Raw genomic sequence first — 115,343 nt, 5'->3', positions numbered from 1 at the left:
ATCCCTACAAAATATATCGACATTTCCACTGTCGGGATAAATGCGACACTGAATACAACAAAATAAAAAAGGATGGACCATAGCGAGCTTTTTAAAGCGATATAATCTTTGCGAAGCAAGTTAAGCATGATGCCGTTCCCCCTTGGCCGTAAAATAGATGAGGTCTTCAAGAGATGGTCTGTGTAAAAGAGCGTGACTACCAAATAAGCGCTCTGTCTCCGCCCTGTTATCTGCCAAGCCTTCAAAACCAACCAATGTCTCACGGATTCCCACAAATTGCCTTCGGGTGTCTGCATCAAGCAGCTTCATGTCCCCCTTTACAATCGTGTATCTCTCAAGCACATCATCCTTTGCTTCATTAAAGACAAGCTTTCCTTTATGGATAAATGCGATATAGTCTGCTATACGCTCCAAATCGGTCGTAATATGAGTTGAGAAAATAATGGATCTGGTTTCGTCCTGTATTACATCTGCAAGCAGGTCAAGCAGTTCTCTACGAAACACAGGATCAAGCCCGGATGTCGGCTCATCCATGATAAGTAGCTCAGCCTCGTGAGATAAAGCAACAGCCAGTGAAAATTTGATTTTCATGCCTTTGGACAGATCCTCAATTTTCTTTTTGGGAGACAATTCGAACTGCTCCAGGTAGCTGTTAAATTGCTTTTCATCCCATTTCCTATAAAATGGCGCAATCATGCTTTTCATTTCACGGATCGTAAGATGCTCATAATAGAAACATTCATCTGAAACAATACCAATGCGCTCCTTAACGTTAACTTCCTTAGCAGGCATCGCGTTCCCCAATGTTCTGATACTCCCGGAGTCAGGACGAATCAATCCGGTGATTAGGTTGATCAGTGTGCTTTTCCCCGCCCCGTTCGGGCCAATAAGTCCCGTAATATAACCTTGTTTTACATCCAAAGATATCTGATCCAGCTTGAATAAGGGGTACGTTTTCGATAGGCTGCGTAATTCAATTGCATTCTTCATATGTGTTCCTCCTCCACTAACAGCGTAAAATGCTTGATTACATCTTGAGCACTCATACCCACTTCTTTGCCTTCACGAAGGATATCAAGCATTTTCTCTTCGATTCGCTTCAGTCGCTGTTCCCGAATATACTCCTGATTAGCCCCAGAGACAAAACAGCCTTTACCAACGACAGAATCAATCAGTTTCTCTTTCTCAAGCTCTTCATAGACACGTTTAGTTGTAATTACACTAACCTGGAGATCCTTCGCAAGTTGCCTTATTGAGGGAAGACTCTCTCCCGCAACCAGCTCCCCGCTTAAAATACTCTGTCTAATCTGGGTCAGGATTTGCATGTAGATCGGATCGCTCGATGCGTTCGATATTAAGATTCTAATGTTATATCACCTCATAGTCATAATTCAGTAGCTTCATGCGCATAGTGTGTATACTCAATATATACAATATAAACACAGAAGGTCAATAGTTACTTCATATTTTTTTCCAATACTATACAAAGATTCCCCCTAAGAACACACCGTTCTCCCGGCTCCCCCCAGGTTAAACGACCATAAAAAAAAGGTTAACCAGCAATTACTGGTTAACCTACTCATACGAAAGGACGGTGTCATCCAACAAAGAGTGCTTAAAGGAGCTACTTCTCTAATCCTTACCATGTGTCCACTACGTGCTGGATATGACCTTATCCACCAATCCATACTCGACGGCTTCCGCAGCGGTCAGGAAGTAATCTCTGTCTGTATCCTTTTCAATCCGCTCCATCGGCTGTCCCGTATGATCGGCAAGTAACTTGTTGAGCCGTTGACGGTGCTGGATAATCCGGTTGGCGTGAATCAGCATATCCGAGGCCTGCCCCCGTGTTCCGCCAAGCGGCTGGTGAATCATGATTTCACTGTTTGGTAACGCCAGCCGTTTTCCTTTTGTTCCACCAACCAGCAGGATCGTACCAAAGCTGGCTGCCATGCCTGTGCAAATCGTAGAAATGTCAGGTTTCACGAATTGCATCGTGTCATAGATGGAGAATCCTGCAGTCACGGAACCACCTGGACTGTTGATATACATCTGAATATCCTTCTCCGGGTCCTCTGCGGTCAGAAACAACAATTGGGCCACGATGGCATTGGCCATCTGATCCTCAATTTCCCCGGATACCATAATGATCCGATCTTTCAGCAAACGGGAATAAATATCATAGCTCCGCTCTCCGCGGGCTGTCTGTTCAACAACATAAGGTACCACGTTCATGCATTTTGCCTCCCCGGTTTATGCAACCATGCTGACCGTATATCCTCCCCCATACGACATTGAATTCGTACCGGAGCTTGAATAACTGTACATCACTGGCTGCATCGATTGAGACGGCAGAGTCTGCTGCAAAATCGTTCCCGCCACAGCCATCGGATCATCGGTCTGATTCAGGCATAAATCAATTAAACGGGCTGTATCACCGCTGCGGAACGCCAGTAAATAGCTCCGCAGTTCCTCCCGATTTTGCTGATACTCTTCCAATTGATTGGTCTGATCAGCATCCGTTTCGTTCAGGCTGTGCCTCACTTTCGCCAGAGCAGAGCGGGCACGACTCAGGGCAGCTTTGACCGCCCCTTCCGTCGTGTCCAACAGTTCAGCAGTCTCTACCGTCGTGTATCCCATCAGATCACGTAACATATATATCGCTCGCTGCCACGGTGGCAGTTCATCCACAAGGATTTGAACAGCGGACTCGACTTCCTCGAATCGCTCTTCTTCCTCAAATTCTTGCATAAATGGCTTCATGCTTTCCAATTTGCTTGCCAAGTTCTCACGCTTCCGTATGGCGTCAATCCAGGTGTTGCGTGCAACACGGATGAGATAGGCTTCCCAGTTCATGTCCTCTGTCATTCCCGTTCTTCGGGCAGCTGAAGAGGATAATGCTTTAACACATGTATCCTGAACCAGATCCTCCGTCTCCCAGACTGAACCAGTTAATGACATGCAGTAGGCGTACAACGAACCCAGCAGGCTCGGAAGCGCAGCTTCAATCGTTTGCTCTAACGTATATCCGGTTTGGACACCGGAATGGCTATATGGTTCAACCTGTTTATCATCATGTGGTCTGTTGATTCTGCAATCCACGGACTTCACAAAGGCCATGTTTGGGGCCCCCCTTTGTTGGTTCCTGATTGATCTTGCTTCAATTCACTTGCTGTAATTGCCTTACACTATGTAAACGAAGAACCTCCGGCAAAGGATACGCTCTTCTGAATTTATTTTTAGCATTGTTGTCCTATGCTCCCAGCTTCACCTTCAGACCAGTAAGTGCCAGCGTAATCCCCTGATCCAGATCATAATTCTTGCGTACATCAACGTCGTGAGACATATGTGTAAAATAGGTCTGACCCGGCTTTAAATCCTGCAACAGCTCCTGCGCCTCAACCATATCGTACACTGAACGTGTCGAGAATTCCGCAAGTTCATGAACAAAGCTCGTTCCAAGTACCAGCAGATCGAGCCCGTATAGCGGCTTCTTCTCCGAATCCCTCAGATCAATAGCATCCGAGCAATACGCCCAGGTGTATCCTTCACGCTCCAATCGATACGCATACGAATAGCCATTATGACCGTGGCAAACTTTCCAGGAGTGCACCTTCCATCCACCGAGCTCGATATCCGCATCCGTTTCCAGGAAATTCATATGACGACCGAGCCATGGAAATTGACTTTGGATGGTCGCGATCACCTCCCGTGGTGCATACAACTGCCCTTTTACACCCAACCAGCGACACGCATCTGCCCATTCAGGCAAGCCTCCAATATGATCAAAATGCGCATGAGTGATTAGCAGTGTCTGCACCATCCGCATCCCCTGGTCTTCCATCTGTGATCTCCAGTCCGGTCCGCAGTCAATCATGAAAGGCTCGTGCTCGCCATCACTATGAACCAAAACAGTAGCACGTTTGCGGCGGTTGATCCCCGTAAGTCGGGCTTCTGTGCAAACGTCACAATTACAATACACCCGTGGAACACCCATCGCATCCCCGGTTCCCAGAAATGTTAGCTGATTCATTATGAAAGTCCCCTCTCTATCCCGGAAGCAATGCATCCTAAATTTATGTTCCATCCGATTAATGATATGTAAATTGTAATCTGCCACCTCTATTTTTGCAAAAAAAGACCATCCTGCCGCAGTTATTCACTGCAAACGGGACAGTCTATTATTTCACTAAACCAAAGCCCGCAGCTTCAACGTCAGCTCTTGGCCCTCAGGTACATCTTTGGATTCGGTAATCACCCAGTTTGATGCAAGGCGTTTTGCCAGCACATCTGCCTGCTCTTGTTTTAATTTCAACCCGGTTACGATGCCTTCGCCCACAGTGAAGTCTTTCTCCGGCTGTAATCCGAAGGACTTCTCCAAGTAGATCCCCAGACCACCACGAGTATTAAAGGTAATCCGGTAGCCGTCTTTGACTGCACCTTCCAGATTCTCGCCATGCTCGTCCGCATAGGAGAAAAGATCATCATATCTGTAGTGCTCCTCAGACACGGCATCAAAAGCAGCCACATCTTTGGCTTGTATCGCTTCCAACAAAGCTGCATCCGACATGCCTTTGCTACGAGCCTGTTCCAACCGAATAGCTGTATTTTGGGACAACTTAAACTCAGCGCTCATCCAACTCACACCTTCCTGTCACTATATATCATTATTCCATTGATATTCCTAATCCATTATATCCTGTCTCGATAGCCGGATACAAAGTGTCCTGGTGAAACTTCCATCCACTCCGGTTCTTCATCCCGTCCTCGAGCGGATGGGTCGGTATCCCCACTGTAGATCGGTGGCATAACGTTCCGTACCGTTGGATCAGGTACAGGTATTGCCGCCAGCAATGCCTGGGTGTACGGATGTACCGGATTACGGTACAGTTCTTCTGTTGGTGCTACTTCTACCAGCTTACCGCGATACATCACACCGATTCGGTTCGAGATGTGACGTACCATCGACAGATCATGGGCAATGAACAAATAGGTCAGTCCCAGCTCTGCCTGCAAATCTTCAAGCATATTGACCACCTGTGCCTGTACAGACACATCCAGGGCGGACAACGGCTCATCACACAAAATGAACTCCGGGTTCACCGACAATGCACGGGCAATGCTGATCCGCTGACGCTGCCCTCCACTGAATTCATGTGGATAACGCTCCGCGTGCTCTGGCTTCAGGCCCACACGGTTCATCAGGTCAAGCGCCCGCCCCTTCATCTCTGTCTTGGAAGCATAATTATGAATTTCCATGGGTTCACTAATAATCTGCAGGACATTCATACCCGGATTTAGTGAAGAATAGGGGTCCTGAAAAATCGTCTGCATCCGTTTGCGGAATGGCTTCAACTGGCGTTCATTCATCTTCGCAACGTCCTGTCCGCCAAACATAATGCTTCCATCCGTCACATCATAGAGTCTCACGATGCTTCGTCCAGTTGTTGATTTGCCACAGCCGGATTCACCGACCAGCCCGAACGTTTCTCCCTTGTGAATATGAAAACTGACATTATCCACGGCTTTCACGACGTCTTTGCCTTTGCCAGCACCACGTACCGGAAAATGTTTTTTCAGGCCACGCACGTCCAGCAGCACTTCACGCTGATCGGTTCCTGTACTCATTGCTCCACCTCCTCTGACGATGCTCCTGTTTGTAGTTGTTGTTGTTCCCGACCCTCATCGTCCAGCAACCAGCATAGCGCTCGATGACCAGGTGCAGTCTCGGTATACGCAGGCATCTGTTTGCATACTTCCATGGCGTGTGGGCAACGTTCCATAAACGGACATCCAGTTGGTGGATGAAGCAGATTAGGCGGTGTACCTTCAATGGTTGCCAGCCGCTGGCGTCCACCTTCCTCGCCGTGCTTCGGAATGGAGCGCAGCAATCCCTGAGTATACGGATGCTGCGGATGAGCGAAAATACGCTCCACTGGCCCCTCCTCCATTATGAGTCCACCGTACATCACAATCACTCGGGTACAGACCTGAGCAACGACACCAAGGTCATGCGTAATCATTAGAATGGAAGTCTGCGTGGACTCTTTCAGCTCCTGCATCAGCTGCAAAATCTGTGCCTGAATGGTCACATCCAGCGCTGTCGTCGGTTCATCCGCGATCAATAACTCCGGCTTGCAGGACAGGGCCATGGCGATCATTACCCGCTGTCTCATGCCTCCGCTGAACTCATGTGGGTATTGGTCAATCCGTTCTTCCGGGGAAGGAATGCCCACTTGTCGCAGCAACTCAATCGCTTCCTTACGCGCAGCCGACTTGTCTATTTTCCGGTGACGACGAATGACCTCTGTCATCTGTTTACCTACACGAACGACTGGATTAAGTGATGTCATCGGGTCCTGGAAAATCATCGAGATGCGGTTGCCCCGGATTTTGCGCAGGTCATTGTCCGACTTGGTCAGCAGATCCTCTCCACGGAACAGAATCTGACCATCCGTAATCCGGCCCGGCGACTGGATCAGCCGAATCAGCGAGCGGGCAGTTACACTTTTGCCACTACCGGACTCGCCGACCAGTCCAACCACTTCGCCTTCTTTTAACGTAAAACTCACACCCCGGACGGACTGTACCTCACCTTCCCGGGTTGCAAAGGACGTTTTCAGTTGTTTGACCGATAATAAATCTGTCATTGTATTCACCCCGCTGTTTACATGATATGGGTTGTCGACTATATAATTTAAAAGGTTAATTTCACACTGGATCACTACCCGATAAGAACAACTTCTATATTGCAAAAACATTTCACAGTAAACAATTATCTATCGCTTGTTCGCTTTAGGCTCGAAAGCTACGCGGAACACATCCCCCAAGAAGTTAAACGACAGCACCGTCAGCAAAATAAACAATCCCGGGAAAATCGCCATATACGGCGCTTCACTAATAAATCCCTGTGCATCATTCAACATGCTGCCCCAAGAAGAGTTCGGTTGTTTAACACCCAGTCCGAGGAAGCTTAGTGAGGATTCCATCAGAATCGCACTCGCGATGTTGATGGTTGCTGCGACAATAATGGTTGGAATAATGTTGGGAATAATGTGCTTCATGATGATCCGGCCAGGCTTTTGACCTGATACACGCGCATACAGCACGTATTCACGCTGCTTGACCGACATCGCCTCAGCCCTGACAATCCGGGCAATATTCATCCAGCTCAGCACCCCGATAATGACAATAATTGTGCCGATCCCCGGCTTAAGATATGCGTTCAGGATCAGCATCAGAAAGAAGGATGGAATCGACATGAGTACGTCAACAATACGCATCAACGTATTATCTACCCAGCCGCCAAAATAACCACTAACCGTACCTACAAATGTTCCCACAATAACCGCTATTGCCATCGACAGAAAACCTACGGCGAGAGACACTCGACCTCCGTATAACGCCCGAGCCAAATAATCCCGTCCGTAATCGTCCGTACCAAACCAGTGATCTGCACTTGGCTGTTGAAGTCGCTCCATCACTACAATTTCATTAGGATCATGTGGGGACAGAAACGCAAACAGGGATGCGAGCACAAAGATGCCCAATATGATGACAGCCGCAAGGCCCAGTTTCTGCTGTCGGAACTGCGTCCGTAAATTACGCCAGCGCATTGAATTCATTTTTGTCTCACCCCGTTGTCTTGATTCGTGGATCTACCACGCCATATAAGATATCAGCTACCAGGTTTCCGACGACCAGCAGCACAGAGGACATCATCGTAATGCCCATAATAATCGGATAATCCAGACCATGAACCGCCGAAATCCCGAGAGATCCCATTCCCGGCCATGAGAAAACGGACTCCGTAATAAACGCTCCCGCAATCAGCTCCGGCAAAGACATGCCGAGAATGGTGATTACAGGCAGAAGTACATTTTTGAGTACATGACGAAGCAATACCGTTCCTTTGGTTGCGCCGTAGGCATACTGGATTTGAACATAGTCCTCTTCCAGTTGACTGATTGTATTCGAGCGAATATACCGCATGTACACGGAAACGTTCATGAAGGTCAATACGGTACATGGCAAAATGCCGTGTTTGATAATATCCCAAGCGGAGTCCATACCGACCGTTCGCATACCCATGCTTGGTAACCAGTGCAGCTCTACTGCAAAGAAATAGATCAGCATCATACCGAACCAGAAGCTAGGAATCGATATCCCGATATACGAGATTAAGCTGAGTCCACGGTCAAACAGACTGTTCTGACGCGAACCCGCAATCATGCTCAGCGGAATAGAGATCAGTAAAGATAATAATAGCGATGCCCCCATCAATCCAAACGTAGCGGGCAAACGTTCAACAATCATTTCGGCAACCGGGCGATGGTTCACCAGTGAATAACCAAGGTCGCCAGACAGTACATTTTTGAGCCATACAACATATTGCACGTACATCGGTTGATCGAGTCCGAGATTTTGCCGAATACGCTCCACATCTTCTGCCCCCATATTCGGGGTAACAAAGGAAAGCACCGGATCGCCCGGCGCCAGCTTGATCAAGGTGAACGATACGATGGAGATTACAAAAAGAAGAGGGATCGCTTGTGCGATCCTTCGGACAATATAGTTGTTCACATGGGCACCTCCGAATCAACGCCGGCCTCGCGGCCGGCGTTATTGGCTTGTAACTTATTTTTTAAAGATTTTGGACAGATCTTCAAGCATAACGACTGGTTTCGGATTTGCATCTTCAACGCCGCCGTAAGTGTTATCTACAGCCACTACAGCTTTCGTGTAGGCAATTGGGTATACAGTCATTTCGTTTGCTACAGTTTGTTGGATTTGTTTGTACAAATCGCCACGTTTCGTTTCGTCAATTTGAACGGCTGCTTCATTCCACAGCTTGTCAAATTCGGCATTTTTATAATGGGAGTAGTTATATGCCGCATCGCTCAAGAAGAGAGATTTATAAGCATCTGGCTCATAACCCATGATGTATCCACCAAAGGACAATTCAAAGTCTGTATTGTTCATGTCCAATGTACGGTTACCGTAAGCCGTTCCATCCATCGGCAGCAATTCTACTTCAATGCCCACGTCTTTCAGCTTTTGCTGAATGTACAGCGCTTGGCTTGTTTGCGGTTTGTTCGTGTTTGTGTAAGCAAGACGCAATTTCAGGTTGCTTACGCCTGCATCAGCCAGCAATTGTTTTGCTTTTTCCACGTTGTAGTCGTATTTCTCGACATCGTCCGTTTGGTACAGCGTGTCCGGTGTCAGAATCGACGGAGCCGGCTCAGCAAAATCAGCTGAAGAATACGAAGCGGTGATCAGTTCATTTTTATCCAAAGCATAAGCGATGGCTTGACGAACTTCTTTCTTTTGCATCGAAGGCACGTTCAGGTTGAACACCATGTATTGCAAGCGGCCTTCCGGATAAGTCAGCATGTTGAATTTGCCTGTGTCGTTTAATTTGTTGTAATCCTGTGTGTCGACCATACGCATTTGAATCTCGCCGTTTTGCAAAGCCAGGTTCGCTGCATTTGGATCTTTCGCTACACGATATGTCACGCTATCCAGATGAGCTTTGCCTGCAAAGTAGTCATCAAAACGTTCCAGTGTTACGTATTCGCCCGGACGGTATTCCTTGAACTTGAACGGACCGGAACCGATCGGGTTGTTGTTTTTGTCGCTTTTCTCAATATCGGCTTCGCCTTCGAAAATGTGTTTAGGGATTGGAGAGAAAGAAACCAATGCTCCTTCAAAAGCAGCAGATACTTCCGGCAATTTGAATTCCACCGTCAGGTCATCGACCTTAGTTACTTTAACCGGTTTGCCATCAAAAACATACTGACTACGGGAAGAACTGTGCTGTTTCTCATCAAGGATGCTATCCATTGTGAACACAATATCATCCGCTGTCAGAGGCTGTCCGTCGTGCCATTTCAGACCGTCTTTCAGCTTCAATGTATACGTCAGGTGATCATCAGAGAAGCTGTCGCTATCTGCGAGCACGTACGTTTTTTTGCCATCATTCACATTGAACAGTGGAGCATATAAAGATTGATCAATCGTCAACGTTACACGGTCACCCGCATAGATTGGATTCATCACTTTAGGATCATCCTGAACGGCAATAATAATGCTTCCGCCATCTTTCGGTTGGCCATCATCCGTTGTCGCTGTATTTTCTGCGGTATTAGACGAAGAACTTGTTCCGTCACCGCTGCTTCCGCATGCACTCATGATTGCTACAACCAGAACCAGCATCAATGACAGCCACATTTTTTTCGATTTCATTATGATATTTCCCCTCGCTGTAATTTAACGTTCTGTTAGATAGTATAGGCAAGGATTCGACAAATTGCAACGATTTTTTCCAACTTAACCTATCGGGTTTAAATGAGATAACATTATTGTCTAGCAATGCAAAAAACCTCCAGCTCACGTTGTATCGTGAAAATGAAGGTTTGAATAACAATTAATCTTCTGAAATTCAATAACAGGATGATGCTCGTACGGGCTTACAACCCGGCCAACACCTGGTACCATACGCCTCGTTTGGAATACAGTGTACTGCGTACTTTGTCCCATCCGCCGAGATAGTTAATATCGAACAGACCTTCAGGCGTTGGGAACGAGGACTTCGTCTCTGCAAACACATCCGGGTCTACCGAACGGAAACCGTGCTTGGCAAAAATGCGCTGTGCTTCCGGCGTACTTAGATAGGCTACAAAAGCCTCCGCCAATTCACGATTGCCATGCTTATCCGCATATTTGTCTACAACAACTGCCGGATTCTCAATCAGGATCGTGTTTTTGGGAACCACGATGTCATAATTTACACCCTTGGCAATTCGGGCAAGCAATTCATTTTCATACGTGACGATAACGTCACCCACGCCATATTCGAAAGCCGCCATGGAGGATCGGCCACTCTTATCCAGTGACTCGACATTCTCATGTACTTTTTCCAAAAAAGCCTTGGCCACGGCAGGATCTTTCTTCCCCTGCTCCTCCTCAGATAACTTCAACCCTGCACCATAGATGGCATTGATGTCCCACTGTGCTCCGCCTGACGTCTTGGGATTAGGATACAGCACCTTAACACCCGGCTTGGTCAAATCTTCAAAATCGCGAATACCCAGCGGGTTGCCTGCTCTTGTACCCAAAACAACGATCGAGCGAGTGATCATGCCATCATTCGGCGCCTGTTTCCAGTTGGAGCTAACCAGATCGGCTTTGACCAGCTTATCGATATCACTTTCCATCGCCAGAAGCGCAACATCAGCTTCGAATCCACCAACAATGGCTCTTGCTTGTGTCCCCGAGGCTTCATAGGATTCCTGAAAGTTAACCGTCTGTCCAGTCTTGGCTTTCCATTCCTCCTGGAACTTGGGCAATAACTCTCCGACGGCGTCTTTGGCTACACTGTAAGCACCGATAACCAATGTATTGGATTGGTCGTCTGTCGAGGTTCCGCTCTGTCCGCTTGCATCCTCCTGCTTGCTACATCCAACGGTCATGCAGACGAGCAGAAGCATGAGGACAACGTATAAAGGGTTGATTTTCTTCTTCATCGTCTGCATGGGCAGCACCTCTCTCCAAAATTCTAGAACATTTCTGAACCAAGTGATCTTCGATTAGATGATGACCGGCATTGGATCTTCCTTCAATCGGTTCTCAACAACCCAGCTATGGGTATCATTGAACAGATATGCCCGATGCACGAGCACACGAATCTGTTGGCCGACTTGCAGCGTTGTTTTCTCCAGTGAACGATACGTAATGAGTTTATGGCCCTCAACTTCCACTTCCACCATCCATTCACTTCCGCGGAAATGAAGGTGTTTGACGATACCCTTTTCCGTAGCGGACAGCATGCTAAACTCGTTCTTCAAACCGATCTCGATATACTCAGGGCGGATCAACGCACGGGTGCGCTCCCCTTCCACCGCATGTTCGAAGCCCTTAAGCTGTGAAGCGTCCTCCACGACGGTAGATTCCCCGATAAATGTAGCAACAAAAGGTGTCTCAGGATTTTTGTAAATATCCCATGGCGTGCCCTTCTGCTCCAACCGCCCTTGGCTGATAATCATGATTTCGTCGGCAACTTCAATGGCTTCATCCTGGTCATGGGTTACAAAAATCGAAGTGATGCCGACCCGCTCAATCAGCTCTCTCAGCCACGAACGCAATTCCTGACGGATCTTGGCATCAATGGCGGCAAACGGTTCATCCAGCAGCAGCAGCTGGGGCTCAGGGGCCAATGCTCTGGCAAAAGCGACACGTTGCCGCTGTCCACCAGACAACTGATGTGGATAACGTTGTTCGAAACCTTTCAGCCCTGTCAATTCCACCAGTTCCATGACCCGATCACGGATCTGGGCTTTGGGGGCCTTTTTGACCTTGAGTCCAAAGGCGATATTATCAAATACCGTCATATGTTTGAACAAAGCATAGTTCTGAAATACAAATCCGATCCCCCGCTCCTGTGGAGGCAGATGGTTTACGACCTTTCCGTGAAAACGAATCTCTCCGGAACCCGGATTCTCCAGACCCGCCAGCATACGCAGAATGGATGTTTTCCCACCTCCGCTGGGTCCCAGCAAACCGATTAGATGGCCTTTGGCAATATCGAACGAGACATCTTTTACCGCATGAAAATCACCGAAATGTTTGTTCAGATCACGGACTTCCACATGCATCTCAATGCACTTCCTTTCGCTTCTTGGCCCATTCCATTATAAGCAGCAGCCCGACAGAAAAAGTAACCAGTACCAATGCCACACCATTTGCGGCAGCTACGTTAAAATTCTCTACATCCTGATATACAAGCGTTGTTGCCGTCTGCGTTTTGTTCATAATGTTACCCGATACAACCAGCACTGCACCGAATTCCCCAAGCGAGCGGGCAACCGTCAACACAAGACCGTACACAACCGCCCAGCGGATGGATGGCCAGGTAACACTCCAGAACGTTCTCCAGCCGTATGCACCAAGCGTTGACGCAGCCTCTTCCTGCTGAGATCCAAGCTCCTGCAAGACAGGCATCACCTCTCGAACCATCAGTGGAAAAGTGACAAACAACGTTGCAATGACCATACCCGGGAAGGCATAGACCATATTAAATCCAATTCCTTCAAAAAAAGCGCCCATAATACTGTTGGGACCCAGCAGTAGTACAATCATCAATCCGCCAATGACTGGCGATACGGCATAGGGCAGATCCACAATGCTGTTCAGCAGCCCTTTCACCCGGTCACTCAGCCATCCGGCGCGAACCAGATAGATGGCCATCATAACGCCAAACAATGTATTTAACAGCGTGACAACAAGTACAACAAGTCCTGTCATCATCAAGGCATGCAGCGCCTCAGGGCGCAACAGCCCATCCAGGAATCCTCCTGCCCCGTCTTCAAATGCACCAATAAAAATACGTCCAAGCGGGATGATCAGCAGTACAATGAACACCGCAAACGTCAGTCCGATTAATAGTCGCCTCATCGTCTTCTCCCCCGCATCTGTACCAGATTAATGAGCCAGAGGATCAGGAAGGAGAGTGTTAAGAGCAGTACGGAAACGGCCGCGGCACCGGTTGGATTGTCACTTTCGATCTCGCCGTAAATAAATACGGAAGCCGTCAATGTTCTTCCCGGAATATTGCCTGCCACCAGCACAACAGCCCCGAATTCGGCCAGTGCTCTGGAGAATGCGAGCATTCCCCCACTAATCATGCCCGGAGCCATGGACGGAAGAATAACCTGTCTGAATGTGCGCGCCTTCGATGCTCCCATCGTGTAGGATGCCTCTTCCTCTGAGGGATCGATCTCCTCGAGCAAAGGCTGCACCGCACGGATGACAAATGGAAACGTAACAAAGGTCATTGCGATCACAATCGCAGGCTGGTGAAACACAATTTCAACCCCCATGGATTCCGCCAGTTTGCCAATGGCACTGATCGGACCCAGGAGCAGCATAATCATCAGGCCACCAACGGCTGTTGGAAGAGCAAAAGGAAGATCTACCAGACTGTTAAGGAACGACCTCCCAAAAAAGCGATAACGTGTCAGCACCCAGGCAATCATGGTTCCCAAAATGACGTTAATCACCGTAGCTATAACAGCCAGCCGGATCGTTAACAGCACGGCTTTCCATGCAATTGGGTCCATAATGCTTTGGATAAAGTTGCTCCATCCTTCAGAGAAGGAATTGACGTACACACCGATGATTGGAAGTACAATGAGTACGATAAAATATAGCAATACGGTACTGCGGAATCCCCAAGTCCATCCCTTGTGACGAAGAACGGTATTCATTGCTGCATTCCCTCCCAGCCTCCGGTTCTATGTCCGGTCGGCAGTCTTCCTGCTTTGGTACAACCATTTTCCTAAGTTGGATTATATTACTTTAATATTATTCCCATTAGTCTACTTGGTTTTTGCTTATCTGATACTTTACCAGTTTGCAGTGCTAATCGTCAATGCTTTTATTGAATAAAATCGGCGTACTTATGAGATGGATTTTATAAAAATCTCTCTGCCTACTACACGGTCAGATCAACCTTCCGATCGCTTGTATTCCCAGATTTCTTTGACCCTTATTTAAGTGGTTTGTTTGGTATGGAATGGTTAAGGTACAATCTAGAGGACAAAATGTGGAGCAAAGGAGTGGAGTAATATGTTATATACGAAGAATTTATCGACATCCCGACGGGATGAGATGAAGGATATTACGCGGGAGGTAGAGCAGATTGTCCGTGACAGCGGTGTGCAGAATGGGACTGTATTGATTTATTGTCCACATACGACAGCAGGCATTGCAATTAATGAAAATGCAGACCCTGATGTCAAACATGACGTGCTGCTTCGTCTAAACGAAGTGTATCCTTGGAAACATCCCGAATATCGGCATGCTGAAGGAAATACGGCTTCTCACTTGAAATCGATCACAACCGGACCATCACAAACGGTGATTATACATGAGGGCAGATTAATGCTTGGCAGATGGCAGGGCATCTATTTTTGCGAATTTGATGGTCCTCGTCAGCGGGAATATTTCCTTAAAATCATGGAAGGTTAGATTCATTTCAACCCGATTTCTAATGATTTGCCATCCATCGAAATAAAAAACAAACAGGCGGTCCACCCTATTTTAGGGATGTAACCCGCCTGTCATGGTCTTCTTCGCGCCAAAACTTTCGCGAGACAACGTTATAAAGAATTAATGTTATGACAATTCACCGTCCTGAAGTGTGGAGTGCGACAAAAGCGCCTTATTGGACGCCAGGCTGGTGTTGGAGATTACGGCAGAGCACTTTGACATGAGATAACGCAGCCGATTCAATCTCTGCAAAGGTTAAACGGTCCTGAATATAATACGATATGAATCCGTGCATGGACAAAAACAGCGTACGTGGTACACATTGAATATCCTCTTCCGTACAGCCCTCTTCATTCATGTATTGCCGAATAATGGAGGCAAACAATTCAAAGCATCTTCCTTGCTCCGTACGACAATACGATAGCAATTCCTCATCCCGAATCATGAACATGATCTCGTACTGATACGGATTCTCCAATCCAAAACGAATAAACTCCATCATGATATGCTCCACCTTGCTCACGCCGCCCATGACTGGCCTGACCATGGCTTGCAGCAGCAAATGCCCCAGATGATTGAAATCTTCAACCACGATGGCATAAAACAGCTCTGCCTTTTCCTTAAAATGATAATACAGCGACCCATGACTATAGCCCAGATGCTGGCCGATGCTTCGCATCGAAATGGCACGGTATCCTTTGGTAATAAAAAGATGCCTCGCCGCCTCCAGTATCCGCTCCCTCGACAACTCCTGTTCGACTGCTCTTCTAGCCATATATTTTATTCCCCTTCAATAAAATAAAGCCGCTGTCCCTCCGTGATCCGGGATTGCCCTTGCGTCAAATCTGTGATCCAGGCCACAAATGCCTCGGTTTCACTATCCGGCGGAAGACAAGTCAACGTAACCTTATCGGTGAACCCAGTTTCACCTGTACGGACTTCCCGGCTCCTTAATTCATTTTCCACTTTGCCCAGCCATGTATAATCCAGTTCAACAAACACTTCACGATGGAGTACTTTGGTAATCGCTTCCCCGGCTTCTATGGCTGCAACTGCTCCATCCGTATAAGCACGAATTAACCCACCTGCTCCAAGCATAATTCCCCCAAAGTAACGTGTAACAACGATAGCCACATTTTTCAATTGCTGATTTTTGATGACTTCAAGAATCGGTTTGCCAGCGGTTCCGCTTGGTTCGCCATCATCGGATTGCTTCTGGATCTCATCCCGCTCACCAATCATATACGCCGAGCAGTTATGAGTAGCATTCCAATGTTTTTTCTTGATTTCATCAATAAAAGCGTTTGCTTCTTCTTCCGTCGTGACCGGCATAATATGACCGATAAATCGCGACTTTTTGATTACAATTTCCAGATTGCTCGGTCCTCGAACCGTGCGATAACGTTCAATCATCCCTATCCAACTTTCCACCAATTTGATCCATTTTACAAGAAAGCAGTTCCCCGCGCGCACGCGGACGAACTGCCTTGGTTTAACATCCGGGAAACCATTGCTTCACAATGACTCCCCGAAAGTAATTACATTACCTTATTTAACTATATGAGCAGACCGATGAATTATTCGGAAAGTCTCGCTTCAAGCGCTGCTTTCTCTTCTTCAAAGCCTGGTTTGCCCAGCAAAGCGAACATATTTTTCTTGTAAGCTTCCACGCCTGGTTGGTCAAATGGATTGACTCCCAGCAGGTAACCACTAATGCCGCATGCTTTTTCAAAGAAGTATACCAGATATCCGAAAGAATATGGAGACATATCTGGAATGTTCACAATCAAGTTTGGTACTTGACCATCTGTGTGTGCAAGCAGTGTTCCTTGGAACGCTTTTTTGTTAACAAAGTCCATCGTTTTACCTTCAAGGAAATTCAGACCATCCAGATCATCTGGATCCGCTTCGATCGAAATATGCTCCGATACTTCAGCAACCTGAATCACAGTTTCAAAGATGTTCCGGCTACCCTCTTGAATGAATTGACCCATGGAGTGCAAGTCAGTCGAGAAATCAACGGATGCAGGATAAATCCCTTTGTAGTCTTTACCTTCACTCTCTCCGTAAAGCTGTTTCCACCATTCGGATACAAAGTGCAGGGAAGGCTCGTAGTTCACGAGGATTTCTGTTCCTTTACCTTTGCGATACAGTGCGTTACGAACAGCTGCATATTGATATGCTTCGTTCTCAGCTACGTTCGGGTTGCTGTATTCTTTGGAAGCGTCAGCCGCACCTTGCATCATTTCTTCGATGCTAATGCCAGCTGCTGCGATTGGCAACAAACCTACAGCCGTCAGAACGGAGTAACGTCCACCTACATCATCCGGGATAATGAAGGATTCATAGCCTTCTTCATTCGCCAGTTTTTTCAGTGCGCCGCGCTCTTTATCTGTTGTAGCATAGATGCGTTTGCGAGCTTCTTCTTTACCGTATTTTTTCTCCAGTGCTGCACGGAAAATACGGAAAGCAATCGCTGGCTCCGTTGTTGTACCGGATTTGGAGATAACGTTAACGGAGAAGTCTTTGCCTTCAACCAGATCCAGCAAATGAGTTACATACGTGGAGCTGATGTTGTTTCCTGCAAAGTAGATTTCAGGCGTTTTGCGTTTGTCTTTAGGCAGATTGTTGTAGAAAGAGTGCGTAAGCATCTCAATCGCTGCACGTGCACCAAGGTATGATCCACCAATACCGATGACAATCAGTACTTCAGAATCGCTTTGGATTTTAGCAGCCGCTTTTTGAATACGGGAGAACTCTTCTTTGTCATAAGCGGTAGGCAGGTCGATCCAGCCTAGATAATCCGATCCCGTTCCCGTTCCGTTGTGGAGCTGCTCGTGAGCCAAACGAATCGGTTCAGCGAAATAGTCCACTTCATGCTGATTGACGAATTCCAGGGCAGTGCTGTAGTCAAACTTCACTTTTTTTGCCATGATCTATAAAACCTCCTGATATCGGTAGCGTATTTTTTTCCGTTTTCCATTCTAAACAACTTAGCCTAAGGATACTTCAAATCCACAGGGCTGACAAGCTTGCAGCACGAACTTTGTCGTTAGAGTTTAAGAAGCAAAAAGGGTTAACCGAATCCGCGAGTCGCGGTTCTGGTTACCCTTCTTGTATTATTCCGCCGGGTACGAACAGCAGTAGTCGGTAACGCTGCGTATCTCCAGTTTAAATTTGGATTCGGCAGGCACGTGGAACGTAGCTTGACCTTGAATCTCTTGCCAATCTTCTTCTCCGGGAAGTAATACTCTCAGATCACCGGACAGAATCTCCATAATTTCACGGGAATCTGTACCGAACTCATAACTGCCTGGAAGCATAATACCCAGAGTCACCTTGCTGCCATCCCCCAAAATAACTGTTCTGCTCGTTACCTGGCCCTCATAATAAATGTTGGCCTCTTTCACTACACTGACTTGATCAAACTGTGACATGCGTACCCGCTCCCCCTGAAGTTAATAAAAACAAAAGGCAAAACAGATCAGGGTGGTTGTCCACCCATTCTCTGCCGGAATTCACTTGCTGCTCGGCAGGACAGAAATTAACTGTCCCTCCTGCAGCATTTTTCAAGCAATTACAGCAATGCTTTTACGCGACTAACCACGTTTTCCACAGTGAAGCCATACTCTTGAATAACACGGTCGCCAGGCGCGGATGCACCAAATGTGTTGATTCCGAGAATGTCGCCTTGGTCGCCGACATATTTTTCCCAACCCATTGGGTGAGCCATTTCAATCGCCAGACGAGCTTTAACATCTGGAAGCAGGACGGATTCTTTGTACGCTTTGTCCTGTTTCTCGAACAGATCCCAGCTCGGCATGCTGATTACACGAACTTGGATGCCTTGTTCAGCAAGTGCTGCTTGGGCTTTGACAGCCAGTTGCACTTCGGAACCTGTAGCGATGATTTGGGCAACAGCTTTGCCTTCTTTTGCATCAGAGACAACATACGCACCACGTTTCACGTTTTCACGGGAACCTTCAACGGTACCTTCCAGAATCGGCAAGTTTTGACGAGTGAGTACGAGTGCAACCGGGTTGCTCTTGTTCTCAAGCGCATAAGCCCATGCTGCAGAAGTTTCATTACCGTCAGCCGGACGAATAACTGTCAGGTTAGGAATGATACGCAGGGATGCCAATTGCTCGATTGGTTCGTGAGTAGGACCGTCTTCACCAACAGCGATACTGTCGTGAGTCAGTACGTATGTTACAGGCAGACCCATCAAGGCAGCCAGACGAACAGCTGGACGCAAGTAGTCTGTAAATACGAAGAATGTACCTCCGAATACTTTCACACCACTGTGCAGTGCCATACCGTTCATTGCTCCAGCCATACCGAATTCACGGATACCGAAGTAGATGTTGCGACCGGAATAATCTTCAGGTGAGAAGTTCTCCAGGTTGTTCAAGTGAGTCATTGTGGAGCTTTCCAGGTCAGCAGATCCACCTGTCAGTTGTGGCACGTTATGAGCCAAACCGTTCAGGGCATTACCGGATGCTACACGAGTGGATACAGCTTTGTCTGTTGCTGCATATTTAGGCAGATCGCGATCCCAACCTTCTGGAAGGTCGCCATTGATTGCCGTTTCGAATTGAGCTGCCAGCTCAGGGAATGCTTTTTTGTACTCAGCAAACTTCTCGTCCCATGCTTTGTTTGCAGAGATACCACGATCTTTCACTTGTGCAAAGTGTTCGCGAACTTCAGTTGGAACGTGGAAATCTTCCTCGTAAACCCATTTGTAAAACTCTTTAGTCAATTTGGCTTCGTCTGAACCCAGTGGAGATCCGTGAGTACCGCCGTGGCCGCCTTTACCTTGTTTGTTCGGGCTACCGTAACCAATTACAGTTTTAACTTCAATCAGTGTAGGACGGAGCGTATCTGCTTGACCTTCCTCAATTGCTTTTTGGATTGCAGGCAGATCGTTACCATCTTCAACACGCAGCACTTGCCAGCCATAAGCTTCAAAACGCTTCGCAATGCTTTCAGAAGAAGACAGGTTCAATTTACCATCCAAAGTGATGTCATTGGAGTCGAACAACATGATCAATTTGCCCAGGTGCAAACGTCCAGCCAGGGAAGCTGATTCATGGGATACGCCTTCCATCAAGTCACCGTCACCACAGATTGCATAAGTGTGGTGGTCGATTACGTTGAATTTGTCTTTATTGTATGTTGCGCTCAGTTGAGCTTCAGCCATAGCCATACCTACAGCCATTGCAATACCTTGGCCCAGTGGTCCAGTTGTTGCGTCAACGCCTGCAGTATGTCCGAATTCCGGGTGACCCGGCGTTTTGCTTCCCCATTGGCGGAACTGTTTCAATTGTTCCATAGGCAGGTCATACCCGCTCAGGTGAAGCAAGCTGTACAGCAACATGGAGCCATGTCCTGCGGACAGAACAAAACGGTCCCGGTTAACCCAAGTTGGGTGGTCCGGGTTATGTGTCATCGTTTTTGCAAAAAGTTGGTACCCCATTGGAGCGGAGCCCATAGGCATTCCCGGGTGTCCGGAATTTGCCTTCTCGATTGCATCAATCGCCAGTGTACGTACGGTAGTGATCGACAGATTGTCGATGGTGTTGTTCTCTTCCTTTTGAATCGCTTCGTTCTTGTCAGTCATGGTTTGTCCTCCTCATGTCTTTAGATAAGTCGGGTTGCGCAAGCGAATCCCTCTCATCATACAAGCAAACCGAATTTCACAATAAGTGAATCCGCTTGAGTGTTTCATTTTGACTTATTCACTTTTGTATTGTATCACTTGGCGTGAAGGTTTTCCATAACCTTCTTTTAGAAGATCGGGAAAATTCGGCTGTTTATGACGAGGAATTTGCTTCCAGTTGCGTAAAAAGAGTGTCCTACTGAGCATTTCAGCATATCTTCTAGCTCAGCCAGCATCGCAAATCCATCGGATGAAGTATAACCTTTAAGCGGAAAACCATACTCTTTTTAGATATCGAAGTTGATTTTGCATATAATGGTCCTTGATCATGATTGGAAAAATCGGATTTTTGTGTACATCAGGCTGTACTTCATATGGAAAGGAGGATTCACATATACCGGAACATTTGGCTAAGTCAACAAATTCGCTAAAGCACATATTACCCTGGAAAGCCGGGATTTTAACAGGTCTTACGTCCGGACTGGTGCTCGGGTTCTTTTTAAAGGCTATTCAGACTTACACTGGTGAAAAAGTCTATACCTTGCTGCTGAACATTGATTTTGTTCCATGGCTTCCGCCTACATTACCTGAATATATCGAATTTATGCTGCATCTTATCGTTTCCATAATCATTGGTATCTTCTACATATGGTGGATTCAGCGTTCAGGCCATCCGATATCCAAAGGCCTCCTGATCGGCGTTCTCTCTTCCCTGCTGTATATCCCGCTCTCCCAGCTGTCGAGCCGTGTGCCTGATCTATATGATATAAATGCGATACTTTACTGGCTGGCAGGGCATCTGTTATTTGGCGTGGTCGTTGGGGTATGCGGTCATCTATGGAAGCATAGCCAAAAAGGCGGTCCCCCGTTTAGACATCAATAGGGAACCGCCTTTTCTTTTTTCGGAATAGAACTGAACTATATCTTTCCGAATCAACCTTGCGCAGTATTAAAGCATTAGCTTAAAACACAACGGTTTTATTTTCATGAACCAGTACACGGTCTTCAACATGCCATTTCACGGCACGAGCAAGAACTACACGCTCAATGGTACGTCCAATGCGTTTCAACTCAGTTACATCATCCCCATGGCTTACACGCTGAACGTCCTGCTCAATGATTGGTCCGCCATCCAGCTCTTCCGTAACATAGTGAGCCGTCGCACCGATAATTTTGACACCTCGGTTGTACGCTTGGGCATACGGTTTACCGCCGACAAAGGCAGGCAGAAACGAGTGATGAATGTTAATAATACGATTGCGGTAATGCTCAATGAACATCGGAGAAATGATCTGCATGTAGCGCGCAAGAATAATCACGTCGATATCATTGCCAATGACGTCCAACTGACGTTGTTCCGCTTCCTTCTTCGTATCCGCTGTAACCGGAATATGATGATAAGGAATGCCAAATGATTCTACATAGTCCTTCATATCCAGATGATTGCTCACAACAAGCGCGATGTCTGCATCCAGATCGCCAGCCTGCCATTGCCACAACAGCTCAACCAGACAGTGATCCTCCTTGGATACAAAGATAGCAAGTTTCTTCTTGCGGCTGACCGCAGAAAGACTCCAATCCATTTTGAAACGGTTTGCCACTTCTTCAAAATCAGCTTCCAGCTTAGGCAGGTTCAACGATAATTGTGGAAGATCGAACTCAATCCGCATAAAAAACATGCCGCCAGCCGGGTCCATTGTGTATTGGTCCGACTGTACAATGTTTGCACCATGCTGGTGCAAGAAATGGGATACTGCGGCAACAATTCCCGGTCCATCCGGACAGGAAATGAGCATCCGCGCCCGATCGGCGCGGTTTTTAACATCAGGACGTACTTGTTTAGCGTGAATCTCCATCGGGTTATTTTTCCTCCTTCAACTAGGCCGTGACAAAAATTTCTTTGCCTGCAAGCCAGGCGATCAAACGATGATTCAGTTGTTCTTCATTCAAGTGCGGGAACAATGCGGCTTCAGCCACGAGGTCATACAGACGTTCCAACGGCTCACGTGGATCGGCTTTCTTCGCTTTGGCATCATTCTTGAGCAATGTCCAGATATCCAGAACATATGAACGGGACTCAATCTCTTTTCCTTTGAAGAAATGATGCAATTGTTCCACTTCTGTCAGGAACTCAGGACCAAATCGACCAGCAACATCCCCGCGAAGCAATGCAATCTCTGCTTCATACATAGGACGCTGAGTTTTGGCTTCTTTACCAATCCAAGGCGTTTCCAAAATAAACGGACGCCCTTGAAGAGCCTCGTGATGCACGATACGGTTAATCGCCTCAAAACCAATCCAGCCGGATCCAATCGGTGTATGACGGTCCTTGTGCGCACCCACAGGGTTCTTACTATCATTAATATGCATTACGGCAATGCGGTCAAGCCCTACCGTACGATCAAATTGTTCAAGAACACCGTCCAAGTCGTTCACGATATCATAACCCGCATCGTGAATGTGACATGTATCCATACACACAGTAAGGCGTTCATTGTGTGTGACCTTCTCCATGATCTGAGCAATTTCTTCAAAACTGCGGCCCATTTCAGTTCCTTTACCAGCCATCGTTTCCAGAGCGATATTCACATCCGTCTCCTTCACTCCGTCCAGCACTTCATTCAAGCCTTCAGCAATACGTCCGATGCCGTAGTGAGCATCCTTATCCGTAAATGCGCCGGGATGCAGCACGATATTTTTGACACCAATCGCATGTGTGCGACGAATCTCTTCCTGAAGGAAACTTACGGCTAGCTCATACGTGTTTTCTTTGTATGATCCTAGGTTAATAATGTATGGCGCATGGACAACGATATCTTCCATTCCGCCCTCTTGCATCGCAAGCTTGCCTTCCTCAATAAACATGGACTCAATAGGCTTGCGGCGAGTATTTTGCGGTGCACCCGTATATATCATAAACGAACTGGAACCGTACGAGGACGCTTCCTTCGTTGCACTCAATAATCCCTTGTCCGAAAAGGACACATGGGAGCCGATTTTAAGCATCATTAATCCCCCTTTTTCTGAATTATCCCTTATTCTAACGCGATTATCGAAATAAATCTAGAAATGCGCTATAATTCGGGATATAGGCTATTTTTTACAGCTGTAATTTGGAACATGGGTGGGCGGAATCCGTCTTTCCGTGAAAATCAATAAACCGAGGTGACTCCGCAATGATTTTCGACTCCTACGCTTTGACGTTGACCAGTAGTTCCCCCAGCAATTGGTTTATGAACACGATCGCATTCTGGACCGTTCTTTTGCTTGGAAGTATGTGTATTGGCGGATTTTTTATGATGCGCAAGTTTTTGAAAGTGCTTCCGAAGGCAGACGGGAAGTCTAAACTCGATTGGCAGAACCACTGGGTTGAAACCAGCCGTCATTTATGGACAGATGAAGCAAAAGCTTTTCTCGACCAACTTGTAGAACCTGTTCCCGGCCCATTTCGAGATATCGCCAAACATTCCATCGCAGCAGAAATCGGCAAAATTGCGTACGAAAATAATGCAACTGAAGTATCCAGAGATCATTGCATTAAAGGATACATTATAGCCACACCGAAGCGGGATAATAAGTTTCTGGTGAAATTTTTGGAGAAGAACCAAATTGATTATTCGCCTTATAAACATTTGATGAATAAATAGATCAATGAATTCAGCCGAATCGAACATTAATATGTATTAGGCTTACATATTTGCAAACATGCTCCGTCAGGTAAGTTATTCCCAGCAAGGTAGTGCTTACCGCCAGGGGCTGTTTGTCGATCCAATATTACACATCAGCATAGTCAAAATAACAAGGAGGTCGCCAAGATGAAGATTGCGATTTGCGGAGGTACCGGTTTTGTCGGAGGAGCGCTCGTTGATTACTGGCTTCAGGCAGGCCATCATGTGAAAGTTATTACACGTAAACTGCCAAATTTACATAATCCCAGCCAAAACCTTACTTATATCTCATGGGAACAGGTAGAGGAACAGCCTCATTTGCTGGAGGGAATGGATGCCTTGGTGAATCTCGCCGGAGAAACGTTGAATCAACGTTGGACAACCAAAGCGAAACTGGAGATTGTTGAATCAAGAGTGACTACTGTAGCACGCGTAGCCAAATTGATAGATTCACTGGAACACAAACCGGAGGTGGTCGTACAGGCATCTGCCATGGCAATCTATGGCACCTCTCCTACAGAAACATTTGATGAGAACAGTCCTCAAAAATCGGTGAATTTCCCATCCCGCGTTTCTCAACAATGGGAAGTTGCTGCTGATGCCATCAAACATGTGAGACTCGTGAAAATCCGCGTTAGCCTCGTGCTTGGTCATAAAAAAGGTGCTTTTCCATTAATGAAACTGCCTTATATGCTTGGTGTTGGGGGCAGGGTGGGAAGTGGCAAACAGTGGACCAGTTGGATTCATATTATGGATATTGTGCGTTTGATTGATTTCACGATCCAAAATAAAGAAATCTCCGGTCCAGTGAACGCCTCTTCGCCCACCCCAGTTACCAACGATGAATTCGGACGTACGGTAGGCAAAGTGTATCATCGTCCGCACTGGTTCCCCGTACCCGGAATTCTGATCAAAACACTGGTCGGTGAACTCTCTGTCGTGCTGCTTCAGGGACAGCGGGTTATCCCGCAAAAAGCGTTGGATCACGGATTTCAGTTCACCTTCCCTACATTAATTGATGCATTGGAAGATCTAAAACACCGGGGTCTATCCGACTGATCGATACGTGTAAACAGACTCAGCCAACGTAAAGGTATCTCCATCTTCCAGTGGATATTCTTTGTATGGAGCAAGAACATCGCCTTTGAGAATGGTTCCATTCACAGAACCCAAATCCTTAATGACATAGCCCGATTTGTTCCGGCTCAATTCCACATGAGCACGGGACACACCGGTTGCTGAATCTACCCACTGGACCATGTCCGCAGATCGGCCAATAACAAACGATGCTCCACGGATATCCATCCGTTCATTTTTGTCCCCTGTTGCTGATCTGCGTTCAAGATAAAAAGAAGGTGCAACTGGACCTGCTCCTGTAATGCTTCCGCCAGCAACACTTTGCAAGTTTACAGTTGCATCAGCCGCCGCATGATGACGAACAAGTTCCGATGTTGTAGCCACGGATTCGACAGCATGCTGAACAAAAGGTTCATCAGATACTTCGGATGGTATATGTAGATTTTGAAAGCGAGAATTCCCTGCTACAGATGACCTAGATTCAAAAGAGTGCCTCCGTCCTGATTCAGAACTTTGCATATCACCAGAGCTCTGTTGACTCGTGTAACCTTGTGCATAGGCGTTACCTTCTGGTGACTTTTCAGATGCATTCCAACGCCAGCTCTCCTGAAACATCTCTTCTTCGCTTTCTTTCTGCTTATCTTTGCCTCTTCCCAAGCCAAAAAAAGCAGATCTCCTATTGGTAGAGCCCTCTTGTAATTCGCCATCTGTATATTCTTCATTCGGCATCTTTTTGCTTAGCAGATTGGATTTCGAATTTTTGAATTTTCCTTTGGTCACCCATGCCCAACCCGCGATCCCAAGCAACCCAGCACTTAATGCTGTAGATAGAATCATTTGTGTCTGCCCTGATTGTTCCATATAGATGAATCTCCATACCAGCGCCATGGCAATCATACAGCCCAGAATGATATAGGTCGTTTTGGAAGAATCCTGCTTCTTGTCCTTCTCATCCTTTTCCATATCATCGTCCTGTATTGAATCAAAAGTTTGGCGCTGTGACGGATTTTCAATACCTTTCGCTTGCAATGAGGACTCTATCGGTGAACGTCTGCCTGAAAATCCTGAAAAGGGTTTGTTAAGTGGTTTATCATCCTCCGCAGTATGTATCCTAGGTTGATGATTTGATTTCAACTGCTGCCCAGCTTCGCCATTTCGATCCAACTGACGATACTGATCTTGCCCACTTCTATTAGGAAACGGATCATTTCCCTGCTCTGGAACTGCAGAAAGTGGCATTCCAAAATGATGATCAGTTGTGCCGGATGACCCACGTGAAGACATAAACGATGCCTGGCCTGAACCACTCTGCTCATCTGCATATAATTCAAGCAAAAGTTCACGCAGTTGTCTGATATCCCATTGTTCAACGTTGCATAGCTGGAGGACACGCTGAATTCCTTCGCCCTGAAGTTCCTGAACATGGGCCATTAGCCTAATAACCAGTTCCCGGAATTGCTGAGGGGTCGGATCGACCTCAACTGCATCGACAATCGGGATGTATACCAAACCAAGTTCTCCCAGTTCAAGTGAACCATTTATGAATATGTCCTCTTCCTGAATCTGTAATTTACGTGAATCCAACATATATTGTCTACATTCCGTAAACGTATCTGCCAGCTGAAACAATAGACCATATAACACACGCAGCTTGATTTTTCCTGACTTCAACATTTGAGGTAACATCTTATATCCCGAAATATCATATTGTAACGTTACATTTCGGTCTACCTCTCGAATATGAACGGGAAGAAGACGGGGAATTTGATTGGAAGACAACATGCCAATCTGCACACGGCTCAGTTCGTCCATTCGCAACCCTTCCGCTTTCTCCAAAACCATAAATGATCCGCCGTTTCGAATGAAATCTCTCGTTAATCCATACATGCCAATCCTCTCTTTCCATCGCTTAGTTAAGTCATGTAGATATAAGCGCTAATGAATCCCGGCAATACGGCCAGCATAAAAGGAAACTTCAGTGTCTTTTCCTGATTAACCAGTTTGAGCGAACCGAGCATGAAGAAACCGGCAAGATTTCCTGCCATGCCCCGAATCCGCTTCGCTGAATCCCTGCGAAATAAGAGAATGACTAATCCAATTGCCCCTGCGTACAAAACGGAGTAAATAATAGCGTGAACACCAAAGGCCAGTCCTGTCCAAGCTCCAATTCCTCCAAACAATTTCACATCTCCCGCACCCACTGCGCCGATCAGATACATTAGAAATAAGACACCGAACCCCACCACGAATCCGGCTGCTGAGAATAGAAACCCCTCCCATCCACCCCAGATCATATGGGCCACAACTCCCACGACAGTCACTGGTAAAGTTAAACGATTTGGAATTTTCATTGAACGAACATCTGTAACAAAAGCTGCAATCACATATAGACCACAGGCCAGGTAAAACCACTCCACCTCCATCATCTCCTTCCTTATTTTCTGGAAGCCACATTAAACTCGGTCACCGTCTGGACGCCATCCGCAGTCTCTACAACAAATGTCCATGTGCCTTCCGTTGTACGTGTACCAACAAACCAGTTCCACTCAATCACACCGTTTTCATCGGCAGTTGCCCACCCGATATGCTTGGCTGAACTTTCACCGGACTTGTAAAATATCGTCAAGTTCGCTGTAGCTCCGGGCTCCACTTGGACCTTAATTGTCGCGTTGTTGCCTATGTATGCTGGCTCCGGCTTGGATAGTACGGTTGCTGCTCCAGCTGAATCCGCGTCTCCCCCACTACTATTGGAGCCTTCTCCGGTATCTCCAATCCATACCCGTTCTGCCGCAGCCGCTTGAATGCGTAAAGACTTCCCTAGAAAGGGAACTTTAACAGGCAATTCATAGCTCAATTCAAGCCTGAAGTAAGGATTCGTTTTATTTTTGAGATCGGGTATGGAAATACCATTAACATGCACACGTTCTACATCCAGTAGAGAAGTATTAATAAAAGGCTGAAGTAGCGGCTTAACGGTCGGATCAAGTACTGTCTCAAGAACGGATGTCTTGATCTCCTGTAATGGTTGTTCACCTCTGGCAGCGGCAGCACGTATCCAATCACTTAGCGGCTCCGGCAGCGAAGAGGCGTACTCTTCGGCCCATTCCGTCAGTGACAGCTCCGGTATTTTCCATCCACCCTCCGAGCCTCCACTACCTGCGGAATCAGAGGGGTTGAATACAAGGGAGACAGGATATATTTTCGTGGATAACTGCTTTACTGCCTCTCCTGCCGTGCTCTGCAACGCTGTTGATACCAACGTCATCTGTACGATGTAAATGAGGAACATGACAAAGAACAGGAATACAGGCAAAACCAGTGAGGCTTCCAAAACGATGCTGCCCTGTTCCCTTTTTGGAAAACGCACTTTCGAAATAGAATGTATCTGCTCAGTCAGAGACTTCAATCTTTCCAGTCTACGCACTCGTGTAAGTCGACTCTGTAATCGTGCCAATATTTTTTCCTGCTGGTGCTGCTTATCCATAATCCCTCCACCGAAACGACCCAGATTACTCAATAGGAATAATCGGCCTTTCGATCAATGAAAAATCGCCCATCTTCTACCTGATCTTCACTACCCATGACAGCGCCTATACTTCTTGTGACTCCTGGTAAAAACCACAATCTAATACTGCTGCGCATGTTTCCTGAAGCGTATGTCTGCTTCTCATCCGGATTTACGCCGGTATTCAATCGGATCAAAGCCAACATTCTGGACATTTTGCGTTCATTGTTGCTATGCATTAATAGGAACAAACGCAGATGGTCTCTGTATGTAAGCTTGACTTTGATATATTTGGACAATTCCACACTGCCGTCTTTAGCCAGTTTCACCATATCTGCTATAGCGTTTGTAATTCCGTATAAAATCGCAGCAGATAATACAAGTAGTGGATTCCCAAGCTTACTATTCTCAATTAATCCTTCTGCAGTTCGAATCGCCAGTCGCATGCCAAAGATCTCCGCATATGCAGCAGCAATGTTCCCCGAAGGATTATGAAAACCATATACGATGTACTCCAGTTCCTGATTCTCCAGTTTGAATACTTCACCAGCATCTCCACTACCTTCGGTCCAGCTCAACAACTGTCCAAAATCCATTGAGTTGAAATACGCCAGTGCATACTCATTCTGGAACAACTCATCGCCAAGACTATCCAGCAAATTAGACATTCCTCCGAACAAACTGTCCATTCCGTTCATGGCGTCACCACCGGAGTCATACGGATCGCCTGCAATCTCTGCCTTCTTGGCTTCTTCACGGCTCGCTTGGTTAAAAGTTATGTTGGCATTGTCGTACTCCTCCAGTTGTTTGAAGGCTTCCATGGAGCCGGAACTCCCCTTTTCGATTTGTGATAATATGCGTTTAACATCCTTCAACTTCCCTTTGGATTCCTTATCATTCGCTTTGCGCTGGGCATCGGATCCGCGACCGTTCTCCAACAGCTGTTTGCTTTGGAGAATGACATTGGAGGGACCACTTCTTACATAAGTATCCATGTATCGTTCCGTGACCTGACTAGCCTGTCTAACCGCTGGTTTAATGGAAACACCACTCATTACTGTAACCGAACGAAGCTGCGTATTAAGCTCCATACTGTCATTTCTGACATTGGTAAAATCCGAATTTTGAGAGCGTACATGTGCATTTAACTGATCGAATAGTGTGTCAGCTCTTACAAGTTCTGAAGCAAGAGAGCGTGTATTTTTGGCTTCACTTCCCGATCCGGTAGATGGAGGACTCGTCCCAGGCAGGGTTGAGTTGCCTACTTTTTCATAACTGGCATTCTGTGAACGGTTCTCCCCCTCAGCGATTACCCGTTTCATTTCCTCATTGATCTTGCGAGCTTCTTCAATCTTGACTTGGGCTTCCTCCAATTTTGTCTGGTGAGCCTGCAATGCTGGTTGTATGATCGCGCTTATGCCTGTCGCCACATTCCCTACACCTGTTCGATAACGAGCCAGCTCTAGCATGTACTGTTGCTGGTTGAATGGTAGCCCCTCATCCATTTGTTTTTTGTTTAGGTAATCCGCATAACGCGCCGCTACTTCGGCAGCTGTCTCTGGCGTATCTCTTAACATCTCGTCGTAAATGGCAGAGGAAGGCGGATTCATAATCAGTGCGGGCAGACCCTTCAGCTTATCGGCGGATTCCGTCTGATTGGCTAATGCTTCGTCCAGCAATTCTTCACGTTTGTCATACAGTTTTTGCAATTTTTTGAGCAAATCCACAGTATGAGCTGCTTCTTTCATCTCTTCTGACATCGGCTTAAAACGATTGACCACTTCCAGGGTAAAATCAACCGGTGCACGATATTTCATATCCTCCTGAATTTGGCGATTAAAGATATCGTATCTGCCCAGTTCACGCTCCATGCTTAGTGAAGTCGTATCCCATTGGATATCTAGAATTGGAAAACCATCTTTCACAGCCGAGGGCTTCACACTATCATTCAGCACCTTGGCCATGATGACCTCACCACTGCTGTCACCGTATCCAAATAGACCATACTCCCGCAAGGAAGTATCATAGGCTGACATCACAGATCTCATCGCCGCATGCGTCATACGTTCTGCCTGTACTTTGAAAGCAGCAATACGTGCATAATCAATGAAAATGGAAACAAACATAAAGATTCCAGCCAAAATCAAGATCAAGAACACGGTTACGGCTCCAGATTCACCGTCTTTTTTTCTGAACAGTGTTTCCTCCTCCTCTCCTCATTTTTTGGTTTTGCCAAAATGCTGTACAACCTGTCCCGCTTCAGCGGCAGTACTGGATGCGGCTCCGCCCTTACTTTTAAACTTGGCCGCATAATAACGGACCAGATCCACCGTTCGGATAAATTCCGTCGGTTCTACAACTGCAGATGAACCTTGTGTTAGCACATTGTTACCTGAATCAAACAAAAAAGAAGGCAGCGGTAAAGAAATCACCTGCTCCAGCTTGGTTGTAACTTTTCGCTGGATCAGCGAGTTCTGGTATTCAATTGTCCCGTTCATGCCAGAAGGCATGCCTTGTGCTGCTTGGGACAGCTTCTTTTCCGATAAACTTCCACCTTCTCCTGCGGGTACAGACACAACAACCTCATTGTCCGCTCCCGCCCAACCAAACAGTGCTCCGAGCAATCGATCATCGGTCAGTCTCCAGTACAAGTTGTCATGTTCCCCAGCCACAACTTCACCCGTCGTTGCCTGCTTGTAGCTGTTGTCCCAGCTGTAGGCGGCACGTTCAGAAGCTGCATACGTATGTTGGTTCAGAAATGTCTTCTGATACATGTACATGGAGAAAAAGAGGATCAAGACGAGAATAAACAACACAATAGGGAAGACCAGGGAGGCTTCAATGGTGAAGCTCCCTTCTTCCTTTTTGAATCTACTAACCCGGGAAAAATTCATTACTTTTTGTGTCCACTTTTTTAAGAAGGTCTCCTACTAATTTCTCTATTTCCTTCCTAAATAACAGCGCAATAATGATAATAACCCCGATAATCAGAATGAGCTCCAACGTGCCGAGTCCGTCCTCTTCCTTCCAAAATCCAGTTACTTTGCTTTTCATCAATTCCAGCATCCCCAATTCCTCCTACATATTCATCATCATAAAAGCAGGTGCTCCAATCATCACTACAATCGAAAAAAAGATCAGTACCATCGGAAACACCAGTTTGGAAGAAGCCTGTTCTCCCTTAGCCCGACTAACGGCCTTGCGTTTCTCCCACAACACTTGGGACAGATCACGCAGCGCCAATACAAAGTCACCTCCCCCTCGCCGGAAATTCAGCAGCACTGTTGTAGTAAAAATCGTCACTTCCTGTACACCACAGCGGCGACTGAACTGTTCAAAGGATTGTTGAAACGAATAACCGTTGTTCCAATCCCCAACCATCTTTCGTAGCTCGTTATAGAGGGGATGATTCCGTTCTCCCTGACTGGCTACACAGTGAATAATGGCACGCTGCACCGTTTCTCCCGCACCAACCAGCAGAACAATTCGGTTCAATAATTCCGGTAGCTCCATGAGTATGTCCTGATCTCTTCGCTGTACTTTGGTGTTAAGGTCTTTGTAAAGGGCGAAGGGCAGTGCAACACCCAGTGCCAATCCACCTACCATACCGCCAAGCCCCATATCCCCAACGAGCGACAAAAGGCAGCCTACGAGCAACATCAGCCATGAGTAAGTCAGCATTTCAGCACAGTAGAGCATCGTTTTCTCTCCACTATGCTGTATGCCATACATTTTCTGAATGGCATGCTGCATGCGGAACATGAGCACAGGCAATCTGCGGCCCACTTCGAACTTGTCCAGTAAAAACAAAAAGGGGCCATGCAGCTTCTTCAGTCGTAATCCTTCCATATCCAGTTTGCGCAAATGCCGGTAGGTCTGCCCTCGCGTTCGATCCAGCACCAGCCACCCTGCTCCGAGCACCCCTCCGAAAATAACGGGAAGCAGCATCGTGTCAGCTCCTTATACTTTGATATCCATAATGCGTGTAATCCACAAATAACAGCAGGCGAGTAATGCCAATGCCCCGCTGGAGATCATATATCCCATCCCACTGTATAACGGCTCCATAAAATCCTTGGCCGTAAAGTTCAGAAAAATCAGAAAAATAAATGGAGCGGCAAACATCACTTTCGATTCAAACTTCTTCTGTGCCACCGCTACCATGATGTCCTGCTGAATATCCAGCTTCTCACCAATGACCGCAGAGGTCCGCCTCACCACTTCGACCAGATCTCCACCCGTTCGTTTACAAGTGATGAACACATCGGCAAAGTTTGTGATATCCTCAATTTTGGCCCGGTCCGAGAAGTCTTGCAGTGCCTCTTCAATGGGCTGACCATATTCCATACGCGTCCTCAGAATGGTGAATTCACGAATGAGATCTGTATCCGCCTCAGGATTCAGCATGCGCAGATCCTCCACGGATTCCTTAAATCCATTCTCTACCGATTTTCCCGCAGCCAGCGCGGAGGACAACGCATATAATGCCTGCTTAAAATGCAAACTGAGAGTCATTCTTCTTCGTTCCAGCAGTACTTTTTTCCAGTGTTTTGGTACCCATATACATCCCGCAGCCAATATCAATCCGGCCAACCAGTGATGATAGAATAGAATACCGACACCAAAGAACAACAAACCACTAATCAGCAGGCAGACAATCCGCTGTTTCCGGGATAGTGTAAATACGGTGTAGTCCGTTAAAACCTGTCTTGCCTCACCCAACTTCATCACCTACCCATAAAATCAACTAATTTACGTTGTTATCCGATTCAATCAGCTCATCGCTATTGCGTTCTATGTACTCGTTCAACCATTCCCCTAGCCCAGCCATCTGAATTTTATCCACTTGTCTCAGCGTTCCAACTTGCACGAGTCCACCCATAATCTTGCCTTCTTTTTCTTCGATTTCCTGGAAACGAAACAGTGGATTGAGCAGTACTTCTCCGTCCTGCATGCCAATCACTTCGCTAATCTCGGTCACCCGACGCGAACGATCGCGCAGCCGGGATAAATGTACAAAGATATCAATGGCTGAGCTGATCTGCTGCCGGACAACCGCAATGGGAAGATCCGCTCCGCTGAGCACCATGGTCTCCAATCTGCTGATCATATCGGAGATCGTATTTGCGTGACCCGTGGACAACGAGCCATCGTGTCCAGTGTTCATGGCCTGCAACATATCCAGTGCTTCTGATCCCCGCACCTCACCAATGACAATTCGATTTGGACGCATCCGCAAGGATGACTTGATCAGGTCACGGATGGATATTTGCCCCTTGCCCTCTGTATTGGCATTACGCGTCTCCAGCGATACCAGATTGGGTACAGTGACAATCTGTAATTCAGCAGAGTCCTCAATCGTGATGATCCGTTCATCCGCAGGGATAAACTGAGATAATGCATTTAGGAAAGTGGTTTTCCCCGACCCGGTTCCGCCGCCGATAAAAATATTGTATTTGCTGCGCACCAACTGTTGCAGCAACTCTGCCGCTTCTTCATGCAAGGCACCTTTACCAATCAGATCGGACATTTTCATCGGTTCACTCGGGAATTTCCGAATCGTCATGGTTGGGCCCTTCAATGCAATCGGAGGCAGCACGATGTTGACCCTTGAGCCGTCTTTCAACCGCGCATCCACGATTGGAGAAGACTCATTCACAATCCGGTTCACCCCGGATACAATCATCTGGATAATGTCTTCCAATCGTTCCCTGGACTCGAACTCCAGCGTGATCTGTCTGACTTCTCCTTCTTGCTCAACGAAAATTTCCCGGTGACTGTTGATCATAATCTCCGTAATTTCGGGATGATCCACCAAGGGTTGCAGAATATCCAGGCCTCGAAAGGAGTCGAATAACCGCTGTACCAGCGTATGACGCTCCCCGGAGGTCAGATCATTCAGTTTCGGGTCAGAAAGTACTTTACGCTCGATTCCCTGCCACAGTTCTTCGTCTCCCGCAGAAGAAGTTAAATCCAGGCCTTCCCTGACCTCACGACGCATGATCTGAAACTGCTCTTCACGGTCCAGTACCATCTTGGATGAATCCATCATAGTGACCACCCATCACCCTTCTGGATCCGTCCTGTCTGCTTCAGTTCTTCTTCCCCATCCTGTACGATCATGGCGCATAGCCTCTTCACTTCGCGTTGAAAAATCGGTGAGCTGAGCATCACTTCCTCCTGACTCAGCTGCTTCCAGGAAGGGATATACGGCAGCACTGCATCCAAATGCAGATCAGGTCTTGGCAAAGCATTGATGACGCTGTCCCGATACTTGTTGACAATGAAGCGGGCACGATCCAGTACACTTTCATGCAGATCCGGCCACGTACGCTCCATGTGCTGAATCCATTGACCCCAGCGGTGCATGGAAGAGATGTCATCCTCCACCAGCCACACGAATGCATCGGCAGCATCGAAAATCCCCTCACTGCGTCCATCCCAACCTGAGTCCCCATCCAGAATGAGCACATCATATTGCCCGCAGTCCTCCAAATACCGAATAAGGCTCTTCGTATCCTCACGGGACATTTGCAGCAATTCCTTCCGATTCGATAATGGCCAGAATACATCCGACTTCAGCACTTCGTGACGAAGTACATATCCGTCCACCCCTTTGGAGGAAGACTGTGCTTGTCCCTGTTTGCCCGATTCCTTCCTGCCCACCTTCAAATCGTAAAGAAGACGTGACAGCCCTGTTTCTGCATCGAGTGTACGCTGCCCACTTCTAGACAGACCTTTCTCCAGAAACGGCATCGAGCTATCTAACGTCTCCAGATTGAGATACAGAACAGCATATCCTGCAAGCCCAAGCTGCTTCGCCATATGCATCGCCACCGCAGTTTTGCCACTCCCGCCGGAAGCTGATACAACTCCAATAGAAAGTGTCTCCTGTCCTGGACGATGGGTTTTCTTCCGACGCGGCTGCCGACAAGCATTAAGAACAGCATCCATCAGCGTAGGCAATGGTTGATATTTCATCAGCCGTTTATCCTCATCCACCTCATCTAATCCTTCACTAAGCATCAACCATGGAATACCCGAGGTTTCGCCACCGTGACTCAGCCAGCTGTTCAGAAATTCCGGTTCCGCAATCACCAGGTCCGGCAGTTCCCTGCCTTCCTGTTCGTTCATGTGATCCCTGAACGCTTCCCATTTTGAAAAGGCGGTAATTCGTATAATGGAGCCGGACGGGCTGCCTTGTACAAAATTAAGCCAGGCGCTGATATACTCTCTGTCTTTAGAAGCCAGCACTGCCTTAAGAACAATCAATTCTTCTTCCCTCCCTGCAAAAAAGCACAAAAAAGCACCGTCCAATAACCGCAAGAATATGCAGTGTATGGACGGTGCTTCCGTCACGTGCTATGAATGTATGGATAATATAGCATACAATTTCTGGAGGAGCAAGGGATTTATTCTACTTCAACTAATCACCTACTCCTTATAGCTGGTCATCCAGATCACATTGTATCCATTTGTCATACCATTTCCTTGTCTAAACAAAGTATTGGTCGATTTGCATTCTATTCCTTATCCCTGTTCGTAATAGTTAATTACGATAGCTTATATTTTTATCAATTTGCTATGAAATAAATCAATTATCATTATCAGTTTCACAAAATTGAATATCTCAAAATTAATACTTGGTTCACATAATATTCATCCAATAAAATACTTTATTTTCCGAATATAGTTTACTATTGGATATATTTTCTATATAATAGAGTTGTATTCCAAATATGAGAGGATGATAACGATGAAAAAGAAACTTATTACTGGTCTATTAACTGTCGTTGCGTGCTTCACTGTTGGTTCTACATCTTTCGCGGCTACTGCTGCTACACCAAGCCCTAGTGCTGCTTCTGCAGAAACGTCCAATGTAATAACTCTTGCAGATCAAATTTCTGTTCCTATTAGTTTGAGAGTTGGCGAGAGCATTACAGTTGCTGGCTCCAACTTTTGGATTAGCGGGGACTATGGCGGCATTTATTTAAATCAACAAGGATTAATAATTGGTTTGTCACCTGGAGTTTGTACAGTAGTTGGTTATTTACCTAACGGTGATACTGTACTCTACACTGTCACTGTACGATAAACTCATACTTAATCAGAGGGGATGTAACTCATCCCCTCTTTCCTATGATAATTTATGTAATATATTTTAATAGATTTTAGAAAAGTAAATTTATTAGACCTTCATTCTAATTCCCTTCCTCGAAAAAAACCGCCATCCAATACCCGCATTAACATGCAGTATATGGAAGGCGATTCCCATAAGTACTATTTTATCAATAACTCTCAATCTAGAATACAAATGGTATTTAAAAATTATAAAATAAAATCGTTCTTCTAGTATCTCTTTGTCCCCTATTTCAAAAAAATCAAGAATGATAAGGTGCATCAAACTCAATAATATTGCGGTCAGGATCAAGCACAAAAATCTGTGCAAACCCGGCAACACTATCTGGTCTTGCCTCATATTCAATTCCCTGCTGTTCCAGCCAGACCAAAGTCTCCTTGTAACTCTTCACCCAGATCGCAAAATGTCCATCTGTTGTATCAATGCCAGCCTCACGAAGCGTATGTCCCTGCGGATGCTGTAATAGATGAAGCTGCTGACTACCAAGGGCATACCAGGTGCCTGTGGAGTTGAAAGGCGGACGTTCAATCTCCTGCATACGGAGCATACCCGAATAGAATTTCTTCGCAACCTCCAAATCACGTACAGCCAGACTCACGTGGTGTATATGTGCATATTCAATCATTTCTTCAACCTTCTTCCCTGAAATAGACTTTCTTCAGCTTCCCACCAACCCTAAATTGAATCGCTTACATGACTATTGTAGAAAATCCAAGCGCTTTCGCCAAGGGAAAAAGTTTAGGAAAAGCAAACAATCGTGCAGTTATGGACCTGCCTTCGCAACAACTAGCTGCGAAAGCCATAATGAAGCGTGCCCAGTTCCCCTAATTGCGGTGATAAGTCGTGCGGCGGACCGAACGGCACGCAGGGATTGCCATCGAAACTTTCTTCGCTGACGATCTGTTTGTTGTGGTATGTTGCGCTACGTGGGACATTTACTCTGGCTTTCTTGGCCAGGAAGAAGCTCGAATAGATTTTTTTCAATACGTAGCAGTGGGGAAGACGGTTCTCGAACGCCGATACTTCCATGATGAGGATACAGCCAGGATAATCAGTCTTAACGTCGTCTACAACCGAACCCTGTATGACCAAGGGAGAGATCTTCTGTCAGTCATATTTGAGGACACGAAAGGGTTAGGTTAACGGAAGTGATGCTGACCTCTTGAGGAAATCCTCTGACCTATCTGGTTGCTATGACGCTTAAACGCTCCGTAAGGGACCTCAGTCATTCCCAGTCCTCACCTTCGAGACAACGAATTTGGCAGCCTGGTGCGCTACGCAGAAGGCTTAGAAGAGCTGCGGAAGGAAGAGATGCAGCTTCGCCGCTCGATCAATCATGTGCCAAAGAGAAATTACGCCTAAAATACGCATTCTGTAGTTTATAGGCTTATCACTCCCCATGCGGAAGCCACTACTGCTCACCCGTTTGTTAATACTCTGACCACAACGCATACAAAAAAGAAAAACACCCCTGATTGAATTCAGCGAACCTGTCGGTTCACACAAATTCATATCAGAAGTGCCATCTCCAGAAGACACATCTTTAAGCAACTTTACCAGGAAAACTTCTCATCGGAGAGTCACACCCTCTTATCCTTACGCTTCTTATTTAGCACTATCCAATGCTTCTTGCGGGATTTTAATCTCTTTCACGCCATTATGGTTAGAGAACGTGCTGGTCATCTTCATGTCCATCGAGATTTTCTGTCCTTCCTGCTCCATATTCATAACCATGTTGACATCCGTACTTGCAGGCAGGTAGGTTTCTTTGTTGATCATATATTTCATTTTCATGCTGGTAATATTCATTTGATCAAGCATCGCTTGAGTTTGGGCATCCGATCCATTTTGCTCCATAACCGCTTTGGCCAGTTCCTTCACGTTATCACCGGATACGTCAGCGTTAATGACGTAGTTGTCGCCTTCTTCCGTAATTTTGGTGTCTTCGGCAATCTTTTTGAATTGCTCCAGCTCACCTTCCGGATTCATGCTTGCCTGCATCTGCTCAATCAGTGGTTTTGTTTGTTCGTCAGGAATTTTGACCCACTGTTGTCCCACCTGTGAATAAATCTTATCCGAAGTGATGTATTGCTTCACATTCTGCGCTTCCTGTCCGGACATTTCCATCTTCATCTCCTGATAGATCATCATCGGATCTTTGATGATATCCATCTTCAGCGATGTTTTCACCTGTTGATCCTGGGACTGCTCGCCAGCCACCATTTTCAAATTTTGATCAATATTGGCTTCCGTAGTGAAGCTTTTCATATCTTTAGTCGCTGCATTCGTTTTCTCAATTAACTCATCCAATGTAGGGATCTTTGTCTCCTGCTCCGCAGTTGTATTGCCCTCGTTAGACGTTTCGTTTCCAGCTGGCGGCGTTGCTGTACTGTTATCTGCATCGCTTCCGCAAGCTGTCATGCTTACTGCTAATAATGCCCCAATAATTAATGTAGTCCACTTCTTCAAGTTATTTGCCTCCCAAAATAGAATTGATCCGTACTCATTACCCAATTATTTCCGTTATTAATCAATCGGCATCGATACAATCTGTCACACTTAGCCTTTTTAAAGGAATCGATCCTTGATTTCGGGTGTAGGCAGCATACACGCTTCATCTTTACCGAACCAGCGATATCGATTGCGAGCTACCATGTTATATATGGCATTTCGAATAAATTTCGGTACAATAATCAACACGTACAATACTGGATAAGGGAATTTTAAGCCTTTGGCCAGACGCAGCGCTGCGGTTGAACGTGTATAATATTTCCCATCCTCAATGAGTACAAAAGTATCCATGCTGTCCGTGGACAGATTGCCCTTCTCCAGCAATTTTTTCGCTACATCCGATTGAAGTGATGCAAAATGATACTTCCCCTCAGGGTCACGCTTGATTATCCACTTCGTTAATCCTTGGCAGAAATGACAGACTCCGTCCACAAGCACAATCGGGTGTCCCTGATGCTGATCCGTTTGGTTTGCTGTCATAATCGTGGCCTCCTCATGTGTGCTATTAGAGTAACTTACCCGTTTTGAGTCATCCCGTTCGCTTTTTTCACATTTTATTTAAGTGTAACGAAAAATAGAAAAAGAGCGCAGGCTCTATGCCCACGCTCGTATCTGTTTTGGCAATTACTCTGCAATTGCCTTTTCCATCCATTGGTCGTCAATCATCTGTTGGTGCAGGTCACCAGCCCACTGGTCCATGCATTTGCAAATGAAATCTTTGCGACATACCGGACAAGGCGTTTTCTGTAGACGGCTGATATTGGTTAGCTTCCATTCTGGGGAATGGGAGTAGAATACACGGCATTGTGTACCGTCTACCAATTTCATTTTAAATTCATACAATCCGTCTTCCTTGTTGCCACTAGCTAATTCTAAATTTGCAATACGCGGTCTATAAGACATGGATATCACCTGTTAATTCAAATTTGGTTCATGCATTGACACTTCTTAGTACTAAATCATATTAAAGAAATTTTAGTTCGATGTCAACTCACGCACATTTACCCACCAAATAGAATATCAAGAATGGTACCCACCTGACCCTGTTTTTTCCCTTTCAACACATCCGGATCGAATACTTCTACATATCCACAGGAAGAACAGGCGACGAAGAGATAATGATTGTGCTGAATATCAAACATTTTGCTAAGTCCCGCTCCTGACATGGATACTTCCTTAATATTGCAATCCGTACCCCTGCATTTGGTACATACAAATCGTCGTTCTATCATCTCTTCAATACTCATTGTCGTTCCCCCTTATTCGAATGTATGACTTCAAGCAAGAGTAGATTATGTAAAATAGTACGCTGTTCAACATGCAATCTCCTGCATCGCAATTGTTATAAAATACAAAACCCTGCCGAAGGCCAGCAGGGTCTTGTACTCGAACATCAGGTATCCAAAGATACCCTGCTCTATATGTTCCCTTTCCTCCTACGAGTCAGGTCTTAAACTACATTAAGTACCACATCAATATTGCCGCGAGTTGCTTTGGAGTAAGGACAGAAATCATGTGCCTTGCGAGCAAGATCCTCTGCTTGAGTGTGATCCACGCCAGGCATGCTCACATCCAAACGTACAGACAGTTGGAAACCATCATCCGCCGGATCTTTGCCGATGGATACATTACTTGTGACCACCACATTCTCCAATTTCACGCCTGCTTTGCGTGCCACATTGGCAAGAGCACTTTCATAACATGCACCGTATCCCGCTGCAAAGAGCTGCTCAGGATTGGTTCCTTCACCACCGGAGCCTCCAAGTTCTTTTGGCATTTTCAGATCATGCTTGAGCACGCCATCCGAAGAAGCCACCGAACCTGTACGTCCACCTTTAACTGTCGCTGTTGCTGTATATAAAGCTTCCATTAAGAATCTCTCCTTCGCCTTTAATTTTTTGTTGCCTACAATTCAATTTAAACTTCTGGCTCATTTTGAAACGTTGTTGCTCCTTATTCAGCTTTTACATCTTTATCTTTTTCATGCATTGGGGATGAACACAGGTAATTTATCCAGGGTTGGGTAATATACTAAGGCACAATTCACTCTCCAGTAAATTTTGTCCTCATACACAAAAGTTGCACTAGACAAAAATAATTGAAGGAGTACAATGTAAGTATCAACATAAACGTTTAGACATATGAAAAGTAGTTTAATTACGCTTTTGATTTTGGTTTAAGCGTTCAAATGTAATCAAAGGAATGATACCGTTCCTCTTCATATAGAATATCAATACTTCAAAGTCGGGTGATTATATTATGAGTAAAAAAAATCCGTTCAACACTCCTTCAAATGAACCATTGGCTGCGGGTATGGCCCCATCTCTCGGGGAAGCCCACAGCTCCATGAAGGTGCCTCAGAACGCTGCTTGGTGGAAAAAGTTCCTAGCTTTTGTTGGACCGGGTTACCTCGTTGCCGTTGGATATATGGATCCCGGGAACTGGGCAACGGATATTGCGGGTGGTTCACAATTCGGATACACGTTATTATCCGTTATTCTGATTTCAAACCTGATGGCTGTTGTATTACAGTCTCTCGCTGGCAAGCTCGGGATTGTCACAGGACGGGATTTGGCGCAAGCCTGCCGCGAACGATTTAGTATGCCTGTTGTGATCGTGCTATGGATCTTGTGTGAGCTTGCAATTGCAGCCACCGACCTTGCCGAGGTTATTGGTTCGGCCATCGCGCTCAAGCTGCTGTTCAACATTCCCATGTTATACGGCGTCATTATTACCGCTGTCGATGTACTGGTCATTCTTTTGCTGCAAAATAAAGGCTTTCGCGCATTGGAATCGCTCGTTATCGTGCTGATGGCTACCATTGCCCTCTGCTTCGGGATTGACCTGTTTCTCGCCAAACCGGATATGGGTGGCGTCATGCATGGTTTCGTACCGAATGTCGAGATTTTGCAAAATCCAGCTATGCTCTACATCGCCATCGGGATTATCGGTGCAACCGTCATGCCCCATAATCTGTATCTGCATTCTTCCATTGTGCAGACCCGTCAGATTGAACAAACGCCAAAAGGGAAAAAAGAAGCGATTCTGTATTCCACCATGGATTCAACCATCGCTTTAACGCTAGCTCTGTTCATCAATGCAGCCATCCTGATTGTGTCTGCTGCCGTGTTCCATAGTGCAGGTATGACTCAGGTCGCGGAAATTACAGATGCATACCATCTGCTGACACCTCTGCTGGGTACTACCATCGCCAGCATCCTGTTCGGTGTAGCCTTGCTGGCTTCCGGTCAGAACTCAACACTCACCGGCACGTTGTCCGGACAGATTGTAATGGAAGGCTTCCTGAACATTCGTATCCCAGCGTGGCTTCGTCGACTGGTTACACGTCTGATTGCAATCATTCCGGCCGTCATCGTAACAGCCATTGCCGGAGAGCACGGAACAGAGGAACTACTGATTCTGAGCCAGGTTGTGCTGTCGCTACAGCTACCCTTTGCTGTCATTCCACTGGTGATGTTTACGAGTGACAAAAAAAGCATGGGGGCCTTTGCCAACAAGCTATGGCTCAAAATCATCTCCTGGATCATTGCTGGAGTTATCGTTGTTCTGAATGTGTATTTGATTATCCAAACCATTCTGTTATTCTAGGTTAAACGGAACTACGCAATATTTTGTCTAACTCAAAAAGGCTGATCAACTCAAGTAACGTATACCTTGAGACGATCAGCCTTTTATATGTTTGAGCAGCAGCCTAATCCATACCGATTAGATCTTAAATGCTGCTTGCTCTTATTTAGTTGTCTGAATTTTGAGTTACCATTAACAATGGAAGAAGTTCCTCCAGTGATTCAACAGTCCAGTCTGGACGCTCTGCATCCGCAAGCTCCGGCTGGAACCTGCCATAACCCTGCAAAATCCGGATCGTATGCATGCCCAGCTTCTTAGCCGGAATAATATCATTATCAATCCTGTCGCCGATCATGACCGCTTCCTCGGGTTTACATCCCGCCTGTTTCAATGCTACAGCATACAATTCAGGATCAGGCTTGGACACTCCTTCTTCAGCCGAACAGGCCAGCACATCCACATACTTGCGCAAGCCGTAGCTATCAAGCCGATTTTCCGTCCCCGGGCTCTGATTGGCAATGATACCAATCTTATAGTGTTGCGACAACGTCTGTAGAACAGCGTCGGCTGACGCGAAGGGGCGCTCAAGCTCTTTGCGGAACTTTAGCTTCTCCTGTATCTGTTCCCGGTGACCCTCATCGCTGATAAGGGTACGAATAGCCAATTTCATCGGCCATTGCTCGTAATTTCGGTAGGAGGTGGCAAATATATCTCGCACCGTCTGCATCTCCACCTGATAACCAAGCGCACAAGCTTCACGAACAAACTGACCGATAATATCATCTACCGGCTCCCATTCGTCCACGAGCGTATCCCCCACATCAAAGAACAACCATTGTATTCCACGTACATCCGGCACGCCTATTCCTCCTCGTTAGCCACAGGAAATTATCCCTATTTCCCAAACCATAAAAAAGAAGACCCACCATCATGCATGAGTCTCCTCAAGATTCCGTTTATTTATGATTTCAATTATAACAGGCAGCTGAGACTGGATCAATCACAGGAATAGTACTAGCCACTAGCCGTTAAGCAGAAAACCAACTTCCCCATTCAAGGAATATACAATACGGTCTGCTCCCATTCCCCGATAGATCCCTTTGGGGTGGCTTTGTTCCGTAATGACACACAAGGACTTGGATGTCCAGGAGCGGCAGATCTGCAAATATCGACAGGTCAGGTTTAGGCTATTTTCAAAAATAAAAACATTGCCGACACTGCCTTGCGGCAAAAACCATTTCTGAGCTGCAGCCGTGTTCATGCGAATGACATGCTCCACACCGATTCTCCGGAGCCTGCGCTCTTCCCCTGCACTGTTGGTCAGAACGGCAAACGGCATTTTTTTGTACATCAGCAATTTGATAAATTTGCGTCCTGCTTCATTTGGAGCAGTCACTAAGATCATCTCTTTATCCATCATTCGTTCCTCCCTTGGCGTGAAAAGACAACAAAAAAGAAGCGTGGGGGACCAAGGCCTCCCGGACGCTTCTTCAATAATCCATAGCAAAAAGACACTATGAACCAGCGTACGGCTTGTTGCCTCTCCCTTTAACGCTTACGAGGTTAGCTGACGGATTCGGGCGCGAGAGTCGCCCTATTTCCGGCTGTCACCGGAAAATTCACCCCATGGATGCCTACTGTCCTGGACAGTTCATCCTGTTGGTTCCCCCGTTTCCCACCCATGAATGAATGGAAACTCAGCGATTAAAACATCGTTCTTTTATAATCATTAATCAGAGCGATATTATCGTTTGTTTCGTTTTTCATGTAAAATTTAATTTAAATTGGAATTACGATATGAATCATACACCCGTGCCATATTGGTGTAAAGTCTGCGCAGATCACCGAATCGACGGATTTTTGCCATTTCTCATCAATAATAGCGCTTACAACGCATCCATTCTCTACCCATCTCATCAAAGCTCTCTAATTCTCTCTTTAGCGAAAATTAGGTATTAAATCAGTCACAGATCATACACGACAGCTTCAAATTGAGTTAAAAAAGCAATATTAATTTTGCAATATTTAATTGTAATCAATATAATAGAAGAAAGAAGAAAATGAAATGGAGGCGATTTTCATGTCAGTCTACGACTACAAAGTAAACACCCTTCGCGGACAGGAAGTTGAAATGTCCAACTATCGTGACAAAGTACTGCTTATCGTGAATACAGCAAGCCAATGCGGCCTCACACCTCAATTCAAAGGTCTGCAGGAGCTTCAGGATAAGTTTAAAGATTCCCCATTTGAAGTTCTTGGTTTTCCAAGCAACCAGTTTGCACAGGAAAAAGGCTCTTCTGATGATATTGCCGAGTTCTGTCAGATGAACTATGGTGTCAGCTTCCCGATGTTCGAGAAAATCGATGTGAATGGTTCAAGCGCTCACCCTCTATTCCAGCATCTTACCAAAGAAGCACCGGGTGTACTCGGCTCCAAAGCCATCAAATGGAACTTCACCAAATTCCTTGTGGATCAGAACGGACGTGTTCTGAAACGGTATGCTCCCAAAACAACACCTGATAAAATTGAAGCAGACATCAAAGAATTGCTTAAATAACAACTGAAGGCCATCCGACCCCTGAAGACAGAATGAGCATGCATTCAGGGAAACGGGTGACCTTTTTTTCTGGACTCATCTTTACTGTAAAAAAAACACATAAAAAAAGAAGCTCCCCTTACGGGAAGCTTCTTCCTAATCGTTCTTATGATGCGGTCGAGAGGACTCGAACCTCCACGGGTATACACCCACTACCCCCTCAAGATAGCGTGTCTGCCATTCCACCACGACCGCATGTCGTAAATAATCGGCAACAGAATTGATTATACCCGGTTCATGTTTAAAAGTAAAGCATTTTTATAAATATCATTTTAACTGCGCTTTCCCTTCCATAAATCGTATAATCTCGTCATTTTCTCCTACGAAGTGCATATGATTAAATTTGATCTCGTTTGTATACCCGATTAGGCCGATCATTCTACTTTATTTGCATTACCATCCTTCACATCCCCTTAGTATAACGTAACTCATAAAGTTATATAAAATAACATTAGATAGATTTAATATTTAAAAAACCAAGAAACTATTGACAAAAAGCGGATATTTATGTGAATATATATATCATATAATTCGGATTTACGAACATAAAACGAACCAAAAAGGAGTATAGATGTTATTTAACATAACATTTAACGAACGTAGGAGGCGAAAGATCGTGAACCGTGGGAATAAGCTGCTCGATTACGTCAAACTGCTTGATTCCTCTATCCAGGTTGGAGGCTTCACCCATTCCTTCGGAATGGATACCCATATCGCTGAAGGTACCATTCGTAACGCCGAAGATCTCGAATCATTCATGCGCTGCCAATTGCACCCCAGCATCGTGCGTCTGGAAGGCATGGCGATTAAAGGCATATATACTGCCGCAGATCATAATGACGCATGGCGTACAGCCCTCATCGACAAGCTCGTCCATGTCCAGCGGACACCAGTCAATCTTAGAGAACACGCCTCCACAATGGGCAAACGACTGATTAAGCTGGCTCATGCACTCCACCCCTGGATTGATTTTAGCCATCTCGAACAAACCCTGGCTAGGTATGAATCCGTCGGTTGCCTCTCTACCGTTCACGCCTGGATTAACCACCACCTCGAAATCCCTGTCGAGGAGGCGGTCCTTGGTTATCTGCATTCAGCCATGAGTGCCTGCATAACCGAAGCCTCCAAAGTGATTCCTCTTCATACCGATACAATCCAGGACCTGCTGGTTCGACTGGCCGCAGATCTGGAGCATGAATGGCATACTGTCAGCGCCTCCGCTGCCGATGGACCGGTACAACCAACCTCAATGTCCATGAAAACGTTGTTCCCAAGCTTTCACATGCTTGGAGCAGGGCTTCACGCCTACAGAGCCTAATCTACCCCCTTCCCTTCATAACCCGCCTCCTCACACTGTAAAAATATAAAAAACACGCCGCAACCTCCTTGCTGGCGTGTTTTTTATGTCAATTATTTTGTCTATTTAACGTATTTACGCCATTTAACATCTTAAAATACACTTATTTCCGTCTTTTTTAATTGTTAGATGACGCAAATACGTATATAATAAAACATACAGCTCGCATATCTATATATTTTACACCAAGAATAACCAGCTGAACACTACATTCCAACGAGGGGTGAACCCTTTTGAACAAAAAGAAACCTGTGACTCCTTTCGGATGGGCCATTAAACGACGACTAACCGAACTCCAGGTCGACCAAAAGACATTTTGTGAACAGTATGGCATTCCGCCATACCGTCTGTCCAATCTCATTCACGGCACACGCAAAGCAACCCGGTTTAGGAACCAGGTCGCTGACATTTTGGAAATTCCAGATGATTTAAGATAAGATTTCTGCCAAGGAGGAGCTCATTTCATGAGATACTTAATATCCGATCTGGAGAGATTATCGTTCCAGTCCATGCAGCACCAGCTTATCATCGTCGACCACAACTGGATCATTCGAAGCTGCAACACCGCTTGGCAAAATGGACTCGGGCAGCTGCTTCCCAAGCCAAGCGTAACAGGCCCCTCCAGAACAACACCTGAATTGCCTCATTACCTTCACCTTGTAGAGGGGTGGACATTACGCGAGGAGAATACAAAGAATGAGAAGATTGTTCAGGAGTTAAAAAGTATCACTGCACCTTTTAAAGACAGTTATACATACGACATCTCCGTCCAAACTGTCCACAACGAACAGCGGTGGTTTCGTCTGGAACTCACTCCATTAATTCAGGCCGACCCATCCCTGCAGTCTGATCTCGCATTGATTGCACACACGGATGTTACCGAACAGAAACAGACAGAACGCCAATTGAAGAAGGCTCTGTCTGAAGTGCGTACTTTGCGTGGACTGCTTCCCATCTGCGCTGTCTGCAAACAGATCAAGGATGAACAGGACAGCTGGAACTCTATTGAGAGTTATTTGGAGAAACACACTCATGCCGAATTTACCCATGATATCTGCCCGGATTGCATCCGAAGACTATATCCGAAGTACTCCAACATTCTGGACAAGCGTTCCTGAACTCACCCTACACCAAGAATCCTAGCTACACAGACAGATGGTGCTCAAACTGCGACATATCCAGCTCTCGCGGTGTTCCTTGTAGTGCAATTGCCCCTTTGTCCATTACATAGATATAATCTGCAGCACCGCGTACAAAATCAATACTTTGCTCCACCAGCAAGATGGAGATTTCACCCTTTGCCTTAATTTGCAAAATGACCTGCCGGATATCCTCTACAATGGAAGGCTGGATGCCTTCTGTCGGCTCATCTAGAAGCAATAATCCCGGCCGGGAAGCCAGCGCGCGGGCAAATGCCAACTGCTGTTGCTGCCCGCCACTTAGATCACCACCCTGTCGACCATACATCGTGGCAAGCACTGGAAACATCGCCAGCACATCCTCTGGGAACGTCTTTACACCCTCTGCACTTGTCTCCAGACCCAGCAGCAGATTTTCCTTTACTGTTAGCTGAGGGAAGATTTCTCGCCCCTGCGGCACATATCCAATCCCCGACCTGGCCCGTTTGGCCGGATCGTGGGTGGATAATTCCTTACCTTTCCACTGAATACTTCCTTTGCGCGTTTTAAGAAGCCCCATCAACGTCTTCATCAAGGTGGTTTTCCCTACACCATTACGCCCCATCAGGCATACCACCTGACCTGGCTCAACATCCAGATTCACACCGCGCAGCACATTGCTTTCCCCATAACCGGACTCAATTCGTTGCAGCGACAGCATGGTCATCCCTCCTTTTGCCCAGGTACACTTCAGCCACTCTCGGATCTTCCTGCACTTCCGCCATCGTACCTTCCTTTAGAAGCTTGCCTTCATGCATCACCGTCACTTTGGCTGCATACTCACGAACAAACTCCATATCATGCTCCACTACCACAACAGACCTTTCTCGCGCAATCTCTTGCAGCAGTCGGCCCGTCTTGTGTGTTTCCTCGTCCGTCATTCCCGCTGCCGGTTCATCCAGCAGCAATACACGGGGTTCCTGCAGGAGCAACATACCAATCTCAAGCCACTGCTTTTCCCCATGTGATAGCGCCCCTGCACGTGCATCCACACGGTTCTGCAGACCAATCTGGAGCGTAATCCGCTCCATGGCTGGACTTATTTTTGAATACCGTTGAATACCCAGAGCCTGTAAAGGAGAACGACGATTCTCCGCAGCCAGCATCAGGTTCTCCTGCACGGTCAGACCAGCAAAGATGGACGGAGCCTGGAACTTGCGCCCTACCCCTTTTCGAACAATCTGATGCTCCTTCAGACGTGTCAGATCCGTACCATCCGCCATCTTCACTGTACCGGACAAGGGCTTAGTTTTGCCGCAAATCACATCCAGCATCGTTGTTTTCCCCGCACCATTGGGACCGATCAGAAAATGTAGATCATGTTCATGCAGCTTCAGATTCATGCCTTTGACCGCAACAAAACCGCCAAACGCCACCGTAATTTCCTCAGCGACCAAGACTACCGGAACGTCAGTAGACTTTTGGTTTTTCCTGACTGACTGGAACATGCACAACCTCTCCTCTCCGTTTCAGCAAGCGCACCACATGACGGTATACACCCACAAGCCCATTCGGCATGAACAAGACCACTGTTACAAATAGCCCACCAATGACAAACAACCAACCTTCTGGATAAGCTTCACTGATGCCCGTTTTGGCTGCGTTCAGCACCACAGCTCCGATTACCGCACCAATCAGCGTTCCACGACCACCCAAGGCAACCCATAACACCATTTCAATCGATGGCACGATCCCCATCATGGAAGGTGAGATGATCCCTACCTGGAGTACAAATAACATACCAGCGATTCCCGCAAGCGCTCCGGAAAGGGCGAAGGCCAGTGTTTTGAAGCCTGCCGGGTCATAGCCAAGAAAACGAACCCGATTCTCCCCATCCCGGGCAGCTTCAAGAACCTGACCAAACCTGCTGTTTACAACCCGGCGACAAAGCAGATAGGCGAGCACCAGAACAGCAAGCGTTATATAGTAAAGAGCAATCGTTGTCCCTGCCGAATGAAGGGTAAAACCAAAGATCGCGTTATATCCCGTTATACCGTTGGTCCCTCCCGTCCATTCCTGTTTGCCCACAAACAACGTTACGGTAATGAGGACTAACGCTTGGGTCAGGATTGTAAAATACACACCCGTGATCCGGTTACGGAACGTGAACCACCCCAGAGCAAAGGCCAGCAATGCCGGAAGGGCAATACCCAGCAATAGCGCCACCGGAAATGACCTGAATGGTTCCCAGAACCACGGCAGACTGCTAAGACCACTCCATCCCATAAAGTCAGGAAGTGTTGAACCGCTCGCCTGCAGCTTCAGATACATCGCCATGGCGTACCCGCCAAGTCCGAAGAAAACGCCATGCCCCAGACTAAGCACCCCTCCATATCCCCAGATCAAATCCAGACCGATCGCCAGAATGGCCAGGGCAAGGAATTTCGCCAACAGACTAAGTCGGAATTCCGTGGAAATGAGCGGAGCCAGACACATCATGATCAGGACAACTGCCCAGATGATCTTCATTTTCAGACTACCCGTCTTAAGAAGTGCCGACATCATATAACCCCCTTCTTCGCATTAATCCAAACTTCGAGTCCGTATGGCAACGAGCCCACGCGGCTTCCATTGCAGAAAAGCTACAATACAGACAAATACCAGCACCTTGCCGATAGAAGCTGAGGTATATGTTTCGAATAATGTATTGAACATGCCAATTCCAAGCGCACCACACACGGTTCCCACCAGTTTCCCCACACCGCCCAGTACAACCACCATGAACGCATCCACGATATAATACGTGCCCAGCGAGGGACCAATCGGACCAATCAGTGTTAACGCACACCCGGCGATGCCGGCAATACCCGAACCAATGGCAAAGGTCATGCCATCCACTCGTCTGGTTGAAATCCCAAGGCAGCCCGCCATGCTTCGATTCTGCATCACGGCCCTCATCCGTCTCCCGGAAGAAGTCCGATAGATGTACAAATACATGCACAGCAGTACAACAGCAACCAGCGCGATAATAAAAAGACGTTTATATGGAAACACAATACCGTCCGTGATGGTCAGACCTCCGTTGAGCCAAGCCGGACTGGATACCCCTACATTTGGCGCCCCAAATATCGTTCGGGCCAATTGTTGCAGCATCATGCCTACGCCCCATGTAGCAAGCAGACTGTCGAGCGGCCTCCCATACAGATGCCTAATCAGCACCACTTCCAGCAACCAGCCTATAAGAGCCGCCACACCAAAGGCGATAGGCAGAGCCACAATAAAGTAGACATCGAACCACGCTTGCGGAGCATACGAAATGAACAGGTTTTGCGTCACATATGTAGCGTAAGCGCCGATCATGATCAATTCACCATGCGCCATGTTAATGACATTCATCAACCCAAATGTAACCGCGAGTCCCAATGCAATCAGCAACAGGATGGAACTGATGCTTAACCCATTGAACATTTGCAGGACAAACATATCCATCACTTTTCCCTCCCATGCTGTGAACATCTAATTTTATAGAAGACATCATTAACGTTACGAATCAACGCTTTACCGTGATATTGTATGAGGGTGTGTTGTCTCACCCTCGTCTGTTATTCAGCAGTTCTGAAGTGAGATATCATTGCTATTTGGTACTGAGGGAAGCGCCCCACTCGTACGTTTTCAGATACGGATCAGGTTTGACTGGTGCGCCAGAGTTCCACAATTCCTTAAACTGTCCATCTTCCTGCACTTCACCAATCCGAACCGTTTTGTAGATATGCTGATTCTCTCCGTCCACCGTCACTTTTCCTTCCGGTGCATCGAATTCCAGACCTTTGGCGGCCTCCTTCACCTTTTCAACATCGGTTGATCCGGCTTTCTCCACAGCTGCTTTCCACAGATAAACGGCCACATATCCCGCCTCAATTGGATCGGCCGTCACCCGATCAGCTCCATATTTTTCTTTATATTTCTCTACAAATGTTTTATTTTCAGGTGTATCTGTAGTCTGATAATAGTTCCAGGAGGCCAAATGCCCTTTTAGCACATCCGCACCAATCCCCCGAATTTCTTCCTCTGCCACACTCACTGACAGAGTCGTCAACTGTTCGGAAGAGATCCCGGCATCCTTTAATTGTTTGAAAAAGGCGACATTGCTGTCTCCGTTCAGCGTGTTGTATACAATATCCGGCTTGGCAGCCTTGATTTTGCTGATAATTGTACTGTAATCCGTATGTCCCAGCGGTGTATATTCTTCGCCTACCACTTCACCACCCTCAGCTGCAAGCTGAGCTTTGATGACCTGATTGGCCGTTTTTGGGAAAACATAATCGGAACCCAGCAGGTAAAACTTCTTGCCCCTGTTCTCCAGCAACCAGGTTACGGATGGAACGATCTGCTGATTCGTTGTAGCTCCTGTATAAAAAATGTTTGGTGATGATTCCAATCCTTCATATTGCACCGGGTAAAACAAGAGACCCTTGTTCTGCTCAAACACTGGCAGCATCGCTTTCCTACTCGCAGAGGTCCATCCGCCGAATACAGCGGCTACTTTATCCTGCTGCAGCAACTTTCCTGCTTTCTCAGCAAATGTAGGCCAATCGGAAGCTCCGTCCTCAACTACTGGCTCGATCTGTTTACCCAGAACCCCGCCCGCTGCATTGATCTCTTCAATAGCAAGCATCTCCGCATCTTTAACGGACACCTCACTGATCGCCATCGTTCCACTCAGGGAGTGAAGAACACCTACTTTAATCGTATCTCCGGATGAAGCTGGTTCTCCCGCCCCACCGGAACTCGACGCCTCAGGCGGCGTGCCACCTTCTACACATCCTGTCAACGCAATGACTACACCGAGCAAAACACTCCATAACTTGACCGACCTCTTCTTCAATAGCCTACACTCCCTTTTTTTAGTCTATTGACGAACATTAAGGTCATATATGTCCGAAATGTTCGTTGATCCAAATTATGGAGTCTTACACTCACCGTGTCAATAATGCTTACACAATTTTATTTTATGCATACTCGTTTCATGCATGCTGCTAATATAATTGGAACCATATTGACAAAGGGTCCACCCTGTGTGAGTATATTTAACATATAACATGATCCATGACGACATAGACTATCTAAGGGAAAGGTCGGATTACCTTGCACTGGACTGAGCAGGAAAAAGAAAAACTCCTGATTACCGTGGCTGCTAACCTCGCCCGCGAACGCAGAGGACGCGGACTTAAACTGAATGTTCCCGAAGCTATCGCATTGTTGACCTCCGAGCTCATGGAACGTGCACGCGATGGCATGAGTGTTGCAGAGTTGATGAGATACGGCGGCACGATCCTGACACGCGAAGACTGCATGGAAGGTATACCCGATATGATTCCTGAGGTACAGGTGGAAGCCACTTTTCCTGACGGAACAAAACTGGTTACTGTCCATGAACCTATACGCTGAGAAAGGCAGGAGAACTCCATGATCCCAGGTGAATATCGCTTAAAACAGGATGATGAGATCGTCTGTCATCCCGATCGCTTAACCGTGCGTCTGATTGTACTGAACCGCGGCGACCGTCCCGTTCAGGTCGGTTCTCACGTTCACTTCTATGAAGTCAATGCTGCGCTGGACTTTGATCGCACTTCCGCTTTCGGACACCGCCTGCATATTCCGGCAGGCACCGCTGTTCGTTTTGAACCTGGTGAAGAAAAACCGGTCGAACTCACCACATTTGGCGGCAAACGTCAGATTTATGGATTTAACGGATTAACGGAAGGATCGGCAGATCAGCCACCTGATCCACAGAAACTGGAAACATTTCTGAAGACATTCGCACCCCCTGTACAGGACGGAGGGGAACCTCTATGAAACGAATGAGCCGCGAACAATACGCGTCAATGTTCGGACCAACAACCGGGGATGCTGTCAGACTGGCGGATACGGAACTATGGGCAGAGATTGAGCATGATTATGCTGTCTATGGCGATGAAAGCAAATTCGGCGGCGGCAAGGTTATTCGTGACGGGATGGGTCAGTCCACATCAGCCCTTCGCAGTGATGGCACACCTGATACCGTCATTACCAACGCCGTCATCATTGATCATTGGGGGATTGTAAAAGCGGATATCGGCATTCGCGATGGCCTCATCTGCGCAATCGGCAAATCCGGTAACCCGGATACGATGGACGGAGTTGATCCCGCGTTAGTTATTGGCGCTTCGACCGAAATCATTGCCGGGGAAGGCATGATTGTGACCGCAGGAGGCATTGATACCCATATTCATTTTATTTGTCCACAACAGATTCAAACGGCATTATCTTCAGGAGTAACAACCATGATCGGCGGCGGCACAGGACCTGCAACCGGAACCAAAGCCACCACCTGTACACCCGGAGCCTGGCATATCCACCGTATGATGGAGTCCGCAGAGGCATTTCCCATGAATATCGGTTATCTCGGCAAAGGCAACAGTTCCAGCACCGCTCCATTAATTGAACAGATTGAAGCCGGTGTCATTGGACTGAAGCTGCATGAAGATTGGGGTACAACGCCAAGCGCTATCGATGCCTGTCTAACCGCAGCCGAAGAGCATGATGTTCAGGTAGCCATTCATACCGATACGCTGAACGAGACCGGATTTCTCGAAAATACACTGGCGGCCATTAACGGACGCACAATCCACACCTATCATACGGAAGGTGCTGGCGGCGGACACGCGCCGGATATTATCCGCGCTGCCGGAGAGTCTTACGTCATCCCCTCTTCAACCAACCCAACACGTCCTTACACACGCAATACCGTAGAAGAACATCTCGATATGCTGATGGTTTGTCACCATCTGGACCCGTCCATCCCTGAAGACGTTGCTTTTGCTGATTCGCGGATTCGTCCCGAGACGATCGCTGCCGAAGACATTTTGCATGATCTTGGCGTATTCAGCATCATCAGTTCCGATTCACAGGCAATGGGCCGGGTTGGAGAAGTCATTATTCGCACCTGGCAAACCGCCGACAAGATGAAAAAGCAGCGCGGAAAGCTTGAACTGACCCCAGGCTCACCGTCCGATAACGATCGGATCAAAAGGTATGTCGCCAAATATACGATCAATCCGGCAATTGCTCACGGCATAGGCCATCTCGTCGGTTCCGTGGAGGTTGGCAAGTTGGCAGACCTGATCGTCTGGAACCCGGCCTATTTCGGTGTAAAGCCCGAGATGGTCATCAAGGGAGGTATGATCACCTTCGCTCAGATGGGTGACCCCAACGCATCGATCCCTACGCCGCAGCCCGTGTTCGGCAGACCGATGTTTGGTGCTTACGGCAGTGCACTTGCCAAAGGGTCGATCACCTTTGTCTCCCAAGCCGCAGCAGATGCCGGAATTAAGGAGGCGCTAGGCTTGAACAAGCGCGTGGAACCCGTCAAAGGCTGCCGTTCGGTGAGCAAAAAAGACATGATTCACAACGACGTTACACCCATCATTGAAGTCGATCCCGAAACCTATGAGGTACGGGCTGATGGCGAGCCTCTCACCTGTGAGCCCGCGGACGAATTACCGATGGCACAACGCTATTTCATGTTTTGACAAAGGGGGCCACGCATGATGATGCACAGCGGCACGAAATTACTCCGTTATGTTCAACTGCTGGATTCAGCCTTGCCCATTGGCGGGTTCTCTCACTCCTTCGGTCTGGAGGCATACACTCATGATGGCAGGATACGGACCATCGCCCAACTCGAACAATTCATTCGCGGACAGCTTCATTCCAGCCTCGTGCGGCTCGATGGCCTTGCCATCAAAGGTGTCTACCAGGCCATTGAGCAACAGGATGCCGCCCTTTTAGCCCTTTACGACAAACGTGTACACGCCCAGCGAACCCCGAGGGAACTGCGGGAAAGTGGGCACAAGATGGGGAAGCGATTACTCAAACTCGCGAGATCACTTTACCCGTGGATGGACTTTTCTCTAATCGATGAAGCCGTACAGGAACATGGTGCTTTTTGCGGTATTACAACGATTCACGGTTACATCAATTATCAGTTGGAAATCGGAATGGACGAAGCCGTCACCGGACATTTGTATACCTCTGTTAACGCTTATGTAAATAGCGCTCTGCGTCTTCTGCCCATCGGGCAAACCGAAGCACAGATGCTTATCCAAAAACTTTTGAATGATATTGATTCTGAATGGTCTCAAATCCGGGATAACGACCCAGAAGACATGCACAGTTTCGGTATTGCCCAGGAAATCTACGCTATGCGGCACGAGAGCCTGCCAGTCCGTCTGTTCATGTCCTAACTACATTAATTCAAAACCAAGGAGGAATTTGTTATGTGTGGAGGAGCTAATCATACGCACCATGCGGAATGGGAACGTAAGGTATTTGATCGGAGTCGCCCGATGCGAATCGGAATCGGTGGGCCGGTAGGTTCAGGAAAAACGGCCTTAGTAGAGAAGCTGTCCAAGGCATTGCGTACACGCTACAGCCTGGCCGTTATTACTAATGATATTTACACAAAGGAAGATGCCGAGATTTTGCTGCGTCAGAATGCGCTCGCACCGGAACGTATTATCGGTGTAGAAACAGGGGGATGCCCACATACCGCTATTCGAGAGGATGCTTCAATGAATTTCGAAGCTGTTGATGAGTTGATTGAACGCTTTCCTGACCTGCAACTGATCTTTATCGAAAGCGGCGGCGACAATCTCTCTGCTGCATTCAGCCCGGAACTGGCGGACGTATTCATTTACATTATTGATGTGGCTCAAGGGGAAAAACTGCCTCGCAAAGGCGGTCCGGGTATTACGCGTTCTGACCTCCTGCTCATTAACAAGACTGACCTTGCCCCTTATGTTGGCGCAAGCCTGCAAGTAATGAAGGATGATACTGAACGGGTACGCGAAGGACGGCCTTATGTGATGTCGAACCTGATGAGTGGTGAAGGGGTATCCGAAATCGTCCATTGGCTTGAACATCAATATATGGATGACGATGCTTCCGCTGCGCATCTGCATACACACACCCATGAGCACGGAACGACTCACAGCCACTAATTCGTCCTCCTCTTTACATGGAGTTGAACATGGATTGAACCGCAGTACCGGAGAGGCCGTGATACGCCGCAGCGAGCTCCAGGCCACTTTCGCCCTTCAAGGCGGGCGCACCGTCATGACCGATCGGTATTACAGCGCCCCTCTCCGGTTCAGTCGATCCTTTCGACCTCCAGGTGGCGGAGATGAATTATGTGTATATACTTCAGACGTCTCTCCAGGCGTGCTGAATGGTGATCATTATCAATCCAAATGGCAATTGGGCCAGAACACTCACTTAATGCTAAGCAGCACATCAGCCACAAGGCTTCATCCCACACCTACTGTTCCGTCATCTGTGAACCATCACTTTCGGCTGGAGCAAGGAGCGGTGCTGGAGTACTTCCCTGAATGCGTTATCCCGTTTAAAGGTAGCTCATCCTCACTCACCACGACCTTCGAGTTGGGTGAACAAGCAATACTTGCGTATGCAGATATCTGGTCCGCCGGACGGATTCATCGGGGAGAAGTCTTTCAATTCAAGCGATATCGCAGTCTGACAGAAATCTGGCAAGGAGAGCAGTTGGCCGTATGGGATCAGTTCGGACTCGAACCAGAATCGGACGATCCAACATCATCCGCAGCGTTGTTAGCCTACACCCATACTGCGGCTTTATGGATGATTGCCCCTGGATTGGGTTCAGCACAGTTGGAGTCCGTACGGTCCATTTTGCCCCTAGATGGTCGCATGCTTGCCGGGGCAAGCTTGCTCGCTACAGGTGGGATTGGTGTTCGTTTGCTCGGAATGGCAGCCTGGGAACTTCAGGAGCAATGCCTTCAGATCTGGAACACCCTTCGCTCCGATCTTTTGGGTAAACCCAACCTTATATTCCGCAAGTGAAGGCTATACGTCTATCAGACTCACTTTCGAAATCACATATTCATATTGCAATGAGTCCCAAAGAAAAAACCTCTGAACAACTCTCCGATGGGTTTCGGATGTGTTCAGAGGTTATTTATATACCCAGATAATTCAGTCAAGTTGCAGCTTTCACTAACATGCACTACAACAACTCGTCTCCTTTGGGCTTATCTTCTCCCTTGTAACGAAAATCGCCTGAATCTCTGCTTTCCTTGGATTTGCGATAACGGGTAAATTCAATATATTCACTGATAAAAGACTGTTCTACAGTCGATAATTCGCTTTCTTGGCAATTCAATTGCCGCAACACGTCAAAAAAATAATCCTCCCGTTTTTCCCGCACCATCGCCTCCTTGGATGGACGCCCAATCATGAGCCAGTCAAGGCTCACATCAAAAAACGAAGCAATCTCAATTAGTTTATTCGTACTCGGAATAGATTTACCGCGTTTCCAGTCACCCAGATTGCCCGTGCTGATCTTCAGCTGTTGGCAGAAAGCCTTCTTGGTCATTCCTCGTTCGGCAATCAGGTGTTCAATTCGCTCATAGATCGACTGCATACAGAACCGCCTTCCAACCGTAATAATCAATACATGTACCTAAATTATACCACAACCTTCCTGAATCCTCAGCCTTTTAATCCCAGGAATACGTTCTGGTATTTCTCATAACACAAAGATAGACTCCCATGAATAATCATGAGAGTCTATCTTATAACGTTTGTTGCTGTGATGCGGTCGAGAGGACTCGAACCTCCACGGGTATACACCCACTACCCCCTCAAGATAGCGTGTCTGCCATTCCACCACGACCGCATATTCAATTGTAAAAATGGTGAGCCATGAAGGGCTCGAACCTTCGACACCCTGATTAAAAGTCAGGTGCTCTACCAACTGAGCTAATGGCTCTTGCTGTAACTTCACCGGATGTGCCATGCGTAACTCTTTTGTTTAGGAGCTATGACTTTTGAGGAATCCTCATTAGGATTATGCATCCCTGAGGTGGTGAAGATAATGACCCGTAGGGGATTCGAACCCCTGTTACCTCCGTGAAAGGGAGGTGTCTTAACCCCTTGACCAACGGGCCTTGCAAACAAATTGTCTTTCTTGGCGACAAGAATGAGTATATCATAGGCCAACTTAAATGTGCAACACTTTTTTTAAACTTTTTTATGCACTCTTTTTCACCCTTTTCCATGAGGTCAAGAGCGTGCTCACGACTGAAATGTCTTTCACAAATTTATCACCGTAATCATCGCAATTTGTAAAATTAGTATCAAAAAACTTAAATACACTTACATTCACTTATAATATTGCAAATATCATTATTAGTACTTATAATTAACCTATCAGTTATATACACGGTCAGCTACGTATAAGGAGGCGGCACGTTTGTTTCAGGAAGAACGAATGCAGCTGATTATTGAACATTTGCGTAAACACAATCGCATCTCGGCTGATGATATTGTATCCCTCTTTGACGTTTCCCGGGACACAGCACGAAGGGATCTAATCAAACTCGAAGAACAGGATGCCATTATCCGAACGCGCGGCGGTGCAATTCTCCCCGTTCCACCAGATGAGCGCCGATCTTATAAAGATCGTTTGCTCCACATTTCCGATGAAAAAAGAGCTATTGGCAAGCTAGCGGCTGCCATCGTCCGCCAAGGTGAACACATTATTCTAGATTCTTCCACTACAGTGCAAACTTGTGCCGAAAATCTAAATGGCAAGTCCTGTACTGTCATCACCAATTCCATTTATTCAGCTGATCTTCTCTCCAATCATACCGCTGTCGAGATTCGTTTGCTGGGCGGCAAAGTCGATAAGGAGCAACGTTATGTCTATGGTACTTCAGTGATTGAAACTCTTTCCCATTATTATGTAGACAAAGCCTTTATCGGCATTGGCGGAATTACGATGGACGGCTTCAGTGCCTCTGAAGAAGAAGGAAAGATCAAGCACAAAATGATGCAAGCTGCAAAACAGGTTATTGTACTCGCTGACCATTCCAAGTTTGATAAGCGTTATGGTTATCGTTTTGCAGACTGGTCACTCGTTGACATGTTAATTACAGATCAATGGCCTTCCCAAGATTGGCGAACCTTTCTAGCCGAACAACAAGTCGAGATTCTCATTCCTGAACCTACAATTGAAAAGGAGTTGTAACACATGAAATTATTTGCTACCGATTTAGATGGAACCCTGTTGAACAGAGACAGTCAGATCAGCCCGGAAAACGCAGCTGCAATCCATAAGGCGCAACAAGAAGGATTAAACATTACGATTGCTACAGGACGGGTCTATTCCGATGTATTAACTATAAGCAGCGAAGGCGGAATTAACACGCCAGTTATCGGATCCAACGGAGCTACCATCCATGATGCCAACGGTGAACGCCTGTTCCATCTTCCACTCGAGCGTGAAACGGCAGCATCCGTCATGCAGTGGCTGGAAGATCATCATTGCTACTACGAGGCCTCCACACAACAGGGTATATATGCCCCTATAAGCAGCCACGAGGCGATGCTTGCAGAAATGGATCGCATTCTGGGTTCCAGTCCTGGGGAGGATATTGAACGCCTTATTCGAGCTGTTAAGAAGCACTATGACAAGAAAGACTATCACCGCGTAAACTCCCATCAGGAAATCCCTTCCGAAGCTTACATTTACAATATTATGGCCTTTTCATTGGATCCGGCTCAATTGCAGCAGGGACGCGAATACTTTGCTTCTCGGTCCGATGTAGCCATGGTGGTATCCTCTGAACACAACTTCGAAATGCAGCATCCTGATGTATCCAAAGGGAACGCCTTAAGCAAACTGGCAGCTCATCTGAACATCTCCATGGAAGATACGGCAGCCATTGGTGATAACTTCAATGATGTATCCATGCTGAAAATGGCAGGGCTCGGTATTGCCATGGGCAATGCCGAACTGGAGATTAAGGCGCTTGCCAAGGCTATCTCTCTGACCAATGTGGAGCATGGTGTCGCACATGCCATTCAGTGTGTTCTAGAAGGAAAGCCCGTTTCCCGACCGGAGACCGTCGTTGAAGGAGGTCAGTAATTGATTGTCATGATGATTCGGCATAGCGACCTAGCAATAGACTAGGCTCACCTCATATCAACGGATCGAACATGAGGCACATCCTGCAATAAAATAATCAACTGCTCGCCCCGGTATGAACCCGGCAGCTGCAACGTGAATTCAAGCACGGTCTCCTCCCCGGAGTCTGTGCTTATTTTCTGTTCTGTTTTGAATCCAACCACCGAGATCTTCTCCTGTCCCAGCAAAGCCAAAACGGTTTTGAGGGTGTCCCCCTCCTTTAGCAGTCGAATGGTCAGCGTCTCTGTTCTCGCGGACACCAACCAGCGTGTCGGCCGATGCAGCAGCATCTGTGCCACTACAATAAGTAGCGTCACCCCAGCCCCAGTCCAATATAATCCCGAACCCACAGCCAGTCCCATTCCTGCAGTCGCCCAGATTCCCGCCGCTGTCGTCAATCCCCGGACCGTGTGGCGCTGTGTGAAGATCATTCCGGCTCCAATGAAGCCAACCCCACTGACCACCTGTGCGGCAATCCTGGATGGGTCAAGCGAGAGATTCGCCCAGCCTGCCTGATCCTGAAAGCCATACTTGGAAACAATCATCATCAATGCTGCACCCACCGCAACAACAAAGTGTGTACGTATCCCCGCTTCTTTCATTCGGTTCTTGCGCTCATATCCGATCAACACGCCGCATATGCCAGCTATGAGTACACGCATTAAGTATTCCATTTCCATGTTCATCACCTCTCTTATGTATATGCTTACATGTATCTTTCTTTACTATTTACCCAATCCCTGCCTAATAAAATAACCGAATTATTTGATTACCCGCATGAAATCTCAATGGAGCCTCAATATAGATAGAAAGAAGCGGCACCCCAACCGGCACCACTTCATATATTCTGGATTACTTATTGGTTTCTATGCTATACAGACCATATACATCACTTCTCTGCCCGAAAACTCTCCCCATGCCTTTCTCCAAGTCCATAATAATGTCGGAAATTATAAATTAATGGATTCCACTTCTCTGGGTTAATCTTGTTTAAACCTGATAACAGTCGGGTATGTGCGTGTACCTTCAACGCCTTTACTTCCACAATCGCCATGAAAGGCGTGTGTTCGGGAATGCGAATGTGTTGTACCGCTGCTTCAATCTGGAGCGGACACTCCGCTATTTTATCCGGCTCAACCTGAATTGAACTTTGGGGTGTCAGTCCAGAGACGGCAAACTTATCATCGCAAAACTCAAACCCCATCATCCTTTTCTCCTCTGGAACGGGATATATTCCGGTATAACGCCCCAGTCCCTCTACCTTCTCCCACATGGATGCATCCGGCAGATTAATCACACATTCGGGATGACGACTCAGGTTCTCAAAGGCTTTGCCCTGAATACCAACTCCAAGTACCAAGCAGTCGCCCAGTGCCCAGGATGAGGAAAGCGGAGACAGGTTCGTCGTTCCATCTTCATTTAACGTGCTCAGCAGCAATACAGGTGTGCCATAGTACAAAATACTTGGATTTATCACCTCGTGCTGTATCAGCTCTCTGTTCAAGTCCCGATGGTTCACCGGTTCAAACTCTTTTTGCGTTCTATCATTGGTATACAATGCTTCTTCCTCCATTCTTCAACCCGTCCCTTCCATCTCTTGGGTTCTAATTCATGCATGATTAATTGTAATACACCAATAGTTAAGGTATCATCGAAGTATGAATACATATCCGAATATTTCTGTAATTGCATCGTTAATTGCTGATCCCAGTCGTGCTATTTTTTTGGAAGCTTTGTTGGATGGTCGTGCACTTCCTGCCGGCGAACTTGCATACATGGCGGGTGTTACTCCTCAAACAGCAAGCAGTCATCTCGCCAAGCTGGTCGAAGGCGGGCTGCTCGTCGTTGAACAGCAAGGACGACATCGATACTATCGTCTCGCAGGCAAAGAGGTAGCTTTTCTGATTGAGACGATGGGTAGTATCGCCGCACCAGTACAAGTGAGATCTCTCAAACAGTCTAACCAGCTTCAACATTTAAGCTTTGCTCGAACCTGTTATGGGCATCTGGCCGGAAAATTAGGGATAGCGTTGTGTGAAGCTTTATTGCGGGAAGGTTATCTCGAAGAACCTGAGGATGAGCAGGCCAAGGATTACCACATTACAGAGAAAGGAATTGAATGGTTCAATTCTTTTGGCATTATGCTTGAAGGAAAAGCCGGATCACGCCGCGCTGTGGCTCGCAAATGTCTGGACTGGAGTGAGCGTCGTCATCATATTTCCGGTGTACTGGGAGACGAACTGGGACGCCGCTTGTCTGAGCTGGACTGGACCCGCCAGAAGGCAGGCAGCCGTTCGGTGGAAGTCACGGAAGCTGGCAAGAAGGGTTTGTACGAGGTATTGGGTATTTCATTATAGCGCGGCAACCAGGCATTCTTTCTTGTACATTGTCAAAATGACGGTACATCAAAAATCCCCCTCCTCAGTATCCGTTAAAGGTTACTGCGGAGGGGGATTATGTTTGGTTTATTCAGAACGGAGAGAGAGGCATACTCTCACTTCATTCGAGACTGCGATGTATTGCTTACGAAGCGTATGCTTCGACGAACCTTTAGGGTTCTCATCCCTTGTACAGAGAAGTAAATCAGAACGGAGAGAGAGGGATTCGAACCCTCGCACCGCTTACGCAGTCTAACCCCTTAGCAGAGGGTCCCCTTATAGCCACTTGGGTATCTCTCCAAGAATGGCTCCCCGAACAGGGCTCGAACCTGTGACAACTCGATTAACAGTCGAGTGCTCTACCAACTGAGCTATCAGGGAATAATAATCTTGAATAACCTAAATTTATCATGATTAATATTCCAAGTCAACATATCTGAAGTGACTTTCTTGGAAGCCTTGCATCTTTCATTCGAACGCATAGAAAAGTCGGTCATAACGCTTATTTTATTGCTTCTGCTGAGTCATTTTGGAAAATGGACCGTCACTTTAAACAGATCGCCATCAATTTCGATGTTAACTCTTCCTCCATGCAGCTCAACAATACTTTTCGCAATGGATAAACCCAGCCCTGATCCTTCTTCGCTCCGGGAATGGTCGCCCCGCTTGAAACGTTCAAAAATTTCATCTGCAGCAAACTGCATTTCATATGTAGAAACGTTTTTGATACACAATATCACATACACATCATCTTCTGATAAATCAATAAATACCCTTGAATTCTTCATTCCGTATTTAATGACATTACCAAGCAAATTCTCGAATACACGCCATGTACGTTTTCCATCCAAGTGAGCGTACATCGGACTATCCCTGCTACTTACTCTGAAAATCAAACCAGACTGTATGATAGACTCACTATATTCCGCCAAAGCCTGATGTAATAAGGCCGCAACATCAACCTGCTCCAGATGAAGCTCCACATCCCCACTGGCCATCTTAGCCGCCTCAAATAAATCTTCAACAAGTACACTCAGCCGCTTCGTCTTGCGTTGCAGCACCTCAATATATTCTGCCTTTTCCTCAGCAGTCCCTTCATTACGTTTTAATAAATCCACATAGCTCACCAGCGAGGTCAGCGGCGTTTTTAAATCATGTGAGACATTGGTAATCAATTCCGACTTCATTCGCTCACTTTTCACTCTTTTTTCGACGGTACTCTGAATTCCTTGCTTCATATCGTTCATATGCATCGTCAGTTGGTCAAGCATACCGTTTGTCTGCTGAGGAAGCTGAACGTCCATACGTCCTAAAGCCATGGCCGAAGCAGCTTGTGTTACACCTTGTAAACCATGAATGATTCGTACGATCTGACCCAGGATAATCACACTGCACGCCAAGATCAGCAGTAGGATTGGAAACCTAAATACCTCTACCACGAACGCAATGATCAGCAATACGAATTGAGATACAAAACAAACGATGAGAGTTTTGATGATCCTATTTCCAGGTGGGGTCCCATGTTTCAGTTCATCCCGTATCATAGGAATCGTCGTGCGTAACCATAATTCATTGAGAGTCTGACAAAGCGCGGCTCGATCTGAGATCAACCGAATTCCCGCCCTACCATACTCCCCAGCAAAACAGAGCAGCAAGGATGATAACAGGAATGCAGATAAATACATGACAAAGTCGTTGATCCACTCATGTTGGCTCATCCGTATGCCGTTCCCCTGCATGACAAGAATCGTTCCATAGAACAACGCTAAACCGATGACAAAATAAAGCAATATTTGTACATCCTTAGTTAATCTGACCGACATCCAATTCTTCATCTTCACATATCTGCTCTCCGGAGGCAGTGGGAATCGGTTCCTAAACACAAATAAAAAAGCGATCAGGAACAAACATATGATTAAAGACGGATCACTCTGAACACCCCAGCCTCGAAAAACAAAATCAATATTCTGGAAACTTCGCGACATGGCATAAAAAAACATGAGGGTACTGCAGCTGATCAAAACAAATCGAATCATATAGGGAATCACATTAACCTTCCATCTTGTAGCCAATGCCCCACACCACCTTTACATATTTCGGTTCTCTGGGATTAAACTCAATCTTCTCCCTGATTCGGCGAATATGTACAGCCACCGTGTTTTCCGGCTGAAAGGCCGGCTCTTTCCAAACACGTTCATAGATTTCATCAATGGCAAAAACACGTCCCGTATTCTCCATCAACAATTTTAAAATATGAAACTCCGTTGGAGTCAATCGAATCTCTTCACCTTCCAGAGTTACTTTTTTCCTCCTATTGTTAAGTACTAGCCCCCTGACCTCAATTTCTTGTTCATTATCCCTGTCGATTTGTTGTGTTCCAAGTCCTGTAAATCGACGCAACTGGGACTTCACTCTGGCCACCAGTTCCAATGGATTGAAGGGTTTGGCTATGTAATCATCAGCTCCAATATTCAGACCAAGAATTTTGTCGCAGTCCTCGGTTTTGGCAGATAAAAAAATAATCGGTACATTGCAGTCCTCGCGTATTTTGAAAGTTGCTTGTATACCATCCAGAACGGGCATCATTACATCCATTACAATGAGGTGAACTTCTTCTTCCCTGACTTTTCTTATCGCTTCCTGCCCATCTGCTGCCTTAGTAACCAAGATTCCTTCAATCCGCAAATAAATCTCAATCGCGTTGCGGATATCGGGATCGTCATCCACTACAAGCACCCTATACTTTGCCAATCTTCTTTCCTCCTTAGCCATTACTCTTTTGGTGATCTGAACTACACCAGCTTACTACAAAATAATGACAAGGATGTTAATAAAAACATTACAATTTTCTTAAGATGGCTATGTATAATTCGGATAGACTTTATTTTCACTATATTTCACTCAATAGCAACTTGCCCGCACATCGGCCACAGCGGTACCTCTTCGGATCAACTTTGCGCTTACGCAAATATTCCGTGCCGCAGCTCTTACACACCAGCTTATAGCGATACGGTAATGGCTTTCTGCCCTTTCCATCCGGAAGGGACTGACAGAATCGCGAACCGCCCACCTTCTGCAATAAGGCCTTGAATTCAGGATCACGGTGTTGGTAGCCGCGTCCACGAATGTGCAGATGATAGTGACACAGTTCATGCTTGATAATTTTCTCAACCTCTTCCCGCCCATAAGCTTCGAGCTGATGAGGATTAATCTCTATCCGGTGACTCTTGAGCATATAGCGTCCACCTGTAGTGGTCAAGCGACGGTTAAACAGCGCCTCATGAGTGAACGGAACCCCGAAATGATCCAGTGACACCTGCTCAATCCATTGCTGCAATTCCTCGTTTTCCATCGGTTTGTCCTCCTTTCACACCCCTTGGGCCATTTGTTTTTCCGCCATAATACTTGAATTTTAACCGTTTCGTAGGCTACACTGTCAAGTAGAATGTATGAGGGGAGATTATTACTCGTTATGCCTACAATGCGCTACGTCATCCTGCAGCAGGAGCAGCAATTGCAGTTTGTGGAAATGCCTGCCGATTACGCTTATCAACTCAGTGCGCTCAACCTGCGCCTGCACAAAGAAATTGACAAACTTACCGCAGCAGATGTACCTGTTCTGCCTTGGGCAATCGCCGAATGTGACAATCTTGATCTTCTGGACGAGCAACTCTCCATCATCGGAGGCCTTGATTATATCAATGCGCTTGAACAAAGCTTTGCAGCACTAAGAGAGAGCGAATATCCTTTGATTTCCCTGCTCACTGAGATCCGTGCCCTTCAGGCTCAATTAGAGCAATGGTATGAAGAAGAGATGGAATCACTCTAATTTACTTATGGACTTATTATTAATGCAGGATGGAACCAAAAGCGCATCTCCTAAAAGCGGGGTTGCGCTTTTTTTTCATTTTTCCAACCCTACAATCATGGGCTCTTTCCTTTAATCCATATCCTTATACATATTGAATTTTCCAAGTTCACAACGGGTTAATTCGCACAGTCCAGGCTATTGCCACATATGCTAACGTACAGATGAATTATGCAAGAGGAGGAGATACCCTTGCCTCAATGGCTTTGCAATCAACTGATGCGTGCATTTCACAAAAAGGACAGCAGACAGATCAAGCTGCTGAACGAATGCTGGTTCTTTTACCGAAACAAACCGACAAGTGGCACCCCGCGCAGCGCGGACAGCGAACTCTAAAAATCTGACGCCACTCTCTCCGTCCACTTCAAGCTCTCACTTCTTTCATAAAATCCCTTCGAAGAATACAGTACGGGCAACAGTACTATTATAACTGACAACAAACAGCCTTCCCATTACAGGGAAGGCTGTTCTCCGATCATTGTGCCTGGATTAAGAAGACTGCTTAGAAGAAGCAGGCTTTTTCATCGTGAGGCCGACACGGCCTTTTTTGGTATCCACGTTCATCACCCAAACCGTTACATTATCTCCGACAGATACAACATCCATCGGATGTTTGACATAACCGTTACTCAGCTGTGAGATGTGGACAAGTCCGTCACTCTTGATGCCGATATCAACAAAGGCACCAAAGTCGATCACGTTACGAACCGTACCTTGCAGCTCCATGCCTTCCACCAAATCCTCAATTTTGAGCACATCTGTGCGGAAGATCGGTAGCGGCATTTCCTCACGCGGGTCACGACCCGGACGCTGCAAGCTGTCCAGAATGTCACGCAGTGTAGGCACACCCACATCCAGCTTCACAGCCAGCTGTTCCGGTTGTTGCTCCGACAGGAGAACAGACAGTTCCTTGCTGCCAAGCTTGTCCAACGCAACCTGAAGCTCTTTAAAGAGCTGGTCTACGACCTTATACGATTCAGGGTGAATCGGTGTGCGATCCAGCGGGTTCTCGCCTTCACCAATCCGCATAAAGCCTACGCATTGCTCATAGGTTTTGGCACCCAGACGCGGCACTTTTTGCAACTGGCGACGATTCGTGAACCGGCCGTTCTCTTCACGGTATTTCACAATATTTTTGGCAATGGTGGCATTCACACCCGCAACATAGGACAGCAGTGAAGGCGAAGCCGTATTCACATCCACGCCCACATGGTTAACTGCGGATTCCACAACAGCCTTCAAGCTTTCTTCCAATATTTTTTGAGATACGTCATGTTGGTATTGGCCTACACCAATGGCTTTTGGATCAATCTTAACCAGCTCAGCCAGCGGGTCTTGCACCCGGCGGGCAATCGAAGCAGCACTCCGTTCAGCAACGTCAAGATCCGGGAATTCTTCCTGGGCCAGCTTGGATGCAGAATATACACTCGCTCCAGCTTCATTGACGATCAGATACACGAGACTTTCGTCTCCGTTCTCCTGAATAATCTCGGCAACAAACTGTTCTGTTTCACGGGATCCGGTGCCATTACCGATGACAATCAACCCGATATCATATTGCTTGATCATCCGATGGAAAACCTCGGCAGCTTCACGCTTCTTGTTGTGTGGTGGCGTTGGGTACGTAACTGCCACTTCCAGCAGCTTGCCCGTATCATCGACCACAGCCAGTTTACAACCGGTACGGTAGGCAGGATCGACACCAAGCACACGTTTGCCATGAATCGGCGGCTGAAGCAGCAGATTACGAAGATTAGCCGAGAATACGGATATCGCTTGGTTCTCACCTTTTTCCGTCAATTCTGCACGAACCTCACGCTCAATTGAAGGGGCAATCAAACGTTTATAAGCATCTTCAATCACATCACGCAAAACGTCCTGTACCGCAGATGCACCCTTAATGATCTGTCCTTCCATGTGCCGGTGAGCCGGTTCAGGCTGCACGTCCAGGCCCACTTTCAAAATGTTTTCACGTTCACCGCGGTTAATTGCGAGAATACGGTGAGGAGGCATTTTTTTGGCTAATTCACGATAATCATAGTAATTCTCATATACAGATTCCTGCTCAGCATCCTTCGCTTCCGAAGTCAGCATGCCATGATCGAGCGTATAACGACGAATCCATGCACGAATAGCAGCATCATCTGCAATATTCTCAGCCAAAATGTCTTTGGCTCCCTGAAGTGCGACCTCTGCATCTTCTACCCCAAGTTCAGCATTGATATAACGCGAAGCTTCCTCCATGACATTGCCTTGCTTCGGTTGACCCCAGATCCAGACAGCGAGTGGCTCGAGACCTTTTTCCTTCGCTACACTGGCACGGGTTTTCCGCTTCTGACGAAACGGACGGTACAAGTCCTCTACTTCCTGCAGCTTAACTGCCTGAGTGATAGACTGTTTCAGTTCTCCGGTCAGCTTGCCTTGTTCCTCTATAATACGGATGACTTCCACTTTGCGGTCTTCCAGATTGCGCAAGTAAACGATGCGCTCTTCAATGAGCCGCAGCTGGTTCTCATCCAGCTCTCCAGTCATTTCTTTACGGTAGCGGGCGATAAATGGAATCGTATTGCCTTCGTCCAGAAGCTCCGACGTGGTGCGGACCTGCTTCAAGGACAGTGACAGTTCCTTGGCTACCTGTTTGATGATTCGTTCATGGCGTTCTGCCTTTATTGTTTCTTCATTGGGTTCCAGAACCGTTTCCTGTTCAGACAAATAAATCCCTCTTTCCTTCCTGAATCGTTCAGTTGAAGCTTGTTCAGGGCAGCTTTGCTGCTGTAATCACAGTATCGAACCTGCATTCATGCAGATTCCTCTCCCCTATATTATCACAAAATCCCGTTCAGATTTCCAGCATTCGTCCAGGTTACAAGTTCTTACAATTGAGATTACGTAGCAAACCTTCGTCTCAGCCATTAGAAAAAACCGAAAAACGTCTCCCCGACGTCTTCCGGTCTCTCCTGACAAACACTGCAATCACGCCAGTTTATTATACCCGTTCGAAGCGGAACATTTCACTCAGATAGTCTCCCGATGCACGGCCTACGGAAATCCCACCGTACATCAGCGCATCCCCGGTAAACGTCTCGGAACCACCTTTCAGGCGGTAATCCGCATCAGGGTCGAGGCCCTTCAGCTTCAGACGTTGGAGCGGTGCATTCGGTTCAGACAGCACACGGAAGTAGAATACAACGGCTTCGCTGCCATCTGGTGCAATAAACATCCAGGCCGTTTCATTTCCCTCAAACGGACTTAGCAAGCGACGGAACGTTCCGTATTGGATGGTTCCCCGAATTTCTTTGTACAGCTCAACCTGCGCCTTTACAATGGCATTCTCTTCCTCTGAGAAACGAGTCAAATCCAGCTCGTATCCAAAGTTACCAGACATCGCGACATGTCCACGAATCTCTAGAGAAGTAATTCGGTTGACCTGATGATTAGGTACAGCTGAGATATGTGACCCCATTGAACTTACCGGATATACCAGGCTTGTACCATACTGAATACGCAGACGGGATATCGCATCCGTATTATCGCTGGTCCACGTTTGCGGCATGTAGTACAGCATACCTGGATCAAAACGGCCGCCACCACCTGAACAGCTCTCGAACAGGATATTCGGGAACGACGAAGTAATCCGTTCCATGACTTCGTACAATCCAAGCATATAACGATGCGCAGTCTCGCGCTGTCTGTCTGCTGGCAGCAATGCAGAACCTATTTCCGTCATATTCCGGTTCATGTCCCATTTCACATAAGTGATCGGCGCGGATCCAAGCACATCGCTTAGCATGCGTACAATCTCATCACGCACATCCTGACGGGAGAAATCGAGTACCAATTGTTGGCGCCCTTCCGTCCGGCGGCGATCCGGCACATGCAGACACCAGTCCGGATGAGCACGGTACAATTCGCTGTCTGGCGAAATCATCTCAGGCTCAAACCATAATCCGAACTGCATGTCCAGACTGGTTACCCGGTTGGCCAAATCATCCAGGCCTTGTGGCAGTTTGTTCTTGTCCACAATCCAGTCACCGAGTGAGGAGTTATCGCTGTCCCGATGTCCAAACCATCCGTCATCCAGTACGAACAATTCAATGCCAAGCTTCTTCCCTGCTTGGGCGATCTGCTCAATCTTATCTGCGTTGAAGCCGAAATAGGTCGCTTCCCAGTTGTTAACCAGAACCGGACGCTCTGCATTGCGGAATTGTCCGCGTGCCAGTCGCTCCCGGTACAATTCATGATACGACTGGGACATACCATCGAGACCTGCATCCGAATAGACCATAACCGTCTCAGGTGTCTGGAATGACTCCTGTGAATCCAGCTTCCAGCTGAACTCAAACGGATTGATTCCCAGTGATACACGAGTGGTATGGAACTGGTCCACTTCTGCCTGTGCAGTAAAGCTGCCGCTATATACAAGACTGAACCCGTAGACTTCACCCTGATCTTCGTCTGTACCCGGTGTCATCAGTGCAATGAACGGGTTCTGCTGGTGACTGCTTGAGCCCCGACGGCTCTCGATGCCTTGCAGACCGGAAGCAAGCGGTCTGCGAACGATGTCCCGTTCACGCGTCCATGCTCCTGACAGTTGCAGCAATTCGTAATCGGCATGCGGGAAATCAACGGAAGAGCTGAGCGCACGTGCAATATTCACCGAGGTAGCGCTCTCATTAATGATACGCATTGAACGCGTAATTGCATTAAATGCTGCAAAGGCCGTGTAGCTAAGTTCAATCTTGATCCCTGCAACACGATCTTCCAGTTCAAGAATGAGTGTCTCAGCTTCATCGTCAGATTCAACATAAGTCGCAGGCAGTCCAGTAAGCGCTGCCTTTCCTTTGATCAGTCGATGGCCTGTATACTTGAACTCCGAAACGGTTGAACCATTCTCAAGCTCCAATTGGATTGCCGGATTACGGAAATCACTTGTACCATACACCGGCAGTTCTACTGCCAACGTGTCGAAAGAGATCGTCCGATCTTCCGGCACCGGATTCGGGCTGAACGAAGCACGCTCTGTACGCACATGAAGCCAGCTCAGATCGGTATCACGCAGTTTTTTGCCATAATATAAATGTACCAAATATCCCGAAGGCAGGACCTGAAATACATAGCTTGCCTTTTGAGTCTGTAGATGAAATTGAAGCTTCTCCTGATCAATATAAATGCTCATATGTCTCCTCCACCTCTATATATGTCGATTACGTAAACGGTTTCTCAGGTATCATTATAACGAAAAGCTTCAAAATGTTCTACGCTTTCATGAAGCTTTAATCAAAAGAGCGTACCCCGGCCGTTAGGCTGTTGTACGCTCTTCTGATTGCTGTCTGAAATTGTGTGTTCCTGTAAGGAACATCCATTGTCTACGGATGGCACGGCAGAACAAAGAAACAACTGCCTGATGCCTTAAAAATCGATTAAACCTAGGCTGATCTGTAAGGCTTCGTTGACCAGTTTCATGGTCTCCTCGTCCAGATGGGTAATCTTGTCGGTCAGCCTTTGCTTATCAATCGTCCGTATTTGTTCGAGCAAAATAACCGAGTCCCGGTCAAAGCCGTGTGCCGCCGCATCAATCTCCACATGCGTCGGCAGCTTTGCCTTTTGGATCTGGGCGGTGATCGCCGCCACAATACAAGTAGGACTAAACCGGTTGCCGATGTCATTCTGGATGACCAGAACCGGCCTGACTCCACCTTGCTCGGAACCGACAACGGGAGAAAGATCCGCAAAAAAAACGTCACCGCGTTTTACGATCAATGTCTACACCCCGCTAACTAAGCGGTCCAGAGTGCTGTCCGCATCTTCCTCCGCGTGAAAGGCCTCGGATGCCATGGTGAGGTTAATCTTCGCCATCTCCATGTACCCTCGCTGCATCGATTCACGGATGTAACGTTTCTTACGCTCCGTCAAATACAGCTTCATGGCCTGCCTAATCAATTCGCTGCGGTTGGAATTCTCCAGCGCTACGATGCCATCCACTTCTTGCAAAAGATAATCAGGCAAACTGATCATGATCCGCTTGGTGTTCTGCAAGTTGGCCACCTTTCTTCCACCCCCACAAACCTTTCGCCATTGTGAACCAGTATTACGTTTTTCCAGAACTTTTATACAAAGGAATATATATGCCCCGAGTATATCAAGTATGCTGTACTCCATTATAAACACGGGGAACAATATTCGTACAGACCAAACATCTCTTTTCAGGATTTTTCATCCCAGTTATCATTCATAATTCGAGATGCTCCGACAGTTTTCCTTCTGTTCTGAAAAAAGTTTATTGGAAATAGCGTCCAGTCTTGCTATCAGGATGTCAAAAGAGGGTTGATTCTGGCGACTACTGCTCCATTACGGGTATAAACCCGCGGGATTCGGTGCGCCATCATGCAGACCACTTCGTAGGGAATCGTACCGAGCTGAGATGCCACCTCGTCTGCAGTTATGACTGCACCCGATTGGTGACCGATGAGAACAACCTCTTCGCCGGCTTGAATTTCTTCTGCTTCTGCTGCAAAAGATTGTAGCGACACCATACACTGATCCATGCAGATCGTACCGACGACGGGAACGCGGCGGCCGCGCACAAGTACTTGTGCTTTACCTGACAGCATTCTTGAAAATCCGTCTGCATAGCCGATAGGCAGGGTCGCTATTCGTTCGTTCCCTTGTGTTACATAACGGGTTCCGTAGCTGACACCCCAGTGAGGTGGCAGCGTTTTGACCAGAACCGCCTTCGTCTTCAGTGTCAATACCGGGGACAGCTTCACTACCTGATGATTCACCTCTCCCGAAGGATACAATCCGTACAGACTAATGCCCACACGTACCATATTGTAGGACAACTCCGGCGTATCAATGGTAGCGGCGCTGTTCGCCGTATGTATAATCGGGATGACACATCCCTGATCCCGCAGCGCATCAACCACGCCTTGGAACCGTCGATACTGCTCCAGTGTATAGGTCTTGTCTTTTTCATCCGCCTTGGCAAAATGGGTAAACATGCCTTCAAGCATAACCTGCTTCAGATTGGCTACTTCCTGAATGAATGCAAGCGCCTCATCGCCAGGCAACAGCCCAAGTCTGCCCATGCCGCTGTCGATTTTGATGTGAACCTTGAGCTTACGAGAGGATGTGCCCGTCTCCAGATGTTGAATGGCTTCGAGTACTTCCTTACTGAACAGCGTAATGGTTACATCATGTTTCCAGGCTTCAGCGATGCCTTCTGGCGGCGTGTAGCCCAATACCAGAATCGGAAGGGTAATTCCGTGTTGTCGCAATTCAAGCGCTTCGTCAAGAAAAGCTACACTTAAGTAATCCACGCCAACTCGTTCCAGTTCTCTGGCCATCTCCACAGCTCCATGTCCATAGGCGTTTGCCTTCACACAAGCGAGCAGTTTCTTGCCTTGCGGCAATGTTTCACGGAAAGCGTCTACGTTGTTGCACAAATGATCCAAATTGATTTCCGCTTGGGTCGGCCGATATTGTTCTTGCACGTTAAGTCACCTTCTCTAATCATCTTAATCCGGCTCACGTCAGACTCCATCGTAATGCTCAAGCATGTGACTGTCAAATGAACGGAAGATCTGCAGTCCAAAACACATACAGGAGCACTATCCTGAAGTCGGGAGCAAACGCGGAATAAGACCCATAAGCCAGACCATGAACGAGATATTCATCTCTCCATAACGTAACTCATCTGCTTATATCGTATTATTTACCCGGTTCCTCCCGCGTAGAAGCGTGTTTTGCATTATTGAGTACACTGGACCTAATCCTTGCTTATCTTACGCAGGATCATTGGCTGTTGATACACATAGCTTTAACTGAAATCAAATCCTGTGAATCACAGCTATAAAACAGGAAAGATGACCTCTAAATGCAGCAAAGCACCGGAGAATATCTCCGATGCTTCTTAGCATTCCTTATGTTAGGACGACTATACTTTGCAAATCATTTCCCTGACTCTTCCTGCATTGAAGTCGCAATCTGTATCATCTCGTTATCTGGCAAATCTGCGCTTGTAATCCTGTACTCCACTCCGTCTGACATCCATGTGAGTGTCTGCAACGCATCTCCACTTATCATTCCGAGGGTAAATCCAAGATCCAGAACACGCGATGGGGCAAGCGATACAGCTCTGTCCTGAGGCCGCGCCTCAAAGATCGTGTAATTATATGTTCCTTCGTAGCGAAGCATAACCGAATAGTCTCCTGATCCTTCCACGATCTGATCGTCTTTCAGCTTAACTCCTTCCGGTGCATAGGTCGGCTGAATAACTCCGAAGCTATCCGAACCTTCCGGCTCGGCCGATGTAGGTTCTTCGGTTCCTTGCCCGCTGGCTGGATCTTCTGAACCTTGCTGCTCAGCGTTATCACTCACACCCGTCTGTCCGTCACTAACAGTTCCGCTCGGATTCGCTGCAGAACCTTCCTCTGTTGCAGCTTGAGGATTGGTAGTTTCTTTACCATCCCCAGCAGGAGCCGCGCCTGAGTCAGTACCAGCCTTGCCACCATTTTCTGAAGCAGCAGTCATATTACGCTGCATGTCAAACGCGTCTTTCTCAAATTCAGTACCAAATTTGAAGCTATCAAACTTCACATCGACCACCACATTGGCATTCGAGTCGGATACTTCTACCTGTTTTGGAGCGTAATCGCTTTTGTTTAACCATATTTTCTGTCTGACCAATGCATGTGTATTGTAGTTGGCAGCTACATCGAATACATAGCTTTCCTTCTCATCGGCAAACTGGCGGGTCGAATCACCTGTTATGCTGCGGATCAGCGTCTCGTAGAGGTAAACCTGGCCTTGGTTATCCGGCCAGTTACTCTGGAAACGGAAGCTTTTGTTCTGACTCGGTGTCAGGACAAATACGCCCTCATCATTGCGCAGTACAATTTGTGTTACATCCTTTTTGGCATTCGTTAATGCGATACGATAATACGAAGGCTTTTGATGCCATACCTCGACCTTGTACTGCTGCGGCGTATCTCCGGTATGCAGCGTCATAACGCCTGCCCCCTGATAACTTTCCATTTCTCCTACGACTTCGTTCAGATCTTTGACCACGGCTGCCGCATCCTTCTTCCCGCAGGCGGCAAGTAAGGTCGATAAGACCAATACCATGGCAAGCATCCATGATATTCGGCGCATGACATCATCCCCTTTAGCACATGTTTTCACTTCAGGATTGTGCGTACAGCAGAACCCCTACTTGATTAGTACATGTTATGAGGGACTTGTTCGATATATGCGGACTAGTTTGACAAGCATTCCATCATCCAGTGCCGCAATACCCTATCTGGTAACAAAATCAGTCTCGGGTAGGATGTAAAATCCAACCAGATTCTTCATAGTAAATACAGATAACAACCCAACCAATGTAATTACATACCACGATTATGTAGCTTGATTGATGTACAACTCTATTTTAAATTGGAGGAAAATAATGAACACAACCTACCTTCACTCATTACTGAATGGATTGGATGATTTTGTGGAAGAGCAGCTTCAACGTTGGAAAGGAGTAGGTGTGGCTGTAGCGGTTATCCACAAGAATGAAGTCATTTTGCAAAAAGGATACGGTTATCGCGACCTAGAGTCCAAGCTTGAAGTTACACCCCATACCCTATTCGCGATCGGTTCAAGTACCAAAGCCTTCACAGCATCTACCGCTGCCCTGCTCGTCGATCAGGACATCCTGAAGTGGGACACGCCTGTCAGAACGTATTTGAAAGACTTCAAAATGTTCGATCCGGTAGCTACAGAACGCCTGACCATTCGCGATATGCTCTGTCATCGCTCCGGACTTCCAAGGCACGAGATGGTATGGTACAACTCATCACGGAGCAGAGAAGAACTTGTAAACGCTCTTCAATATCTGGAGCCTAATGAGGACTTTCGGAACAAGTGGCAATACCAGAACCTGATGTATATGGCCGCTGGTTATCTGGTGGGGCAACTCAAAGGAACTTCATGGGAGAATGTCGTCCAGGAGTCCCTGTTTAACCCACTTGGTATGAATTCAAGTGTCTTCTCTGTCGATGAGATGCAGAATCAACCTGACTTCGCCTTCCCTTATATGGATCAAAACGGTGAGAATACGCGGATACCTTTTCGGAAAATAGATGCCGTAGGGCCTGCTGGCTCCATTAACAGCAATCTGGTCGATATGATCGCCTGGGTGCAATTTCAATTGAATCAAGGGCAACAGGGTGGGAAACAGCTGATTTCCAAAGAACAGTTGGCTATTACACACAGCCCGCAAATGGCTAGTGATTCACCATTCCACTGCAAAGAGTTGCCTGTTAGCACGTATGGTCTGGGCTGGATGATTGATTCTTATCGCGGACACGCCATGATTCATCACGGTGGGGCAATTGATGGATTCGCTTCTCAGGTCGCCTTTTTACCGGAGGAACAGATCGGTGTTGTAGTCCTTTGCAATACCCATGGGAGTATTCTTCCCTACACGATTTCTTTTAACGTTATTGATCGTTTGCTTGAATTGGAACCTGTAGATTGGAGCGAGAGATTAGCCAAATTAATGACTGGAGAATCAACCGATTCCGAAGCAGCAACAAACACCATAGAAACACCAACTACTCCAGAAACCTCTGTTGAGGAAAAACCAGTGGATACTCAGGTTCATCCCCATGATCGTCCTATCCATGCGTATGCGGGAAGTTATACCCATCCAGGTTACGGCGAAATCGTTATTCAACAGTCGAATGATGGGTTACAGGCCACATTGAATGCCATTGAGATGCCTATGGAATACACTGGAAATGATACATTTTCTGTGGAATTTATCCTGTTTGGCTTGAAAATCACCTTTACGTTTAAGACAGATGAACAAGATACCATAAGCTCTCTATCCATTCCGTTGTTGCTCGAACCTGGCACGAATCCAATTGAATTTATAAAGACACCTACAGTATAAAAACATCCCCACCGGCCTATCCCATTGTAGTAATTACACTCTTTACCACAATGGGATATACGCCGGATAACTCGCAGTATCATCTTCTATATTTGGACTTCTCTTCACCCACAATCGACGCAGATCAGGCATACCGAATGCTACTACACGATAATCCTGAAGCGAAACGTGGTGTGCATGTTCTTCCCTAAAGCTGTATGTAGGCAGGAGCAAGGCATCTTGAATGAGTCGCTCCTCCAACCTCATCAGCGTACGAAATCGCTCAGCACTATCCTGAATCATAACGACGTGTCTGCATTCACGTTCCAGCTCGCTTTTTCGCTCGTCATCCAGTGCCATGAGGAACAGCGTATTATGAAACGTATACATCGTTAGTAGACTCAGCGTCACATGCTCACCGAACACTTCACCCGTATAAATCACATCATAAGAGGCGAATTCATCATGGTATACGGCATCTACCGGATTACCTGGCGTAAAACTCACTTTCAGTCCAATAAGCGCACAACGCTGTGCGAACCAGGCCATGTCTGTCTCCATTTTCTCGCCTTCCTCTACCCACACATTCACGATCTGGCCTGCGTAACAGCTGCGTTGTAACAGCTCTGAAGCTCTTTCGAGAGAAGAGTCAGCTGAGAGGGCTGTTGGTTTCGATCCTATCCGTTCAAGCATCTGCTTTTCCTTGGACTTGTCCCGAACCAAGCTATATGCAGCCTGCACACCTGTGTGTGCCAATGCCCCCATCATCTCCTGTGGATCCATTAGTTGCTGAACAGCCTGACGAAAGTATAAATCCTGCTGCGGGCCTTCTTTTCGCATATTAAAAGTCATAAACACACCGCCCTGAACCTCATGTTGAATCAAGCGAGCCTGTCCGTCTGGAAACAAGTCCTGTTTGATCACCGACTCCACTCGACCCGTCTGGGGAAGCTGCCATATTTCAACCCGATCAATAAACGCCCGCCCCCTGAAATAGGAAGGGAACACCTCCAGCACAAGCAGCTTGGGATGATTACGTGTCAATCGGTAAGGCCCGGTACCAATCGGATACATCGGGTCAAGCTCCACATCACGGGGCAAGATGGATGCATTCATGCTGCTCATCATATCCGGGAGCATGAAGTTAGGAAACCGCAACACAAAGCGCACCGTTAACTCGTCGAACGTTTCTATGTGATGAATGGAACCAAACAGTGACTTGCAAGGGTTCTCCTGATCGGAAATAATTCGTTCAAATGTATATCTTACGTCCTCTGCATCAAGCATCCTGCCATGGTGAAAGAGTATTCCTTTGTGCAAATAAAAGATCCACTCTGTTCCCTCAGGGTTGCTCTCCCATGCAACGGCAAGACTCGGTTCACAGACTTGGCGTTCAGCGTTGTACTGCACCAAGCGATCAAATACCTCCGCAACAATTCCAACTTCTCCCCACATGTAAGCCCGGGTCGGGTCCAATGTCTCAAAAGCCGTCTCCTGTGGAATTCGCAGTGTATCAACTCTTCCTTGAGTGCCGTGAACGGAACGCAGACCGAACTGGCCATGTAATCCTTGCATCAATATTTCTCGCATCGAGAACGGCATTGCTGAAGCCAACGCATAGGCCTCTTCCAGCTTGTTGCCTTGCAATAGTCGGTCGAATCGTTCCTGAACAGCCTGTAACAGAGGATGGCAAAAAACGAGCACCGATGACTTCCCTCTGCCGCGCTGTGGGCTCCATCTGATCCAGCCATGATCCATAAATTTGTTCATAATCAGATTCATATTGCGCATCGTACAACATAAATGATTTGCCAGTTCACCAATCGTTGTATGTATTTCTTCCTCTTCGTCTACATTCGAAAAGGCCATGCGAAGCTGAATATAATGATCCATGACCTCCACAACTATCCCTGCCTTCCTTCCCCTGCGTAAAATGCGAAATTGACTCGTACGCTTCTACAGTTTTTCTTCAGGTTTTCTTCCATTATACTCAGGTACATCGACAACACCAGCGGGAAGGAAGAGAACTGCACATGAAATATACTGATTTGCATCGCAACATCAAGATTCGTATCATTACTGATTTTTTTACGGATCTAACTCAGAAATCCATTATTCCTTTTATGGCGATTTATCTGAGTGCCCAGATTGGTGCAGGCTGGGCAGGTATGCTGTTAACCGTTAATATTGTGGCCTCCATGATCGTTGGCTTGGGCGCAGGATACTGGTCTGACCGAGTCGGACGCAAGAAACTGATGGTCATCGCCCAAATATTGCAGGTATTCGCCCTGTTCTGGCTGGCTGCCGCCAACTCCCCATGGATGGACTCCGTTCCTTTAACTTGTGCCATGTTTCTGCTTAGCAGCATCAGTTCGGGTATCACTGGGCCCATTGCCAATGCCATGATTGTAGACGTGAGCAGTGAACATGAACGTCATTATGTCTATGGGCTGCAGTATTGGACCACCAACGTTGCCGTTACGATTGGTGCGCTGATGGGCGGATTATTGTTCGAGTCCTTTCGCTTCATTTTATTCAGTCTGGTATGCATAGAGAGCCTGGTTACACTATTTATTCTCTTATTCTATATTCATGAAACAATGGATAGTAGACACTCCAATCAGCTTGATGCCCCGATTAATAGGAATATACTGAAAACGTATGGCGGTGTATTTAGGGACAAACGTTTTATGGTGTTTTTCACCGCAACAGTGCTGGCTGTCTCTTTGGAATTCCAAATGGATAAATACATCGCCGTTCGTCTGAAAAGTGAATTCAACGCCCAACTGTTCCATTGGGATATCTCAGGTCTGCAGATGTTCAGTCTGATCATGGCGATTAACACTGTACTCGTCGTAATCATGGCCATTCCATTCTCCAAATGGATGGGGCGCTTTCAGTCCAGATATATCATGACTGTCGGAATGTGTCTGTACACTACTGGTTTTGCCGTGCTCGCTTTCAGCAATTGGGCCTGGCTGCTTATCACATCCGCTGTACTGCTAACCATTGGTGAGCTCATGTATGCGCCTGTTCGTCAGGTCATGCTTGCTGGCATGATTCCTGAATCTGACCGTGCTGCCTATATGGCTGCAGACGGCATGAGTTATAATGCAGCCGCTCTGCTGGGTAGTCTTGGGCTGACGATTGGTGCCTTTCTGCCTTCTTATGCAATGGCTGGCCTGTACGTATTTATGGGTATCGGTGCTCTCGTATTTTTCCGGCAGTCGCTCCGCCCGTCAACGGGTCAAAGTGAACCACAACCATGCGCAGACGCCTCCTAAATTTCCGGCTCCTCTATGCTGTATTTTGCTCCTGATTGTTGTGAGTTTTATTGAGGTATGGATATCACAATCTACTCTCTTGAAACCTATCGGTCCAGTAATCAGTAATAAACAGGAGAGTTCCTTTCACAAAATTTTCTTTTGAAGGAGTGTTTACATGCATTTATCCGATCAAAGCACCCGCTTCAGGCTCACCTCCATAACGGGGGCGTTCATGGCGTTGGTCCTGTCCCTCAGTCTATGGGCACCCGCCGTGCAGGCGGAAACCGCACCTGCTGCGGTCAATGAAAAAGGAAAAGTGACAGCGCTGACAACAGAGTCCGCGACAGCCTTTCTGGATACATTTTTTGATTCCGCCGAAGCGAAAGCCCAATATGTTGGTGCTTCCGTAGTCGTTGTCAAAGATGGAAAAGTCGTTGCAGAGAAAGGGTATGGATATTCCGATCTGGAGAGCAAAGAGCCCGTTGATCCGAAAAATACCATCTTTCGTATCGCTTCGGTCTCCAAAACATTCACATCAGCCGCTGTCATGCAGCTCGTAGAGCAAGGCAAGGTGGATTTAAAGGCTGATTTCCAGACCTATGTGAAAGGACTGCAATTCGATAATCCTTTTGACAAACCTGTAACGGTAGAGAATCTGCTCACACACACCACCGGATTCGAGATTCGCGACCCGCAGCAGGAAGACATCCATGCTGACTTTGACAAAAGTGTATCGATGAAGGATTATGCCAAGTTACATATGCCACCTGTCGTTAGAGAACCTGGTAGCGCCTACATGTACGACAACTTCTCCTTCCTACTGCTTGGCATGATTGTGGAGAATGTGAGCGTCGAGCCGTTTGAATCGTATATGCAGCAGCATATTTTCAAACCTCTGGGTATGGATAACAGCAGTTTCATGCTGAACGGCAAGTTCAAAAACCAACTTGCAACAGCCTATGATGCGGGCCATAATCCACTCGACCTGTACACCCTTTCTCCAACACCTATGCCTCAAGGCGGCATGCTCTCAACGGCAGAGGATATTGGGAATTTCATGATCGCTTTCCTGAATGATGGCGTGAAGGATAACGAACGTATTTGGAAAGAATCTACGGTAAAAAGCATGGAACAATACCGTTCTTCCATTCATCCGCTGCTGCCCAATACCACTTATGGATTTGAAGCTGCTTTTCAGCTTCCGGGTGCAGGCAGCAGTTCCAAAATTATCACCAAGGCTGGCGACCTAATCGGATTCAGCTCTTATCTCTTCCTTATTCCTGAGCAAAACACAGGTGTCTTCCTTACTTACAACCAAACGGGAGCACTTCGTAATCTCTTCTATCCTGCCTTTATCCAAACGTTCTTCCCGCAATATGCGGAGCCCGTTAAGTTCAAAGACTATACACCTCAAACTGCGGATGAGCTGCAACGCTTCGCTGGGCTATACGCAGATCTGCGACTGAGCACCATCGTCAGTTCCCTGAAAGATGGCGGCAAAGAACCTGGACAATTGAGCATTTCCGACGTCTTCCTTGGCCCACGTACCCTGATTCAGGTTGAAGATAATCTCTTCAAGGACGAATTAACAGGCCAGTTCACGGCGTTCAAGGAAAATGCTGATGGAACCATCTATATGAAAGAACCTTATCTCAACCCAATGGGTTATGAGAAAAAAGGACAGAAACCCCAAGGCTTCCGGGATGTCCAGGCGAATAGTCCTTATGCTGAAGCCATCTATGGTTTGCAATCCCTTGGATACTATAGCAATGATGCAAGTGAAGCTTTTCAACCCAAAAATGCCGTTACACGGGCTGAATTCATTGAGGATGTCCTTAAAATGAGCGGGCTGAAAGCCAGCAAAACGACGCCACCTGCGGATACCGACTGGGCAACTCACCCTGCTGCCGGTTACATTCAGCTAGGTTATGAATCAGGCATGATCGCGGGTGCGGATGAGAAACAGTTCAAACCGGATCAGGTCATCACACGTCAGGAAGCCATGGTGATGATCTGGAGAACTCTCCAGCTGCAATATCCAAATGAACTGTTCGAGGATGTGAAGCTGGCCGGGCAGACAGATGCCTGGGCTGTGCCTGCGATCCAGATGATGGTTAAGCTAGGCATCCAGGGGCCTGAAGTGAAGGTGCTGGAGGATGGATCAGTCGATTTCCTCTCCCGCAAACCACTGATTCGCCAGGAAGAAGCAGCGATTATGTACCAGCTGTTTACACAGCCAACCGACAAGATCGTAGCTGACCTTATGACAAAGCAGCCGCCATCGGAAACTTCCTCAGATGAGGAACCTGCCGAAGATACAACCGCGCCTGCAACCGTAACTCCTGAATAACCGGAGCACCAACCTTATATTCACGGTATAAAAAACGATAAACAGGCTTGTTCAAAGGAGGATAACCCTCCTTCTGAACAAGCCTGTTTTGGCTAGCGTGGTGACCTTCTGGTGTACCATTTGATGGTGCGATGATACTTAAGAGGTCTTCTCAAGTTATGAATTAAATACCTCGCTCAACATGGAAGAGACATGTTGATTGCCATTCCGCTGGTCATATTTGTCTGCGGCCGCTTTGGCATATGCCGCAAAATAGTCGACCAGTTTACGCAAATCTCCTGGATCTCCTTCATAAGGGAATGAAGCGGGAAGCCGCAATCGGTATCCTGGAGATTCATCAGCCCAGCGGCGCAACAATTGTGCTGCTCTGGCATAAAACATCATTTTGGCAAACGGATCTTCATGGTCCATCGCAAGCACTATATTTTCTTCCAGAACATCGATGCCCTTCGCCGGGTTCGTGCGTGCAAGATAATCCATCTGCTCAGCAAAGCTCTGCACAAAATCATTATGTCCTTTGATCATGCGATAGCCTTTCGCCTGATGTTTGTCAGCTTCATCAATCCTGCCAAGCCGGTATAGTGGCATCAAAATCTCTGATAAGGTCAGGTGCGGAATTTCGGCACAACTCATTCGTCCTTTCAAAATGGGCTTCGCCGCTTCCAATACCTTCTCATCATCACCTGCTAATAACCAGTAGCGCATGATCTCGTCCTGCTCACAGGCTTCACAATCACTCATAAAGTCACGATCCATACTTCTGAACTTCGTATAGCTGGTACCTGCCTCCTCCAGCTCGCCAAGATCCATGGATATGCGGAATCGATAATACCAATACGAACGTTCACTGTACCCAAATGATTTGAAGCGACGTCCAAAGTCCTCCAGCAGCTCCATCATTTTATCGCGAGACACTTCCGGAAAGCTGGATAACTCGCCCAAAATCCATTTATACGACCACATTAACGTTTCTTCGTCATAACGTTCAGGCTGTTGATCAAACTTGCCCAGCTGCCAGGAAAAAGCAATCAGTGCTTTCATCGGATAACCGCAGAATGTCGCGGTCTCCACGATCTCTGAACGTGCTTCGTACGCTTCCTCCTCCATACCATTCACATCGGCGACTCTTGCCGCTTCCTCCAGCATGCCCAGCTTCGCTGTTCCATTAGGCAGGCCATAGGCCTCATCCATCAAATCCTCAAAATCCATTTCGGTCTTCATCAGGCATCCCCCTTACGATCTGTATTCGCACGCAAACCCCAATCAATAAAACGAACGATACCCTGATTCAGCACCTCAAGCTCCTGCCGATTCATCGCATAATGCCCCATCATTAGTGCATTGACATACAACATCTCAATGGCAATCGGAGTCATTTGGGCATCCGGTGAAGTCAGGACCCGCTGAATAATTGGATTGCTGATGTTCAGATACAGGGTCGAATAACCTGCGGAACTAATGCCGGATGACAATGATCCGAGGACAGATGAGAACAATTCAGTACTCTCCTCACTTGCTTTTTCCAATGCACGCAGCGTGGAAGACTCCTGCGAGAGCGTGAACAGCACCGGCAGATCTGCTGGCTTGAAGCCCTTGACCTCTGCACGGCAGCGGAAACGTTGCAAAGCAGAATCAGCAAGGCGCAAGGCATCATAATACTGATTCCGTTCAGCCGGCGGCACGTCGGTGAAACTCATGGATACCTCATCCGGCTGCAACCGCTGCGTCTGTACATGCTGCACCACTAGTGGCAGCATTGCCATCAAATCGCTGTCGTAGATATATCCACCGTTGATGACCAACATCGATTGGGCTGACGCGACATGATGAATCTGGCGATACTCATCCACCGTGGTCGTGAAGTACAACGTCTCTCCCTCACTCATCAACTCACCCAGTTCCCGATGACCACGAGTACTTTCAAACGGAAGCCAGCGATGAATCATGGCATAGAACTCCTGATCCTGCACAGCCAGTGCTTTCATCGACAGCGCATGCAGGCGAATCAGCTTTTGCAGCCGTTCCGTCTGGCGCTCAGCCATGTCGGCCAACCCTTTACGAAGGGCATCGCCAAGTTCGGAGCGAACCTCTTCCAGCTTTTCATTTTCATAAAAATGTTCCCGTGAAGCCGTTGGTTGAAGCTCGTCTGTCCAGATTAGGCATTTCACGAAGAAGGCCCATTCCGGCAAAATATTCTCCGCCTTCTCCGAGATCAGCATTCGCTTCAGGTACACCCGGTGGGAGCGCTTGGCATTCAGATTGACAGCATGCGGCAGTACAAAAGCTATACCTCCTGTACGGCCTGAAGCCGTCGTCAGTGGAATGAAATCCTGAAACTTCTCCCCAAGCAATCGTTCACCAAAAGCCAGCACTTCCGCTCTGCGTCCACGTGCAAGCTCAGGATCCATCAACCAGATCGGTGACTCGCTATTGACGTTATGTTGAACACCGTCACTATGCAGGATGACTGGATAAGGCAGCAACGCTCCGTAATAGAACAAGGCTTCTTTCACATATTCCGGTTCAAAATAATGGGCTGCGTCCGGTGTACAACGCAGATATACTTTCGTTCCCGGAGACAACTGTGTCTCCAATTGCCGAATCGTATACGTTCCATCGGGCTTACCCCGCCACTCCATCGAAGGTCCACCCTTCGCGGATTGCGTCAGCATGACGATTTCATGACTCACCATGAAACAGGACAATAATCCGATTCCGAATCGCCCGATAAACGAAGTCTCTCCATCCAGAAAGGCCTGCTGCCCACGCTTCGAGGATTGACCTATCATCGCAAGAAACTCATGGATATCGGCTTCTGTCAAGCCAATGCCGTTGTCCTCCACCATCATAGTCAACTGCTCGCCTGTTCCTGTCAGTTCCACACGTACTTCACCCTGGAATCCCGGTTCCGCTTCTGTTCGAGCTGTAATGGCATCAGTCGCATTTTGCATTAATTCACGTAAAAATACTTTAGGGCTACTGTATAGATGGTTCGATAAAATCTGGATCATACCGCTCAGGTTCACCTGGAAGCGATACTCATTGGATGCTGCCATTTCGCTCACCTTCCTCTTGTCCAAACCCATCTGATGTTTCCTACTTGGAAGTGTTCATATGATGTGTTAGACGAAATAGTTATGTAATCACAAGAAATGAGGCGTTCCATTGGATGGATACGCCAAGTAACGACGTCAAACCGGCCTTGGCTAACCAAGACCGGCGTTAGATGAATATTCAGGCATTCATGATATGTAAGAGGCCTTAAGTCTAATTACCACGTTATGGATGGCAATGAAACGAGATATTGCATCCTTTTAACTAGAATACATGGTATAGACCACAGTGAAAACAAACCTGAGACCCGATTTCGACGGACTTTAGGGTGGAGTTAATGCTCACATTTGGGACTAAAGACGGAGAATCTTTATTTTCTGGCCCTCCATTTGAACGATATAGCTCATCTGGACGTATAATCTCCAAACTCAGATCGGACGGTGAATGTACATGATTGAAGTTCGCAACATTTCTAAACAATTTAAAGTGCATCAGGCACTGAACGATGTCAGCTTCACGGTTGAACAAGGCAGCGTTACCGGGCTGATTGGTCCCAACGGTTCGGGCAAAACCACCCTGATCCGCATTATGAACGGTGTTCTCGGCGCTTCGGGTGGGCAAGTGAGTATTAACGGCCTTGATCCCTTCCGTGAGACGGAGAACGTACTCACCATCTGCGGCACATTAACCGAGCAGAGCGGATTGTATGAAAATATGAGCGGGCGTGACAACCTGATCTTTTTCGCTGAAGCTTTCGGTGTACAACGCGCCAAAGAACGGATTGACGAGCTCGTGGATCTGTTCGAATTGAAGGAATATCAACATCGAAAAGTAGGCACTTACAGCACAGGCATGAAAAAACGCGTAGGTCTAGCACGAGTGCTGCTGCACCGCCCCTCCATTCTCTTTCTGGATGAGCCAACCAATGGGCTTGACCCGGACGGGATTCAGATGGTCCTCCGAATCATCCGTCGGCTAAATCAGGAGGAACAGATGACGATTCTCGTATCGTCTCACGTATTATCCCAGCTATCGGCCGTGTGTGATCGGTATATTTTCATGGAAAAGGGGCGCAAGGTTGAGGAAGGTACGGAGCAGGAGATCGTCAACCGATACCTGACCTCACCCCGAATTGAAATTGAAGCGACCATTCCGGATGGCTGGCAAACGGTAGCAGGATATACACCGGAGATCGTCTCCGCGAACAAAGCCGTTTTCCAGCTTCAAACTCGTGAAGATATTCCGTTGCTGCTGCGACAATTGACTGAGCGTGGACAAGTCTATCAGGCCCGAATTATGGGCAGCGATCTGGAAAGTATTTATTTTGCCATCAGGGAGGCACACCATCATGAATAACAGACAAGCCATACGTGCACTTGTTCGTAAAGATATTCGCGCCATCACAGCCAGCGTGCAGCTCTGGCTACCCATGTTGATCGTTCCGTTGGTTATCGGAATCATTATGCCCGCCGTACTCATTTGGACAGCCTCAAGGATGGAACTTGCTTCTCTCGGCAATATGAGCTTCCTGCTTGATACACTGGATAACCTAACCCATGCCGGACGGATTCCGCAGCTTGCTTCGATGCCTACGGATAACCACCGTATTGTCTATTACCTGGCTTTATACATGTTTGCGCCCCTGTTTCTCATCATTCCAGTGATGGCATCCAGCATTCTGACGGCCAACAGTTTTGCAGGCGAGAAGGAACGTAAGACTCTGGAAGGTCTTCTGTTCACTCCGATGAGTATGGATACATTATTTAAAGGCAAGGTGTTAGCTGCCCTTATTCCTTCTCTGTTATTATCCTGGGTAACCTTCATTATCTACGGCATCATTGCCAATATCCTGTTGTATCCCATGTTCGGGGCATGGATGTTTCCCAATCTGAACTGGATCATTCTCGTTCTGTGGGTTGTTCCGACGTGCAGTCTTGTGGTCATTTTGTTAAATGTACTGATCTCGGCGAAGGTACGTGGATTTCAGGAGGCCTATCAACTCGGTGGATTGGTGGTGATTCCATTGCTTGCGCTGATTGCCGGTCAGGCGAGCGGCATGCTGCTTATCAGTCCTCTCATGTTAATCCTGGTCGGAGCAGTACTTCTGCTTATCAGTTTCATTTTGCTTCGTCTGGTTACTTTGTGGAACAGTCGTCAACAGCTGGCTGAAAGTCAGATTTAGGCGGAATATGGTTGACATATAACGGCAGAAGATCTGATCTTCTGTCGTTTTTATGCGACTGAGATGTATAACATATTTTCCATAGTTTACCGATATAACTTAAGGTGATATTGTGTTTATTACATACATAAAGAAGAAGGGTGACGATTGATTTATGAACAAATGGTCCATACGCTTGCAACGCACGGTTTGCACCTTGCTGCTGTTCACACTGATCGCGGCAGCAGTGCTTGGAGGCGGAGCCAATGCTCATGCAGCTTCCCTCAGCCAAACTACGGTTTATTATGATTCCGATGGTGTATTGTACAAAGTATCCGGCGACGGAAGCGGAACCACAGAGGTATTGCTTGATTTTGAAGGAGATGGTCTGTCTGTGGCAGGATCCTATCTCTATTACACCCGTTCCGAGTCTTCCACAACGCTGCTTCGCGTTCCCAATGACGGCTCCAGCGATTCTGCTGAAACGTATGCGACAGATGTGTTGAGCTACTTTACGGATAATGGGTTCATCTATTATATGGATTCCAAAGGAATGATCTATCGTGCAAATGGCAATAGCGAAGCTTCCGCTGCCATCAAAATTGCAGACAAAGCGGATACAGATTTTCCGCTGCTCGCTGTAACAAAAGGCCGTGTATATTATAACGGGCTCGTTAATGGAAACCCATGGATCGTTTCCAAAGCATCCAATGGTAGCGGAGTAGTGCAACGAATTGCTGCTGGTGCAGTAGAAAGTCGTTATTTTATGAACGTAGCCAAAAACGAACTGCAATTGATGGTGAACACTGACCCATACGAGCAGTACTACTCCACCAACGCCATTATCATGTACAAAGTAAACTACAATACAGGCAAAGGTACAGCTGTTAATCCAAAAGCAAAGCTGGACGTGAACGCTGTTTATGCCGGCGGCTGGGGTAACAATCTGTATGTGTATAATAAAGGCATCAAGCTGGACAGCAACAAGGATTATGATTATTCAACAGGCAAAGCCTTTGCATTGACCACTTCTGGCAAAACACTTCAGATTCATAGTAAGAGCATCCGGGAGGTAAGTCCGCTAGGTACAGATAAGGTTGTAGTTGTGGATGCAGACAAAAAGGCGTATGCCAAAACCATCGCCGGGAACAAGGTATCCAAATCTGCCAACCTGAATTTGAACAGTGTCACTTTCGTAACTGCTCAGCTGACCAACGGAACACCAACTATTGCGTATCTATCCGGTACAAATGGTCTTTATTCCGTGAGCACAGCTCTCAAAGTAACCAAGCTTGCTGGAGAGGAATGGGCAACGTTCCAGCTTCATGACGATGTTCCGGGCATGTTCTACATCAACGCAAATGATCTCTATCGTCTGTATCATGTGCAAGCCAATGGCACAGGCAAAAAGGTGCTTAGCGACGTTTTCCTGGATGATATCCTGCTGGTCGTGCCAAACTAACCCTCACATGTGGGAATAGACTTATAGCTATCTCAACATTCTTGTTTCAAATAAAGAGGATAACCCTAAAGCCATCACGGCTCTGGGTATCCTCTTTTTTTCATGTCCAAAACTATTTTTCAAAAACATCTTCCATATGAGAATGATAATTGTTATCATTAAGAAAATAAGACAAAAGGATGGTCCGTATGACTGAACAGCTTCCCTTCATTTCTGAAACCTCATCTCTACCGCTCCTCTCTTCCATGTGCCGTGTACGGCGCGGGGAGCATTTCCGTGTGCAAGGCAAGACGGTGTCCCGGCCCATGCTCTGTCTTATTTTACAAGGAGACGGTGTCCTGGTCCTGAACGATACGGTCTATACCGCCGAAGCCAATCAACTGTATGTTCTGAAGCCAGGAACAACGATTGAGGCGGCTGCACGCTCGGCTGTTACGGAGTTTATAATACTTAGCATGGATACGGTATGTTTGCAGCAAGTGCGTGGCCAATGGAAAATGTCCTCCTCCTCTGGTTTCCCGCTGGATTGGGAGACAGGCAGACTGATGGTTCGTCATGACCAACAAGCCAGAGCGCGAGTTGAACAATTGTATGAAGCCTATCGCGGCGTTCACCCCGATCACTTTATCAGTATACATAGCCAACTGCATGAGCTTTTGCAGTATCTCTCCGAGAATCGGCTTGAAGAAAATTATGAGAAAGTCGATCCGGCGCTTGAACGCAGCATTATGTATATGAGAAGGTTCATGAGTGAAGGTATCAGCATGGATCAACTGGCCAAAATTGCCGGGTTGACGCCAAGCTCCTATTCTCGCAGTTTCAAGAAAGCCAAAGGTATGTCACCTACCGATTATTTGAATCGCTTACGGATCGACGAAGCCAAAAAACAGCTCAAGCAGGAGTCATGTGTACTCAAAGACGTCGCGGTCTCTGTTGGCTATGGCAATGAATATTATTTTAGCCGCAAATTCAAACAAACCTTGGGGATCGCACCCAGCCTATATATGAAAAAAGATCAGATTCGTGTGGCTACCGCGTCCAAGATGGGACTTCATGAGAATCTCTCTTCACTCGGATTACATCCCGTAGCTGCTATGGACGGGTTCCATGATCGGGAGCTTGATGAGGTCGAGCAGCAGCAGCGGCTAGCTACACAATTGGAGAAATTACATCAGGCCAAGCCGGACCTGATTATCGGTGACTTTTATCATCAACCCTTTTACGATAAGCTCAAAAGTATTGCACCTACGGTTATCCTGGATCAGGCACATGACTGGAAAGAAAATCATTTACGCTTGGCTGCACTGGTCGGACGGGAGCAACAGGCCTTGCAGAATTTCAAACAGCTGGAGCTACGCAACCTTGATATCGGACTGCGTTTGAAGCATCATTTCGGGCAAGAACGTATTATGCTTATGCAGGTTAAGAATCAGTCTATCCGGCTCCATGAAGATATCGAGCATCCATTGAATCGCCTTATCTACGGTGAACTTGGACTGAACCCTGCACAAATCATATCTTCAGACTTCATGACAGATGAGTATGCGGCAGATAGCATTCCCATGTTGGACACGGATCATCTGTTCATGAACCGCGTCTCCAATTCTCCAGCATGTGAGAAACTGCTTCGGCGTATGAAACAAACTACCGCCTGGAATCGTTCTCCAGCTGTGTTGAAAGGTAACGTACACGATATATCCGATTGGTCTGTACTATCCTGGACCCCAAGCGGACGCCATCAGATCATGGATGAACTGGAACAGATCGTTCAGCAGCTTGTGACTTTATCATACGTGGGATTAATCGGAGAATTGTAAAGCATGTCTTTTTCTTCATTATAAATGTACAAGTGTATAACCTACCAAGACAAAAGAGCCCTCTCCAATTCGGAAAGGGCCCTTTGCTTTTGCTGTTATTAATGTTCCTTGATCTCTTCCTTCGGAACCAGTTTGTATATTTCCTCATCTTCCATGGTATCAATCAAGCGATCCAGCCATTTGTAGTAGGCCTCTGCTTGAAGCACCTTATGCTTGTCTTCCTTAAGAATGTGAAGAAGCTCAGCATCTGCTTGTTCATCCAGGTCAGCGATCAAACGATTCAGTTCATCAACGGATTTGCGCAGTACCTGAAGGTTACTCTCCACGGCTTTTCTCCATTTAATCACAAAATAATCCGTAAACGTCTGATGCCAGTCATACTCCACTTCATATAGGTCTTTCCGGGAGCCTTTGCTCCATACTTTATTCACCATTTTTAGATCCAGCAGTGTACGTACGCCGGTACTCATGCTCGTTTTGCTCATTTCCATTTCCCGGCCCATATCGTCAAGGGTCATAGGTTTGTCTGCAAAAAAAAGCAATCCATATAAGTGTCCCGTGGACAGAGTAACGCCGTAGAGATCCATATTACGCCCAATGGCTTCAATGACGCGTTTACGGATTCTAAGAACGGTTGCCTGCTGTTCCTCTTGTAAATGGTCCAAGCTCATGCTTGCAACCTCCATTCTGAACATTCCCAGTCTCGGCAAAATAATTGCAACTGTTTAAGATCCGGCTTACATGGGAAAGTATCCGGCAGGACATCCTATATGCCAACAGGCTTTAGGTTACCACATGTATCATGGGAGCTTTACCAAGTTGCAAACGCCTACGACTATCTTTTAACCAAAAGAAACTGCTTAGATTCAGCACATTTTCTATTGTAGGAAAAGCGATATCAAATGTAAAGGTGTCTTATTAGCCAGAATAAGGAGAATGACGGAGCATATGGGCGGAAAACTTTGTACAGTTTTTACTGTACAAACATTATGTACTGTTTATTCGGTTGCTATACGGGTTAAGTATTGTTAGAATACAAAACGTTACCCAGAAAGACGGGAAGCGAAGCAACGATTACCGGATTTCGTGGCTGGGCGCACAAGTGTATGGGCTTGTGGATGCTGAAAGCCGTTCGAAGTGCACAACACATCAGAAGGGGTGAAAACATGACCATACTTGAAGTAAAGAATGTAAGTAAACTGTTTGGCCCCCAAACCGAGCAAGGTCTACAATTACTGGAGCAAGGTTGGGGCAAAGAAAAGTTGGCCAAAGAAAAACAGATAACGGTTGGTGTCAACCGGGTCAACATGGAAATTCAGGAAGGTGAAATTTTCGTCATCATGGGATTGTCCGGAAGTGGTAAGTCCACACTTGTTCGAATGTTCAATCGTCTGATTGAACCGACATCGGGAGAGATTCTCGTCCATGGTAAAGATCTACGTAAGATGAATAAAGAACAATTGCGCGAAGTGCGTCGGAAAACGATCAGCATGGTATTCCAGAAGTTTGCGTTATTCCCGCACCGTACCGTTCTTGATAATGTGGAGTATGGACTCGAAGTTCAAAAGGTTGATAAAGATGAACGTCGGGAAAAAGCAAAAACGTCGCTTGAACTGGTTGGCCTCAAAGGCTGGGAAGACAAAATGCCGGATGAGCTGAGTGGCGGGATGCAGCAACGTGTAGGTTTGGCCCGTGCGCTGGCGAATGACCCGGAAGTACTGCTAATGGATGAAGCATTCAGTGCACTTGATCCATTGATCCGTCGTGATATGCAAGATGAGCTGATTGAGCTTCAGGATAAAATGAAAAAGACCATTATTTTCATTACCCATGACTTGGACGAAGCGCTGCGCATCGGCGATCGTATTGCCCTCATGAAAGACGGCGCAGTCGTGCAGATCGGTACTCCGGAAGAAATCATGATTCAACCGGCCAACTCATATGTGGCCCGCTTCGTCGAAGACGTGGACTTGTCCAAGGTCCTTACCGCATCTCATGTTATGCGACGTCCTGAAACGATTACGCTTGACCGTGGTCCTCGTGTTGCCCTCGAATTAATGCGCGAACGTGGTATTTCCAACCTGTTTGTCATTGACCGTTCGAAGAAGCTGCTTGGTGTTATTACAGCAGAAGATGCAACCCGCGCGATGCGCGAAAACAAAGTGTTGAACGATATTCTGATTACGGATGGGCCAACTGTAGCGCCTGAAACCCTGATTCATGAATTGTTCGAAATTGTAAGTTCAGCCCATGTGCCGCTCGCTGTTGTTGGCGAAACCGGCCGTCTGCAAGGTGTTATCGTCCGCGGTGCCCTGCTTGGAGCACTAAGCGGTGAAGTTGCAGTAAAGGAGGAACTTGTGAATGATTCCCAAAATACCACTAGCATCGTGGATTGAAGCGATTGTTGACTGGATGAGCTCCTCGCTCTCCGGATTATTTAAAGTCATTTCTGTTGTTATTCAGGAGGTTGTCGGATTTTTCTCCGGGCTGTTCATGCTCCCTCATCCGCTCCTGTTTATTGTGATACTTGGTGTATTGGCATATCTTGTTGGCCGAATACCACTAACTCTGTTTACAGTTATCGGTTTCTTGCTCGTAGATAACCTCGGATATTGGTCCCAATCGATGGATACTTTGGGACTCGTTATTACATCAGGGTTAATCTCCATTCTGCTTGGTGTTCCCATCGGTATCTGGCTCGCATACAGCAAAACTGCATCCCGGATTATTACACCATTGCTTGACTTTATGCAGACCATGCCTGCATTTGTCTACTTACTGCCAGCGGTAACCTTCTTCAGCCTTGGTGTGGTTCCCGGTGTTATCGCGTCCGTTATATTCGCGATTCCACCAACGATTCGCCTGACTCACCTCGGAATTAAGCAGGTATCTGGCGAACTGGTCGAAGCAGCGGATGCTTTTGGTTCCACGTCCATGCAAAAGTTGTTCAAAGTACAGCTGCCACTCGCATTGCCTACCGTAATGTCAGGGATTAACCAAACCATCATGCTGTCGCTGTCCATGGTTGTTATTGCTTCCATGATCGGTGCACAGGGTATTGGTGCGGAAGTCTATCGTGCGGTAACGCAGTTGCAGATTGGTAAAGGTTTTGAAGCAGGTCTGGCTGTCGTGGTTCTTGCGATCGTACTTGACCGTTTCACTCAAAATCTGTTTATGCCAGGCCGTAAGAAAAGCTCACGCTTCTCAGCGAAGCAAAAAGCCTGGATTACTGCTGCAGCCACATTCGTTGTGCTCGTAGCTGGTTTCTCACAATACTTTGTTGGCGGCAACAGTTCTTCTGCCGGCGGTAACAACACTCCAGCGAATGCTGTAGGTGAAGAAGTCAAATATCAGATCATTGGTATTGATCCGGGTGCAGGCATTATGAAATCCGCTGCCAAAGCCATTGAAGATTATCATCTGACGGACTGGACCCTGATTGAAGGATCTGGTGCAGCGATGACTGCCACACTGGACAAAGCCCTTAAAGCGGAAGAACCGATCATTATTACAGGCTGGACTCCACACTGGATGTTCAACAAATATGATCTGAAATATCTGGATGATCCCGAGAAATCTTTCGGTGATGCAGAAGAAATTCACACCATCGCACGTAAAGGGTTAAAAGGAGATCACCCGGTTGCTTATGAATTCTTGTCCCGTTTCCAATGGACATCAGATGAAATGGGCGAAATGATGAGTGCCATCCAAAATGGTACATCTCCAGAAGAAGCCGCAAAAGACTACGCTGAGAAACATGCAGACCAGATTGACGAATGGACCAAAGGTCTGACGCCAGTTAACGGTGATGCATTTAAACTTAGCTATGTAGCCTGGGATTCTGAGATTGCGAGTACTAACCTGTTGAAATATGTCATGGAAAGCAAACTTGGCTATAAAGTTAACGCCCTGCAAGTTGAAGCTGGACCTATGTGGACGGGTGTTGCCTCAGGCGACGTAGATGCCTCTCCAGCAGCTTGGTTGCCATTAACTCACGCTGACTACTGGGAACGTTACAAAGACCAGGTGGATGATCTGGGAGCCAATATGACCGGTGTACGCACAGGGCTCGTTGTTCCTGCCTACATGACAGACGTTAATTCGATTGCAGATTTGGAAACAGGTGCTTCTTCCTCCACTCCATCGGCAAATGCCAATGTGGGAAATGAAGTGAATCACCAAATTATCGGTATCGATCCAGGTGCCGGAATTATGAAATCCACAGCGAGTGCCATTGAGAAATACGGTTTGTCTGACTGGAAACTGGTTGAAGGTTCAGGAGCCGCAATGACAGCTACGCTGGATAAAGCGGTTAAGAATAAGGAACCGGTTATCGTTACCGGTTGGACACCGCATTGGATGTTCAATGCATATGACCTGAAATACCTGGACGATCCGGAAGGCGTCTACGGTGAAGCAGAACAAATTCATACCATTGCCCGTAAAGGGTTAAAGGAAGACAAACCTGTCGCTTATGAATTCCTGGATCGTTTCTCCTGGACACCTGAGGATATGGGTGAAATTATGGTCGCCATTCAAAACGGAGAAGATCCCCAAAAAGCCGCAGCAGCTTTTGCCGAGAAGCATAGCGACAAAGTGGCTGAATGGACCAAAGGTCTGACTCCGGTGAATGGAGATTCCATTAAACTAAGTTACGTAGCCTGGGACTCCGAGATTGCAAGTACCAACTTGCTGGAGTACATCCTTAAAGAAAAACTGGGTTACAAAGTAACCTCTCTTCAAGTGGAAATCGGTCCAATGTGGACCGGCATTGCCAATGGTGATGTAGATGCAACTCCAGCTGCATGGTTGCCGCTCACCTCTGCAGATTATTTCAACAAATACAAGGATCAGATTGATGATCTCGGTCCAAATATGGACGGTGCCAAAACAGGTCTGGTTGTACCAACCTATATGGACATCAATTCCATTGAAGATTTAAAAGATAATTAAACCAGATTGAGATGGATAAACCTGAATTTGGCAAAAAAGACCACCGAAATTTTTTCGGTGGTCTTTTTTAGTGTAACTTTTAATTGATTAGGTAAGCTAGTGGGTTAAAGCTATCAGGTGTTTAAAGCTGTGAAACTGAATTATGTACTCAGGCTCTACAAATTTCTTTTCTTTTTCTACGCTTACCCAATCAGCAACAATAATACGCCAATGGTAATTAGCACAATACCAAAAATGCCATACACCACTCTTGCACCCTGACGTCCAATGGTTTTCACAAAGAGACCTGCTCGGAAACTCTTCATAAACCAATCCCAATTGTTGATTCCACCCAACAAACTGAAAATCCCTGCAGCAATAGCCAATAGTGCGATTAAAACCGGTTGATCTTGCATGTCAACATTCCTTCAATATAATCCTGTCTACTATACCTTCCTCTGGTAAAAATGAACAGTCATTAATTAGTAAAAAAACAGCTTGCAGATGAAGTTCTGCAAGCTGTTTTCATTAGATTATTGGCTCCCTTTTCATAGGAAAATTGACTAGTCTTGATTACTTCGCCTGAAATTCACTCGCTGACATCAACAGGGTTACAACTTCAGCACGAGTTGCTTCAGCGAGTGGATTAAACATATTCTTGCCTGTGCCTTTCACCAGTCCTGCATCATATGCAGTTGCGATATAAGGTACGGCCCATGCAGGTACTTTATTTGCATCTGCAAAGGTTAATGTGGCATTCGATTCAACTGGAAGTCCGAGTGCTCTTACGAGCATAACCGTCATCTCTACACGGGATACTTTGCCGGATGCACGGAACGTCTCATCTGTATAGCCACTAATAATCCCTTGTTCTACAGCTTGAGCAATAAAGGATTGTGCCCATACTGGAATTTTGGAAGCATCCTTAAACGTCAACGCCTTGCTGCTGGCCGGAAGTTCAAATGCTCTTGCCAGCATTACAATGAACTCGACGCGTGTTGCCGGTGCATTTGGACGGAAATTACCGTCCTGATATCCATTCACAATTCCCCGGGAAATGGCCTGCTCAATGGCAGCTGCTGCCCAGTGATTGCCGATATCTTTCAAAATCACACCCGGATTGGTTGGTGTAGTACCTCCTCCATTCCCATTACCAGGGACGGAAGGTGTTGTAGGCGTGGTCGGAGTGGTTGGATCCGTTGGTGTTACAGGTGTGGTTGGTGTCGTTGTACCTCCACCACTATTCCCACTGCCCGGATTACTTCCATTATTTCCACCGCCATTACCAGGGTTGCTTCCATTCCCATCACCCGGAAGTGGAGCTCCCTTCAGATCGGTACTACGTCCTTCCGTTGTCTGGTTTACCGTACCTACACGGTCCAGATGTTCATGGAAGATTTCATAATCGACCAAATTCAGTTCATAGTACCGGTTGTCATCCTTCGCTGCTCTCATGGACCGATAGAAGTCTCCACCGTTAGCCATAAACGAGTTCGTCGCTACGATGTAGTATCCGTTTGGATCGATATCCGTGTACGTGCCATTAGCATTCTTAATCTGTACTTTGAGTACGCGTTGACCGACTTGGGTCACCGTATTGGATATGGCATCAATTTTCTCTCCCGGCTTCGTGGAATCGTAGTAGAAACGCATGCCTGAAACTTGTGGGAAGCGCCCTTCTCCTGTCTCCACACCGCTCACGCCATTTTCCAGCGCAGCCGTAATTTCCTTACCTGTCATTTTCAGCGCAGACAGGTTGTTGCCGAATGGCATTACGGTTAACAAATCACCCAACGTAATATTTCCTTTTTGGAATGACGCCCGAATGCCACCACCGTTTTGGATTGCAACGTATCCTTTAACGTCGTTCTCCTTCACGATGGATTTCACTTTCTCCAGCATACCGTCTGTCATCAGGTTACCGAGGTTGGTTTCCTGCTTACGCACAGTGCCGCGTTCTCCATCGAGAAATACATTCGTTTTACCAATAACTTCTTTTTTGAACTCTTCCAGAGGTTTCGCATAGGTTGCCAGCTTCGCTTTTGCAGTCAGATCATCTGCGTACACATAATTACCGGTGGCATCCTTCGCATCCAGGTTCAGCAATTTGCCGTTCCATGTTGTCAGTACGCCTGCTTCATTGAACGTTACATCCAGTTGACCCAGAGAAACGTCATATTCACCTGTCTGTACGACCAGCGTAGGATCAGTGTGCGTATCTACAACCACTGGTTTGTTCAAAATAGTGTGTGAATGACCACCTACTACGATGTCGATGCCTTCTACCGCTTCTGCCAGTTTCAGGTCTTCCGAGTAACCCAGATGCGTCAGCGCGATAATTTTGTTGATACCTTCATCTTGCAGCATGTTCACTGTCGCCTGAGCACTTGCTTTGTAATCCTTAAACTTCAGATCATCTCCCGGTGATGAAAGGGATACGGTATCCGGTGTCGTCAAACCAAAGATTCCGACTTTCTCGCCGTTTACTTCCGTAATAATGGCCGGATAGATTTGGGAATTCTCGCCTGGATTTCCGATGGTACTGTTGTACAGGCCACCCAAACTCGCATCCTTGGTATAGTCAATATTAGCACTCACAAAAGGGAATTCCGCTTTTTCAATAAATTCCTTGAGTACGCTTGGGCCTTTATCAAACTCATGGTTTCCGAAGGTCATGGCATCGTATCCGATCATGTTCATGAATTCCAGATCCGCCAGACCATTAAAGAGGTTAAAGTACAATGTACCAGAAAATACGTCCCCTGCATCCAGCACCAGAGTGTTATCATTGCGTGTTTCTTTAATAGCTGTTACGCGGCGCGGGATGTTATCCAAATGCGCGTGCGTATCATTGGTGTGCAATACACGCAGGTTGAAGTCGCCCTCTTCTGAGGTGCTTCCAATGCTTAGCTGTGCAAGCAACGGATCATGGTCACTGACACGCCCATGTGAATCTTCGAAGTCAGCATTCACATGAACCGCTTCGATAGCCGCTGTTTCAGACAGATTTTTGCTCACCAGAATATGATCCAGTGTCTGAGAGTTTCCATCATAGATGTAGGAATAACGCTTGTTCTCTGGCAGTTTGTTTACCAGATTGTCCAGTTCATTACCTTCAACAATATTCAATGTTTTGGAGAACTGGAAGTCATTGAAGTCGCCAAGAACAGCGACATTCACCTCAGGGTCTTTGTTTAGCAGTTCTTTAACAAAACTGTTTACAGCAGTTGCCTGTCGTGCACGTTGAATTTCACTACTTCTTGTCGCAGGCTGTATACTTCCGTAAGGCTTCAGATCGCCGCCTTTGGAATTTAGATGATTTGCAATCACAACAACACGTTCTCCGTTGAACTCGAATTCAGCAGCGAGCGGCTTACGCGAGCTTGCAAAAGCATCGTTTGTTGGATCAATCCGTCCAGGATTCAGGGACAAGCTTCCGTCCGTTTCCACTTGGATACTCGTTACTGCGTCCCCTTTATTTCCTTGTTTCAGGGTTACACGTGACTCATTGTATAAGAATCCTACACGAATGTTCCCCCCCGGAGCTCCACCATCCTTATTGTTTTCTGGAGCAATATCCGTGTATTTATAGGTAGGACCACCTTTAGATGCAATAGCATCAATCAGAGTTTGGAAACTTGCATCAGCAGCAGTTGTTCCACTATCTGTAGCTCCATCATTATCTTGTACTTCCATTATGCCAGTAATATCCGGATTCTTTAGATTATTGACTACAATTCCACCGATTTTGATAGCTCTCGTTGCATCCTTCTTGCTGAAATTTTCCACATTAAAAGTTGCAATCGTCAACTTACCATCGGCCTGCTGAATCGTCGTTGTTGCTTGCTCAAGCCCCCCGGAAGTGATGACTGGAAGATTCCCCTCCGGATTAACCTTGAAATTGCCGTTGGAATACGTCATAACACCTTTGACGGACTCAGTAAACTTGTCACCAGTTTTGACCGCCTGAGACGGCTTTTTGTTAATGAACAATCGTTGCGGATTAAGCGCACTCTCGTAGGGTTCTGTACTATCCGCAGTCAGGATAACACCTCCTGCTGGTGTGCGTACCGGATTATTCAAACCATTGTCAACGACAACTGCCAGGCCCGGTTCACTGGAATATGGACCGATAATTGTCGCATTATCAAGTTGTACTCTCATTCCTTCCAAACTCTCATAAAAATCGATCGCATCCGTTTCCGGGTTAAACTCCCCAAACTGATCTGAATCAATTACATTAGGGATGATTCGATCGTTAGTTCCCAGAATCACAGGTTCAGGAAGTTCTTGGTTGTTGTCTTCAACCGTAATTGTTGTTGCAACGATCTCTGTCGTAGACAGCTCAGTCGTCGCTGTTGCATATTCTTTGACTTGACCCGATACCTTCACCTTGTTGCCTACTGTCATTCCATGAGAAGACTTATAGATGAGTATACCTTCGGATGTTTTTACATCGTCATCTTCCATTCCAGAAATCTCCTGTATGTAAAAGGAGCTTGCATTTACAACATAAGTCACAATACCTTCGACATTTTGAACAGCTAAACCATCATACAAAGAGTTATGGGAAGCTCCTTGAATATCATGGATTCTAAGATTGTCCAGTTCATGAAGAACTTTGTAAGTAAAGGTATATACCTCACTTGTATTTCCACCCGATACAGCAATAGCTTTAACATTCGTGTCCTGGTCTACTGTAATCGGAGCACTATACTTTGTGGATGTTTGGGTTGGTTCAGTACCATCAACCGTATAATAGATTTCTGCTCCTGCCGTTGGCGATGACAATGTCACTGTTGATCCTTTGACAAGACCGCCTGATGGAGCACTGGCTGTAACAGAGAGCAGATTTTCGACAACATCCGATCCTGTACGTGGAATCAGTTCAAGACCATAACTTGTATGATAGGTCATAACACCTGTCACTTTTTCGTATGTTTTGCCTGTTGCCAGTGCAGTAGGGCTATTTTTGGCATAGATCGTGATCTCTCCACCATCGGCATCTGTCGCATAAAAGGTGGAACTGCTGCTTCTTGTCACTGTAACAGCGTTGACTTCGACAAGCATCCCTTCATAAATGCCACCTGTACCCTTTCCTCCGCCTTCAGCAGGTGTGAAGTCTTTGGATGTCAGTGTAACAGGTTCAGGGATATCTTGTGTTTTATCCAAGACCTTAATATAACCGCCTGGAAATCCGGTCTTGTCCTTCTCTACCTGAAGCAAACCGTTATAGATCGTCAGCGGACCATAAGCTTCAATACGGTCACCTGGCTCCACGGTGGCATCTGTTCCACGAATGACGATTCCTGCATAATCATCCTGAATGTACAGATTCGCCAGTCCTCCGGATTCTTCGCGATAAGTTACAATTCCTTGTACAGTAACCGGTGTATTCTCAGATTTATTTCGTGCTTCGGAGATTGAAATGGGGGTGTTGTCGACGATGGTGTAGTCAAGAAGCGTAATATCGCTATCCATCAATCCACTTTTGTGTGCATAAGCTTCAATGTGAATCGTATCATTCACTGTGATGGGCACTGTATATGGAAGAAATTCATTATCATCATCTAACTTATAGTATACGGCGGCACCAACTGTAGTTGTTGCCAATTTAATCTCTGTGCCTGCCGGCACAGCACCAGAGGATGGATTAGCTGTGACATTTACCACCTTGGTTTCTGGCGTCTCATCAATCAATTGGAAAATGGTCGAAGTGGTACTTTTAATTCCGTTAACAGTAAAATATGTTTCCAATGTAGCACTGCTAATTCGAACTTTTGAATGATATAAGGATGTATTGCTTTGTAGACCAAACGTGCTGCGAGGAGCAGTAGTGGGTACTTGTACTGGCATCATTTTGCTTACATCTGTTTCATCGGGACGATCTGCCAGTGCAAAATTTGTGTCAGAAGTAAACGGAGGATTTAGCTGGATAGAGGTTCCACTGTTGTAATAACCAACAACATATCCTTCAACAGTCGCTGTAGATTTGTCAGAATTCTTCGCTTGTGCCTGAGCAACCGTTAACGGCTCATCCGCCGCGACTGCCTTACTGCTGAACATTCCGGCTGGAATGGCACCAGTGATGAGCAGGACCATGGCCAGGAACAACCTAAGCCACCTCTTCATTTGCAGAACATGCATCTTTTACCTACCTCCATGTTTTAAATTTATAATCATTTGTTCATGAAGCTTGTACATTAGTTCAAATATAAGATAACCGAACTTCTATTACGTGTAAACAATATTCTTTTGAAATGATATAAAATAGAACATACACATCACAAAAATGATAATAAAAAATAGAACTAAGTAAAAAAGCAATATTATACAGCTTTTATATGTCATATTTATTGCCTTTAGAGTGGACTTCTGTGTACAACAGCCTATATTGAGTAACTAAACTGACATAATAGAGATACGAATCTCTGTATTCGACATATATTGATGGATATCCCCATAGCCAATTCGCCTTAAAGCGATTTTGTTCAAGATCTTTTCACAGCAAAACGATGCGACAGTCAGGGGTGACCATCGCATACGTCTCACTCGTTATGACATCCTAAGTTAAGCCATACATTTCAACTTTGCTATATCCAGCCTCAAGTTTGTCCTATTTCAAGAAATAAGTTACTTCTTCACCGTGCTGTTATACTGTGCAATCTTGTCTGTAATTTGCTTCGCTGCTGCATCCAATACGTCTTGCGGTGTACCTTGTCCATTCAGAACGGTCTCGATCGCTCCTTCGACAATTTGACGGGCTTCGGGGAATACACCCATTACGGCCCCGGATGTTGCTGTCGAATCAGCGGAAGCGTGCAATTGGTCGACTGCTGTCTGGAATTGCGGGTACTTCGCCATATTATCCTTTAATACTTGCTCATCGTAGGCTGCTGTCGTAATAGGGAAGTATCCTGTCGCAACACTCCAGTTGGCTTGTACCTCAGGTGTAGCCAGGTACTTGATAAACTCCCAAGCGGCTTGCTGTTGAGCTTCGGATTTGTTATTCATGATATACAAGCTTGCGCCACCAACAACAACGCCGCCTTCTTTGGCATCTGCTGGACGTGGCAGGAAGCCTGTTCCCAGCTCAAACTTGCCGCCAGCGCCCTCTACAATTTTGCGCAATCCAGCGGTGGAATCCAGCGTCATACCGATTTGCTGTGCGGTAAACGCAGCGGTCGTATCATCCGTGCTAAGTCCCAGATTGGAGACGGTTTTCTCGTCCATCATCTTTTTCCACCATGTCAAAGTCTTCACACCAGCTTCGGAGTTCAGCATGGATTCGGTCGCTGAACCGGTTCTTCCGTTACCATTGTTTACATAATCTGCATTCTGGTTCGCAAAGAACTGTTCCATAAACCAGCCATAGATGGCCATGGATGCACCTGGTTTGCCGTCTTTCGCCAATGCTTTGGCTGCTTGCTCAAACTCTTCGTAGGTCTTAGGCGGGTTCTCCGGGTCCAAACCAGCTGCTTTGAACATATCTTTGTTGTAATACAGAATTGGGTTCGATGTATTGAACGGCATCGCGTTCAATTTGCCATCGATGGTGTAATAACGGATGATATTCGGCTCCAGTTGAGACAGGTCGAACTTGTCTTTATCGATAAATTGCTGTACCGGCGTAATCATGCCCGAATCGATCATGAACTTGCTGCCGATCTCGTACACCTGGATTATGTCCGGACCACTGTCCGATCCCATGGAAGCTTTGAGTTTGTTCAGGCTCTCATCATATTTCCCTTGATAAATCGCCTTCACCTGAATGTCCGGGTGACTTGCGTTGAAATCGGAAGCGAGTTGATTAATGGCTTTCTCCCCTGCACCCGACATCGAATGCCACCATGTCAGTTGTACCGGTTCAGCAGCTGCAGCATCTGCCTGCGCTCCGCCCGTTGTGCTTGTCGTTTCGGTTTTTCCGCCACAAGCGGCCAATACCAGCATAAGTGCAGCCAACATCAATGCAAATGTTCCTCTTTTTTTCAAACGAAACCCGATCATAATCGCTCTCCTTTTTTTTGGGGCTCACGTCACAATAAGTGCTTACGTTCTGCAAGGTGGCCGTTCCGGTTACGAATCGTTCTTTCGATCGCTGTTGTCTCCATATTTTTTGAATTAGTTTTTAATTGTTTAAATTCCGGAGACAAAGGCGAACGCTAACGCTTCTACAGAATCGATTTCGTCCCCTTCACTGCTTTTGCAGCCTTTAAAGAACTTATTTCAAGAGTGAGGCCTTGTTTATTCGCTCCTGGGTATCCAAACGCCAACCTTCCAAATCCTTAAAACAAACCTTAGTACCTTACCCCTTCAGGGCGCCTGCGGCCATACCGCTAACAAGCTGTTTCAAACCAAAAACCAGAAGGAGCAGCGACGGTAGAATAACAAGCGCTGTGCCGGCAAACACCAGATTCCATGCTGTGGATTCCTGGAACTCCAGCATCGAGATCCCAATCTGTACTGTCCTCATCTCTGGCGTATTCGTAACGAGCAGCGGCCACAGATAGGAGTTGTACATGCTCAGGAACGAATAGATTGCCAATGTTCCAAGTGCTGGGCGGGACAATGGCAGGACATGGGACACAAAATACCGGATGTGCCCACAGCCATCAATCTTCGCCGCTTCAAACAGTTCCTTAGGCAGCTGCATGAAGAATTGTCTCAACAGGAATGTACCGAACGCTGTTGCCAGGAACGGAATGGTCAGCCCCTGATACGTATCGAGCCAGCCCCAGCTGCGCACCGTCAGATAGTTCGGGATCATGGTAACTTCCCAAGGAATCATCATCGTCGCCACAAACATGCTAAAGATGACGTTCTTGCCCTTAAACTCCATTTTCGCGAATGCATAGGCTGCCATACTCGCTGTAACAAGCTGACCAAGCATCGTCAGTCCTGCCACCAGAAATGTATTGCCGATAAACGAACCAATCGGAACGATATCGAATACTTCCGTGAAATTGGACAGATCTATGGATTGCGGGATGATATGAGGCGGATATGCACTGGCATCCTCCGGTGTCATGACCGCCATGAAAAAGGTGTACAGCACCGGATACAGTACGAGTGCCGCACAGATTGTAAGCAACACATACAGCAATGTTTTGGTCCATGGTGTCCTCATTGGTAATGCACTTTCCTTTCCACCCATTTGAACTGAATCAGGGTCAGCAGCATAATGACCGCGAACAGGATAAGCGCCTGCGCACTACCCGTCCCAAAGCGGAAATTAACAAAAGCTTCCTGATAGATGGAATATACGAATACATTGGTACTGTCCATCGGGCCACCCCGGGTTAGAATATTGATTTGACCAAATGATTGGAACGCACCAATGATCGATACTACTGTGACAAAAAACAGGGTTGGCGATAACAGCGGCATCGAGATTTTGCGAAAAGTAAGCAAAGGACCTGCGCCATCAATCTTCGCGCTCTCGTAAATTTCATCCGGGATACCCTGTAATCCGCTGGATAGAATAATGTAATTGAATCCGAGATTCATCCAAATCGTCATAATGGAGATCGATATTAAGGCCCAATCCGGGCTGGTCAGCCAGGGAATTGGATCGATTCCAACTTTTCCTAATAAATAATTCAGCATACCCAAGGTCGGGTGGAACAAAAACTTCCAGATGACCGCCGATGAACCGACAGACAGTACCACGGGCAGAGAGAATACAAACTGGAATATACGCATTCCCTTAAAACGGTTGTGTGTTAATGCCGCTAGAATCAGAGCTGCCAGCATGCCGGTTGGCACGGTAAACAGGACAAATAGCAACGTCACTTTCATGCCTTGCAGGAACAGTCCGGACTGGAATACCGCCTTGAAATTGTCCAGTCCCACATAAGCTGCAATCTGTCCGGTAGGGTCAGTGGAATGCAGACTCAGGTACACCGACTTAAACATCGGATAAAACAGAAACACTGCAAATAAAAGCAGCGATGGTGCCAGGAAACCATAGGCCAGCATATTCTCCCGCATCCGCTGTACACGCAGCGAAGCTGTCCGGCGCTGACTCGTATTGGATAAGCGCCGTCTGGCAGCAGGCAAGCCGATCCGGTTGTCAAGCTCACTCATCGGATTTTCTTCCCCCTTGATCTACGCATTCGGTGTGTGAACTTCACCACCCACATTAACTAGTGTAAAAGCCAACTGTCACAGCAGCATCTGTTCTGAATCAACGCAGCGTTAATCGTGGACAAGCGACTTTACCAAACAAGAGATGTTAAATAGACTTCAAAACAAGATCAGCAAACAGCAAAAAAACCGCAAGAACTCCCTTGATTCGGGAATGTTCGTGCGGTTTTGTGTGTTAAGGGAGGGTGAACAGCGATTCGATATCATCTTAATAAATTTAACAGAAAACTGGATATTTAACGTTAACGCAAAATGTTCAGTTGAAATTTTATAAGAAAATGGTTTTCACGTAAGCACGTTACATACTCTTCTCATACCATTTCCAATTGTAGAAGAATCCTACTAACGATTGAGATGGTACGGCACAGTGGTAACAATCACGTCTTTGTAATTGATCAGATAAGCGCGAATCATGAAGCTGGTCTGGTTGTGCAGTACATTTTGCCACCAATGCTTGGTGATGAACTGCGGAATTAGTATCGTGATATGATCCGTCTCGGCCGTCTTCCATTCCACGGTATCAATGAACTTTTTGAGCGGTCCCATAATACTGCGGTATCTCGATTTAATGACAACCAGGCGAACGCCAGGGTTCCACTCTTCCCACTTCTGCTCCATCTTGCGGATAGCTTCATCATCGAACCCGATATACAAGGCCACCACGTGATCTGACATCGTTTGAGCGTAAGAGATTGTATTCATCACCACCCTCGTAATGCCAGCCACCGGAATGACGATCGTATTACCCTTTCTCACCGGTTTCTCCAGCTTGATATCAATCCGCAATTCATCCGCGATGTTGCAGTAATGACGGTGAATGCGCATGAACACATAGACGACGAGTGGCAGGAAAATAAAGATAACCCATGTTTGCGTGAACTTGGTGAATATAAAAATCAATGTAATCGACAGTGTGGTCAGCATACCAATCGTATTGACGAGCAGCTTCACACCCCAGCCGGTTGGTTTGACTTTGATCCAGCGAATCATCATGCCCAGCTGCGACAGGGTGAATGGAATGAACACGCCCACCGCGTAGAGCGGAATCAAGCTTTCCGTATTTCCTTTGAATCCGACAACCAGTATGGCAGACATCACACTGAGAAAAATAATACCGTTCGAGAAGCCAAGGCGGTCTCCTCTAACCATAAACATATGCGGCATATATTTATCCTTTGCCATCATGAATGACAGCAGCGGGAATGCAGAATACGCCGTATTCGCTGCTAGGAACAAAATCAGTGCCGTCACACCCTGAATAATAAAATACATCGTGCCCCTGCCAAACGTGGCTTCGGCAATCTGGGAAATGACTGTGGCTTTCGGATCAGGCTTTACCCCGTAACCATAAGCAAGTAACGTGATCCCAATAAACATGGCTCCCAGAATACATCCCATAAGCATCAGTGTTCCCGCTGCATTTTTCTCGGCAGGCTGCTTGAAGTTCGGGATGGCGTTACTCACCGCCTCAACCCCAGTCAAAGCTGAACACCCCGAGCTGAATGCCTTCAGCAGCAGAAACAGACTCACATGGGACATACTCGTTCCAAATTCAGGGGCGGCAGCTTCCATGCCACCAGCGAGAAATTTGATCCCCCCGGAGATAATCAGAATCGCAATCGAAAAGATAAACAGATATATGGGGATCGCCAATACGGAAGCAGATTCCGTCACCCCCCGCAAATTCATAATAGTCAGAAATACAATCATGATCAGTGCAATGACTATGCTGTAATCATGAAGCATTGGAAAGGCAGATGTAATCGCATCGGTCCCTGCGGACGAACTTACCGCAACAGTCAGAATATAATCAACCAGCAAAGACCCTCCGGCAATCAAGCTCGGAGCCGTACCGAGATTATCCTTGGCCACGATGTACGCGCCGCCTCCTGTTGGATAAGCAAAAATCGTCTGGCGGTAGGAAAAAATTAAAATGACGAGTAATCCCAACACGGCGATGGAAATTGGAACAGAGTACCACAAGGCGGCAAACCCAGCCGCAACGAGCACCAGTAAGATTTGCTCCGTACCGTAGGCAACGGACGATAGTGCATCGGAGGACAGGATGGCGAGTGCCTTCCATTTCCCCAATTTTTCTGCATCCAATTCAGCCGATTTCATAGGCCTGCCTATTAAGATTCTCTTCATTTTGCCAAGCATGATCATAACTTCCTTCCGTCTTTCATCTGTGAAGCATTGTTATTATGCAAAATCGCCGAGCCATTGACAATACGTCATTTCACCCGAATTTCGCCAGCGTGTGATAATGCATTCTACGATTCAATAATCGATAACAAAGCCGCGCTTTATCCACTTTTTGAACTTTTTTGAACCAAAACGGCGTTTGTTTGCCGAAAAAAAGGAAATGGCCTTCGGTTTAATAAACCAAAGACCATTCATATTAGGCTGTGTTGGAGCTCTTTCTTTTATACGATTACGATCCGTCAAACTACCATACCCAATATACCAGGACGTGGAGTGACACCAAAAGCCTGGGCCAATGTAGCTAGCTGCTGATCCGTAATTCTCTGTTGGATCTCATGACCAGCAACCAACATATACACCTGGGCCGCCTTCTCAATGGTCTCTATAAGGCCAAAAGCTTCATCAATCGTTGTACCCGTTCCAAAAATCCCGTGCTGCGGCCAAATGACCGCGTGGTATTCCTTCATTTTCTCAGCCGTTTCCCGTCCAATTTCATTCGACCCAGGCACCATCCACGGAATAATACCAACGCCGTCAGGAAATACGACAACGCATTCCGTACACATCTGCCACAAGGTCTTTGTAAACTTCATTTCATCCAACTCATGGATAAATGTCATCGCCAAAACGTTGGTCGCATGGTTGTGCATCACAACACGGTGTTTCGGGTCGACTTTCAGACGTTCGATATGACTCATAAAATGCGTAGGCAATTCACTCGTTGGGTTCGCTCCCGACTTTAGCCCCCACAGAACTTCCAGCTCCTGTCCATCATTCGATACACGCAACAACCCCAGATTGCTCTCTGGATCAGCCAATACATTTTTGAAATATTTGCCCGAAGCAGTCACAATAACATACTTGCCTGCCAGCTCATGCATCGAAAATGCTGGTTTGATCTTGCGGATCACATGGTTGATATCGATATATTTGGCGACTTCCTCTTCCTCCAGCAAATAGCTGACATTTCCACCATTGCGTTCATCCCATCCATTCTTCCACATATGTTGAGTAATCTCCGCCATCTCACGAACAAATGGGATATGGAAGCCCGCCGCCTGCGTTGTTTCATTGGTAAGGGTCACGTTCATCTTCATTCTCTCCTCATGTTAAAAAATAGAATGTCCGTCACGTACAAAGTAAGTTCCTTTTTTCACATTCATTATACCTTTGTTTACTTTTATTAGTCAATAATACGCAGCGTTATGTGCTTTATTTATTTTTGTTTATGTTTGTTTTTTGTATATTTATAAAAATAAGCAAAAAAATACCTCACCGGCGTCCGGCGAGGTCAGTCACACATCTATCTAACACGAGAAGGGGTTTACAAGAATTATCTTACCTCTGCTACCTTAATAGAAGCTGAAAATGAAATAAAAAAACGATGAAAACCCCTTTAGCAAAAAATGGAGGTCATCGCTACTATCCATCCATTTAAGCTATATATTTAAAGACGTTTCGTTGTGCTGCCCTGAATGTGGAACATATTTAATCCTTTTTCAGCAAATAGGACGGGTGCATCAGCCCTGTCGGTTCATACCGCTCATCCCGTACATACTCAAAGCCCAGCTTGGACAGCATGTGACGTGACACTTCATTATCCGGATGATGCCCAGCAAACAACGCTTTAGCCTTCAGTTCTCCAAATGCATAGTCAATCACCGCTCGTGCCGCCTCCATGGCGTAGCCCTTGCCCCAATAATCCCGGGTAAGATGAAATCCCAATTCATATATCTCTTCTTCCGGAGAATATGGGCGCAAGCCGCAGCAACCAACAAACACTTCCGAATCTTTCTCAAAGAGTGGCCAGTATTGCACTCCCACCTCTTCTTGCCTTTTTATTTCCTGAGTCAATCTCGCTTCCACTTCATCCTCGCTCAGAAATCCTTTGCTGCTAATCCACTTTGATACCTCATGATCTCCCCATAGAGCGGAAGCCAGAGCACGATCTTCTTCATTCCAGTTCGAGAAAACAAGCCGCTCAGTTTCAAGAAACGTTGGTCTTTTCATCGTCCAATAACCTCCTGTTTCACAACATTAGTCTACTACTACTTCTACAATAAATTACTCGAATAGCTACCTTTGTAAACAAAAATTTGATTGTACCCGTTATATTTCTAAGAATAATAGCTATAATTTCTGAGCCAGTTTCTCAAACTGATTAATATGAGGCTTAATCTCTTTTTCTACACTTTTGATAAAAGAACTAAATTGCTTCTGACTGAATTCATCTCCAACACCGACATCTTTGTATACTTTTCCATTTTGATATGTAAATGAAAAGAAATAACCGACCTTCAATCCATCTAAAATATTCCCGGCATCCCCCAGAATTTTAAGACTCATATTTGAATCCTTGTAAACAAAAGAATAAGGAGGGTCTGCCACAGTAATATGTCGAACCTCATACCCTGTAATCCACTGTTCTTTCGAAAATGTTCCGGTTTGAATTCTTGCTTCCTGCATTTCACCTGTCAGCGAAGTTTCCCTAATAAGCAACTCACCCTTCCCTTCTTTTTTATCATTCTTCCAGAACCCATCATATTTAAGCTCAGTAATGCTGTCCTCTCCACGTGTAACTACTTTATAAGTACCTTGTCCTGAACGTTTACCTGATACCCAGTTTCCCTTATAAGTCTTGCTCTTTCCCCAGGTCATCGTTCCATAGCCATGAGGCTTGCCATTCTTGGTTTCACCATAATAAGTTACTCCATTTCCAAGCTCCAAAGCGCTCATTGAAGAGGCTGCATCTGAATTTTGAGGAGACATGAACAATGATAAACACAAGGTAAATCCCAAAACGTACAACAACATCTTTTTCAAAATTATAATCTCCCTTTCGTTTTGATATAAGAATATCAATCATTCTTATAACAACTACTTAAATTTATAAAGACCCTAGTATAATATCACTTCCACCCCAGATACATCCATAAAAAAGAAAAAAACCTCTGCCGACAACCTGTCCGACAGAGGTTCACAAAGCATGCTACATTCATTAGAAATCAGCTGTTGCGATTTGAATTGTACCTGTTGAAGCACCTGCGGGAGTAGTCAACAAAGCAGCTACGAGCAGCAAATCAACAGACAACGTAAGGCTGTTGCCAGCAGGGATCAAATACGTGATCACTGGAGCGTTAACACGAGTCACAACCAGGTCTACCGGGAAAGGACCAAAGTTGTTAACCGTAATGCTGGCATTGGTTCCTCCAGCCAGGTTTTCGTAGTACGATTTGCCCACGCTTGCAGCCAAATTGTAAAATTGTTGCGGTAAAAGGATGGCCATCGAAATCACCTCCTTTTGCTTTGATACGGTATTCTATGCTTGAAATCTATTAATGTAACGGTAAAATGACCGTGTGATAACGTCCATTTTGATAGAGATGCTAGACTAAAGTAATCAAAAAGCCCCGCCAGATCATCCAGCGGAGCCACTTACATGAAACTCATATTGTGAGATTATTAAGCATACAGCATGAAAAAGTTCAGCTCATGCCCCTGCTGTTTGAGGTAATTATACAACTGTGAACGGTGATGGAATACATGCGTTAGCGTTTCAATCTGCCATTGAGCCTGCAAATGACCATGCTCCATATAGAAAGCTTTGGTTGAGCGGTTCAACAGATCTTCTTCGCTCAGTGATACAATATAAGCTTTGTAGGCTTCCAAATTGCCCCAAAGTGTTGCCTCCAGTTTTTCAATATCCTCGATCCCTGACAGGCTATTCTCTACCACACCAACCTCGACTTCGCTCTTCTCCTGCATAATGGCAAGGTCCGATGCCGTGATTTGAATAAAATGATGGACCAGTTCCACCAGTGAACGCATATTGTCCTGCGGGCGGTACGCCCAATCCTCTGGACGGATCAGGCGGATCAGACTCGCCCCCGTACGTACTCCTGTCTCCAATTCATTGAGCAGATGATCCCGAATTTGCAATGTTCCATTCATATATGATATCTCCTTTACTATTATTCTCACGATCTAAGTATATCGGAAGAGACAACCGAGTTATTGTACAAATCGGACAACCTTTGTTGATGTTCTTTGGCAGCGGTCAGCGGAGTTTCTCCATAAAACTTGCGGAATTGACGAATCAAGTGGGCTTGGTCAAAAAAACCATGATTCAGGGCCAGCGCTGCCCCATCCGCCGTATGCCCCTGATGAATACTGCCCAGGACGCGGTGAAAACGAACCACCTCACTGAATCGCTTCGGACTGATTCCGATCCATTCTGCAAACTTCCGATTCAGCTGGCGTTCGCTAACAACTTCACGCATGGCCAGCTCACTGACGCTCATACGTCCCCCATCGATAAAGATGCGATGCAATGCATTTTTCATCAGATTATTCTCATATGTACTGGTTTGCACGGATAATGGAATCAGATAGGCATTCATTACCTGCACCCGTTCTTCAAAGGTTTTCGTTCCAGCTATCCGCTCCTGAAGCTCATTCAATCTGAGCGGCCAACATTCCTCAAGCGGAATTCGCATGTCCGTAAATCCTTCCAATGGCAAACCGTGAAAGACGTATGCTCCACCCGGAAAAAAACGTACGCCAAATGTGTAATCTGCGGAAGGAATGACATCGGATGACTCGGGCAGAGCGAACGGATGCGAATAATTGCCACAATACGCATAGGAATGAACCGAACGGACCGAGTCGTATGTAATCAGCATGTCCGTGCAGCCATCTGGCAATACCCGAGCGGGCACTGAGATCGTGTCCTGATCTCGCTCTCCCTCATGCGGAATAGAGCCCGATTCCCAATAACAGGCTACATGAGCCATCAGGGAAACAGAGGGTATTTGCTCAATATAATACGTTTTCCTATCCGTCCCATTCATCTGAATGGGTCTGAACAGCGGATGCAGGCTGGGGTCCACGAACCATCCCTCCGTTACTAGCATGTATATATTTATCTATCATACCATTAACGGATAAAAATGAAGAAAAAAAGTGCCCCGCCGGACGATCCGACGGGGCTAGTCACACATCTATTTAACACGAGAAGGGGTTTACAAGACTTATCTTACCCCAGCTACCTTAACGGAATCTGAAATGAAGATGAAAAGAACATCAATTTTTATGAACAACGCCGGAGACATTTATTTCTCCCATGAAGGATTAAGCGCTCTAGCCATGGCACGAATATAATCCTGACTAGCCCGCTGGCTAACTTCCGCATCAGGCACAAACACTTCGAAGCAATGATAAGCACCAGGATACAGGTGCATTTCGACATCCACTCCAGCTGCCGCAAGGCGTGTCACATATTCGATTGTCTCGTCTCGAAATAGATCGAGCTGGCCAACACACGTATACATTGGAGGTAACTCTGCCAGATTTTCAGTTCTTGCCGGGACAGCGTAGGAAGGCATGTTGTGTCCTTCGTTTTCTCCCAATCCCTCCATCTCTCCTCCAAGGTACATACTCCATGCCTCAAAGTTATTTGTCCGATTCCATGT

General features: G+C 46.7%; 106 protein-coding genes, 6 tRNA genes, 1 pseudogene and 1 riboswitch (2 of these 114 only partly in view). Of the genes and pseudogenes, 30 read left to right on the top strand and 83 right to left on the bottom strand.

All coding sequences use genetic code 11. The annotated features are described in order from the left end of the window. From G3352_RS11545 to cysT, 16 genes are all read right to left on the bottom strand, one after another. On the bottom strand, window positions 1-128 hold the 5' end (the start) of the coding sequence (locus tag G3352_RS11545; protein WP_163756565.1) for an ABC-2 transporter permease. 499 nt of this gene lie to the left of the window's left edge; the window shows 128 of its 627 coding nt (coding positions 1-128); it begins with the start codon at window positions 126-128; the stop codon falls past the left edge of the window. Then, window positions 121-990 (bottom strand): ABC transporter ATP-binding protein, encoded by an 870-nt coding sequence (locus tag G3352_RS11540; protein ID WP_163756563.1) that lies wholly within the window; start codon window positions 988-990, stop codon window positions 121-123. The genes G3352_RS11545 and G3352_RS11540 overlap by 8 nt, the downstream gene beginning before the upstream one ends. After that, window positions 987-1,367, bottom strand: a complete 381-nt coding sequence (locus G3352_RS11535) for a GntR family transcriptional regulator (protein ID WP_163756808.1) — start codon at window positions 1,365-1,367, stop codon at window positions 987-989. The genes G3352_RS11540 and G3352_RS11535 overlap by 4 nt, the downstream gene beginning before the upstream one ends. Window positions 1,368-1,653: 286 nt before the next feature. Then, a complete protein-coding gene (gene clpP / locus G3352_RS11530; RefSeq protein ID WP_062326868.1) occupies window positions 1,654-2,235 on the bottom strand; it encodes an ATP-dependent Clp endopeptidase proteolytic subunit ClpP in 582 nt (193 codons plus the stop codon). A gap of 18 nt (window positions 2,236-2,253) precedes the next feature. Then, the gene (locus G3352_RS11525; RefSeq protein ID WP_163756561.1) at window positions 2,254-3,120 is read right to left on the bottom strand and encodes an RNA polymerase sigma factor; all 867 of its coding nucleotides are present in this window, start codon (window positions 3,118-3,120) and stop codon (window positions 2,254-2,256) included. Between the two features lie 133 nt (window positions 3,121-3,253). Then, the gene (locus tag G3352_RS11520) at window positions 3,254-4,033 is read right to left on the bottom strand and encodes an MBL fold metallo-hydrolase (protein ID WP_163756559.1); all 780 of its coding nucleotides are present in this window, start codon (window positions 4,031-4,033) and stop codon (window positions 3,254-3,256) included. Window positions 4,034-4,189: 156 nt separating this feature from the next. Beyond that, window positions 4,190-4,636, bottom strand: coding sequence for a hypothetical protein (locus G3352_RS11515; RefSeq protein ID WP_163756557.1), 447 nt, complete (start codon window positions 4,634-4,636; stop codon window positions 4,190-4,192). Between the two features lie 56 nt (window positions 4,637-4,692). Then, window positions 4,693-5,628 carry an ABC transporter ATP-binding protein gene (locus tag G3352_RS11510; protein ID WP_163756555.1) on the bottom strand — a complete coding sequence of 312 codons (936 nt, stop codon included), beginning with the start codon at window positions 5,626-5,628 and terminating at the stop codon, window positions 4,693-4,695. Continuing rightward, window positions 5,625-6,650: an ABC transporter ATP-binding protein gene (locus tag G3352_RS11505; RefSeq protein ID WP_163756553.1), complete on the bottom strand. Its 1,026-nt coding sequence runs from the start codon at window positions 6,648-6,650 to the stop codon at window positions 5,625-5,627. The genes G3352_RS11510 and G3352_RS11505 overlap by 4 nt, the downstream gene beginning before the upstream one ends. Before the next feature lie 129 nt (window positions 6,651-6,779). Further along, a complete protein-coding gene (locus G3352_RS11500) occupies window positions 6,780-7,625 on the bottom strand; it encodes an ABC transporter permease (RefSeq protein ID WP_163756551.1) in 846 nt (281 codons plus the stop codon). A gap of 7 nt (window positions 7,626-7,632) precedes the next feature. Next, a complete protein-coding gene (locus G3352_RS11495; RefSeq protein ID WP_064639956.1) occupies window positions 7,633-8,583 on the bottom strand; it encodes an ABC transporter permease in 951 nt (316 codons plus the stop codon). Window positions 8,584-8,637: 54 nt separating this feature from the next. Beyond that, the gene (locus G3352_RS11490; protein ID WP_163756549.1) at window positions 8,638-10,245 is read right to left on the bottom strand and encodes an ABC transporter substrate-binding protein; all 1,608 of its coding nucleotides are present in this window, start codon (window positions 10,243-10,245) and stop codon (window positions 8,638-8,640) included. A 224-nt stretch (window positions 10,246-10,469) separates the two neighbouring features. Continuing rightward, complete coding sequence (locus G3352_RS11485) at window positions 10,470-11,534, bottom strand: sulfate ABC transporter substrate-binding protein (protein ID WP_163756547.1); 1,065 nt, start codon at window positions 11,532-11,534, stop codon at window positions 10,470-10,472. 54 nt (window positions 11,535-11,588) lie between these two features. Further along, entirely contained in the window at window positions 11,589-12,653 is a 1,065-nt protein-coding gene (locus G3352_RS11480) for a sulfate/molybdate ABC transporter ATP-binding protein (RefSeq protein WP_076291736.1), read from the bottom strand. 1 nt (window position 12,654) lies between these two features. Next, complete coding sequence (locus tag G3352_RS11475; protein ID WP_163756545.1) at window positions 12,655-13,452, bottom strand: sulfate ABC transporter permease subunit; 798 nt, start codon at window positions 13,450-13,452, stop codon at window positions 12,655-12,657. Further along, window positions 13,449-14,264: a sulfate ABC transporter permease subunit CysT gene (cysT, locus tag G3352_RS11470; RefSeq protein WP_163756543.1), complete on the bottom strand. Its 816-nt coding sequence runs from the start codon at window positions 14,262-14,264 to the stop codon at window positions 13,449-13,451. Before cysT ends, G3352_RS11475 begins: the two co-directional genes overlap by 4 nt. A gap of 361 nt (window positions 14,265-14,625) precedes the next feature. Between cysT and G3352_RS11465 the strand changes: the two genes are divergently transcribed. Further along, window positions 14,626-15,027 (top strand): secondary thiamine-phosphate synthase enzyme YjbQ, encoded by a 402-nt coding sequence (locus G3352_RS11465; protein WP_163756541.1) that lies wholly within the window; start codon window positions 14,626-14,628, stop codon window positions 15,025-15,027. 193 nt (window positions 15,028-15,220) lie between these two features. Here the strand turns inward: G3352_RS11465 and G3352_RS11460 are convergent, their stop codons facing one another. The 5 genes from G3352_RS11460 to tkt all read right to left on the bottom strand — a co-directional run bounded on the left by G3352_RS11460 (window position 15,221) and on the right by tkt (window position 20,668). Further along, on the bottom strand, window positions 15,221-15,823 hold the full coding sequence (locus tag G3352_RS11460; protein ID WP_063564400.1) for a TetR/AcrR family transcriptional regulator: 603 nt from the start codon (window positions 15,821-15,823) through the stop codon (window positions 15,221-15,223). A 5-nt stretch (window positions 15,824-15,828) separates the two neighbouring features. Beyond that, the gene (locus tag G3352_RS11455; protein WP_163756539.1) at window positions 15,829-16,461 is read right to left on the bottom strand and encodes a YigZ family protein; all 633 of its coding nucleotides are present in this window, start codon (window positions 16,459-16,461) and stop codon (window positions 15,829-15,831) included. A 164-nt stretch (window positions 16,462-16,625) separates the two neighbouring features. Then, window positions 16,626-17,981: a glucose-6-phosphate isomerase gene (locus tag G3352_RS11450; protein ID WP_163756537.1), complete on the bottom strand. Its 1,356-nt coding sequence runs from the start codon at window positions 17,979-17,981 to the stop codon at window positions 16,626-16,628. Between the two features lie 186 nt (window positions 17,982-18,167). Beyond that, window positions 18,168-18,485, bottom strand: coding sequence for a pyrimidine/purine nucleoside phosphorylase (ppnP, locus tag G3352_RS11445; protein WP_053781719.1), 318 nt, complete (start codon window positions 18,483-18,485; stop codon window positions 18,168-18,170). A gap of 140 nt (window positions 18,486-18,625) precedes the next feature. Then, window positions 18,626-20,668 carry a transketolase gene (gene tkt / locus G3352_RS11440; RefSeq protein WP_099855270.1) on the bottom strand — a complete coding sequence of 681 codons (2,043 nt, stop codon included), beginning with the start codon at window positions 20,666-20,668 and terminating at the stop codon, window positions 18,626-18,628. 445 nt (window positions 20,669-21,113) lie between these two features. Here tkt and G3352_RS11435 point away from each other — a divergent pair, with 445 nt between their 5' ends. Further along, a complete protein-coding gene (locus G3352_RS11435; protein WP_205524817.1) occupies window positions 21,114-21,590 on the top strand; it encodes a hypothetical protein in 477 nt (158 codons plus the stop codon). Between the two features lie 79 nt (window positions 21,591-21,669). On the opposite strand, the gene purU is transcribed toward G3352_RS11435, so the two are convergent. Both purU and G3352_RS11425 read right to left on the bottom strand, forming a co-directional pair. Further along, window positions 21,670-22,563: a formyltetrahydrofolate deformylase gene (purU, locus tag G3352_RS11430; RefSeq protein WP_063564406.1), complete on the bottom strand. Its 894-nt coding sequence runs from the start codon at window positions 22,561-22,563 to the stop codon at window positions 21,670-21,672. Between the two features lie 22 nt (window positions 22,564-22,585). Next, window positions 22,586-23,713, bottom strand: coding sequence for a deoxyribonuclease IV (locus G3352_RS11425; RefSeq protein WP_163756535.1), 1,128 nt, complete (start codon window positions 23,711-23,713; stop codon window positions 22,586-22,588). A 170-nt stretch (window positions 23,714-23,883) separates the two neighbouring features. Here G3352_RS11425 and G3352_RS11420 point away from each other — a divergent pair, with 170 nt between their 5' ends. Together G3352_RS11420 and G3352_RS11415 are read left to right on the top strand one after the other, a co-directional pair. Then, window positions 23,884-24,354 (top strand): DUF2621 domain-containing protein, encoded by a 471-nt coding sequence (locus tag G3352_RS11420; RefSeq protein ID WP_163756533.1) that lies wholly within the window; start codon window positions 23,884-23,886, stop codon window positions 24,352-24,354. Between the two features lie 168 nt (window positions 24,355-24,522). Further along, window positions 24,523-25,434, top strand: a complete 912-nt coding sequence (locus tag G3352_RS11415) for a TIGR01777 family oxidoreductase (protein ID WP_163756531.1) — start codon at window positions 24,523-24,525, stop codon at window positions 25,432-25,434. Here the strand turns inward: G3352_RS11415 and G3352_RS11410 are convergent. From G3352_RS11410 to G3352_RS11365, 10 genes are all read right to left on the bottom strand, one after another. Beyond that, entirely contained in the window at window positions 25,423-27,339 is a 1,917-nt protein-coding gene (locus G3352_RS11410) for a DUF6382 domain-containing protein (RefSeq protein ID WP_163756529.1), read from the bottom strand. The genes G3352_RS11415 and G3352_RS11410 overlap by 12 nt on opposite strands. Before the next feature lie 26 nt (window positions 27,340-27,365). Beyond that, on the bottom strand, window positions 27,366-27,875 hold the full coding sequence (locus G3352_RS11405) for an A24 family peptidase (protein WP_163756527.1): 510 nt from the start codon (window positions 27,873-27,875) through the stop codon (window positions 27,366-27,368). Between the two features lie 11 nt (window positions 27,876-27,886). Next, a complete protein-coding gene (locus G3352_RS11400; protein ID WP_240343025.1) occupies window positions 27,887-28,969 on the bottom strand; it encodes a pilus assembly protein in 1,083 nt (360 codons plus the stop codon). After that, window positions 28,966-31,083: a hypothetical protein gene (locus tag G3352_RS11395; RefSeq protein ID WP_205524816.1), complete on the bottom strand. Its 2,118-nt coding sequence runs from the start codon at window positions 31,081-31,083 to the stop codon at window positions 28,966-28,968. The genes G3352_RS11400 and G3352_RS11395 overlap by 4 nt, the downstream gene beginning before the upstream one ends. 90 nt (window positions 31,084-31,173) lie before the next feature. Beyond that, window positions 31,174-31,851 carry a TadE family protein gene (locus G3352_RS11390; protein ID WP_163756523.1) on the bottom strand — a complete coding sequence of 226 codons (678 nt, stop codon included), beginning with the start codon at window positions 31,849-31,851 and terminating at the stop codon, window positions 31,174-31,176. After that, window positions 31,832-32,023, bottom strand: a complete 192-nt coding sequence (locus G3352_RS11385) for a Flp1 family type IVb pilin (protein ID WP_163756521.1) — start codon at window positions 32,021-32,023, stop codon at window positions 31,832-31,834. Before G3352_RS11385 ends, G3352_RS11390 begins: the two co-directional genes overlap by 20 nt. A gap of 12 nt (window positions 32,024-32,035) precedes the next feature. Continuing rightward, on the bottom strand, window positions 32,036-32,905 hold the full coding sequence (locus G3352_RS11380; protein WP_163756519.1) for a type II secretion system F family protein: 870 nt from the start codon (window positions 32,903-32,905) through the stop codon (window positions 32,036-32,038). Window positions 32,906-32,917: 12 nt separating this feature from the next. Continuing rightward, a complete protein-coding gene (locus G3352_RS11375) occupies window positions 32,918-33,685 on the bottom strand; it encodes a type II secretion system F family protein (RefSeq protein WP_163756517.1) in 768 nt (255 codons plus the stop codon). Window positions 33,686-33,704: 19 nt separating this feature from the next. Further along, window positions 33,705-35,006 (bottom strand): TadA family conjugal transfer-associated ATPase, encoded by a 1,302-nt coding sequence (locus G3352_RS11370; protein WP_481856280.1) that lies wholly within the window; start codon window positions 35,004-35,006, stop codon window positions 33,705-33,707. Beyond that, window positions 35,006-36,229, bottom strand: a complete 1,224-nt coding sequence (locus tag G3352_RS11365) for a nucleotide-binding protein (protein ID WP_163756515.1) — start codon at window positions 36,227-36,229, stop codon at window positions 35,006-35,008. The genes G3352_RS11370 and G3352_RS11365 overlap by 1 nt, the downstream gene beginning before the upstream one ends. A 484-nt stretch (window positions 36,230-36,713) precedes the next feature. Here G3352_RS11365 and G3352_RS11360 point away from each other — a divergent pair, with 484 nt between their 5' ends. After that, on the top strand, window positions 36,714-37,052 hold the full coding sequence (locus G3352_RS11360) for a BLB8/JUQZ-1 family protein (protein ID WP_076291721.1): 339 nt from the start codon (window positions 36,714-36,716) through the stop codon (window positions 37,050-37,052). A gap of 286 nt (window positions 37,053-37,338) precedes the next feature. On the opposite strand, the gene G3352_RS11355 is transcribed toward G3352_RS11360, so the two are convergent. From G3352_RS11355 to G3352_RS11325, 7 genes are all read right to left on the bottom strand, one after another. Then, window positions 37,339-37,722: a VOC family protein gene (locus G3352_RS11355; RefSeq protein WP_163756514.1), complete on the bottom strand. Its 384-nt coding sequence runs from the start codon at window positions 37,720-37,722 to the stop codon at window positions 37,339-37,341. Window positions 37,723-37,883: 161 nt separating this feature from the next. Beyond that, on the bottom strand, window positions 37,884-38,126 hold the full coding sequence (locus tag G3352_RS11350) for a hypothetical protein (protein ID WP_163756512.1): 243 nt from the start codon (window positions 38,124-38,126) through the stop codon (window positions 37,884-37,886). Between the two features lie 576 nt (window positions 38,127-38,702). Continuing rightward, entirely contained in the window at window positions 38,703-39,566 is an 864-nt protein-coding gene (locus G3352_RS11345; protein ID WP_163756510.1) for a DUF6612 family protein, read from the bottom strand. 99 nt (window positions 39,567-39,665) lie between these two features. Then, window positions 39,666-40,088: a thiol-disulfide oxidoreductase DCC family protein gene (locus G3352_RS11340; RefSeq protein WP_099855293.1), complete on the bottom strand. Its 423-nt coding sequence runs from the start codon at window positions 40,086-40,088 to the stop codon at window positions 39,666-39,668. A gap of 144 nt (window positions 40,089-40,232) precedes the next feature. After that, window positions 40,233-40,511 carry a hypothetical protein gene (locus G3352_RS11335; protein ID WP_024629327.1) on the bottom strand — a complete coding sequence of 93 codons (279 nt, stop codon included), beginning with the start codon at window positions 40,509-40,511 and terminating at the stop codon, window positions 40,233-40,235. Window positions 40,512-40,609: 98 nt separating this feature from the next. Continuing rightward, a complete protein-coding gene (locus tag G3352_RS11330) occupies window positions 40,610-40,855 on the bottom strand; it encodes a zinc ribbon domain-containing protein (RefSeq protein ID WP_024629326.1) in 246 nt (81 codons plus the stop codon). A gap of 203 nt (window positions 40,856-41,058) precedes the next feature. Beyond that, a complete protein-coding gene (locus G3352_RS11325) occupies window positions 41,059-41,478 on the bottom strand; it encodes an organic hydroperoxide resistance protein (protein ID WP_163756508.1) in 420 nt (139 codons plus the stop codon). A 443-nt stretch (window positions 41,479-41,921) separates the two neighbouring features. Here G3352_RS11325 and G3352_RS11320 point away from each other — a divergent pair, with 443 nt between their 5' ends. Next, entirely contained in the window at window positions 41,922-43,217 is a 1,296-nt protein-coding gene (locus G3352_RS11320; RefSeq protein ID WP_063564630.1) for an Nramp family divalent metal transporter, read from the top strand. 145 nt (window positions 43,218-43,362) lie between these two features. On the opposite strand, the gene G3352_RS11315 is transcribed toward G3352_RS11320, so the two are convergent. Beyond that, entirely contained in the window at window positions 43,363-44,055 is a 693-nt protein-coding gene (locus tag G3352_RS11315; protein WP_163756506.1) for an HAD-IA family hydrolase, read from the bottom strand. Window positions 44,056-44,217: 162 nt separating this feature from the next. After that, a complete protein-coding gene (locus G3352_RS11310) occupies window positions 44,218-44,616 on the bottom strand; it encodes an HAD family hydrolase (protein ID WP_228469185.1) in 399 nt (132 codons plus the stop codon). A 117-nt stretch (window positions 44,617-44,733) separates the two neighbouring features. Then, a riboswitch (cyclic di-AMP (ydaO/yuaA leader) is annotated at window positions 44,734-44,909 on the bottom strand. 367 nt (window positions 44,910-45,276) lie between these two features. On the opposite strand from G3352_RS11310, the gene G3352_RS11305 reads away from it, so the two are divergent. Further along, on the top strand, window positions 45,277-45,753 hold the full coding sequence (locus tag G3352_RS11305) for a glutathione peroxidase (RefSeq protein WP_024629320.1): 477 nt from the start codon (window positions 45,277-45,279) through the stop codon (window positions 45,751-45,753). On the opposite strand, the pseudogene G3352_RS31695 reads toward G3352_RS11305, so the two are convergent. After that, a pseudogene (locus G3352_RS31695) lies at window positions 45,729-45,797 on the bottom strand (hypothetical protein); the annotation flags it as partial. The gene G3352_RS11305 and the pseudogene G3352_RS31695 sit on opposite strands and share 25 nt — an antisense overlap. 107 nt (window positions 45,798-45,904) lie before the next feature. After that, window positions 45,905-45,987 (bottom strand) — tRNA-Leu (locus G3352_RS11300). 421 nt (window positions 45,988-46,408) lie between these two features. On the opposite strand from G3352_RS11300, the gene G3352_RS11295 reads away from it, so the two are divergent. The 3 genes from G3352_RS11295 (at window position 46,409) to G3352_RS11285 (ending at window position 48,267) form a co-directional block, all read left to right on the top strand. Then, complete coding sequence (locus tag G3352_RS11295) at window positions 46,409-47,110, top strand: urease accessory protein UreF (RefSeq protein WP_163756504.1); 702 nt, start codon at window positions 46,409-46,411, stop codon at window positions 47,108-47,110. A gap of 272 nt (window positions 47,111-47,382) precedes the next feature. Continuing rightward, window positions 47,383-47,586, top strand: a complete 204-nt coding sequence (locus G3352_RS11290; protein ID WP_063564423.1) for a hypothetical protein — start codon at window positions 47,383-47,385, stop codon at window positions 47,584-47,586. Window positions 47,587-47,613: 27 nt separating this feature from the next. Further along, entirely contained in the window at window positions 47,614-48,267 is a 654-nt protein-coding gene (locus G3352_RS11285; RefSeq protein WP_163756502.1) for a nitrogen regulation protein NR(II), read from the top strand. Window positions 48,268-48,292: 25 nt separating this feature from the next. On the opposite strand, the gene urtE is transcribed toward G3352_RS11285, so the two are convergent. The 5 genes from urtE to urtA form a co-directional block, all read right to left on the bottom strand. Continuing rightward, complete coding sequence (gene urtE, locus G3352_RS11280) at window positions 48,293-48,988, bottom strand: urea ABC transporter ATP-binding subunit UrtE (protein ID WP_163756500.1); 696 nt, start codon at window positions 48,986-48,988, stop codon at window positions 48,293-48,295. After that, a complete protein-coding gene (urtD, locus tag G3352_RS11275; protein WP_163756498.1) occupies window positions 48,966-49,775 on the bottom strand; it encodes an urea ABC transporter ATP-binding protein UrtD in 810 nt (269 codons plus the stop codon). Before urtD ends, urtE begins: the two co-directional genes overlap by 23 nt. Further along, a complete protein-coding gene (gene urtC / locus G3352_RS11270) occupies window positions 49,738-50,832 on the bottom strand; it encodes an urea ABC transporter permease subunit UrtC (protein ID WP_163756495.1) in 1,095 nt (364 codons plus the stop codon). Before urtC ends, urtD begins: the two co-directional genes overlap by 38 nt. Before the next feature lie 18 nt (window positions 50,833-50,850). Beyond that, entirely contained in the window at window positions 50,851-51,756 is a 906-nt protein-coding gene (urtB, locus tag G3352_RS11265) for an urea ABC transporter permease subunit UrtB (RefSeq protein WP_163756493.1), read from the bottom strand. A 145-nt stretch (window positions 51,757-51,901) separates the two neighbouring features. Then, window positions 51,902-53,152, bottom strand: a complete 1,251-nt coding sequence (gene urtA, locus G3352_RS11260; RefSeq protein WP_163756491.1) for an urea ABC transporter substrate-binding protein — start codon at window positions 53,150-53,152, stop codon at window positions 51,902-51,904. Window positions 53,153-53,412: 260 nt separating this feature from the next. Between urtA and G3352_RS11255 the strand changes: the two genes are divergently transcribed. The 6 genes from G3352_RS11255 to G3352_RS11230 are packed head-to-tail and all read left to right on the top strand — an operon-like array spanning window position 53,413 to window position 58,185. Continuing rightward, window positions 53,413-53,715 carry an urease subunit gamma gene (locus G3352_RS11255; RefSeq protein WP_163756489.1) on the top strand — a complete coding sequence of 101 codons (303 nt, stop codon included), beginning with the start codon at window positions 53,413-53,415 and terminating at the stop codon, window positions 53,713-53,715. 18 nt (window positions 53,716-53,733) lie between these two features. Then, window positions 53,734-54,123, top strand: coding sequence for an urease subunit beta (locus G3352_RS11250; protein WP_163756488.1), 390 nt, complete (start codon window positions 53,734-53,736; stop codon window positions 54,121-54,123). Beyond that, the gene (gene ureC, locus G3352_RS11245) at window positions 54,120-55,838 is read left to right on the top strand and encodes an urease subunit alpha (protein ID WP_163756480.1); all 1,719 of its coding nucleotides are present in this window, start codon (window positions 54,120-54,122) and stop codon (window positions 55,836-55,838) included. Before G3352_RS11250 ends, ureC begins: the two co-directional genes overlap by 4 nt. Window positions 55,839-55,853: 15 nt before the next feature. Further along, window positions 55,854-56,552 (top strand): urease accessory protein UreF, encoded by a 699-nt coding sequence (locus G3352_RS11240; RefSeq protein WP_163756478.1) that lies wholly within the window; start codon window positions 55,854-55,856, stop codon window positions 56,550-56,552. A gap of 33 nt (window positions 56,553-56,585) precedes the next feature. Beyond that, window positions 56,586-57,308 carry an urease accessory protein UreG gene (gene ureG, locus G3352_RS11235; RefSeq protein WP_053781689.1) on the top strand — a complete coding sequence of 241 codons (723 nt, stop codon included), beginning with the start codon at window positions 56,586-56,588 and terminating at the stop codon, window positions 57,306-57,308. Further along, window positions 57,280-58,185 (top strand): urease accessory protein UreD, encoded by a 906-nt coding sequence (locus tag G3352_RS11230; RefSeq protein ID WP_163756476.1) that lies wholly within the window; start codon window positions 57,280-57,282, stop codon window positions 58,183-58,185. Before ureG ends, G3352_RS11230 begins: the two co-directional genes overlap by 29 nt. Before the next feature lie 163 nt (window positions 58,186-58,348). On the opposite strand, the gene G3352_RS11225 is transcribed toward G3352_RS11230, so the two are convergent. The 4 genes from G3352_RS11225 to G3352_RS11210 all read right to left on the bottom strand — a co-directional run bounded on the left by G3352_RS11225 (window position 58,349) and on the right by G3352_RS11210 (window position 59,291). Further along, window positions 58,349-58,765, bottom strand: a complete 417-nt coding sequence (locus G3352_RS11225; RefSeq protein ID WP_163756474.1) for a helix-turn-helix domain-containing protein — start codon at window positions 58,763-58,765, stop codon at window positions 58,349-58,351. 172 nt (window positions 58,766-58,937) lie between these two features. Further along, window positions 58,938-59,020, bottom strand: a tRNA-Leu gene (locus G3352_RS11220). Window positions 59,021-59,037: 17 nt separating this feature from the next. Beyond that, window positions 59,038-59,113: transfer RNA gene (locus G3352_RS11215), tRNA-Lys, on the bottom strand. A gap of 106 nt (window positions 59,114-59,219) precedes the next feature. Next, window positions 59,220-59,291, bottom strand: a tRNA-Glu gene (locus tag G3352_RS11210). Window positions 59,292-59,596: 305 nt separating this feature from the next. On the opposite strand from G3352_RS11210, the gene G3352_RS11205 reads away from it, so the two are divergent. Further along, window positions 59,597-60,373, top strand: coding sequence for a DeoR/GlpR family DNA-binding transcription regulator (locus G3352_RS11205; RefSeq protein WP_163756472.1), 777 nt, complete (start codon window positions 59,597-59,599; stop codon window positions 60,371-60,373). Window positions 60,374-60,376: 3 nt separating this feature from the next. After that, window positions 60,377-61,273, top strand: a complete 897-nt coding sequence (locus G3352_RS11200; protein ID WP_163756470.1) for a Cof-type HAD-IIB family hydrolase — start codon at window positions 60,377-60,379, stop codon at window positions 61,271-61,273. Window positions 61,274-61,320: 47 nt separating this feature from the next. Here the strand turns inward: G3352_RS11200 and G3352_RS11195 are convergent, their stop codons facing one another. Next, complete coding sequence (locus G3352_RS11195) at window positions 61,321-61,992, bottom strand: MgtC/SapB family protein (RefSeq protein ID WP_163756468.1); 672 nt, start codon at window positions 61,990-61,992, stop codon at window positions 61,321-61,323. Window positions 61,993-62,201: 209 nt separating this feature from the next. Then, window positions 62,202-62,804: a flavin reductase family protein gene (locus G3352_RS11190; RefSeq protein WP_481856284.1), complete on the bottom strand. Its 603-nt coding sequence runs from the start codon at window positions 62,802-62,804 to the stop codon at window positions 62,202-62,204. A 166-nt stretch (window positions 62,805-62,970) separates the two neighbouring features. On the opposite strand from G3352_RS11190, the gene G3352_RS11185 reads away from it, so the two are divergent. After that, the gene (locus tag G3352_RS11185; protein WP_163756464.1) at window positions 62,971-63,669 is read left to right on the top strand and encodes an ArsR/SmtB family transcription factor; all 699 of its coding nucleotides are present in this window, start codon (window positions 62,971-62,973) and stop codon (window positions 63,667-63,669) included. A 232-nt stretch (window positions 63,670-63,901) separates the two neighbouring features. Here the strand turns inward: G3352_RS11185 and G3352_RS11180 are convergent. The 5 genes from G3352_RS11180 to G3352_RS11160 all read right to left on the bottom strand — a co-directional run bounded on the left by G3352_RS11180 (window position 63,902) and on the right by G3352_RS11160 (window position 67,042). Next, a tRNA-Ser gene (locus G3352_RS11180) sits at window positions 63,902-63,990 on the bottom strand. A gap of 5 nt (window positions 63,991-63,995) precedes the next feature. Continuing rightward, window positions 63,996-64,071: transfer RNA gene (locus G3352_RS11175), tRNA-Asn, on the bottom strand. Between the two features lie 143 nt (window positions 64,072-64,214). Next, the gene (locus G3352_RS11170; protein ID WP_240343024.1) at window positions 64,215-65,525 is read right to left on the bottom strand and encodes a HAMP domain-containing sensor histidine kinase; all 1,311 of its coding nucleotides are present in this window, start codon (window positions 65,523-65,525) and stop codon (window positions 64,215-64,217) included. A gap of 214 nt (window positions 65,526-65,739) precedes the next feature. Then, window positions 65,740-66,441 carry a response regulator transcription factor gene (locus G3352_RS11165; RefSeq protein WP_163756462.1) on the bottom strand — a complete coding sequence of 234 codons (702 nt, stop codon included), beginning with the start codon at window positions 66,439-66,441 and terminating at the stop codon, window positions 65,740-65,742. Window positions 66,442-66,580: 139 nt separating this feature from the next. Next, the gene (locus tag G3352_RS11160) at window positions 66,581-67,042 is read right to left on the bottom strand and encodes a SprT family protein (RefSeq protein WP_072734302.1); all 462 of its coding nucleotides are present in this window, start codon (window positions 67,040-67,042) and stop codon (window positions 66,581-66,583) included. A 120-nt stretch (window positions 67,043-67,162) separates the two neighbouring features. Here G3352_RS11160 and G3352_RS11155 point away from each other — a divergent pair, with 120 nt between their 5' ends. Next, entirely contained in the window at window positions 67,163-67,519 is a 357-nt protein-coding gene (locus G3352_RS11155) for a hypothetical protein (protein ID WP_024630711.1), read from the top strand. 231 nt (window positions 67,520-67,750) lie between these two features. Beyond that, entirely contained in the window at window positions 67,751-67,894 is a 144-nt protein-coding gene (gene cmpA, locus G3352_RS11150) for a cortex morphogenetic protein CmpA (RefSeq protein ID WP_090808144.1), read from the top strand. Between the two features lie 153 nt (window positions 67,895-68,047). Here the strand turns inward: cmpA and G3352_RS11145 are convergent, their stop codons facing one another. The 6 genes from G3352_RS11145 to G3352_RS11120 all read right to left on the bottom strand — a co-directional run bounded on the left by G3352_RS11145 (window position 68,048) and on the right by G3352_RS11120 (window position 76,711). Continuing rightward, the gene (locus tag G3352_RS11145) at window positions 68,048-70,270 is read right to left on the bottom strand and encodes a Tex family protein (protein WP_163756460.1); all 2,223 of its coding nucleotides are present in this window, start codon (window positions 70,268-70,270) and stop codon (window positions 68,048-68,050) included. A 274-nt stretch (window positions 70,271-70,544) separates the two neighbouring features. Then, window positions 70,545-72,734: an alpha-galactosidase gene (locus G3352_RS11140; RefSeq protein WP_163756458.1), complete on the bottom strand. Its 2,190-nt coding sequence runs from the start codon at window positions 72,732-72,734 to the stop codon at window positions 70,545-70,547. Window positions 72,735-72,967: 233 nt separating this feature from the next. Beyond that, entirely contained in the window at window positions 72,968-73,318 is a 351-nt protein-coding gene (locus G3352_RS11135) for a type II toxin-antitoxin system PemK/MazF family toxin (protein WP_024630714.1), read from the bottom strand. Window positions 73,319-73,321: 3 nt separating this feature from the next. Next, window positions 73,322-73,603: a CopG family ribbon-helix-helix protein gene (locus G3352_RS11130; RefSeq protein WP_024630715.1), complete on the bottom strand. Its 282-nt coding sequence runs from the start codon at window positions 73,601-73,603 to the stop codon at window positions 73,322-73,324. A gap of 260 nt (window positions 73,604-73,863) precedes the next feature. After that, on the bottom strand, window positions 73,864-75,051 hold the full coding sequence (alr, locus tag G3352_RS11125) for an alanine racemase (RefSeq protein ID WP_163756456.1): 1,188 nt from the start codon (window positions 75,049-75,051) through the stop codon (window positions 73,864-73,866). Window positions 75,052-75,508: 457 nt separating this feature from the next. Next, a complete protein-coding gene (locus G3352_RS11120) occupies window positions 75,509-76,711 on the bottom strand; it encodes an outer membrane lipoprotein-sorting protein (RefSeq protein WP_163756455.1) in 1,203 nt (400 codons plus the stop codon). Between the two features lie 295 nt (window positions 76,712-77,006). Here G3352_RS11120 and G3352_RS11115 point away from each other — a divergent pair, with 295 nt between their 5' ends. Further along, window positions 77,007-78,500, top strand: a complete 1,494-nt coding sequence (locus tag G3352_RS11115; RefSeq protein WP_163756452.1) for a serine hydrolase — start codon at window positions 77,007-77,009, stop codon at window positions 78,498-78,500. Window positions 78,501-78,542: 42 nt separating this feature from the next. On the opposite strand, the gene G3352_RS11110 is transcribed toward G3352_RS11115, so the two are convergent. Further along, a complete protein-coding gene (locus G3352_RS11110) occupies window positions 78,543-80,372 on the bottom strand; it encodes an ABC transporter substrate-binding protein (protein ID WP_163756450.1) in 1,830 nt (609 codons plus the stop codon). A gap of 140 nt (window positions 80,373-80,512) precedes the next feature. On the opposite strand from G3352_RS11110, the gene G3352_RS11105 reads away from it, so the two are divergent. Further along, window positions 80,513-81,763: an MDR family MFS transporter gene (locus G3352_RS11105; protein ID WP_163756448.1), complete on the top strand. Its 1,251-nt coding sequence runs from the start codon at window positions 80,513-80,515 to the stop codon at window positions 81,761-81,763. 157 nt (window positions 81,764-81,920) lie between these two features. After that, a complete protein-coding gene (locus tag G3352_RS11100) occupies window positions 81,921-84,095 on the top strand; it encodes a serine hydrolase domain-containing protein (protein WP_163756446.1) in 2,175 nt (724 codons plus the stop codon). Between the two features lie 156 nt (window positions 84,096-84,251). Here the strand turns inward: G3352_RS11100 and G3352_RS11095 are convergent, their stop codons facing one another. Next, window positions 84,252-85,316 (bottom strand): hypothetical protein, encoded by a 1,065-nt coding sequence (locus G3352_RS11095; RefSeq protein ID WP_163756444.1) that lies wholly within the window; start codon window positions 85,314-85,316, stop codon window positions 84,252-84,254. Beyond that, a complete protein-coding gene (locus G3352_RS11090; RefSeq protein ID WP_163756442.1) occupies window positions 85,316-87,151 on the bottom strand; it encodes an HSP90 family protein in 1,836 nt (611 codons plus the stop codon). The genes G3352_RS11095 and G3352_RS11090 overlap by 1 nt, the downstream gene beginning before the upstream one ends. A gap of 448 nt (window positions 87,152-87,599) precedes the next feature. Here G3352_RS11090 and G3352_RS11085 point away from each other — a divergent pair, with 448 nt between their 5' ends. The 4 genes from G3352_RS11085 (at window position 87,600) to G3352_RS11070 (ending at window position 92,589) form a co-directional block, all read left to right on the top strand. Further along, window positions 87,600-88,505, top strand: a complete 906-nt coding sequence (locus G3352_RS11085) for an ABC transporter ATP-binding protein (RefSeq protein ID WP_163756440.1) — start codon at window positions 87,600-87,602, stop codon at window positions 88,503-88,505. Next, window positions 88,498-89,331: an ABC transporter permease subunit gene (locus G3352_RS11080; RefSeq protein WP_163756438.1), complete on the top strand. Its 834-nt coding sequence runs from the start codon at window positions 88,498-88,500 to the stop codon at window positions 89,329-89,331. The genes G3352_RS11085 and G3352_RS11080 overlap by 8 nt, the downstream gene beginning before the upstream one ends. 154 nt (window positions 89,332-89,485) lie before the next feature. Beyond that, window positions 89,486-90,772 (top strand): DUF5050 domain-containing protein, encoded by a 1,287-nt coding sequence (locus G3352_RS11075; protein WP_163756436.1) that lies wholly within the window; start codon window positions 89,486-89,488, stop codon window positions 90,770-90,772. A 188-nt stretch (window positions 90,773-90,960) separates the two neighbouring features. Continuing rightward, window positions 90,961-92,589, top strand: coding sequence for a helix-turn-helix domain-containing protein (locus G3352_RS11070; protein ID WP_163756434.1), 1,629 nt, complete (start codon window positions 90,961-90,963; stop codon window positions 92,587-92,589). 98 nt (window positions 92,590-92,687) lie between these two features. On the opposite strand, the gene G3352_RS11065 is transcribed toward G3352_RS11070, so the two are convergent. After that, window positions 92,688-93,260, bottom strand: coding sequence for a GbsR/MarR family transcriptional regulator (locus G3352_RS11065; protein ID WP_063564456.1), 573 nt, complete (start codon window positions 93,258-93,260; stop codon window positions 92,688-92,690). A 495-nt stretch (window positions 93,261-93,755) separates the two neighbouring features. On the opposite strand from G3352_RS11065, the gene G3352_RS11060 reads away from it, so the two are divergent. Beyond that, the gene (locus G3352_RS11060) at window positions 93,756-94,985 is read left to right on the top strand and encodes a quaternary amine ABC transporter ATP-binding protein (RefSeq protein WP_063564457.1); all 1,230 of its coding nucleotides are present in this window, start codon (window positions 93,756-93,758) and stop codon (window positions 94,983-94,985) included. Next, complete coding sequence (locus G3352_RS11055; RefSeq protein ID WP_163756432.1) at window positions 94,951-97,542, top strand: glycine betaine ABC transporter substrate-binding protein; 2,592 nt, start codon at window positions 94,951-94,953, stop codon at window positions 97,540-97,542. Before G3352_RS11060 ends, G3352_RS11055 begins: the two co-directional genes overlap by 35 nt. 182 nt (window positions 97,543-97,724) lie before the next feature. Here G3352_RS11055 and G3352_RS11050 read toward each other — a convergent pair whose 3' ends face one another. The 13 genes from G3352_RS11050 to G3352_RS10990 form a co-directional block, all read right to left on the bottom strand. Further along, complete coding sequence (locus G3352_RS11050; protein ID WP_064640044.1) at window positions 97,725-97,937, bottom strand: immunity 17 family protein; 213 nt, start codon at window positions 97,935-97,937, stop codon at window positions 97,725-97,727. A 157-nt stretch (window positions 97,938-98,094) separates the two neighbouring features. Then, window positions 98,095-103,668: a 5'-nucleotidase C-terminal domain-containing protein gene (locus G3352_RS11045; protein WP_163756430.1), complete on the bottom strand. Its 5,574-nt coding sequence runs from the start codon at window positions 103,666-103,668 to the stop codon at window positions 98,095-98,097. A gap of 486 nt (window positions 103,669-104,154) precedes the next feature. Next, window positions 104,155-105,528 carry an ABC transporter substrate-binding protein gene (locus G3352_RS11040; RefSeq protein WP_163756429.1) on the bottom strand — a complete coding sequence of 458 codons (1,374 nt, stop codon included), beginning with the start codon at window positions 105,526-105,528 and terminating at the stop codon, window positions 104,155-104,157. A 298-nt stretch (window positions 105,529-105,826) separates the two neighbouring features. Then, window positions 105,827-106,648 carry a carbohydrate ABC transporter permease gene (locus G3352_RS11035; protein ID WP_163756427.1) on the bottom strand — a complete coding sequence of 274 codons (822 nt, stop codon included), beginning with the start codon at window positions 106,646-106,648 and terminating at the stop codon, window positions 105,827-105,829. Beyond that, window positions 106,645-107,607 (bottom strand): carbohydrate ABC transporter permease, encoded by a 963-nt coding sequence (locus G3352_RS11030; RefSeq protein ID WP_099855878.1) that lies wholly within the window; start codon window positions 107,605-107,607, stop codon window positions 106,645-106,647. The genes G3352_RS11035 and G3352_RS11030 overlap by 4 nt, the downstream gene beginning before the upstream one ends. 402 nt (window positions 107,608-108,009) lie before the next feature. Beyond that, window positions 108,010-109,827 carry an APC family permease gene (locus G3352_RS11025; protein WP_163756425.1) on the bottom strand — a complete coding sequence of 606 codons (1,818 nt, stop codon included), beginning with the start codon at window positions 109,825-109,827 and terminating at the stop codon, window positions 108,010-108,012. 284 nt (window positions 109,828-110,111) lie between these two features. After that, on the bottom strand, window positions 110,112-110,963 hold the full coding sequence (rhaD, locus tag G3352_RS11020; RefSeq protein WP_163756423.1) for a rhamnulose-1-phosphate aldolase: 852 nt from the start codon (window positions 110,961-110,963) through the stop codon (window positions 110,112-110,114). 397 nt (window positions 110,964-111,360) lie between these two features. After that, window positions 111,361-111,882 carry a GNAT family N-acetyltransferase gene (locus G3352_RS11015; protein WP_163756421.1) on the bottom strand — a complete coding sequence of 174 codons (522 nt, stop codon included), beginning with the start codon at window positions 111,880-111,882 and terminating at the stop codon, window positions 111,361-111,363. A gap of 120 nt (window positions 111,883-112,002) precedes the next feature. Continuing rightward, window positions 112,003-112,686 carry an MORN repeat-containing protein gene (locus G3352_RS11010; protein WP_240343040.1) on the bottom strand — a complete coding sequence of 228 codons (684 nt, stop codon included), beginning with the start codon at window positions 112,684-112,686 and terminating at the stop codon, window positions 112,003-112,005. Between the two features lie 184 nt (window positions 112,687-112,870). Beyond that, window positions 112,871-113,158 carry a hypothetical protein gene (locus G3352_RS11005; RefSeq protein ID WP_076291539.1) on the bottom strand — a complete coding sequence of 96 codons (288 nt, stop codon included), beginning with the start codon at window positions 113,156-113,158 and terminating at the stop codon, window positions 112,871-112,873. Between the two features lie 176 nt (window positions 113,159-113,334). Beyond that, on the bottom strand, window positions 113,335-113,823 hold the full coding sequence (locus G3352_RS11000) for a DinB family protein (RefSeq protein WP_163756417.1): 489 nt from the start codon (window positions 113,821-113,823) through the stop codon (window positions 113,335-113,337). Window positions 113,824-113,849: 26 nt separating this feature from the next. Further along, window positions 113,850-114,761, bottom strand: coding sequence for a helix-turn-helix domain-containing protein (locus G3352_RS10995; RefSeq protein WP_076291537.1), 912 nt, complete (start codon window positions 114,759-114,761; stop codon window positions 113,850-113,852). Window positions 114,762-114,983: 222 nt separating this feature from the next. Continuing rightward, window positions 114,984-115,343: the end of an alpha/beta hydrolase gene (locus tag G3352_RS10990; protein ID WP_163756415.1), read on the bottom strand. The gene runs 609 nt beyond the window's last position; only the last 360 of its 969 coding nucleotides appear in the window; its start codon lies off the right edge, out of view; it ends in the stop codon at window positions 114,984-114,986.

It is taken from the genome of Paenibacillus sp. ALJ109b, from assembly GCF_010747435.1.
GTDB lineage: Bacteria > Bacillota > Bacilli > Paenibacillales > Paenibacillaceae > Paenibacillus > Paenibacillus taichungensis.
Note: the sequence above shows the minus strand (reverse complement) of the source record. Positions and strands in the feature narration are given on the sequence as shown.

Excerpts from the sequence above, each read along its gene's own strand:
- G3352_RS11410 (WP_163756529.1), bottom strand. The coding sequence starts at position 27,339 with ATGTATGGATTAACGAGAGATTTCATTCGAAACGGCGGATCATTTATG.
- G3352_RS11240 (WP_163756478.1), top strand. The coding sequence starts at position 55,854 with ATGATGATGCACAGCGGCACGAAATTACTCCGTTATGTTCAACTGCTG.
- G3352_RS11395 (WP_205524816.1), bottom strand. The coding sequence starts at position 31,083 with ATGTTTGTTTCCATTTTCATTGATTATGCACGTATTGCTGCTTTCAAA.
- G3352_RS11080 (WP_163756438.1), top strand. The coding sequence starts at position 88,498 with ATGAATAACAGACAAGCCATACGTGCACTTGTTCGTAAAGATATTCGC.
- G3352_RS11350 (WP_163756512.1), bottom strand. The coding sequence starts at position 38,126 with ATGGAAGTATCGGCGTTCGAGAACCGTCTTCCCCACTGCTACGTATTG.
- G3352_RS11140 (WP_163756458.1), bottom strand. The coding sequence starts at position 72,734 with ATGAGCATTTATATTGATCAGGAGAAGCTTCAATTTCATCTACAGACT.
- G3352_RS11340 (WP_099855293.1), bottom strand. The coding sequence starts at position 40,088 with ATGACAGCAAACCAAACGGATCAGCATCAGGGACACCCGATTGTGCTT.
- G3352_RS11055 (WP_163756432.1), top strand. The coding sequence starts at position 94,951 with ATGATTCCCAAAATACCACTAGCATCGTGGATTGAAGCGATTGTTGAC.
- G3352_RS11475 (WP_163756545.1), bottom strand. The coding sequence starts at position 13,452 with ATGAGGCGACTATTAATCGGACTGACGTTTGCGGTGTTCATTGTACTG.
- urtC (WP_163756495.1), bottom strand. The coding sequence starts at position 50,832 with ATGATGTCGGCACTTCTTAAGACGGGTAGTCTGAAAATGAAGATCATC.
- G3352_RS11465 (WP_163756541.1), top strand. The coding sequence starts at position 14,626 with ATGTTATATACGAAGAATTTATCGACATCCCGACGGGATGAGATGAAG.
- G3352_RS11285 (WP_163756502.1), top strand. The coding sequence starts at position 47,614 with ATGAGATACTTAATATCCGATCTGGAGAGATTATCGTTCCAGTCCATG.
- G3352_RS11420 (WP_163756533.1), top strand. The coding sequence starts at position 23,884 with ATGATTTTCGACTCCTACGCTTTGACGTTGACCAGTAGTTCCCCCAGC.
- G3352_RS11320 (WP_063564630.1), top strand. The coding sequence starts at position 41,922 with ATGGCCCCATCTCTCGGGGAAGCCCACAGCTCCATGAAGGTGCCTCAG.
- G3352_RS11100 (WP_163756446.1), top strand. The coding sequence starts at position 81,921 with ATGCATTTATCCGATCAAAGCACCCGCTTCAGGCTCACCTCCATAACG.
- G3352_RS11050 (WP_064640044.1), bottom strand. The coding sequence starts at position 97,937 with ATGCAAGATCAACCGGTTTTAATCGCACTATTGGCTATTGCTGCAGGG.
- urtD (WP_163756498.1), bottom strand. The coding sequence starts at position 49,775 with ATGTTCCAGTCAGTCAGGAAAAACCAAAAGTCTACTGACGTTCCGGTA.
- ppnP (WP_053781719.1), bottom strand. The coding sequence starts at position 18,485 with ATGTCACAGTTTGATCAAGTCAGTGTAGTGAAAGAGGCCAACATTTAT.
- G3352_RS11505 (WP_163756553.1), bottom strand. The coding sequence starts at position 6,650 with ATGACAGATTTATTATCGGTCAAACAACTGAAAACGTCCTTTGCAACC.
- cysT (WP_163756543.1), bottom strand. The coding sequence starts at position 14,264 with ATGAATACCGTTCTTCGTCACAAGGGATGGACTTGGGGATTCCGCAGT.
- G3352_RS11225 (WP_163756474.1), bottom strand. The coding sequence starts at position 58,765 with ATGCAGTCGATCTATGAGCGAATTGAACACCTGATTGCCGAACGAGGA.
- G3352_RS11370 (WP_481856280.1), bottom strand. The coding sequence starts at position 35,006 with ATGGATTCATCCAAGATGGTACTGGACCGTGAAGAGCAGTTTCAGATC.
- G3352_RS11510 (WP_163756555.1), bottom strand. The coding sequence starts at position 5,628 with ATGAGTACAGGAACCGATCAGCGTGAAGTGCTGCTGGACGTGCGTGGC.
- G3352_RS11450 (WP_163756537.1), bottom strand. The coding sequence starts at position 17,981 with ATGGCAAAAAAAGTGAAGTTTGACTACAGCACTGCCCTGGAATTCGTC.
- G3352_RS11195 (WP_163756468.1), bottom strand. The coding sequence starts at position 61,992 with ATGGAAATGGAATACTTAATGCGTGTACTCATAGCTGGCATATGCGGC.
- G3352_RS11540 (WP_163756563.1), bottom strand. The coding sequence starts at position 990 with ATGAAGAATGCAATTGAATTACGCAGCCTATCGAAAACGTACCCCTTA.
- G3352_RS11250 (WP_163756488.1), top strand. The coding sequence starts at position 53,734 with ATGATCCCAGGTGAATATCGCTTAAAACAGGATGATGAGATCGTCTGT.
- G3352_RS11330 (WP_024629326.1), bottom strand. The coding sequence starts at position 40,855 with ATGAGTATTGAAGAGATGATAGAACGACGATTTGTATGTACCAAATGC.
- G3352_RS11355 (WP_163756514.1), bottom strand. The coding sequence starts at position 37,722 with ATGATTGAATATGCACATATACACCACGTGAGTCTGGCTGTACGTGAT.
- ureC (WP_163756480.1), top strand. The coding sequence starts at position 54,120 with ATGAAACGAATGAGCCGCGAACAATACGCGTCAATGTTCGGACCAACA.
- G3352_RS11085 (WP_163756440.1), top strand. The coding sequence starts at position 87,600 with ATGATTGAAGTTCGCAACATTTCTAAACAATTTAAAGTGCATCAGGCA.
- G3352_RS11035 (WP_163756427.1), bottom strand. The coding sequence starts at position 106,648 with ATGAGGACACCATGGACCAAAACATTGCTGTATGTGTTGCTTACAATC.
- G3352_RS11005 (WP_076291539.1), bottom strand. The coding sequence starts at position 113,158 with ATGGCCATCCTTTTACCGCAACAATTTTACAATTTGGCTGCAAGCGTG.
- clpP (WP_062326868.1), bottom strand. The coding sequence starts at position 2,235 with ATGAACGTGGTACCTTATGTTGTTGAACAGACAGCCCGCGGAGAGCGG.
- G3352_RS11065 (WP_063564456.1), bottom strand. The coding sequence starts at position 93,260 with ATGAGCTTGGACCATTTACAAGAGGAACAGCAGGCAACCGTTCTTAGA.
- G3352_RS11105 (WP_163756448.1), top strand. The coding sequence starts at position 80,513 with ATGAAATATACTGATTTGCATCGCAACATCAAGATTCGTATCATTACT.
- G3352_RS11160 (WP_072734302.1), bottom strand. The coding sequence starts at position 67,042 with ATGGAAAACGAGGAATTGCAGCAATGGATTGAGCAGGTGTCACTGGAT.
- G3352_RS11310 (WP_228469185.1), bottom strand. The coding sequence starts at position 44,616 with ATGATGGATAAAGAGATGATCTTAGTGACTGCTCCAAATGAAGCAGGA.
- ureG (WP_053781689.1), top strand. The coding sequence starts at position 56,586 with ATGTGTGGAGGAGCTAATCATACGCACCATGCGGAATGGGAACGTAAG.
- G3352_RS11425 (WP_163756535.1), bottom strand. The coding sequence starts at position 23,713 with ATGCTTAAAATCGGCTCCCATGTGTCCTTTTCGGACAAGGGATTATTG.
- G3352_RS11375 (WP_163756517.1), bottom strand. The coding sequence starts at position 33,685 with ATGAAGTTGGGTGAGGCAAGACAGGTTTTAACGGACTACACCGTATTT.
- G3352_RS11200 (WP_163756470.1), top strand. The coding sequence starts at position 60,377 with ATGAAATTATTTGCTACCGATTTAGATGGAACCCTGTTGAACAGAGAC.
- G3352_RS11025 (WP_163756425.1), bottom strand. The coding sequence starts at position 109,827 with ATGCTTGGCAAAATGAAGAGAATCTTAATAGGCAGGCCTATGAAATCG.
- G3352_RS11335 (WP_024629327.1), bottom strand. The coding sequence starts at position 40,511 with ATGTCTTATAGACCGCGTATTGCAAATTTAGAATTAGCTAGTGGCAAC.
- rhaD (WP_163756423.1), bottom strand. The coding sequence starts at position 110,963 with ATGAACGTGACCCTTACCAATGAAACAACGCAGGCGGCGGGCTTCCAT.
- G3352_RS11390 (WP_163756523.1), bottom strand. The coding sequence starts at position 31,851 with ATGAATTTTTCCCGGGTTAGTAGATTCAAAAAGGAAGAAGGGAGCTTC.
- G3352_RS11030 (WP_099855878.1), bottom strand. The coding sequence starts at position 107,607 with ATGAGTGAGCTTGACAACCGGATCGGCTTGCCTGCTGCCAGACGGCGC.
- G3352_RS11120 (WP_163756455.1), bottom strand. The coding sequence starts at position 76,711 with ATGCGCCGAATATCATGGATGCTTGCCATGGTATTGGTCTTATCGACC.
- G3352_RS11095 (WP_163756444.1), bottom strand. The coding sequence starts at position 85,316 with ATGAAGACCGAAATGGATTTTGAGGATTTGATGGATGAGGCCTATGGC.
- G3352_RS11525 (WP_163756561.1), bottom strand. The coding sequence starts at position 3,120 with ATGGCCTTTGTGAAGTCCGTGGATTGCAGAATCAACAGACCACATGAT.
- G3352_RS11155 (WP_024630711.1), top strand. The coding sequence starts at position 67,163 with ATGCCTACAATGCGCTACGTCATCCTGCAGCAGGAGCAGCAATTGCAG.
- G3352_RS11415 (WP_163756531.1), top strand. The coding sequence starts at position 24,523 with ATGAAGATTGCGATTTGCGGAGGTACCGGTTTTGTCGGAGGAGCGCTC.
- G3352_RS11485 (WP_163756547.1), bottom strand. The coding sequence starts at position 11,534 with ATGCAGACGATGAAGAAGAAAATCAACCCTTTATACGTTGTCCTCATG.
- tkt (WP_099855270.1), bottom strand. The coding sequence starts at position 20,668 with ATGACTGACAAGAACGAAGCGATTCAAAAGGAAGAGAACAACACCATC.
- G3352_RS11060 (WP_063564457.1), top strand. The coding sequence starts at position 93,756 with ATGACCATACTTGAAGTAAAGAATGTAAGTAAACTGTTTGGCCCCCAA.
- G3352_RS11405 (WP_163756527.1), bottom strand. The coding sequence starts at position 27,875 with ATGGAGGTGGAGTGGTTTTACCTGGCCTGTGGTCTATATGTGATTGCA.
- G3352_RS11110 (WP_163756450.1), bottom strand. The coding sequence starts at position 80,372 with ATGGATCATTATATTCAGCTTCGCATGGCCTTTTCGAATGTAGACGAA.
- G3352_RS11230 (WP_163756476.1), top strand. The coding sequence starts at position 57,280 with ATGAGCACGGAACGACTCACAGCCACTAATTCGTCCTCCTCTTTACAT.
- G3352_RS11115 (WP_163756452.1), top strand. The coding sequence starts at position 77,007 with ATGAACACAACCTACCTTCACTCATTACTGAATGGATTGGATGATTTT.
- purU (WP_063564406.1), bottom strand. The coding sequence starts at position 22,563 with ATGGAGATTCACGCTAAACAAGTACGTCCTGATGTTAAAAACCGCGCC.
- G3352_RS11455 (WP_163756539.1), bottom strand. The coding sequence starts at position 16,461 with ATGATTGAACGTTATCGCACGGTTCGAGGACCGAGCAATCTGGAAATT.
- G3352_RS11015 (WP_163756421.1), bottom strand. The coding sequence starts at position 111,882 with ATGAAAAGACCAACGTTTCTTGAAACTGAGCGGCTTGTTTTCTCGAAC.
- G3352_RS11490 (WP_163756549.1), bottom strand. The coding sequence starts at position 10,245 with ATGAAATCGAAAAAAATGTGGCTGTCATTGATGCTGGTTCTGGTTGTA.
- G3352_RS11045 (WP_163756430.1), bottom strand. The coding sequence starts at position 103,668 with ATGCATGTTCTGCAAATGAAGAGGTGGCTTAGGTTGTTCCTGGCCATG.
- G3352_RS11500 (WP_163756551.1), bottom strand. The coding sequence starts at position 7,625 with ATGAATTCAATGCGCTGGCGTAATTTACGGACGCAGTTCCGACAGCAG.
- urtB (WP_163756493.1), bottom strand. The coding sequence starts at position 51,756 with ATGGATATGTTTGTCCTGCAAATGTTCAATGGGTTAAGCATCAGTTCC.
- G3352_RS11170 (WP_240343024.1), bottom strand. The coding sequence starts at position 65,525 with ATGAAGAATTGGATGTCGGTCAGATTAACTAAGGATGTACAAATATTG.
- G3352_RS11010 (WP_240343040.1), bottom strand. The coding sequence starts at position 112,686 with ATGTTGTTGTACGTTTTGGGATTTACCTTGTGTTTATCATTGTTCATG.
- G3352_RS11305 (WP_024629320.1), top strand. The coding sequence starts at position 45,277 with ATGTCAGTCTACGACTACAAAGTAAACACCCTTCGCGGACAGGAAGTT.
- G3352_RS11000 (WP_163756417.1), bottom strand. The coding sequence starts at position 113,823 with ATGAATGGAACATTGCAAATTCGGGATCATCTGCTCAATGAATTGGAG.
- G3352_RS11385 (WP_163756521.1), bottom strand. The coding sequence starts at position 32,023 with ATGCTGGAATTGATGAAAAGCAAAGTAACTGGATTTTGGAAGGAAGAG.
- G3352_RS11075 (WP_163756436.1), top strand. The coding sequence starts at position 89,486 with ATGAACAAATGGTCCATACGCTTGCAACGCACGGTTTGCACCTTGCTG.
- G3352_RS11090 (WP_163756442.1), bottom strand. The coding sequence starts at position 87,151 with ATGGCAGCATCCAATGAGTATCGCTTCCAGGTGAACCTGAGCGGTATG.
- G3352_RS11380 (WP_163756519.1), bottom strand. The coding sequence starts at position 32,905 with ATGCTGCTTCCCGTTATTTTCGGAGGGGTGCTCGGAGCAGGGTGGCTG.
- G3352_RS11480 (WP_076291736.1), bottom strand. The coding sequence starts at position 12,653 with ATGCATGTGGAAGTCCGTGATCTGAACAAACATTTCGGTGATTTTCAT.
- G3352_RS11520 (WP_163756559.1), bottom strand. The coding sequence starts at position 4,033 with ATGAATCAGCTAACATTTCTGGGAACCGGGGATGCGATGGGTGTTCCA.
- G3352_RS11070 (WP_163756434.1), top strand. The coding sequence starts at position 90,961 with ATGACTGAACAGCTTCCCTTCATTTCTGAAACCTCATCTCTACCGCTC.
- G3352_RS11325 (WP_163756508.1), bottom strand. The coding sequence starts at position 41,478 with ATGGAAGCTTTATATACAGCAACAGCGACAGTTAAAGGTGGACGTACA.
- G3352_RS11460 (WP_063564400.1), bottom strand. The coding sequence starts at position 15,823 with ATGGCTAGAAGAGCAGTCGAACAGGAGTTGTCGAGGGAGCGGATACTG.
- G3352_RS11185 (WP_163756464.1), top strand. The coding sequence starts at position 62,971 with ATGAATACATATCCGAATATTTCTGTAATTGCATCGTTAATTGCTGAT.
- G3352_RS11515 (WP_163756557.1), bottom strand. The coding sequence starts at position 4,636 with ATGAGCGCTGAGTTTAAGTTGTCCCAAAATACAGCTATTCGGTTGGAA.
- urtE (WP_163756500.1), bottom strand. The coding sequence starts at position 48,988 with ATGCTGTCGCTGCAACGAATTGAGTCCGGTTATGGGGAAAGCAATGTG.
- G3352_RS11360 (WP_076291721.1), top strand. The coding sequence starts at position 36,714 with ATGAAAAAGAAACTTATTACTGGTCTATTAACTGTCGTTGCGTGCTTC.
- G3352_RS11040 (WP_163756429.1), bottom strand. The coding sequence starts at position 105,528 with ATGATCGGGTTTCGTTTGAAAAAAAGAGGAACATTTGCATTGATGTTG.